The sequence below is a fragment of the Stenotrophomonas sp. Steno-Z2 genome (genome assembly GCF_056393235.1).
Genome location: NZ_JBWJOY010000002.1, coordinates 57672 through 167339, shown reverse-complemented (window position 1 = coordinate 167339; position 109668 = coordinate 57672). Strand labels below are relative to the sequence as shown.

Annotated in this window: 108 protein-coding genes and 5 tRNA genes (2 of these 113 running past the window's edge); 73 read left to right on the top strand and 40 right to left on the bottom strand. The window is 69.4% G+C overall.

Annotation, left to right across the window (positions count from 1 at the left end):
- Nucleotides 1-975 carry the 5' portion of a signal recognition particle-docking protein FtsY gene (gene ftsY, locus AC06FP_RS05790; RefSeq protein WP_478074864.1) on the bottom strand. Its footprint begins 243 nt before the window's first position, so the window shows 975 of its 1218 coding nt (coding positions 1-975); the start codon lies at nucleotides 973-975; the stop codon falls past the left edge of the window.
- Nucleotides 976-1086: 111 nt separating this feature from the next.
- Here ftsY and AC06FP_RS05785 point away from each other — a divergent pair, with 111 nt between their 5' ends.
- The gene (locus AC06FP_RS05785; protein ID WP_478074863.1) at nucleotides 1087-1386 is read left to right on the top strand and encodes a hypothetical protein; all 300 of its coding nucleotides are present in this window, start codon (nucleotides 1087-1089) and stop codon (nucleotides 1384-1386) included.
- A gap of 177 nt (nucleotides 1387-1563) precedes the next feature.
- Here AC06FP_RS05785 and htpG read toward each other — a convergent pair whose 3' ends face one another.
- A complete protein-coding gene (htpG, locus tag AC06FP_RS05780) occupies nucleotides 1564-3462 on the bottom strand; it encodes a molecular chaperone HtpG (RefSeq protein ID WP_478074862.1) in 1899 nt (632 codons plus the stop codon).
- 142 nt (nucleotides 3463-3604) lie between these two features.
- Here htpG and rsmD point away from each other — a divergent pair, with 142 nt between their 5' ends.
- From rsmD to AC06FP_RS05745, 7 genes are all read left to right on the top strand, one after another.
- Nucleotides 3605-4249 carry a 16S rRNA (guanine(966)-N(2))-methyltransferase RsmD gene (gene rsmD / locus AC06FP_RS05775; protein ID WP_478074861.1) on the top strand — a complete coding sequence of 215 codons (645 nt, stop codon included), beginning with the start codon at nucleotides 3605-3607 and terminating at the stop codon, nucleotides 4247-4249.
- Nucleotides 4246-4752, top strand: coding sequence for a pantetheine-phosphate adenylyltransferase (gene coaD / locus AC06FP_RS05770; RefSeq protein WP_055769370.1), 507 nt, complete (start codon nucleotides 4246-4248; stop codon nucleotides 4750-4752). Before rsmD ends, coaD begins: the two co-directional genes overlap by 4 nt.
- A 44-nt stretch (nucleotides 4753-4796) precedes the next feature.
- A complete protein-coding gene (locus AC06FP_RS05765; protein ID WP_456119194.1) occupies nucleotides 4797-5288 on the top strand; it encodes a hypothetical protein in 492 nt (163 codons plus the stop codon).
- 202 nt (nucleotides 5289-5490) lie between these two features.
- On the top strand, nucleotides 5491-5775 hold the full coding sequence (locus AC06FP_RS05760) for a YfhL family 4Fe-4S dicluster ferredoxin (RefSeq protein ID WP_456119195.1): 285 nt from the start codon (nucleotides 5491-5493) through the stop codon (nucleotides 5773-5775).
- The gene (gene ggt, locus AC06FP_RS05755; RefSeq protein WP_478074860.1) at nucleotides 5772-7526 is read left to right on the top strand and encodes a gamma-glutamyltransferase; all 1755 of its coding nucleotides are present in this window, start codon (nucleotides 5772-5774) and stop codon (nucleotides 7524-7526) included. Before AC06FP_RS05760 ends, ggt begins: the two co-directional genes overlap by 4 nt.
- A 130-nt stretch (nucleotides 7527-7656) precedes the next feature.
- Nucleotides 7657-8547 carry an MBL fold metallo-hydrolase gene (locus tag AC06FP_RS05750; RefSeq protein WP_478074859.1) on the top strand — a complete coding sequence of 297 codons (891 nt, stop codon included), beginning with the start codon at nucleotides 7657-7659 and terminating at the stop codon, nucleotides 8545-8547.
- A 161-nt stretch (nucleotides 8548-8708) separates the two neighbouring features.
- A complete protein-coding gene (locus AC06FP_RS05745) occupies nucleotides 8709-9545 on the top strand; it encodes an alpha/beta hydrolase family protein (RefSeq protein WP_478074858.1) in 837 nt (278 codons plus the stop codon).
- A gap of 116 nt (nucleotides 9546-9661) precedes the next feature.
- Here AC06FP_RS05745 and upp read toward each other — a convergent pair whose 3' ends face one another.
- On the bottom strand, nucleotides 9662-10294 hold the full coding sequence (gene upp / locus AC06FP_RS05740) for a uracil phosphoribosyltransferase (RefSeq protein ID WP_478074857.1): 633 nt from the start codon (nucleotides 10292-10294) through the stop codon (nucleotides 9662-9664).
- Nucleotides 10295-10505: 211 nt separating this feature from the next.
- On the opposite strand from upp, the gene AC06FP_RS05735 reads away from it, so the two are divergent.
- From AC06FP_RS05735 to AC06FP_RS05715, 5 genes are all read left to right on the top strand, one after another.
- Nucleotides 10506-13019, top strand: coding sequence for a TonB-dependent receptor (locus AC06FP_RS05735; RefSeq protein ID WP_478075291.1), 2514 nt, complete (start codon nucleotides 10506-10508; stop codon nucleotides 13017-13019).
- Nucleotides 13019-14137 carry a phytase gene (locus AC06FP_RS05730; RefSeq protein WP_478074856.1) on the top strand — a complete coding sequence of 373 codons (1119 nt, stop codon included), beginning with the start codon at nucleotides 13019-13021 and terminating at the stop codon, nucleotides 14135-14137. The genes AC06FP_RS05735 and AC06FP_RS05730 overlap by 1 nt, the downstream gene beginning before the upstream one ends.
- Nucleotides 14134-15501, top strand: coding sequence for a purple acid phosphatase family protein (locus AC06FP_RS05725; RefSeq protein ID WP_478074855.1), 1368 nt, complete (start codon nucleotides 14134-14136; stop codon nucleotides 15499-15501). Before AC06FP_RS05730 ends, AC06FP_RS05725 begins: the two co-directional genes overlap by 4 nt.
- A 10-nt stretch (nucleotides 15502-15511) precedes the next feature.
- Nucleotides 15512-16126: an inorganic diphosphatase gene (locus AC06FP_RS05720; protein WP_478074854.1), complete on the top strand. Its 615-nt coding sequence runs from the start codon at nucleotides 15512-15514 to the stop codon at nucleotides 16124-16126.
- Nucleotides 16127-16458: 332 nt separating this feature from the next.
- The gene (locus AC06FP_RS05715) at nucleotides 16459-16920 is read left to right on the top strand and encodes a hypothetical protein (protein WP_478074853.1); all 462 of its coding nucleotides are present in this window, start codon (nucleotides 16459-16461) and stop codon (nucleotides 16918-16920) included.
- Between the two features lie 67 nt (nucleotides 16921-16987).
- On the opposite strand, the gene AC06FP_RS05710 is transcribed toward AC06FP_RS05715, so the two are convergent.
- A complete protein-coding gene (locus tag AC06FP_RS05710) occupies nucleotides 16988-18010 on the bottom strand; it encodes a LysR family transcriptional regulator (RefSeq protein WP_478074852.1) in 1023 nt (340 codons plus the stop codon).
- Nucleotides 18011-18135: 125 nt separating this feature from the next.
- On the opposite strand from AC06FP_RS05710, the gene AC06FP_RS05705 reads away from it, so the two are divergent.
- The 5 genes from AC06FP_RS05705 to AC06FP_RS05685 all read left to right on the top strand — a co-directional run bounded on the left by AC06FP_RS05705 (nucleotide 18136) and on the right by AC06FP_RS05685 (nucleotide 25286).
- Nucleotides 18136-18363 (top strand): hypothetical protein, encoded by a 228-nt coding sequence (locus AC06FP_RS05705; protein ID WP_478074851.1) that lies wholly within the window; start codon nucleotides 18136-18138, stop codon nucleotides 18361-18363.
- Nucleotides 18364-18561: 198 nt separating this feature from the next.
- Nucleotides 18562-19782, top strand: coding sequence for an efflux RND transporter periplasmic adaptor subunit (locus AC06FP_RS05700; protein WP_478074850.1), 1221 nt, complete (start codon nucleotides 18562-18564; stop codon nucleotides 19780-19782).
- Between the two features lie 109 nt (nucleotides 19783-19891).
- On the top strand, nucleotides 19892-23062 hold the full coding sequence (locus AC06FP_RS05695; RefSeq protein ID WP_478074849.1) for an efflux RND transporter permease subunit: 3171 nt from the start codon (nucleotides 19892-19894) through the stop codon (nucleotides 23060-23062).
- 62 nt (nucleotides 23063-23124) lie between these two features.
- Nucleotides 23125-23862 (top strand): SDR family oxidoreductase, encoded by a 738-nt coding sequence (locus AC06FP_RS05690; RefSeq protein WP_478074848.1) that lies wholly within the window; start codon nucleotides 23125-23127, stop codon nucleotides 23860-23862.
- Nucleotides 23856-25286 (top strand): efflux transporter outer membrane subunit, encoded by a 1431-nt coding sequence (locus AC06FP_RS05685; RefSeq protein WP_478074847.1) that lies wholly within the window; start codon nucleotides 23856-23858, stop codon nucleotides 25284-25286. The genes AC06FP_RS05690 and AC06FP_RS05685 overlap by 7 nt, the downstream gene beginning before the upstream one ends.
- Nucleotides 25287-25385: 99 nt before the next feature.
- On the opposite strand, the gene AC06FP_RS05680 is transcribed toward AC06FP_RS05685, so the two are convergent.
- Nucleotides 25386-26882, bottom strand: coding sequence for an aminotransferase class III-fold pyridoxal phosphate-dependent enzyme (locus AC06FP_RS05680; RefSeq protein WP_478074846.1), 1497 nt, complete (start codon nucleotides 26880-26882; stop codon nucleotides 25386-25388).
- 116 nt (nucleotides 26883-26998) lie between these two features.
- Between AC06FP_RS05680 and AC06FP_RS05675 the strand changes: the two genes are divergently transcribed.
- The 7 genes from AC06FP_RS05675 to fabV all read left to right on the top strand — a co-directional run bounded on the left by AC06FP_RS05675 (nucleotide 26999) and on the right by fabV (nucleotide 34813).
- On the top strand, nucleotides 26999-27430 hold the full coding sequence (locus AC06FP_RS05675) for an Lrp/AsnC family transcriptional regulator (RefSeq protein WP_456119211.1): 432 nt from the start codon (nucleotides 26999-27001) through the stop codon (nucleotides 27428-27430).
- Nucleotides 27431-27568: 138 nt separating this feature from the next.
- Complete coding sequence (gene queA / locus AC06FP_RS05670; protein ID WP_478074845.1) at nucleotides 27569-28603, top strand: tRNA preQ1(34) S-adenosylmethionine ribosyltransferase-isomerase QueA; 1035 nt, start codon at nucleotides 27569-27571, stop codon at nucleotides 28601-28603.
- Nucleotides 28604-28669: 66 nt separating this feature from the next.
- Nucleotides 28670-29800, top strand: a complete 1131-nt coding sequence (tgt, locus tag AC06FP_RS05665; RefSeq protein WP_478074844.1) for a tRNA guanosine(34) transglycosylase Tgt — start codon at nucleotides 28670-28672, stop codon at nucleotides 29798-29800.
- 243 nt (nucleotides 29801-30043) lie between these two features.
- Nucleotides 30044-30373, top strand: a complete 330-nt coding sequence (yajC, locus tag AC06FP_RS05660; RefSeq protein WP_433851412.1) for a preprotein translocase subunit YajC — start codon at nucleotides 30044-30046, stop codon at nucleotides 30371-30373.
- Nucleotides 30374-30433: 60 nt separating this feature from the next.
- Nucleotides 30434-32275 carry a protein translocase subunit SecD gene (secD, locus tag AC06FP_RS05655; RefSeq protein ID WP_478074843.1) on the top strand — a complete coding sequence of 614 codons (1842 nt, stop codon included), beginning with the start codon at nucleotides 30434-30436 and terminating at the stop codon, nucleotides 32273-32275.
- Nucleotides 32276-32334: 59 nt separating this feature from the next.
- The gene (secF, locus tag AC06FP_RS05650) at nucleotides 32335-33303 is read left to right on the top strand and encodes a protein translocase subunit SecF (protein WP_478074842.1); all 969 of its coding nucleotides are present in this window, start codon (nucleotides 32335-32337) and stop codon (nucleotides 33301-33303) included.
- Between the two features lie 247 nt (nucleotides 33304-33550).
- Nucleotides 33551-34813 carry an enoyl-ACP reductase FabV gene (gene fabV / locus AC06FP_RS05645; RefSeq protein WP_478074841.1) on the top strand — a complete coding sequence of 421 codons (1263 nt, stop codon included), beginning with the start codon at nucleotides 33551-33553 and terminating at the stop codon, nucleotides 34811-34813.
- Nucleotides 34814-34932: 119 nt separating this feature from the next.
- Here fabV and AC06FP_RS05640 read toward each other — a convergent pair whose 3' ends face one another.
- The 4 genes from AC06FP_RS05640 to AC06FP_RS05625 all read right to left on the bottom strand — a co-directional run bounded on the left by AC06FP_RS05640 (nucleotide 34933) and on the right by AC06FP_RS05625 (nucleotide 39373).
- A complete protein-coding gene (locus AC06FP_RS05640; RefSeq protein WP_478074840.1) occupies nucleotides 34933-37005 on the bottom strand; it encodes a GGDEF/EAL domain-containing response regulator in 2073 nt (690 codons plus the stop codon).
- 93 nt (nucleotides 37006-37098) lie between these two features.
- Entirely contained in the window at nucleotides 37099-38283 is a 1185-nt protein-coding gene (locus tag AC06FP_RS05635; RefSeq protein WP_478075290.1) for a BaiN/RdsA family NAD(P)/FAD-dependent oxidoreductase, read from the bottom strand.
- Between the two features lie 25 nt (nucleotides 38284-38308).
- Entirely contained in the window at nucleotides 38309-38857 is a 549-nt protein-coding gene (locus tag AC06FP_RS05630) for a YaeQ family protein (RefSeq protein WP_456119218.1), read from the bottom strand.
- Nucleotides 38858-38899: 42 nt separating this feature from the next.
- A complete protein-coding gene (locus tag AC06FP_RS05625; RefSeq protein WP_478074839.1) occupies nucleotides 38900-39373 on the bottom strand; it encodes a YaiI/YqxD family protein in 474 nt (157 codons plus the stop codon).
- A gap of 316 nt (nucleotides 39374-39689) precedes the next feature.
- Between AC06FP_RS05625 and AC06FP_RS05620 the strand changes: the two genes are divergently transcribed.
- The 3 genes from AC06FP_RS05620 (at nucleotide 39690) to AC06FP_RS05610 (ending at nucleotide 42217) form a co-directional block, all read left to right on the top strand.
- Nucleotides 39690-39899 (top strand): cold-shock protein, encoded by a 210-nt coding sequence (locus AC06FP_RS05620; RefSeq protein ID WP_055769319.1) that lies wholly within the window; start codon nucleotides 39690-39692, stop codon nucleotides 39897-39899.
- A 205-nt stretch (nucleotides 39900-40104) separates the two neighbouring features.
- Nucleotides 40105-41664, top strand: coding sequence for a protein adenylyltransferase SelO (locus AC06FP_RS05615; RefSeq protein WP_478074838.1), 1560 nt, complete (start codon nucleotides 40105-40107; stop codon nucleotides 41662-41664).
- Between the two features lie 22 nt (nucleotides 41665-41686).
- A complete protein-coding gene (locus tag AC06FP_RS05610) occupies nucleotides 41687-42217 on the top strand; it encodes an adenine phosphoribosyltransferase (protein WP_478074837.1) in 531 nt (176 codons plus the stop codon).
- Nucleotides 42218-42317: 100 nt separating this feature from the next.
- Here the strand turns inward: AC06FP_RS05610 and dbpA are convergent, their stop codons facing one another.
- A complete protein-coding gene (gene dbpA, locus AC06FP_RS05605; RefSeq protein ID WP_478074836.1) occupies nucleotides 42318-43694 on the bottom strand; it encodes an ATP-dependent RNA helicase DbpA in 1377 nt (458 codons plus the stop codon).
- 94 nt (nucleotides 43695-43788) lie between these two features.
- Nucleotides 43789-44844, bottom strand: a complete 1056-nt coding sequence (locus tag AC06FP_RS05600; protein WP_478074835.1) for a YeiH family protein — start codon at nucleotides 44842-44844, stop codon at nucleotides 43789-43791.
- 97 nt (nucleotides 44845-44941) lie between these two features.
- Here AC06FP_RS05600 and AC06FP_RS05595 point away from each other — a divergent pair, with 97 nt between their 5' ends.
- The 3 genes from AC06FP_RS05595 (at nucleotide 44942) to AC06FP_RS05585 (ending at nucleotide 48324) form a co-directional block, all read left to right on the top strand.
- The gene (locus tag AC06FP_RS05595; RefSeq protein WP_478074834.1) at nucleotides 44942-45847 is read left to right on the top strand and encodes a LysR family transcriptional regulator; all 906 of its coding nucleotides are present in this window, start codon (nucleotides 44942-44944) and stop codon (nucleotides 45845-45847) included.
- Nucleotides 45848-45873: 26 nt separating this feature from the next.
- On the top strand, nucleotides 45874-47769 hold the full coding sequence (locus AC06FP_RS05590) for an ATP-binding cassette domain-containing protein (RefSeq protein WP_478074833.1): 1896 nt from the start codon (nucleotides 45874-45876) through the stop codon (nucleotides 47767-47769).
- 129 nt (nucleotides 47770-47898) lie between these two features.
- Nucleotides 47899-48324 carry a VOC family protein gene (locus AC06FP_RS05585; protein ID WP_478074832.1) on the top strand — a complete coding sequence of 142 codons (426 nt, stop codon included), beginning with the start codon at nucleotides 47899-47901 and terminating at the stop codon, nucleotides 48322-48324.
- Nucleotides 48325-48334: 10 nt separating this feature from the next.
- On the opposite strand, the gene AC06FP_RS05580 is transcribed toward AC06FP_RS05585, so the two are convergent.
- Together AC06FP_RS05580 and AC06FP_RS05575 are read right to left on the bottom strand one after the other, a co-directional pair.
- Complete coding sequence (locus AC06FP_RS05580; protein ID WP_456119227.1) at nucleotides 48335-48781, bottom strand: barstar family protein; 447 nt, start codon at nucleotides 48779-48781, stop codon at nucleotides 48335-48337.
- Nucleotides 48778-49236, bottom strand: a complete 459-nt coding sequence (locus AC06FP_RS05575; protein WP_456119228.1) for a guanyl-specific ribonuclease — start codon at nucleotides 49234-49236, stop codon at nucleotides 48778-48780. The genes AC06FP_RS05580 and AC06FP_RS05575 overlap by 4 nt, the downstream gene beginning before the upstream one ends.
- Nucleotides 49237-49475: 239 nt before the next feature.
- On the opposite strand from AC06FP_RS05575, the gene AC06FP_RS05570 reads away from it, so the two are divergent.
- Nucleotides 49476-50087 carry a superoxide dismutase gene (locus tag AC06FP_RS05570; RefSeq protein WP_456119229.1) on the top strand — a complete coding sequence of 204 codons (612 nt, stop codon included), beginning with the start codon at nucleotides 49476-49478 and terminating at the stop codon, nucleotides 50085-50087.
- 55 nt (nucleotides 50088-50142) lie between these two features.
- Here the strand turns inward: AC06FP_RS05570 and AC06FP_RS05565 are convergent, their stop codons facing one another.
- Nucleotides 50143-50991 (bottom strand): endonuclease/exonuclease/phosphatase family protein, encoded by an 849-nt coding sequence (locus AC06FP_RS05565; RefSeq protein WP_478074831.1) that lies wholly within the window; start codon nucleotides 50989-50991, stop codon nucleotides 50143-50145.
- Nucleotides 50992-51130: 139 nt separating this feature from the next.
- Between AC06FP_RS05565 and AC06FP_RS05560 the strand changes: the two genes are divergently transcribed.
- From AC06FP_RS05560 to AC06FP_RS05520, 9 genes are all read left to right on the top strand, one after another.
- A complete protein-coding gene (locus AC06FP_RS05560) occupies nucleotides 51131-52726 on the top strand; it encodes a POT-type proton-dependent oligopeptide transporter (RefSeq protein WP_478074830.1) in 1596 nt (531 codons plus the stop codon).
- 2 nt (nucleotides 52727-52728) lie between these two features.
- On the top strand, nucleotides 52729-53349 hold the full coding sequence (locus AC06FP_RS05555; protein ID WP_478074829.1) for a rhomboid family intramembrane serine protease: 621 nt from the start codon (nucleotides 52729-52731) through the stop codon (nucleotides 53347-53349).
- Nucleotides 53350-53603: 254 nt separating this feature from the next.
- Entirely contained in the window at nucleotides 53604-53897 is a 294-nt protein-coding gene (locus tag AC06FP_RS05550; RefSeq protein WP_456119233.1) for a GNAT family N-acetyltransferase, read from the top strand.
- A 58-nt stretch (nucleotides 53898-53955) separates the two neighbouring features.
- On the top strand, nucleotides 53956-54792 hold the full coding sequence (locus AC06FP_RS05545) for a DUF3298 and DUF4163 domain-containing protein (RefSeq protein ID WP_478074828.1): 837 nt from the start codon (nucleotides 53956-53958) through the stop codon (nucleotides 54790-54792).
- A 16-nt stretch (nucleotides 54793-54808) separates the two neighbouring features.
- On the top strand, nucleotides 54809-55924 hold the full coding sequence (cfa, locus tag AC06FP_RS05540) for a cyclopropane fatty acyl phospholipid synthase (RefSeq protein WP_478074827.1): 1116 nt from the start codon (nucleotides 54809-54811) through the stop codon (nucleotides 55922-55924).
- Between the two features lie 223 nt (nucleotides 55925-56147).
- Nucleotides 56148-56642 (top strand): MarR family winged helix-turn-helix transcriptional regulator, encoded by a 495-nt coding sequence (locus AC06FP_RS05535; RefSeq protein ID WP_478074826.1) that lies wholly within the window; start codon nucleotides 56148-56150, stop codon nucleotides 56640-56642.
- Nucleotides 56643-56649: 7 nt separating this feature from the next.
- A complete protein-coding gene (locus tag AC06FP_RS05530) occupies nucleotides 56650-58800 on the top strand; it encodes an FUSC family protein (protein WP_478074825.1) in 2151 nt (716 codons plus the stop codon).
- Complete coding sequence (locus tag AC06FP_RS05525; RefSeq protein ID WP_456119238.1) at nucleotides 58790-58987, top strand: DUF1656 domain-containing protein; 198 nt, start codon at nucleotides 58790-58792, stop codon at nucleotides 58985-58987. Before AC06FP_RS05530 ends, AC06FP_RS05525 begins: the two co-directional genes overlap by 11 nt.
- Before the next feature lie 10 nt (nucleotides 58988-58997).
- Nucleotides 58998-59999, top strand: a complete 1002-nt coding sequence (locus AC06FP_RS05520) for an HlyD family secretion protein (protein ID WP_478074824.1) — start codon at nucleotides 58998-59000, stop codon at nucleotides 59997-59999.
- An 84-nt stretch (nucleotides 60000-60083) separates the two neighbouring features.
- Here AC06FP_RS05520 and AC06FP_RS05515 read toward each other — a convergent pair whose 3' ends face one another.
- A complete protein-coding gene (locus AC06FP_RS05515; protein WP_478074823.1) occupies nucleotides 60084-62255 on the bottom strand; it encodes a M3 family metallopeptidase in 2172 nt (723 codons plus the stop codon).
- Between the two features lie 151 nt (nucleotides 62256-62406).
- On the opposite strand from AC06FP_RS05515, the gene AC06FP_RS05510 reads away from it, so the two are divergent.
- Nucleotides 62407-62889 carry a glutathione peroxidase gene (locus AC06FP_RS05510; protein ID WP_456119241.1) on the top strand — a complete coding sequence of 161 codons (483 nt, stop codon included), beginning with the start codon at nucleotides 62407-62409 and terminating at the stop codon, nucleotides 62887-62889.
- 1 nt (nucleotide 62890) lies between these two features.
- Here the strand turns inward: AC06FP_RS05510 and AC06FP_RS05505 are convergent, their stop codons facing one another.
- From AC06FP_RS05505 to AC06FP_RS05470, 8 genes are all read right to left on the bottom strand, one after another.
- On the bottom strand, nucleotides 62891-63181 hold the full coding sequence (locus AC06FP_RS05505; RefSeq protein WP_456119242.1) for a HigA family addiction module antitoxin: 291 nt from the start codon (nucleotides 63179-63181) through the stop codon (nucleotides 62891-62893).
- Nucleotides 63181-63459, bottom strand: a complete 279-nt coding sequence (locus AC06FP_RS05500) for a type II toxin-antitoxin system RelE/ParE family toxin (RefSeq protein ID WP_456119243.1) — start codon at nucleotides 63457-63459, stop codon at nucleotides 63181-63183. The genes AC06FP_RS05505 and AC06FP_RS05500 overlap by 1 nt, the downstream gene beginning before the upstream one ends.
- Before the next feature lie 104 nt (nucleotides 63460-63563).
- Nucleotides 63564-64346, bottom strand: a complete 783-nt coding sequence (locus AC06FP_RS05495; RefSeq protein WP_456119244.1) for a ferredoxin--NADP reductase — start codon at nucleotides 64344-64346, stop codon at nucleotides 63564-63566.
- A gap of 207 nt (nucleotides 64347-64553) precedes the next feature.
- The gene (locus tag AC06FP_RS05490; protein ID WP_478074822.1) at nucleotides 64554-66425 is read right to left on the bottom strand and encodes an ABC transporter ATP-binding protein; all 1872 of its coding nucleotides are present in this window, start codon (nucleotides 66423-66425) and stop codon (nucleotides 64554-64556) included.
- A 50-nt stretch (nucleotides 66426-66475) separates the two neighbouring features.
- Nucleotides 66476-66793: a BON domain-containing protein gene (locus AC06FP_RS05485; protein ID WP_478074821.1), complete on the bottom strand. Its 318-nt coding sequence runs from the start codon at nucleotides 66791-66793 to the stop codon at nucleotides 66476-66478.
- A 61-nt stretch (nucleotides 66794-66854) separates the two neighbouring features.
- A complete protein-coding gene (locus AC06FP_RS05480; RefSeq protein ID WP_478074820.1) occupies nucleotides 66855-67499 on the bottom strand; it encodes a trimeric intracellular cation channel family protein in 645 nt (214 codons plus the stop codon).
- Between the two features lie 86 nt (nucleotides 67500-67585).
- Nucleotides 67586-68032, bottom strand: coding sequence for a carboxymuconolactone decarboxylase family protein (locus tag AC06FP_RS05475; RefSeq protein WP_478074819.1), 447 nt, complete (start codon nucleotides 68030-68032; stop codon nucleotides 67586-67588).
- Between the two features lie 37 nt (nucleotides 68033-68069).
- Nucleotides 68070-68969 (bottom strand): RNA polymerase sigma-70 factor, encoded by a 900-nt coding sequence (locus AC06FP_RS05470; protein WP_478074818.1) that lies wholly within the window; start codon nucleotides 68967-68969, stop codon nucleotides 68070-68072.
- 177 nt (nucleotides 68970-69146) lie between these two features.
- Between AC06FP_RS05470 and AC06FP_RS05465 the strand changes: the two genes are divergently transcribed.
- The 3 genes from AC06FP_RS05465 to AC06FP_RS05455 all read left to right on the top strand — a co-directional run bounded on the left by AC06FP_RS05465 (nucleotide 69147) and on the right by AC06FP_RS05455 (nucleotide 71765).
- Nucleotides 69147-70664: a fumarate hydratase gene (locus tag AC06FP_RS05465; protein WP_456119250.1), complete on the top strand. Its 1518-nt coding sequence runs from the start codon at nucleotides 69147-69149 to the stop codon at nucleotides 70662-70664.
- A 73-nt stretch (nucleotides 70665-70737) separates the two neighbouring features.
- Entirely contained in the window at nucleotides 70738-71058 is a 321-nt protein-coding gene (locus tag AC06FP_RS05460; protein ID WP_478074817.1) for a hypothetical protein, read from the top strand.
- Between the two features lie 71 nt (nucleotides 71059-71129).
- The gene (locus AC06FP_RS05455) at nucleotides 71130-71765 is read left to right on the top strand and encodes a glutathione S-transferase family protein (RefSeq protein ID WP_478074816.1); all 636 of its coding nucleotides are present in this window, start codon (nucleotides 71130-71132) and stop codon (nucleotides 71763-71765) included.
- 57 nt (nucleotides 71766-71822) lie between these two features.
- Here AC06FP_RS05455 and AC06FP_RS05450 read toward each other — a convergent pair whose 3' ends face one another.
- The 4 genes from AC06FP_RS05450 to AC06FP_RS05435 all read right to left on the bottom strand — a co-directional run bounded on the left by AC06FP_RS05450 (nucleotide 71823) and on the right by AC06FP_RS05435 (nucleotide 75187).
- Nucleotides 71823-72932, bottom strand: coding sequence for a sterol desaturase family protein (locus AC06FP_RS05450; protein WP_456119253.1), 1110 nt, complete (start codon nucleotides 72930-72932; stop codon nucleotides 71823-71825).
- Between the two features lie 161 nt (nucleotides 72933-73093).
- Complete coding sequence (gene arsC / locus AC06FP_RS05445; protein WP_478074815.1) at nucleotides 73094-73441, bottom strand: arsenate reductase (glutaredoxin); 348 nt, start codon at nucleotides 73439-73441, stop codon at nucleotides 73094-73096.
- Nucleotides 73442-73446: 5 nt separating this feature from the next.
- Nucleotides 73447-74586 (bottom strand): phospholipase A, encoded by a 1140-nt coding sequence (locus AC06FP_RS05440; RefSeq protein ID WP_478074814.1) that lies wholly within the window; start codon nucleotides 74584-74586, stop codon nucleotides 73447-73449.
- A 115-nt stretch (nucleotides 74587-74701) separates the two neighbouring features.
- Nucleotides 74702-75187 carry a DUF456 domain-containing protein gene (locus AC06FP_RS05435; protein ID WP_478074813.1) on the bottom strand — a complete coding sequence of 162 codons (486 nt, stop codon included), beginning with the start codon at nucleotides 75185-75187 and terminating at the stop codon, nucleotides 74702-74704.
- A gap of 232 nt (nucleotides 75188-75419) precedes the next feature.
- On the opposite strand from AC06FP_RS05435, the gene AC06FP_RS05430 reads away from it, so the two are divergent.
- Nucleotides 75420-75629, top strand: a complete 210-nt coding sequence (locus AC06FP_RS05430) for a cold-shock protein (protein WP_054665365.1) — start codon at nucleotides 75420-75422, stop codon at nucleotides 75627-75629.
- Between the two features lie 82 nt (nucleotides 75630-75711).
- On the opposite strand, the gene AC06FP_RS05425 is transcribed toward AC06FP_RS05430, so the two are convergent.
- Together AC06FP_RS05425 and AC06FP_RS05420 are read right to left on the bottom strand one after the other, a co-directional pair.
- A complete protein-coding gene (locus AC06FP_RS05425) occupies nucleotides 75712-76206 on the bottom strand; it encodes a glycine zipper 2TM domain-containing protein (RefSeq protein ID WP_478074812.1) in 495 nt (164 codons plus the stop codon).
- Nucleotides 76207-76315: 109 nt separating this feature from the next.
- Entirely contained in the window at nucleotides 76316-76747 is a 432-nt protein-coding gene (locus tag AC06FP_RS05420; RefSeq protein WP_456119258.1) for a hypothetical protein, read from the bottom strand.
- A gap of 72 nt (nucleotides 76748-76819) precedes the next feature.
- Between AC06FP_RS05420 and AC06FP_RS05415 the strand changes: the two genes are divergently transcribed.
- Nucleotides 76820-77614 carry a tRNA threonylcarbamoyladenosine dehydratase gene (locus AC06FP_RS05415; RefSeq protein WP_478074811.1) on the top strand — a complete coding sequence of 265 codons (795 nt, stop codon included), beginning with the start codon at nucleotides 76820-76822 and terminating at the stop codon, nucleotides 77612-77614.
- 58 nt (nucleotides 77615-77672) lie between these two features.
- Here AC06FP_RS05415 and AC06FP_RS05410 read toward each other — a convergent pair whose 3' ends face one another.
- Both AC06FP_RS05410 and AC06FP_RS05405 read right to left on the bottom strand, forming a co-directional pair.
- The gene (locus AC06FP_RS05410; RefSeq protein ID WP_478074810.1) at nucleotides 77673-78446 is read right to left on the bottom strand and encodes a TatD family hydrolase; all 774 of its coding nucleotides are present in this window, start codon (nucleotides 78444-78446) and stop codon (nucleotides 77673-77675) included.
- A 1-nt stretch (nucleotide 78447) separates the two neighbouring features.
- A complete protein-coding gene (locus AC06FP_RS05405) occupies nucleotides 78448-78678 on the bottom strand; it encodes a DUF6116 family protein (protein WP_478074809.1) in 231 nt (76 codons plus the stop codon).
- A 157-nt stretch (nucleotides 78679-78835) separates the two neighbouring features.
- Between AC06FP_RS05405 and AC06FP_RS05400 the strand changes: the two genes are divergently transcribed.
- Nucleotides 78836-79663, top strand: coding sequence for a glycine zipper 2TM domain-containing protein (locus AC06FP_RS05400; protein WP_456119261.1), 828 nt, complete (start codon nucleotides 78836-78838; stop codon nucleotides 79661-79663).
- 218 nt (nucleotides 79664-79881) lie between these two features.
- Here the strand turns inward: AC06FP_RS05400 and ppsA are convergent, their stop codons facing one another.
- A complete protein-coding gene (gene ppsA / locus AC06FP_RS05395) occupies nucleotides 79882-82260 on the bottom strand; it encodes a phosphoenolpyruvate synthase (protein ID WP_478074808.1) in 2379 nt (792 codons plus the stop codon).
- 195 nt (nucleotides 82261-82455) lie between these two features.
- Here ppsA and ppsR point away from each other — a divergent pair, with 195 nt between their 5' ends.
- The 10 genes from ppsR to AC06FP_RS05345 all read left to right on the top strand — a co-directional run bounded on the left by ppsR (nucleotide 82456) and on the right by AC06FP_RS05345 (nucleotide 90957).
- Nucleotides 82456-83277 carry a posphoenolpyruvate synthetase regulatory kinase/phosphorylase PpsR gene (gene ppsR, locus AC06FP_RS05390; RefSeq protein WP_478074807.1) on the top strand — a complete coding sequence of 274 codons (822 nt, stop codon included), beginning with the start codon at nucleotides 82456-82458 and terminating at the stop codon, nucleotides 83275-83277.
- 46 nt (nucleotides 83278-83323) lie between these two features.
- Complete coding sequence (locus tag AC06FP_RS05385; protein WP_456119264.1) at nucleotides 83324-83806, top strand: DUF1249 domain-containing protein; 483 nt, start codon at nucleotides 83324-83326, stop codon at nucleotides 83804-83806.
- Between the two features lie 77 nt (nucleotides 83807-83883).
- Nucleotides 83884-84372, top strand: a complete 489-nt coding sequence (locus AC06FP_RS05380) for an NUDIX hydrolase (protein WP_478074806.1) — start codon at nucleotides 83884-83886, stop codon at nucleotides 84370-84372.
- 141 nt (nucleotides 84373-84513) lie between these two features.
- Nucleotides 84514-85128 carry a CDP-alcohol phosphatidyltransferase family protein gene (locus tag AC06FP_RS05375; RefSeq protein ID WP_456119266.1) on the top strand — a complete coding sequence of 205 codons (615 nt, stop codon included), beginning with the start codon at nucleotides 84514-84516 and terminating at the stop codon, nucleotides 85126-85128.
- A 54-nt stretch (nucleotides 85129-85182) separates the two neighbouring features.
- On the top strand, nucleotides 85183-86220 hold the full coding sequence (phaE, locus tag AC06FP_RS05370) for a class III poly(R)-hydroxyalkanoic acid synthase subunit PhaE (protein WP_478074805.1): 1038 nt from the start codon (nucleotides 85183-85185) through the stop codon (nucleotides 86218-86220).
- Nucleotides 86217-87281 carry a class III poly(R)-hydroxyalkanoic acid synthase subunit PhaC gene (locus AC06FP_RS05365; RefSeq protein WP_478074804.1) on the top strand — a complete coding sequence of 355 codons (1065 nt, stop codon included), beginning with the start codon at nucleotides 86217-86219 and terminating at the stop codon, nucleotides 87279-87281. The genes phaE and AC06FP_RS05365 overlap by 4 nt, the downstream gene beginning before the upstream one ends.
- Nucleotides 87278-87646, top strand: coding sequence for a YfeK family protein (locus AC06FP_RS05360; RefSeq protein WP_478074803.1), 369 nt, complete (start codon nucleotides 87278-87280; stop codon nucleotides 87644-87646). The genes AC06FP_RS05365 and AC06FP_RS05360 overlap by 4 nt, the downstream gene beginning before the upstream one ends.
- Before the next feature lie 38 nt (nucleotides 87647-87684).
- Nucleotides 87685-88140: a hypothetical protein gene (locus AC06FP_RS05355; RefSeq protein ID WP_478074802.1), complete on the top strand. Its 456-nt coding sequence runs from the start codon at nucleotides 87685-87687 to the stop codon at nucleotides 88138-88140.
- Between the two features lie 133 nt (nucleotides 88141-88273).
- Nucleotides 88274-88489: a hypothetical protein gene (locus tag AC06FP_RS05350; RefSeq protein WP_456119271.1), complete on the top strand. Its 216-nt coding sequence runs from the start codon at nucleotides 88274-88276 to the stop codon at nucleotides 88487-88489.
- A gap of 122 nt (nucleotides 88490-88611) precedes the next feature.
- Entirely contained in the window at nucleotides 88612-90957 is a 2346-nt protein-coding gene (locus AC06FP_RS05345) for a Tex family protein (RefSeq protein ID WP_478074801.1), read from the top strand.
- A gap of 130 nt (nucleotides 90958-91087) precedes the next feature.
- Here AC06FP_RS05345 and AC06FP_RS05340 read toward each other — a convergent pair.
- Nucleotides 91088-91174 (bottom strand) — tRNA-Leu (locus tag AC06FP_RS05340).
- 121 nt (nucleotides 91175-91295) lie between these two features.
- Between AC06FP_RS05340 and AC06FP_RS05335 the strand changes: the two genes are divergently transcribed.
- Nucleotides 91296-91664 (top strand): response regulator, encoded by a 369-nt coding sequence (locus AC06FP_RS05335; protein ID WP_478074800.1) that lies wholly within the window; start codon nucleotides 91296-91298, stop codon nucleotides 91662-91664.
- A 77-nt stretch (nucleotides 91665-91741) separates the two neighbouring features.
- On the opposite strand, the gene AC06FP_RS05330 is transcribed toward AC06FP_RS05335, so the two are convergent.
- The 4 genes from AC06FP_RS05330 to AC06FP_RS05315 all read right to left on the bottom strand — a co-directional run bounded on the left by AC06FP_RS05330 (nucleotide 91742) and on the right by AC06FP_RS05315 (nucleotide 92285).
- A tRNA-Glu gene (locus tag AC06FP_RS05330) sits at nucleotides 91742-91817 on the bottom strand.
- A 47-nt stretch (nucleotides 91818-91864) separates the two neighbouring features.
- Nucleotides 91865-91940, bottom strand: a tRNA-Ala gene (locus AC06FP_RS05325).
- A gap of 140 nt (nucleotides 91941-92080) precedes the next feature.
- A tRNA-Glu gene (locus AC06FP_RS05320) sits at nucleotides 92081-92156 on the bottom strand.
- Between the two features lie 53 nt (nucleotides 92157-92209).
- Nucleotides 92210-92285 (bottom strand) — tRNA-Ala (locus tag AC06FP_RS05315).
- Here AC06FP_RS05315 and AC06FP_RS05310 point away from each other — a divergent pair.
- The 9 genes from AC06FP_RS05310 (at nucleotide 92253) to ligD (ending at nucleotide 101528) form a co-directional block, all read left to right on the top strand.
- Nucleotides 92253-92426 (top strand): hypothetical protein, encoded by a 174-nt coding sequence (locus AC06FP_RS05310; protein ID WP_478074799.1) that lies wholly within the window; start codon nucleotides 92253-92255, stop codon nucleotides 92424-92426. The two genes, AC06FP_RS05315 and AC06FP_RS05310, sit on opposite strands and share 33 nt — an antisense overlap.
- Nucleotides 92427-93665: 1239 nt before the next feature.
- Nucleotides 93666-94073, top strand: coding sequence for a low affinity iron permease family protein (locus AC06FP_RS05305; protein ID WP_456119275.1), 408 nt, complete (start codon nucleotides 93666-93668; stop codon nucleotides 94071-94073).
- Between the two features lie 239 nt (nucleotides 94074-94312).
- Entirely contained in the window at nucleotides 94313-95314 is a 1002-nt protein-coding gene (locus AC06FP_RS05300; RefSeq protein ID WP_478074798.1) for a DNA topoisomerase IB, read from the top strand.
- A 151-nt stretch (nucleotides 95315-95465) separates the two neighbouring features.
- Nucleotides 95466-95678: a hypothetical protein gene (locus tag AC06FP_RS05295; protein WP_456119277.1), complete on the top strand. Its 213-nt coding sequence runs from the start codon at nucleotides 95466-95468 to the stop codon at nucleotides 95676-95678.
- 40 nt (nucleotides 95679-95718) lie between these two features.
- Complete coding sequence (locus AC06FP_RS05290; protein WP_478074797.1) at nucleotides 95719-96765, top strand: SDR family oxidoreductase; 1047 nt, start codon at nucleotides 95719-95721, stop codon at nucleotides 96763-96765.
- A gap of 15 nt (nucleotides 96766-96780) precedes the next feature.
- A complete protein-coding gene (locus AC06FP_RS05285; RefSeq protein WP_478074796.1) occupies nucleotides 96781-97356 on the top strand; it encodes a cysteine hydrolase family protein in 576 nt (191 codons plus the stop codon).
- Between the two features lie 79 nt (nucleotides 97357-97435).
- The gene (gene ku / locus AC06FP_RS05280; RefSeq protein WP_456119280.1) at nucleotides 97436-98335 is read left to right on the top strand and encodes a non-homologous end joining protein Ku; all 900 of its coding nucleotides are present in this window, start codon (nucleotides 97436-97438) and stop codon (nucleotides 98333-98335) included.
- Nucleotides 98336-98337: 2 nt separating this feature from the next.
- Nucleotides 98338-99006: a GIY-YIG nuclease family protein gene (locus AC06FP_RS05275; protein ID WP_478074795.1), complete on the top strand. Its 669-nt coding sequence runs from the start codon at nucleotides 98338-98340 to the stop codon at nucleotides 99004-99006.
- The gene (ligD, locus tag AC06FP_RS05270; RefSeq protein WP_478074794.1) at nucleotides 99003-101528 is read left to right on the top strand and encodes a DNA ligase D; all 2526 of its coding nucleotides are present in this window, start codon (nucleotides 99003-99005) and stop codon (nucleotides 101526-101528) included. Before AC06FP_RS05275 ends, ligD begins: the two co-directional genes overlap by 4 nt.
- Nucleotides 101529-101811: 283 nt before the next feature.
- Here ligD and AC06FP_RS05265 read toward each other — a convergent pair whose 3' ends face one another.
- Nucleotides 101812-102159, bottom strand: coding sequence for a BON domain-containing protein (locus AC06FP_RS05265; RefSeq protein ID WP_456119284.1), 348 nt, complete (start codon nucleotides 102157-102159; stop codon nucleotides 101812-101814).
- Nucleotides 102160-102611: 452 nt separating this feature from the next.
- Here AC06FP_RS05265 and AC06FP_RS05260 point away from each other — a divergent pair, with 452 nt between their 5' ends.
- Entirely contained in the window at nucleotides 102612-102773 is a 162-nt protein-coding gene (locus AC06FP_RS05260) for a hypothetical protein (protein WP_456119285.1), read from the top strand.
- A gap of 234 nt (nucleotides 102774-103007) precedes the next feature.
- Complete coding sequence (locus AC06FP_RS05255) at nucleotides 103008-104018, top strand: magnesium transporter CorA family protein (protein WP_478074793.1); 1011 nt, start codon at nucleotides 103008-103010, stop codon at nucleotides 104016-104018.
- 54 nt (nucleotides 104019-104072) lie between these two features.
- Here AC06FP_RS05255 and AC06FP_RS05250 read toward each other — a convergent pair whose 3' ends face one another.
- Nucleotides 104073-104252 (bottom strand): hypothetical protein, encoded by a 180-nt coding sequence (locus AC06FP_RS05250; protein ID WP_456119287.1) that lies wholly within the window; start codon nucleotides 104250-104252, stop codon nucleotides 104073-104075.
- A gap of 207 nt (nucleotides 104253-104459) precedes the next feature.
- On the opposite strand from AC06FP_RS05250, the gene AC06FP_RS05245 reads away from it, so the two are divergent.
- On the top strand, nucleotides 104460-105119 hold the full coding sequence (locus AC06FP_RS05245) for a DUF6766 family protein (RefSeq protein ID WP_478074792.1): 660 nt from the start codon (nucleotides 104460-104462) through the stop codon (nucleotides 105117-105119).
- 102 nt (nucleotides 105120-105221) lie between these two features.
- Complete coding sequence (locus AC06FP_RS05240; protein ID WP_478074791.1) at nucleotides 105222-107597, top strand: catalase; 2376 nt, start codon at nucleotides 105222-105224, stop codon at nucleotides 107595-107597.
- A 66-nt stretch (nucleotides 107598-107663) separates the two neighbouring features.
- Here the strand turns inward: AC06FP_RS05240 and AC06FP_RS05235 are convergent, their stop codons facing one another.
- Nucleotides 107664-108173, bottom strand: coding sequence for a ferritin-like domain-containing protein (locus AC06FP_RS05235; RefSeq protein ID WP_456119290.1), 510 nt, complete (start codon nucleotides 108171-108173; stop codon nucleotides 107664-107666).
- Between the two features lie 179 nt (nucleotides 108174-108352).
- Here AC06FP_RS05235 and AC06FP_RS05230 point away from each other — a divergent pair, with 179 nt between their 5' ends.
- Nucleotides 108353-109668, top strand: the 5' portion of a protein-coding gene (locus AC06FP_RS05230; RefSeq protein WP_478074790.1) for an FAD-dependent oxidoreductase. Its footprint extends 241 nt past the window's final position; only the first 1316 of its 1557 coding nucleotides appear in the window; its start codon is at nucleotides 108353-108355; its stop codon lies beyond the right edge, outside the window.

Genomic DNA, 109668 nt, shown 5'->3' with positions numbered 1-109668 from the left:
GTCGATCACCATCAGCACCTCGTGCGGCGCGGTGTCGTCGATCTTGCCGAGCACGCGGCGGATCTTGCTCAGCTCGTTCATCAGCCCGGCCTGGGTGTGCAGGCGGCCGGCGGTGTCGGCGATCAGCACGCTGGTGCCGCGCGCCTTGCCGGCCTGCAGCGCGTCGAACGCCACCGAGGCGGCGTCGGCGTTCTGGCCCTGCGCGATCACCGCCACGCCGTTGCGCTCGCCCCAGACCTGCAGCTGCGCCACGGCGGCGGCGCGGAAGGTATCGCCGGCGGCCAGCATCAGGCTGTGGCCCTGGTCCTTGAAGCGTTTGGCCAGCTTGCCGATGGTGGTGGTCTTGCCGACGCCGTTGACGCCGACGGTAAGGATCACGAACGGCCTGGCATTGGCGTCGATGACCAGCGGCCGGGACACCGGCTGCAGCAGCGCGATCAGGTCGGCGCGCAGCGCGGCGAGCAGGGCGTTGGCGTCGGCGAATTCGCGCGACTTCATGCGTTTGCGCAGGTCCTCGACCAGCGCCGTGGTGGCCGGTACGCCGACGTCGGCGGTCAGCAGCGCGGTCTCGATCTCGTCGAGCAGGTCGTCGTCCAGCCGCGGGTTGCGCGAGAACAGGCCGCCGAAGCTGCGGGCGAAGGCGCTGTTGCGCAGGCGGTCGCGCCAGCCGGGCTTGCCGGCCGGGGCCGCCGGCGCGGCATTGGCGGGGATCAGCCCGGCGTCGCTTTCCGGCACGGCCGTCGCGGCCGGCGGCGCGGTGGTCGCGGCAGGCTCGACGGAAGCAGGTTCAGCCACGCCGGGCTCGACCGCGGGCACCGCGCTGCCGGCAGGGGGCGCGACGGCTTCCTCCGGCGCGGGGACCTGTTCTTCGGCGGGCGAGGGAATGGCGGAGGTCAGCTCATCGGCGCTGAACTGCGGGGGCTTGCCGACCGCAGGGGCGTCCTGGGGCTTCTTGCGACGGAAAAAACTGAGCATGGATGAGAAAAACCGGGGCAGGGGCACATGCTACCACCGGCGCTGGCGCCGGCCGGTCCGCAGGGGCCGTGAAGCGGCTAAAGTCGGCGCATTCCGGGCCGATGTCGTGGCATGAACGCGATTTCCTCCATTGCCGCCTCCGGCATGCGCGTGGCCGTGATGGGCGTACGCGTGGCCGCGCACAACATCGCCGTGCAGCCGGTACAGCCGGTGGGGCCGCGGCAGGTGCTGGCCGTGCAGACGGTTTCCGGCGGAGGGGCCAGTGCGCAGGTGACCACCGGCGAGGCCGCCCCGGACCTGGCCGCCGACCTGCTGTCGGCCAGGACCTATGAGGTCGCCTTCGCCGCCAACGCCGTGGTGATCCGGCGCAACAACGCGATGCTGGGCACGCTGTTCGACGCGTTCGCGTGATTCCTTCCTGCGGAAGCCAACCTGGCGGGCCCGCCAGGCCGTACGGCGAGCCGCCCGATGGGGAGGGGGCAATGCATCTGCCGCCAGAGGCGCGGAACCGCACACGGCCCGGCATTACGCGGCTTCGCCCGTACCCTCACCCCAACCCCTCTCCCGGGGGGAGAGGGGCTTTGAGCATCAGGCGGACAGTTCCAGCAGCAGCCTGTTGAGCCGGCGTACGTAGGCGGCCGGGTCCTTCAGGCCGTCGCCGGCGGCCAGCGCGGCCTGGTCGAACAGCACGCGCGCCAGGTCGCTGAAGCGGTCCATGTCCGGCTCGGCGTCGAGCTTCTCGATCAGCGGGTGCGCCGGGTTGAACTCGAACACCGGCCTGCTTTCCGGCACCTTCTGCCCGCTGGCCTCCAGGATCTGCCGCATCTGCAGGCCCAGGTCCTGCTCGCCGATGGCCAGGATCGCCGGCGAATCGGTCAGGCGGTGCGACACGCGCACCTCGGCCACGTCCTCGCCCAGCGCGGTCTTGATGCGTGTGGCCAGTCCTTCCTTGGCCTTGGCGGTTTCCTCCTGCGCCTTCTTCTCTTCCTCCGAATCCAGCGTGCCCAGGTCCAGGTCGCCGCGGGCCACGTCCACGAACGACTTGCCGTCGAACTCGTGCAGGTAGCTCATCAGCCACTCGTCGATGCGGTCGGTCATGAGCAGCACCTCGATGCCCTTCTTGCGGAACACTTCCAGGTGCGGGCTGTCCTTGACCTGCAGATGGCTCTCGCCGGTGAGGTAATAGATCTTGTCCTGGCCTTCGACCATGCGGCCCACGTAGTCGGCCAGCGCCACGTTCTGCTCGCCGTCGCCGCCGCGGGTGGAGGCGAAGCGCAGCAGGCCGGCGATCTTCTCGCGGTTGTTGAAGTCCTCGGCGGGGCCTTCCTTCAGCACCTGGCCGAATTCCTTCCAGAAGCGCTGGTAGTCCTCGGGCTTGTCCCTGGCCAGCTTTTCCAGCATGTCCAGCGCGCGCCTGGTCAGCGCCGACTTCATCGAGTCGATCACCGGGCCGGACTGCAGGATCTCGCGCGAAACGTTCAGCGGCAGGTCGCTGGAGTCGACCACGCCCTTGATGAAACGCAGGTACAGCGGCAGGAACTGCTCGGCCTGGTCCATGATGAAGACGCGCTGCACGTACAGCTTCAGGCCCTTGGCGGCGTCGCGGTGGTACAGGTCGAACGGCGCGCGGCCGGGCGTGTACAGCAGCGAGGTGTATTCCAGCTTGCCCTCGACCTTGTTGTGGCTCCATGCCAGCGGGTCGGTGAAGTCATGGGCGATGTGCTTGTAGAACTCGTTGTATTCAGCGTCGGTGACCTCGGAGCGGGGCCGGGTCCACAGCGCGTTGGCCTTGTTGACCGTTTCCCACTCCGGCGTGGCCGGCTGCTCTTCGCCCTGGGCTTCCTTGACCAGCTCGATCGGCAGGCCGATGTGGTCGGAGTACTTCTTGACCAGGCTGCGCAGCTTCCAGCCGTCGGCGAAGCCTTCCTCGCCGTCCTTCAGGTGCAGCACGATGCGGGTGCCGCGCCCGGGCTTGTCGATGGTCTCCACCTCGAACTCGCCTTCGCCGCGCGAGGACCAGTGCACGCCCTCGCTGGCCGGCAGGCCGGCGCGGCGGCTGTACACGTCCACCTGGTCGGCGACGATGAAGGCCGAATAGAAGCCCACGCCGAACTGGCCGATGAGGTTGGCGTCCTTCTTCTGGTCGCCGGACAGGTTCTTCAGGAAGTCGGCGGTGCCCGACTTGGCGATGGTGCCCAGGTGCGCGATGGCTTCCTCGCGGCTCAGGCCGATGCCGTTGTCGTCGATGGTCAGGGTGCGCGCGGCCGGATCGGCCTCGATGCGGATGCGCAGCGCGCCGTCGCCTTCCAGCAGCTCCGGCCGGGTTAGCGCCTCGAAGCGCAGTTTGTCGGCGGCGTCGGCGGCGTTGGAGACCAGCTCGCGCAGGAAGATTTCCTTGTTCGAATACAGCGAGTGGATCATCAGGTGCAGCAGCTGCTTCACCTCGGTCTGGAAACCGCGGGTTTCCTTGTGGGCTTCGGCGGTCATCGTCGGGTTCGCTCCATGGTTGCCTGGCCGCAGGGCGGCCGATGGCCCACGGATGTGGGCCCGGCGGCGGATTTCAAGGCCGAAGGGCGTAGCAGCGGATCGGTTCGGCTTATCATGCGGGCCCGTTTCCGCCGCCCGCCGCATGCCCCGTCCCCCTCGATCCTCCGGCCTTGTTTCCCGGCGTCCCGCGCATGGCGGGGAAGGGCAGGTGCGCATCATCGGCGGGCGCTGGCGCAATACGCGCCTGCAGGTGCCGCAGGCCGAAGGGCTGCGCCCGACCAGCGACCGCGTGCGCGAGACCCTGTTCAACTGGCTGATGCCCAGGTTGCCGGGCGCGCGCGTGCTGGACCTGTTCGCCGGCAGCGGCGCGCTGGGGCTGGAGGCGGTCTCGCGCGGCGCGGCTTCGGCGCAGCTGGTCGAGCGCGATCCGGCGCTGGTCGCGGCGCTGCGCGGCGTGGTCGAGCGGCTCGGCGCCGCGGACCAGGTGCAGGTCGCCGCCGGCGATGCGCTGCGCTGGCTGGAAACCGCCGCGCCGATGCGCGCGGACATCGTGTTCATGGACCCGCCGTTCGCCGCCGGCCTGTGGGCGCAGGTATACGAGCGGCTGCCGCGGCACCTGGCCGAGGACGCCTGGCTGTACGTGGAGGCGCCGGCGGGCGCGGCGCCGCTTCCGCCCGCGGGCTGGAGCCTGCACCGCGAGGGCGGCACCCGCGATGTGGGTTATGCCCTGTACCGTCGCGCCGCTGCTACACTTCGCGGTGACCTGAACGCGACTCCGTCCGCATGACCCCGTCCAACCCCCGCATCGCCGTCTATCCGGGCACGTTCGACCCGATCACCAACGGTCACATCGACCTGGTGCACCGGGCCGCGCCGCTGTTCGAGAAGATCGTGGTCGGCGTGGCGCAGAGCCCGTCCAAGGGGCCGACGCTGCCGCTGGAGCTGCGCGTGGACCTGGCGCGCGAGGCGCTGGCCCGCCACGGCAACGTCGAGGTGGTCGGTTTCGACACCCTGCTGGCGCATTTCGTGCGTTCGGTGCATGCCGGCGTGCTGCTGCGCGGCCTGCGCGCGGTGTCCGATTTCGAATACGAATTCCAGATGGCGAGCATGAACCGCCACCTGATCCCGGAGGTCGAGACCCTGTTCCTGACCCCGTCCGAACAGCACAGCTTCATTTCCTCCTCGCTGGTGCGCGAAATCGCCCGGCTCGGAGGCGACGTATCCGGCTTCGTGCCGGCCACCGTGCTGGAAGCGCTGCGCAAGGCCCGCGAATCCCGCGCGGGCGCCTGACCCATCCCAACAGCTGTAACGAATCCAACAGAGGGAGACGATCCATGAAGAACACGATGCGCGTGATGCTTGCCGCTTCGCTGGTGCTGGGCTTCACCGCCTGCAAGAAGGAAGAGGCCGCCCCGGTCGCCGAGGCGCAGCAGGCGCTGGTCGCGCCGGCCAAGGACGACGACGCCGGCTGGCGCAAGTACCTGCAGGCCGTGGCCGTGCAGAACATGGGCAACATCACCAACAACCCGTTCCTGTACTACCTGGTGCCGGAGTCCGATCCGGAGTTCGCCGCCAAGTACGAGCGCCAGGTCGAGAGCGCCACCGCCGCCATCGGCCGCGGCGTGTCGCCGGGCAACATGCTGGCCTTCGGTTCCTCGGCCTCGTCGAAGATGGCCGACCTGATCGAGACCGCGTTCAAGGGCGTGCAGGCCGATTCGATGAAGGGCGTGCGCGTGGTGTACATCGGCGATGCCGCCGACAACGCCCGCGTGCAGACCATCGTGCAGCCGACCGGCGCCGACTACATCTTCGTCGAAGCCAAGTGATGCAATGGCGCGGGGCCGCGCTGCGCGGCCCCGCGGTTGCCATTGCGCCACGACCGGACATACGTCCGTTGAAGAACACTCCCCGCGAAGGCGGGAGTCGCTTTCGAAGGCCCGGCCGCGGCCGGCACGGAAGCGGGAGCAGTCGGGCAGCCATTGGGCTGTTGCAAGGCACTTCCGCCTGCGCGGGAACGGTGGTTGAAGCATGTCTCTGAAAATCAATGAGCTCTGCGTCAACTGCGACGTCTGCGAGCCCGCCTGCCCGAACAAGGCCATCTCGATGGGCGAGACGATCTACGTGATCGACCCGGCCCGCTGCACCGAATGCGTCGGCCATTTCGACGAGCCGCAATGCGTGGTGGTATGCCCGGTCGAATGCATCGACCCGGACCCAGACATTCCCGAGAGCCACGACCAGTTGCTGGCCAAGCTGCATGCGCTGCAGCGCGACCATCCCGAACTGTACGAACCGGAGACCCCCTCGGCATGAAACGTTTCGCGCGTTCCTTCCTGTTGTTTGCGCTGCTGGCACCGGCGGCATGGGCAGCGGAGACACCGCAGCAGGCGCCCGCCCGGGCGCTGGCCGCGCACCCCGACGGCGCGGCGATCGCCAGCGGCCACGAACTGGCGACCAAGGCCGGCATGGAGATCCTGGCCAGGGGCGGCAATGCGTTCGATGCCGCGGTGGCGGTGTCGTCCACGCTGGCGGTGGTCGAGCCGATCAGCTCGGGCCTGGGCGGCGGCGGCCTGTTCATGCTGCACGACGCGCGCACCGGCAAGGACGTGATGCTCGACGCGCGCGAGACCTCGCCGGCCTCGGCCACGCCGGAGCGTTTCCTCGATAAAAACGGCGAGCTGGACCGCGACCGCTCGGTCAACGGCCCGTGGTCGGCCGGCATCCCCGGTCTGCCGGCGCTGCTGGTGCAGCTCGCGCGCGAACATGGCCGCCTGCCGCTGTCCGAATCGCTGGCCCCGGCCATCCGTATCGCCACCGACGGTTTCCCGGTGTATGCGCGCATGGCGCGCGGCTATGCCTCGCGGCGCGAGGTGATGGAGCGCTACCCCGGCACGCGCGAGGTCTACCTGCGCAACGGCCGGCCCATCGCCGAGGGCGACATCTTCAAGCAGCCGGAACTGGCGCATACCCTGCGGCTGCTGGCCGACAGGGGCTTCGACGGCTTCTACCGCGGCGAGACCGCCCGCAAGCTGCTGGCCGGGGTGAAGAAGGCCGGCGGCCAGTGGACCGCCGAGGAACTGGCCGGCTACACGGTCAAGGCGCGCGAGCCGATCGTGTTCGATTACCGCGGCTGGAAGATCACCACCGCGCCGCCGCCGTCCTCCGGCGGCATCGCGCTGGCCTCCATGCTGCAGATCCTGGAAGGCTGGGACCTGGCCAAACTGGACGACGCGCACCGCACCCACCTGGTGGTGGAAGCGATGCGCCGCGCCTACCGCGACCGCACCTTCTTCCTGGGCGATCCGGATTTCGTGCAGATCCCGCAGAAGGTGCTGACCAGCCGCGACTACGCCCAGGGCCTGCGTGCCACCATCCACCCGGAAAAGGCCACCCCGAGCGACCTGCTGTCGGGCAACCCGACGCCGCTGGAAGACGACGAGACCACGCATTTCTCGATCATCGACAACGAGGGCAACCGCGTCGGCGGCACCCAGACGGTGAACCTGCTGTACGGCTCGGGCTTCATCCCGGCCGGCACCGGCGTGCTGCTCAACAACGAGATGGACGACTTCGCGCTCAAGCCGGGCACGCCGAACGCGTTTGGCGTGATGGGCTACGAGGCCAACGCGCCGAAGCCGGGCAAGCGCATGCTCAGCTCGATGACGCCGACCTTCATGGAAAACGGCGAGAAGGTGATCGTGATCGGCACGCCGGGCGGCAGCCGCATCATCACCATGGTGCTGCTGGGCATCCTCGGCTACGACGCCGGGCTGGGCGCGCAGCAGGTCGCGGCGCTGCCGCGCTACCACCACCAGTGGCTGCCGGACGAGATCTCGGCCGAGAGCGGCGCGTTCACCCCTGAAGTGGCGCGCCAGCTGCAGGCCATGGGCCACAAGGTCGACCTGCCGGGCGACAGCGCCGAGGGCGGGCGCGGTTCCAGCCACGTCTGGGGCAACCTGCAGACGGTGGAATGGGACCGCCGCAGCAACACCCTCAGCGGCGGCAGCGACCCGCGCAACCCGGTGGGCAGCGCCGAAGTGCGCAAGATGGGCAAGGGCGACTGAGCCTGGCCGCCACCACGGCCTCCTGCCCGCGGACCCCGCCTTCATGGCGGGGTTCCGCGTTTTCGGACCGGGCGCCGGAAACGCCGCGCGCCTTGCGAATATTTAACGCGGCGACGGTAGAATTTTTCATATGAAACTATGGTCGATCCGTGGCAACAGCCAGAAGCTGGACGGTGGGGCGATGTTCGGCAACGCGCCCAAGGCCGTGTGGGAAAAATGGACGCCGGCCGATGAGCTCAACCGCATCGAGCTGGCCTGCCGGGCGCTGCTGGCCAGCCCGCTCGGCGGCAAGACGGTGCTGTTCGAGACCGGCATCGGCGCGTTCTTCGAGCCGAAGCTGCGCGAGCGCTACGGCGTGCAGGAGCCGCGCCACATCCTGATCGATTCGCTGCGCGAGGCCGGTTTCGAGCACGAGGACATCGACGTGGTGGTGCTCAGCCACCTGCACTTCGACCATGCCGGCGGCCTGCTGGCGCCGTGGTCGGAAGGGCGCGCGCCGGAGCTGCTGTTCCCCAACGCGACCTTCGTGGTCGGCGCCGCGCACTGGGAGCGCGCGCGCCATCCGCATCCGCGCGACCGCGCCAGCTTCATCCCGGAACTGCCGGGCCTGCTTGAAGCCAGCGGCCGCCTGGAAATCGTGTCGGGCGAACACTCGCGGGCGCTGGGCGATTCGGTGCGTTTCAGCTTCAGCGACGGGCATACGCCGGGGCTGATGCTGGCCGAGATCGTCGGCCCCGAGCGCATCGATGGCCAGCCGCATGGCGGCCTGGTGTTCTGCGCCGACCTGATCCCCGGCCGTTCCTGGGTGCACGTGCCGATCACCATGGGCTACGACCGCAACGCCGAGCTGCTGATCGACGAGAAGCGCGCCTTCCTCGAGGACAAGCTCGCCCGCAACGTGCATCTGTTCTTCACCCACGACCCGCAGTGCGCGATGGCGCAGGTGACGCGCGACGAGAAGGGCCGGTTCGGCGTCACCCACGAAGTCGCCGAGCTGCGCGCGCGCCTGCTGGCCGCATGAAAAAGTGACTTCCGGCACCCCGCGCGGGTGACCGCCGGCTCCTGCCGGCGGCGGCCGCGTCGCGGACACTGGTCCCGTCTTCCAACGCGGGATCTGGCATGAAAAACAACGAGACGACGGTTTTCCAGGGCGGAACTTCGCGAAAGGAGGCGCCGTGCGCCATGCACAGGCGCTCTTTCCTGCGGGGGTTGTTCGCCCTGGCGCTGGCGTCGCTGGCCGTTGCCCAGCACGCCTTCGCCGCGCCCAGCGCCACGGTGCCGCTGCAGGTATCGCCCGAACGCGCCACCACACTGGCCATCTGGGAACCGGCGCAGGCGCGCGGCGTGGTGCTGTTCTCCAGCGGGCATGGCGCCTGGCCGGAGCGCTACGAGCGCCTGCTGCAGACCTGGGCCGACGCCGGTTTCGTGGTGCTGGCGCCGCTGCACGTGGATTCGGTCCGGTATCCGGAACGGGAAAAGTTCTCGCTGCAGCAGGGCTTCGGCGAGCGCCTGGCCGACATGCGCGCGACCAGCGCCTATGCGCGTGCGCGCTGGCCGGGCCTGCCGATGGCGGCGGCCGGGCACAGTCTTGGCACGCTGATCTCGGCGGTGCAGGGCGGGGCTCTGGCCGGGCTCGGGCCGCTGCGCGATCCCGGCGTGGTGGCGGTGCTGGGCTACTCCTCGCCGGGCCGGATTCCGGGGCTGATCGGGCCGGATTCCTATGCGTCGCTGGCGGTTCCGCTGCTGCTGGTGACCGGTGACGAGGACCTCGTGCCGGGTTTCGTCACCGACCCGGCCGACCACCTGTACCCGGTGCAGACCGCGCCGGCCGGCGACAGGCAGGCGGTGGTGCTGGCCGGCGGCGGGCACAACCTGATCGGCGGCGAGCCGGAAGCGCTGTTCGAGCGCGCCCGGCAACTGGGCACCGCCTTCCTGCAGGCCGAACTGCTGGGCGATGCGCGCGCGCGGCAGCTGCTCGATGCGCCGCCGCCGGCTGGCGAACGCCGGGTGAGCCGCTGAGCGCACACCGCTGCCGGCGCGGAGCGGATCGCCATCGATCCGCGGCGCTTCTTCCGCCAACGGCGTGATCGGCGATCCGCGGCGAAACGATCGACAGCGGGTGGGCGTGGTGCCGCTCAGTGCATCCGCGTACCGAAGATGCGGTCGCCGGCATCGCCCAGGCCGGGCAGGATGTAGCCCCGCTCGTTGAGCCGCTCGTCGATGGCCGCGGTATAGATCTCCACGTCCGGGTGCGCGGCCTCGACCGCGCGCAGGCCCTCGGGCGCGGCGACCAGGAAGATGCCCTTGATGCGGCGTGCGCCGGCGCGCTTGAGCATGTCGATGGTGGCCACCAGGGTGCCGCCGGTGGCCAGCATGGGGTCCAGGATCAGCGCGTCGCGTTCTTCCAGGCGGCCGGTCAGGCGCTCGAAGTAGGGCACCGGCTGCAGGGTTTCCTCGTCGCGCTGCAGGCCGACCACGCTCACGCGCGCGGCCGGGATCAGCGACAGCACGCCGTTGAGCATGCCCAGCCCGGCGCGCAGGATCGGCACCAGGGTGATCTTGGCGCCGGCGATGCGCTGCGCCGTGACCGGGCCGGCCCAGCCGTCCATGGTGCAGGGTTCGGTTTCCAGGTCGGCGGTGGCTTCGTAGGCGAGCAGGCTGCCCAGCTCGTCGGTCAGCTCGCGGAACTCCTTGGTGCTGAGCGAGGCCTGTCGCATCAGGCCGATCTTGTGCTGCACCAGCGGGTGGCGTACTTCGACGATCTTCATGGGCGGACGTGCAAAGAGGAGAGGCCCGCATTCTGCCGGATCACCGGGCCGAACCCCAAGCCGGGCGGGTCCGGGTTGGAGAAAACCGTGCGCGCATGTCACGGCCATGCAATCTTGCGGACATACCGTGCAGACCCATTCTTAACAGGAATGGGGCTTCCCAGTGCATATCAAGACTCCGTTGGCCGTTGCCATCACCCTGACCCTGGCGATGGGCGCCGCGGCACCCCGGCAGGCGGCCGCGCAGCCGGCGCTCGCCGCTGCCGGCACCGCGACGGCCGACGCGATCGATCTGGACCGCGTCGAAGTGCGCGCCCAGCTCGAATCGCAGGTCCGCGCGGTCGATCTCAAGCGCAGCAGTGATGCCATCGAGGACGCGGTGTCCTCCGATGCCCTGGGCCAGTACCCGGACAAGAACGTGGCCGAATCGCTGCAGCGCCTGCCCGGCGTCAGCGTGACCCGCGACCAGGGCGAGGGCCGGTTCGTGGTCATCCGCGGCCTGGATGCCAACCTCAACAGCGTCAGCGTGGATGGCATCGCCGTGGGTACTCCGGAAGATTCCAGCCGCGCGGCGCCGCTGGACGTGATTCCCTCCGACTCCACCGAGCGCCTGCGCGTGGTCAAATCGCCGACGCCGGACATGCCCGGTGATGCCATCGGCGGTGCCGTGCTGGTGGAGTCGGCCTCGGCCTTCGACCGCGAGGGCCGCAGCCTGCGCGGCAAGATCGAGGGCAGCCACCAGCAGCTGTCCGGCCACACCAGCCCCAAGGCCGCCTTCAACTACAGCGAAGTGTTCAACGACACCTTCGGCGTGGCCGTCGGCGTGAACTACCAGAAGCGCAAGTTCGAGTCGGACAACACCGAGGTGGAGTACGACGGCGAGGACGACGCCGCGCCTGGCGATGTCACCGCGATCAACCTGCAGCACCGCAAGTACGAGATCGAGCGCAGGCGCATCGGCGCCAACCTCAACCTCGACTGGCGTCCGGACGAGGACAACAGGTACTACCTGCGCACGCTGTACAGCCAGTTCGACGATGCCGAGACCCGGCAGCGCGTGATCTTCAACTTCGACGACGCGGACATGGTCAGCACCGGCACCGACCAGTACCGCCTGGACGACATGCCCGGCGATGCCATCGACAAGCGCATGCGCTACCGCACCAAGAAGGAAAACACCTTCGCGGCCAGCCTGGGTGGCGAGAACCGGCTGACCAAGGCGGTGGTCGACTACAGGGTCGGCTATACCCGCACCGAAGAGCGGGTGAACGATGAAATGGAGGCGCGTTTCAAGCTGGATGGCGCCGATTTCAACGGCACGCTGGACCAGCGCGGCCGCCTGCCGGCCTACAGCTTCGACAACCCGCAGTGGCTGGACAACGGCAACTACGCCTTCGATCGTTTCGTGATCTCGCCCAAGCAGGTCAACGACAAGGAACACAGCGCGCAGGTGAACGTGCGCTTCGACGGCGACGGCAGCAGCATCAAGTTCGGCCTGCTGGGCCGCTGGCGCGACCGCGACGTGAATGTCGACGAGCGCGAGCTGCGCGTCGGCCCGAAGGTGGCGCTGTCGGACTGGACCACCGGCTCGCCCGACCACCGCCACGGCAACATGGGCGATGGCATGGATTCGGATGCGATGCGCGATTACTGGGCGGCCAACGGCGGCCAGTACGGCGCCCGCCCGCAGGATGTGGGCGACAACGCGATGACCTCGCTGGAAGAGGACTACGTGGCCAGCGAGGACATCTTCGCCAGCTACGCCATGGGTACCTGGGACGTGGGCGCGCTGCGCATCATCGGCGGCGTGCGCGTGGAGAACACCCGCTTCAGGGCGGTCGGCAACCAGGTCGACGTGGCGGCCAACGGCCGCAGCTTCACCGTCACCCCGCGCATGGCCAGCAGCAGCTACACCAATGTCCTGCCGGGCCTGCACCTGCGCTACGACGCGGCCGATGACTGGGTGCTGCGCGCCTCGGCCAACAAGACCGTCTCGCGCCCGTCCTTCGGCGACATTTCCCCGCGCGTGGGTTACAGCCGCGGCGACGAGGAGGTGCGCCTGGGCAACCCGGAACTGGATCCGTACGAATCGAACAACATCGACCTGTCGGTGGAGAAATACATCGGCAGCACCGGCATCGTTTCGCTCGGCCTGTTCCACAAGTCCATCGACGGCTACATCGTGGAAACCGTGCGCAGCAACGATCCGGCCCATGGCGGCTTCGACGTGACCCAGCCGATCAACGGCAAAAAGGCCACCGTGCGGGGTGCCGAGTTCAACTGGCAGCAGCAGCTGGCGTTCCTGCCGGCAGGCCTGGATGGCCTGCTGGTCGGCTCCAGCGGCACCTGGCTGGATACCGAGTTCGATGCCGGCATCGAGGAGCGCGCCGGCGAGGACTTCATGCTGCCGCGCGCTTCCAGGCACGTCTACAGCGCGCACCTGGGCTATGAGAAGCATGGCCTGAGCACGCGCCTTGCGGCGGTGTACCGCAGCGAATATCTGGACAGCATCGGCAAGGGCCGTGCCTTCGATATCTACGTGGCGCCGCATACCCAGCTCGACTTCTCGCTGGACTACCGGTTCAGCCCGCGGGTGAGCATGTACTTCGAAGCGCAGAACCTGCTGGACAAGCCGCTGGAGCTGTACCAGGGCACCCGCTCGCGAACCCTGCAGCTGGAAGAGTATGGCCGCACCTACGCCGTCGGCCTGAAGGTGGCCCTGTGATGGGGCGTGGCATGACCCTGCTGACGGCCGCGATGGCCGCCTGCCTGGCCGCCGGCTGCATGCCGGCGGCCAGGCAGGGCGACGCCGGCTCCGGTGCGGCCAGGCAGGCCACAGATGCACCGAGGGCGGTGGCGACCGTTGCCGAGGCCTTCCTGACCCCGATGACGCCGGACGACAACATCGATTCGCCGGCTGCCTGGCAGGCAGCGAACGGCAAGACCTGGCTGATCGCCACCGCCAAGGCCACCGACAAGCTGGTGGTGTATGACGGCAGCACGGGCCAGCACCTGCGCGACGTCGGCAGCACGGGCACTGCCCTGGGCCAGCTCGACCGTCCCAACGGCATCGCGGTGGTCGACGACCTGCTGTGGATCGTCGAGCGCGACAACCACCGCGTGCAGGTGCTGGCCCTGCCGGAGTTCAGGCCGCTGGCCACGTTCGCGGCGGAGGACCTGCGCAAGCCCTATGGCCTGTGGGTGGACCGCCGTGCCGACGGCTACAGTGTCTACGTCACCGATTCCTGGGACGATGGCGAGGACGCGCAGGGCAACGACATCCTGCCGCCGCTGGCCGAGCTGGACAGGCGCGTGCGCCGGTACCACGTCACCCGCGACGGCGCGAAGGTCGAGGCGAAACTCGTGGCCAGCATCGGCGACACGAGCGAAGCCGGTGCCCTGCGCGTGGTCGAATCGATCTGGGGGGATCCGGCCAACGACCGCCTGCTGATCGCCGAGGAGGATGAAAGCTACGCCAGCGAATTCAAGGTCTACACGCTGGCCGGCCGCTTTACCGGCACCACCTTCGGCCGCGATGTGTTCAAGGCGCAGGCCGAAGGCGTCAGCCTGCGCACCTGCGGCAAGGGCGGCTGGTGGATCACCACCGAACAGGGCAAGCAGCGCAGCGTGTTCCACCTGTTCGACCGGCATACGCTGAAGCCGGTGGGGGCGTTCCAGGGCAATACGGTGGCCAATACCGACGGCATCTGGATGATGCAGCAGCCCAGCGCGCGTTTCCCGCACGGCGCGCTGTATGCGGTGCATGACGACCAGGGTGCGGTGGCGTTCGACTGGGAGAGCATCGCCAGGCAGCTGGCCCTGCCGCTGGAGTGTGGCGCATGAGCGGGCAGGGCGTGATGCGCAGGCTGGCGCTGGGCCTGCTGCTGGCGCTGCCGTCGATCGCGCCGGCGGCGGCAGAACCGAACACCCAGGTGCCGCCCGGCAGCCGCCACTACGCGGCGACGACGGTGCCGGACCGCATCGTCGCCTCGCCCGCGGCCGATCCCGCCCACGGTTTCGCCGTGGCCTGGCGTACCGATGGCAGCGTGCAGGCGCCGCTGCTGGAGATCGCCCCGGCCGGGGACTCACCGGCCATCGAGGGCATCCGCCAGGTGCGCGCGACCACCCGGGCACTGCAGACCGAAAACGGCCTCTCGCACCATCATCGCGCCGACGTCGACGGCCTGCAGCCGGACACCCTGTACGTCTACCGCGTGCAGGGCAATGGCAGCTGGAGCGCGTGGAACCAGCTGCGCACGCTGGCCGCGGCCGACCAGCCGCTGACCCTGCTGTACTTCGGCGATACCCAGAACAAGAACGCCAGCCACGTCAGCCGCGTGGTGCGCGCCGCGCAGAAGGCGGCGCCGGAGGCGCGCATCAGCCTGTTCGCCGGCGACCTGGTCAGCGGTGGCGACGGCATGGACGACAGCGAGTGGGGCGAGTGGTTCGCCGCGACGGGCTGGCTGGCGCAGGAGACCCTGGTGGCGCCGGCGATCGGCAACCACGAGTACTTCGAGGAATTCGAGGACACCCCGCAGGAGCGGCGCGTGCTGGGCCGGCACTGGCCGGTGACGTTCGCGTTGCCGGGCAACGGTGCCGCCGCCGCGCGGCAGACCAGCTACTGGTTCGATGCGCAGGGCGTGCGCGTGGCGGTGCTCGACGGCACCTCGGCGCTGGACCTGGGCACGGCCACGGCGCAGGCGCAGTGGCTGGACCAGGTGCTGGCCGGCAACCCGCAGCCGTGGACCATCGTGCTGCTGCACCAGCCGTTCTACTCGCCGCGCGAGGGGCGCGAGAACACCGCGCTGCGCGAGGTGCTGTTGCCGGTGGTGCATCGCCACAAGGTGGACCTGGTGCTGCAGGGGCATGACCACACCTATGGCCGCCGTGGCGAAGGGCAGGCGGCGACGCCGCAGTACGTGGTGTCCGTGGCAGGGCCGAAGCAGTACCGGCTCTCCGATGAAGCGCGCAGGACCATGGCCCCGGTGGCCGAGGACACCCAGCTGTTCCAGGTGCTGGACATCGACCCCCGGCGCCTCCGCTACGAAGCGCGCACCGTGACCGGGCGCCTGTACGACGCCTTCGAGCTGCGCCGCGATGCCGAGGGGCGCAAGGAACTCCGGGAGCTTGTCGAAGGGCGCATCGCCCCCCGTGACTGCCCGCGCGCGCAGACCGCCAAGGGCCGCGCCGACCGCTGCTGGGAATGAGGACGCACCGATGACCAGACACCGCCGCATCGTTCCGCTGGCCGCCATCGGCGCGTCCCTGCTGCTGCTGGCCAGTGCCGCGGCCGCCACCGATGCCGTGCTGCATCCCTTCCTGGCCGCCCAGCCGGCGCAGGCCCCGCAGGAGGTCAACCTGGCGGTGGAGATCCCGGCCGGCAGCTTCACCAAGTACGAGATCAAGGAAGACGGCCTGGTGCACGTGGATCGCTTCCAGTCGATGCCGGTGGCCTATCCGGCCAACTACGGCTCGATGCCGCGCACGCTGGCCGGCGACAACGATCCGCTGGATGCGCTGGTGCTGACCCGCGAACCGCTGCACCCCGGGGTGATCGTGCGCTTCCGCCCGATCGGCTACCTGAAGATGATCGACGACGGCGAGCACGACGAGAAGGTGATCGGGGTGCCGACCGACAAGGTCGACCCGACCTATGCGCGCATCCGCGACCTGGCCGACCTGCCGGAGCTCGAGCGGCAGCGGATCGAGGCCTTCTTCCGCGTCTACAAGGACCTGCCGCAGGGCCGCAACCCGGTGCAGCTCAACGGCTGGGGCAACGCGGCCGAAGCCCGGGAGCTGATCAGCGAGGCGATGCAGCGTTACGGCAAATAGCCTCAGCAGGCGCGGCTGGCCGGCTCGTCCGCCGTCGCCGCCCGTGCTGGCCGGCATGGCCGCCTTGCCGGGCGCGGTGGGCCGCAGCCTGTTGCTGGAGCAGCCGATGCGGCAGCGACGGCCATCAATCTTCGGCGCGCCCATGGATGCGGGCGGCAGCGCGGCCACCTATACTCGCCGCGACCGCGCGCCGGCCGGCGCGCACCGACATGCCTGCCGCCCATGGACCGATGGCAAGCGCCATCGATGGGCGGAGGCGCCGGACAGGCGTCGCAGCGATGCGGGGCCAACCACCAGGGAGGAACGACATGCGCGCAGGCAGGATCAGGATCGTGACAGGGACAGCGCTGCTGCTGGCGGCCATGGCGGGGAGCGCGCTGGCGCAGCAGCCACCGCTGGAGGAGGAGCAGGTCAATCCTTCCGAGGTCGTGTTCGAGAACGGCCGCCCGTACGTGTACGCCGACGGCGCGATGCAGGCGCTGCGCACGCGCCAGCAGGATGGGGAGACCATTTACTACCGCATGGTCCGCTACGACCCGCAGGAAGGCTATGTGACCGGTGGCGAGGGCGCGGCCGTGGCGAGCGCCGCCGTGCAGCCGTTCGCCGCGCCGCGGACGCCGATGCGCTACCACGGCGCGGGCCATTTCTACCGCCCGGATTTCTACAACAGCCCGTACAACCGCGACGCGCGCCAGCGCTATTCGGGGCCGGGCTATTTCGGCAGCTGCAGCCGCTACGACGGCTGCAAGGAAGTGCACGTGGTGCCGCTGTGGCCGTACGGCCGCGGCTACTGAGGCCAGCGGCGGTACGTGCGCAAACGGCGGCCCTGGGCCGCCGTTTGCGTTGCCGGCATCGCCGGCTTCAGGCGCTGAGCGCTTCGAGCACCCGCAGTTCCGGTATCTCCAGCCCGCGCTGGCAGTACGCCGGCTCGCTGTCGATCCGGTGCTTGGCGTTGGGGCACTGCAGCAGCATGTAATTGGCGTCCAGGTTGAGCTTCTCCACCAGGAAATCGACGAAGGCGCGCACCTTGGGCGAGACCATGCCGCCACCGGCGAACACCGCGCTGAAGTCGTAGTCCGGGCCGGTCCAGCCGGCCAGCACGCGGCGCAGCATGCCCGATTCGATGAAGGGCTTGGCCATCACGTCGCTGCTCAGCATCAGCCCTTCGCCGGCCACCAGCATCGAGTTCAGGGCCGCGGTGTCGTTGGCGACCAGCAGCGGATTGACCGGGAATTCCTGCATCTGCCCGCCGTCCTCGGCCAGCGACCAGACGAAGCGGTTGTTCTGGCTCTGGTGCTGTTTGCGCACCGCCAGCGTGCGGTGGTACTGCAGCTCCTGCGGGTGGCGCGGTTCGCCATGGCGCTGGATGTAGGCGGGGCTGGCGAAGACCTGGGTGCGCAGGCTGCCGAGCTTGCGCGCGATCAGGTTGGAGTCGGGCAGGGTGCCGATGCGCAGCGCCAGGTCGGTTTCGCCGGAGATCAGGTCCAGCATCTCGTTGCCCAGGTGCATGTCCACGCGGATTTCCGGGTACTGCGCCTGGAACTGGCCGAGCAGGGGCGCGATCCAGTTGATGCCCACCGAGTACGGCACGGTGAAGCGCAGCCAGCCGCGCGGCCCGGACTGCAGCTGGCTGACCGCGCTCTCGGCCTGTTCGAGCTCGCGGGCGATGCGCTGGCAGTGCTCGTAATAGACCGAGCCGGCCTCGGTCAGCCCCAGCCGGCGCGTGGTCCGGTGCAGCAGGCGCGCGCCGAGCCGTTCCTCCAGCTCCTGCACCTTGCGGCTGACCGTGGTCTTGGGCTGCCCGAGCAGGCGTGCGGCGGCGGTGAAACTGCCCTGTTCGACCACCTTGACGAAGATCAGCGTGTCGTTGAGATCGTTGGCCATGGGAGAGGTTCCTTCGGCAGCGGGATTGTGCCGGCGACGGGACGATTATTCCCTTCAATTCGTACTAATCAAGTATGGATTAGAGGCGTAACTTGGCGGCCTCCGCCCAGAACGGACCTGCAGCCATGCGCCTGCGCCACCTTCCCGCCTTCCAGCCGACGCGCCGCCTGCCGGCGTTTTCCACGGTCGACCGCCGCGCCTGGCGGGACAACGGCTTGAATCCACTGCACTTGCCCGCGTTGCGCGATGCGCGCGCGCCGGCGACGACGGGGGGATTCGCCGCCGCATTCGCCCGCCTGGCCGCCGGCCCCAGCACCGAGTTTGTCCCGCCTGCGGGAGAAAAATTTCCGTGAGCGGGACAGTAAACCTGCCGCCGCGGCCCGCCGCAGGGCGCGCTGCGCCCGTTTCCGCGCGGATGCGCGCGCCCGGCGCCCGCTTCTTCCGACTGCTGACAGCGGCTGTCAGCAGTCCCTCCGCACACTGCTGGACGCACCCGGCACCGGCCCGGACCGCGACCGCCACGCACCTCTTCCCCCTACTGGATGCATGACATGAAAGGTATCTCCACTCCCTCCCGAATCGCGCGACGGCTTGCCCTGACCGGCATGTCGGCGCTTGCCATCGCCATCCTCGCCGCGTGCAGCGGCGGCCACGCGCAGGAAGCCGCGGCGCCGCCGGCCCCGGAAGTCAGCGCCGCGCCGGTGCTGGTCAGGCAGGTCAGCCAGTGGGACGAGTTCAGCGGCCGCGTCGAAGCGGTGCAGAGCGTGGAACTGCGCCCGCGCGTGTCCGGCTACATCGACAAGGTCAACTACACCGAAGGCCAGGAAGTGAAGAAGGGCGACGTGCTGTTCACCATCGACGCGCGCAGCTACCAGGCCGAGTACGACCGCGCCCGCGCCGAACTGGCCCGCGCCCGCACCCAGGCCGCGCTGGCGCACAGCGAATCCGAGCGCGCGCGCCGCCTGGCCGAGCAGCAGGCCATCGCCGCCGAGACCGCCGAACAGCGCCGCGCCGCCGCCGAGCAGGCCGGCGCCGCGGTGCAGGCCGCGCAGGCGGCGCTGGACGCGGCCCGCCTCAACCTGGAGTTCACCCGGGTGCGCGCGCCCATCGACGGCCGCGCCGGCCGCGCCATGGTCACCGCCGGCAACCTGGTCACCGCCGGCGACAGCGCCAGCGTGTTGACCACCCTGGTGTCGCTGGACACCGTGCACGTGTACTTCGACGCCGACGAAGGCACCTTCCTGCGTTACGCGCGGATGGCGCGCACCGGCGAGCGCCCGAGCGAACGCGACCAGGCGCTGCCGGTGAAAGTGGCGCTGAGCGGCGAAGAGGGTTTCCCGCACGAAGGCAAGGTCGACTTCCTCGACAACCAGGTGGCGCGCAGCACCGGCACCATCCGCGTGCGCGCGCTGCTGGACAACCGCGACCGCCAGTTCACGCCGGGCCTGTTCGCGCGCGTGCGGCTGCTCGGCAGCGGCGAGTTCGACGCGCTGCTGATCGACGACAAGGCGGTGCTGACCGACCAGGACCGCAAGTACGTGTACGTGGTCGACAAGGACGGCAAGGCGCAGCGCCGCGATGTCGAACTCGGCCGCAGCGCCGAGGGCCTGCGCATCGTCGAGGCCGGGCTGGCGCCGGGCGACAGGGTGATCGTCGACGGCGTGCAGAAGGTGTTCATGCCGGGCATGCCGGTGCAGGCCAGGGCGGTGGCGATGCAGCGCGCGCCGGCCGTGGCCGCTGCCGGCGGCCGCGCTGCCACCGCGCTGAACTGAGCCACGTTTCCGCCTGACGCCGGCCACGGGCCGGCCGCCTGGCCTTCGCCCGCACGGGCGAGGGCGGGGCGGCTGCTTGCCGGCGCCGGCCATTCCAAGGACTTTGCCAATGGATTTTTCCCGTTTCTTCATCGACAGGCCGATCTTCGCGGCGGTGCTGTCGATCGTGATCTTCGCCGCCGGCCTGATCTCCATTCCGATCCTGCCGGTCGGCGAGTACCCGGAAGTGGTGCCGCCGTCGGTGGTGGTGCGCACGGTGTATCCGGGCGCCAACCCCAAGGTCATCGCCGAGACCGTCGCCACGCCGCTTGAAGAGGCGATCAACGGCGTGGAAGGCATGATGTACCTCAAGTCGGTGGCCGGCTCGGACGGCGTGCTGCAGATGACCGTCACCTTCCGCCCGGGCACCGACCCGGACGCGGCGGCGGTGAAGGTGCAGAACCGCGTGGCGCAGGCGCAGGCGCGCCTGCCCGAGGACGTGCGCCGGCAGGGCGTGACCACGCAGAAGCAGTCGCCGACCTTCCTGATGGTGGTGCACCTGACCTCGCCGGGCGGCAAGTACGACACCCTGTACCTGCGCAACTACGCGCGCCTGCACGTGAAGGACGCGCTGGCGCGCATCCCGGGCGTGGGCGATGCGCAGGTCTTCGGCGGCGGCGACTACGCCATGCGCGCCTGGCTGGACCCGGACAAGGTGGCCTCGCGCGGCCTGACCGCCGGCGACGTGGTGCGCGCCATGCGCGAGCAGAACGTGCAGGTCTCGGCCGGCCAGCTCGGCGCCGAGCCGCTGCCCAACAGCCAGTTCCTGACCCTGATCAACGCCCAGGGCCGCCTGCGCAGCGAGCAGGAATTCGGCGACATCGTGCTCAAGAGCGGCGCCGACGGCGAGATCGTGCGCCTGTCCGACGTGGCCCGCCTGGAGCTGGGCGCCGGCGATTACACCCTGCGCTCGCAGCTGGACGGCAAGAACGCGGTGGGCATCGGCATCTTCCAGGCGCCGGGCGCCAACGCACTGGAAATCCGCGACGCGGTCATCGGCAGCATGGACGAAATGCAGAAGACCTTCCCGGCCGACGTGAAGTACGAGGCGGTGTACGACACCACCATCTTCGTGCGCGATTCGATCAAGGCCGTGGTCTCCACCCTGCTGGAAGCCATCGCCCTGGTGGTGCTGGTGGTGATCCTGTTCCTGCAGACCTGGCGCGCCTCGATCATCCCGCTGATCGCGGTGCCGGTGTCGGTGGTGGGCACCTTCGCCGCGCTGTACCTGCTGGGCTTCTCGATCAATACGCTGAGCCTGTTCGGCCTGGTGCTGGCGATCGGCATCGTGGTCGACGACGCGATCGTGGTGGTGGAGAACGTCGAGCGCAACATCGAGGAAGGCCTGTCGCCGACCGCGGCCGCGCACCAGGCGATGAAGGAAGTGTCCGGGCCGATCATCGCCATCGCCCTGGTGCTGTGCGCGGTGTTCGTGCCGATGGCCTTCCTGTCCGGCGTCACCGGCCAGTTCTACAAGCAGTTCGCGGTGACCATCGCCATCTCCACGGTGATCTCGGCGATCAACTCGCTGACCCTGTCGCCGGCGCTGGCCGCGCGCCTGCTCAAGGCCCACGGCGCGCCCAAGGACGGCCCCAGCCGCCTGATCGAGCGCCTGTTCGGCTGGGTGTTCCGCCCGTTCAACCGCTTCTTCAAGTCCAGCTCGGAGAAGTACGAGCGTGGCGTGGCGAAGATCCTCGGCCGCCGCGGCGCGGTGTTCGTGGTCTACGCGCTGCTGCTGTTCGGCACCGGCGTGATCTTCAAGCTGGTGCCGCCGGGCTTCATCCCGACCCAGGACAAGCTGTACCTGATCGCGGGCGTGAAGCTGCCGGAAGGTTCGTCGATCGCACGTACCGATGAAATGCTGCGCAAGGTGGCGAAGATCGCCCAGGAAACCGACGGCGTGGCCCACACCATCTCGTTCCCGGGTCTGAACGCGCTGCAGTTCACCAACACCCCGAACACCGGCGTGGCCTTCATTCCGCTCAAGCCGTTCAGCGAGCGTCATGGCCGCACCGCGGCGCAGATCAACGCCGAGATCAACCAGAAGATCGCCGGCCTGCAGGAGGGCTTCGCCTTCGCGATGATGCCGCCGCCGATCCTCGGGCTGGGCAACGGCAATGGCTACCAGATGTTCATCGAGGACCGCGGCAACCTGGGCTACGGCGCGCTGCAGAACGCGGTGCAGGCGATGCAGGGCACGGTGGCGCAGACGCCGGGCATGGCCTTCCCGATCACCAGCTACCAGGCCAACGTGCCGCAGCTGGATGCGGAAGTGGACCGTGTGAAAGCGAAGGCGCAGGGCGTGCAGCTGACCGAGCTGTTCGACACCCTGCAGACCTACCTGGGCTCGGCCTACGTCAACGATTTCAACCAGTTCGGCCGCACCTGGCAGGTGATCGCGCAGGCCGACGGCCCGTTCCGCGAGAGCGTGGAGGACATCGCCAAGCTGCGCACCCGCAACGACCGCGGCGAGATGGTGCCGATCGGCTCGATGGTCACGATCAAGGAAACCTACGGTCCCGACCCGGTGCTGCGCTTCAACGGCTACCCGGCGGCCGACCTGGCCGGCGAGGCCGACCCGCGCGTGCTGTCCTCGGCCGAGGCGATGAACCGGCTGACCGAGATCGCCGGCAAGGTGCTGCCGGTGGGCATGACCACCGAATGGACCGACCTGAGCTACCAGCAGGCCACCCAGGGCAAGGCCGCCTTCATCGTATTCCCGGTGGCGATCCTGCTCGCCTTCCTGGTGCTGGCCGCGCTGTACGAGAGCTGGTCGCTGCCGCTGGCGGTGATCCTGATCGTGCCGATGACCCTGCTGTCGGCGCTGTTCGGGGTGTGGCTGACCGGCGGCGACAACAACGTGTTCGTGCAGGTGGGCCTGGTGGTGCTGATGGGCCTGGCGTGCAAGAACGCGATCCTGATCGTCGAGTTCGCCAGAGAGCTGGAGATGGGCGGCAAGGGCATCGTCGACGCCGCGCTGGAAGCCTGCCGCCTGCGCCTGCGCCCGATCGTGATGACCTCCATCGCCTTCATCGCCGGCACCGTGCCGCTGGTGCTGTCGCACGGCGCGGGCGCCGAGGTGCGCTCGGTGACCGGCATCACCGTGTTCGCCGGCATGCTCGGCGTGACCCTGTTCGGTCTGTTCCTGACGCCGGTGTTCTACGTGGCCCTGCGCAAGCTGGTTACCCGCAATGGCGGCGGCCAGCTGGTGCAGCACGGCGAACCGACCCTCCACCATTGATATGGAACCCGCCGCCGGTCACTGGCCGGCGGCCGCTTCCCCCACAGACAAGGCATGCCTCCATGAACACCCATCAGAACAAGATCGCGCTGGTGACCGGCGCCACCCGCGGCATCGGCCTGGAAACCGTGCGCCAGCTGGCCCAGGCCGGCGTGCACACGCTGCTGGCCGGTCGCAAACGCGATACAGCCGTGGAGCTGGCACTCAGGCTGCAGGCCGAAGGCCTGCCGGTCGAAGCCCTGCAACTGGACGTGACCGACGCTGCCAGCATCGCCGAAGCGGTCGAGCAGGTGCGCCAGCGTCACGGCCGCCTCGACATCCTGGTCAACAATGCCGGCATCATGATCGAGAACCCGGCGCAGGCGCCGTCGGAGCAGACGCTCGACACCTGGAAGCGCACCTTCGACACCAACGTCCATGCGCTGGTGGCGGTGACCCAGGCGTTCCTGCCGCTGATCAGGCAGGCCAGGTCCGGGCGCATCGTCAATGTGTCCAGCATGCTCGGCTCGCAGACCCTGCACGCGGATCCGTCATCGGGCATCTACGACTTCAAGATCCCGGCCTACAACGCCTCCAAGGCCGCGGTGAACAGCTGGACCCTGAGCCTGGCCTGGGAGCTGCGCAATACGCCGATCAAGGTCAACACCGTGCATCCGGGTTACGTGAAGACCGACATGAACGGCGGCAACGGCGAGATCGAAGTCAGCGAAGGCGCCCGTTCCAGCGTGGAAATGGCGCTGATCGGTGAATCCGGTGCCAGCGGCAGCTTCACCTACCTGGGCGAGGTGCTGCCATGGTGAGGCACGCCCTGGCCGCGGCGCTGCCGGCCCTGCTGCTGGCCGGCTGCGTCACCGTCGGCCCGGATTACCATGCGCCGGCGCAGGCGCCGGTGGCGCTGCAGGGCGCGGCCGCGCCGGTGTACAGCGCGCAGGCGCCGGTGGCCAGCTGGTGGGCGCAGTTCGACGACCCGGTGCTCGAGCAGCTGATGCACGCGGCCTTGTCGGACAACCTCGACCTGAAGGTGGCGCTGGCGCGCGTGCAGCAGGCGCGCGCGGTGTTCGTCGAAAGCCGGCTGGACCAGGCGCCGCACGTCACCGCGGCCGGCAGCCAGGACCGGCGCCGACAGCCCGACCCGATGCAGGGCGGCGCGCGCGTCTCCAGCGAGACCTGGCAGCTCGGCTTCGACGCCGGCTGGGAGCTGGACCTGTTCGGCCGCCAGCGCCGTGCCGCCGAGGCCGCGCGCGCGGACCTGGACGCGGAATGGGCCAACCTGGTCGATGCGCAGGTGCTGGTGGCCGCCGAAGTGGCGCGCAATTATTTCGAGCTGCGCGGCACGCAGAAGCGCATCGCCGTGGCCGAACGCACCCTGCTCAACCTGCGCGACACGCAGGCGTTGACCGAGACGCGCTGGCAACTGGGCGCGGGCAGCGAGCTCGACGTGCAGAGCAGCCGCGCGCGGCTGAAGGCGATCGAGGCCGATATCCCGCTGCTGGAAATGGCGCAGACGCAATCGCGGCACCGGCTGGCGGTCCTGCTGGGGCAGCGCCCGGGCGCGCTGGACGCGCTGCTGCAGCCGCGCGAGGTGCCGGCCTTCGCCAGGGCGCTGCCGCTGGGCGACACCACCGAGCTGCTGCGGCGGCGCGCCGACGTGCGTGCCGCCGAGCGCCGCCTGGCCGCGGCCACCGCGCGGGTGGGCGTGGCCACGGCCGACCTGTTCCCGCGGCTGTCGCTGAGCGGTTTCGTCGGCTTCCTCGGCGGCGATGCCAGCGGCCTGGTCAATGGCGCCAACAAGGCCTGGTCGCTGACGCCGTCGCTGAGCTGGGCGACGTTCGACTTCGGCAGCGTGCGCGCGCGGCTGCGCGCCAGCCGCGCGCAGGCCGACGGCGTGGCGGCCGAGTACGAGAAGACGGTGCTGTTGGCGCTGGAGGATGCCGAGAACGCGCTGGCGCGCTATGCCAGGCAGCAGGCGCGGCTGGCGATCGTCGCCGAACAGGCGCAGGCGGCGCGGCGCGCCGAGTCGCTGGCGCAGATCCGCTACCGCGAAGGCTCGGAGGACTTCCTCGCGCTGCTGGACGCGCAGCGCAACCAGCTGGCGGCCGACGACGCGCTGGCCGCCGCCGAGGCCACGGTCAACGTCAGCGTGGTCGGCGTCTACAAGGCCCTGGGCGGCTGGGGGCAGGCGTCGGCCTCGGCGCCCTCGGTCGCGGTGGTGGATGTGCGCTGAGGCCCGAGGGCAGGGCGGGGCGCGCCCCGCCTGCTTTCCAGATGAAAGAGGCGGCCACCTGGCCGCCTCTTTCCGTTCACCCTGCCTGCCGCCGCCGGATCAGGCCGCGTCGGCCTGCTCGCGGCGCGGGCCTTCGGCCAGCGCGCGGCCGACCATGTCCACCAGCAGGTCCAGTTCGGCCTCGTCCATGCCGAAGTGCGGGGTGAAGCGCAGCGAGTTCTCGCCGCCGTGGATCACGTTGACGCCGTGCATGCGCAGCCATTCCTCGGTGGAGTTGGCGCCGTAGCACTTGAACTGCGGGGCCAGCTCGCAGGAGAACAGCAGGCCGGTGCCCTGCACCTTGGTGATCAGGCCGCCCAGCTTCGCCTTGAGCGCTTCCAGCTTCTGCACCGCCTGCCCGCCGCGTTCGCGGATGTTGCGGCGCACCTCCGGGGTCAGGCGGGCGAGGGTGGCGCAGGCCACGTCCAGCGCGCGCGGGTTGGTGGTCATGGTGTTGCCGTACACGCCCTTGCGGTACAGGTGGGCGGCGTGCTCGGTGACGGCCAGCACCGACAGCGGGAACTGCGCGCCGTTCAGCGCCTTGGAATAGGTCTCCATGTCCGGCGGGTCCAGGGTTTCATAGCCCGGGTAGTCGACGAAGGACAGGGTGCCATGCGCGCGCAGCGCGGCCTGGATGGAGTCGATCAGCAGCAGGCTGCCGTGGGCGCGGGTCAGTTCGCGCGCCAGCCTGTAGAAGCTGGCCGGGACCGCGCGGCCGGGGTCGCCTTCGCCCATCACCGGCTCCAGGAACACCGCCTCGATGAACCAGTTGTGGGCCTTGGCGTCGTCGAACACCTTGCGCAGCGCCGCCTCGTCGTACGGGGCGATGGCGATCACGCTGTCCTCGCCGCGGTAGCTGGCCAGGTAGCGGTCGTAGGTCTTGCGGGTCGAATCCGAGTACAGCGCCGGGCGGTCGGTGCGGCCGTGGAAGCTGCCCTTGATGACCACGCGCTTGACCGTGGCGCCGGCGTGCGGGGCGCCCGGGTCGGTCTGCAGCTTGGCGTTGATGTCGGCGATGCGCGCGGCCAGGCCGACCGCCTCGGAGCCGGAGTTCAGGCACATGAAGTGCGAGAACGGACAGCCGCCGCGGGTGTGGCCGATCTCCTTGCGCAGCGCCTGCACGAAGCGGCGCTGGGACAGGCTGGGGGTCATGATGTTGGCCATCACCTGCGGCTTGGCCGCGGCGGCCAGCACGTCGGCCGGGGTGTGGCCGAAGCCGAGCATGCCGTAGCCGCCGGCGTCGTACAGCACCGCGCCCTTGAGCGAGACTACCCACGGGCCGCAGGCGGCCAGGGCGATGTAGGGCACCACCGCATCGTCGGCGTAGAAATTGACGAAGCCGGACTGCATCGCGGCGATCTGGTCCTTCTCGTCCAGGTCCAGCAGGTCGGCGACCTCGTCCTTGATGCGGTCGTATTCGCTGGCGGCCGCGGCGATGGCGCCGGACAGGTCGGGATGGGCAGCGGCCAGGCGTTCGATGGCGGCATCGTCCAGCCCCGTGGTCAGACGGGTGCCGGCGTGCGCGCGGAGCGCGGCGAGGGGGCCGAGTACGGTCATGCTCATCTCCAGAAAGGTCTTGTATAGCCATTATCTGGAGATTCTGGTCATATGGCAGCTGTCATTCCGTCGAAAATCGGGTTAATTTCGTCGAATCGACGAATCCGGCCCGCAATGTGAAGATTTCTCCCGCCGACGAACGCCTGCTGTCCGTGCTGCGCGAGGACGCCCGCGCCTCCACCGCGCAGATCGCGCGCCGGCTCGGCCTGTCGCGCACCACCGTGCAGAGCCGCATCGACCGGCTCGAGCAGCAGGGGGTGATCGCCGGCTACACCGTGCGCACCCACGAGGACTACGAGCAGGGCCAGGTGCGCGCGCACGTGCTGATCACCGTGTCGCCGCGCAGGATGCCGGCCGTGGTCAAGGCGCTGCGCGAGATCCCGGAGGTGCGCAGCCTGCATTCGGTCAGCGGCGCCCACGACCTGGTGGCGATGGTGGTGGTGGGCGGGGTGGGCGAGATGGACGTGGTCACCGACGCCATCGGCGTGATCGACGGGGTCGAACGCACCACCAGCGCCATCATCCTCTCGACCAAGTTCGAGCGCTGAGCATCCACCTCCCGTAGGAGCGGCTTCAGCCGCGATGGGGCTTTGCCGGGAAGGCCCCATTCGCGGCTGAAGCCGCTCCTACGGGGGCGTGCGCGGGTGCCGGTACAATGGCCGGCTCCCACGTTCGATGCCGCGGCCTTGAAGAAGTCCGATTTCCACTACGACCTGCCCGAGGAACTGATCGCCCAGGCGCCGCTGGCCGAGCGTTCCGCCAGCCGCCTGCTGGTGGTGCCGCCGGCGCCGGCCGCCTACGACGACCGCCACGTGCGCGACCTGCCGGACCTGCTGCAGCCCGGCGACCTGCTGGTGTTCAACGACACCCGGGTGATCCCGGCGCGGCTGTTCGGGCAGAAGGCCACCGGCGGCCGGGTCGAGATCCTGATCGAGCGCCTGCTCGGCGGCCAGCAGGCGCGCGCGCAGATCGGCGCCAGCAAGTCGCCCAGGCCCGGCAGCCGCATCCAGCTCGACGCCGGCGGCGAGGCCGAGGTGCTCGGCCGCGACGGCGAGTTCTACGTGCTGCGCTTCGACATCCCCGAGCCGCTGGAATCCTGGCTGGTGCACGAAGGCCGGCTGCCGCTGCCGCCGTACATCCACCGCGAGCCCGGCGCCGACGACCGCGAGCGTTACCAGACGGTGTTCGCGCGCCAGGTCGGCGCGGTGGCCGCACCGACCGCGGGCCTGCATTTCGACGAGGCGCTGCTGGAGCGCCTGCGCGGACGCGGTGTGCGCTTCGGCCACATCACCCTGCACGTCGGCGCCGGCACCTTCCAGCCGGTGCGGGTGGACGACCTGTCCCAGCACGTGATGCACCGCGAATGGCTCAACGTCGGCGCCGAGCTGGTGCAGCAGGTGCGCCAGACCCGCGCCGCCGGCGGCCGCGTGATCGGCGTCGGCACCACCGTGGTGCGGGCGCTGGAGAGCGCGATGCGCGAGGGTGAGCTGCAGCCATTCGCCGGCGAGACGCAGATCTTCATCACCCCGGGCTACCGCATCCGCAGCGTCGATGCCATGGTCACCAACTTCCACCTGCCGGAAAGCACCCTGCTGATGATGATCTCAGCCTTCGCCGGCAAGGAGCGGGTGTTCGACGCCTACGCGCACGCCATCGCCGCGCGCTACCGGTTCTTCAGCTACGGCGACGCCATGCTGCTGTTCCCGCAGCCCGGCGCCTGATCCGCCTTTCCTGCGCCGCCGTCGCCGATCCGCGACAATGCGCGGCAGACCGACCGAAACACTTCCATGTCCAGACTGCAGTTCACCCTCCAGACCACCGACGGCAACGCGCGCCGCGGCCAGCTGTCCTTCCCGCGCGGCACCGTGCAGACCCCGGCGTTCATGCCGGTGGGCACCTACGGCTCGGTGAAGGGCGTGCTGCCCGAACAGGTCCGCGCGCTCGGCGCCGAGATCATCCTCGGCAACACCTTCCACCTGTACCTGCGCCCGGGCCTGGACGTGATCGCCGACCACGGCGGCCTGCACGCCTTCTGCCGCTGGAACGGGCCGATCCTGACCGACTCCGGCGGCTTCCAGGTGTTCTCGCTGGCGCACCGCCGCAAGATCACCGAGCAGGGCGTCACCTTCGCCTCGCCGACCGACGGCGCCCGCGTGTTCCTGGGGCCGGAGGAGAGCATGAAGATCCAGAAAGTGCTCGATTCGGACATCGTGATGATCTTCGACGAATGCACGCCGTACCCGGCCACCGAGGACGTGGCGCGCCGCTCGATGGAGCTGAGCCTGCGCTGGGCGCGGCGCTCGCGCGATGCGCACGACGCGCTGGGCAACGACGCGGCGCTGTTCGGCATCGTCCAGGGCGGCGTGCACACCGGCCTGCGCAGCCGTTCGGCCGAAGGCCTGCAGCAGATCGGTTTCGACGGCTACGCCATCGGCGGGCTGGCGGTGGGCGAGCCCGAGCACGAGCGCAACGCCATGCTCGACCACATGCACCCGATCCTGCCGGCCGACCGCCCGCGCTACCTGATGGGCGTGGGCCGCCCGGAGGACCTGGTCGAGGGCGTGGCCCGCGGCGTGGACATGTTCGACTGCGTCATGCCTACCCGCAACGCGCGCAACGGCCATTACTTCACCTCGTCCGGCACGGTGCGCATCCGCAACGCCCGCTACGAGCGCGACATGGACACGATCGAACCGGGCTGCGGCTGCCATGCCTGCAGCAGCGGCTACACCCGTTCCTACCTGCGCCACCTGGACCGCTGCAACGAGATGCTGGCGCCGATGCTCGGTACCCTGCACAACCTGTACTACTACGAGAAGCTGATGGCCGACATGCGCGCGGCCATCGAGGCGGGAACCTTCGGGGCGTTCCGCGAGTCCTTCTATGCGGCGCGCGGGGCGGTGGCGCCGGCGCTGTAGGGCTCCAAGCCCCTCTCCGTGCGGGAAGGGGGGGCGAGGGTGCGGGCGAAGCCTCGTGGCGCCAGGCTGCACGAGGCTTCGCCCGTACCCTCATCCGCCCCTGCGGGGCACCTTCTCCCGGGGGGAGAAGGGGGCGGCGCCTTGCAATTGGACCGGCCCGTCCCTATGGCATACTTCCCCGCTTGAATCCGTTTCGCGCCGCCGGCCCCCGGGCTGGCGGCGCCCAACAGCAAAGGACACACGATGAACCCGATGGCTATCCTGCTTCCCGTCGCCCAGGCCGCTCCGGCCGCCCCGGGAATGGGCACCTTCCTGCTGCCGATCGCCCTGATCGCGGTCATGTACTTCCTGATGATCCGCCCGCAGATGAAGCGCCAGAAGGAACACAAGGCGATGCTGGAGAAGATCGCCAAGGGCGACGAGGTGCTGACCAACGGCGGCATCGCCGGCGTGGTGACCGACATCGGCGACAACTTCGTCACCGTCGAAGTGGCCGACAACGTCCGCATCCGCGTGCAGAAGGGCGCCATCGGCAACGTGCTGCCCAAGGGCACGCTGAAGTCCGCGGCCTGAGCCCGAGTTTCCCTTCCGTCATGACGCGGCGCCGGGACCGGCGTCGCGCAGGAACCCGCAATGCTTGAATTTCCCCGCTGGAAGTACTTCCTGATCTTGGTCGTCCTGGCGGTCAGCGCGCTGTACGCGCTGCCCAACGTGTACCAGAAGGACCCGTCCGTGCAGATCACCGCCAACCGCGGCGGCCAGGTCGACGATGCCCTCAGGCAGCGCGTCAGCGCCGCGCTGGGCGAGGCCGGCGTCACCCCCAAGTCGGTGGAGAAGGAAGGCGAGAGCCTGATCGTCCGCCTCGGCTCGCTCGACGCCCAGACCCGCGCCAACGACGTGCTGCGCGAGACCGCCGGCGAGAACTACACGGTCGCGCTGAACCTGGCCTCGACCGTGCCGGACTGGCTGGCGGGAGTGGGCGGCAAGCCGATGGTGCTGGGCCTGGACCTGGTGGGCGGCGTGCACTTCGCCCTGCAGGTGGACAAGAAGGCCGCCGTGGACAAGCGTTTCGAGGCCTTCGCCGAGGACATCCGCACCACGCTGCGCGACAGCCGCGTCGGCTACCGTTCGGTCGAGCGCCGCGGCGAGAACGACATCCAGGTGACCCTGACCAATGCCGCCGACGCGGACAAGGCCCGCGCCGCGCTGGTCAAGGCGCAGCCGACCCTGACCTATTCGGGCAGCGGCGAGCGCATCACCGTGAGCGTGCCGCAGACCGAAATGCTGCAGATCGCTTCCGGCGCCATCGAGCAGAACCTGACCACGCTGCGCAACCGCGTCAACGAGCTGGGCGTGGCCGAGCCGATCATCCAGCGCCAGGGCGAGGACCGCATCGTGGTCGAACTGCCGGGCGTGCAGGACACCGCCGAGGCCAAGCGCATGATCGGCGCCACCGCCACCCTGGAATACCGCCTGGTGGTGGACGGCAACGCGGCCGACGCCGCCGCCAGCGGCCGCATCCCGCCGGAAGCGCGCCTGTACCGCGACCGCCGCGGCATGCCGGTGCTGCTGAACAAGCGCACCATCGTGACCGGCGACCAGATGGTCAAGGCCGAGGTCTCCACCGACCAGAACGGCCTGCCCGCGGTCGCGGTCACGCTCAACAGCGTCGGCGGCCAGCGCATGTTCGACGTCACCAGCGTCAACGTGAACAAGCCGATGGCCGTGGTCTACACCGAGCGCATCCCGCAGGTGAGCGTGGTCGACGGCAAGGAAGTGCGCAGCTTCCGGGTCAAGGAGGAAGTCATCTCCGTGGCCAACATCAACAGCCCGCTGGGCAAGAACTTCATCACCACCGGCCTGGAGAAGACCGAGGCCGACAACCTGGCCAAGCTGCTGCGCGCCGGTTCGCTGGCCGCGCCGATGGACTTCGTCGAGGAATACGTGATCGGCCCGAGCCTGGGCGCGGAGAACGTGGCCCGCGGCGTCAAGGCGGTGGTGTTCTCGTTCGTGTTCACCCTGGTGTTCTTCACCGTGTACTACCGCATGTTCGGCGCGATCACCTCGGTGGCGCTGCTGTTCAACCTGCTGATCGTGGTGGCGGTGATGTCGCTGTTCGGCGCGACCATGACCCTGCCTGGCTTCGCCGGCCTGGCGTTGTCGGTGGGCCTGTCGGTGGACGCCAACGTGCTGATCAACGAGCGCATCCGCGAGGAGCTGCGCCTGGGCATGCCGGGCAAGGCCGCCATCGCCGCCGGCTACGAGAAGGCGTCGGGCACCATCCTCGACGCCAACCTCACCGGCCTGATCGTGGGCGTGGCGCTGTACGCGTTCGGCACCGGCCCGCTGAAGGGCTTCGCGCTGACCATGATCATCGGCATCTTCGCCTCGATGTTCACCGCGATCACCGTGTCGCGCGCGCTGGCGGTGCTGATCTACGGCCACCGCAAGAAGCTGACCTCCGTGGCGATCTGACGCTGATCCATCGCAAGCCCCGCACGCCCGCGTGCGGGGGCTGACAGGAAACTCCCTGCATGAAACTATTTCCGCTCCACATCGTCCCGAACGACACCAACATCGACTTCATGCGCCACCGCCGGCCGGTGCTCGCGCTGATGGTGGTGCTGCTGCTGGTGTCGCTGGCCATCATCGGCTTCAAGGGCTTCAACTACGCGCTGGAGTTCACCGGCGGCACCGTGGTCCGCACCCACTTCGAGAAGAGCGTCGATGCCGAGGCGGTGCGCGAGCGCCTGGCCGCGTCCGGCTTCGAGAACGCCCAGGTGCAGAGCGTGGGCGGCGGCAACGACCTGATGATCCGCCTGCCGCCCGAAGGCGAGCACAACAACGCCGCCGATGCCGCGCAGAAGGTGGCCGAGAAGGTGCGCGCCGCGATCAGCACGGCCGACAACGCGGCCACCGCGCAGCCGGGCGAGTTCGTCGGCCCGCAGGTCGGCAAGGACCTGGTGATGAACGGCATCTACGCGACGCTGTTCATGGTGATCGGCTTCCTGATCTACATCGCCGCGCGCTTCGAGTGGAAGTTCGCGATGGTGGCCAGCATCACCGCGTTCTTCGACCTGATCCTGACCGTGGCCTACATGTCGCTGCTCGGCCGCGAATTCGACCTGACCGTGCTGGCCGGCATGCTGTCGGTGATGGGTTTCGCCATCAACGACATCATCGTGGTGTTCGACCGCGTGCGCGAGAACTTCCGCAGCCTGCGCGTGGAGCCGCTGGAGGTGCTGAACCGCTCGATCAACCAGACGCTGTCGCGCACGGTGATCACCGCGGTGCTGTTCTTCCTGTCGGCGCTGGCGCTGTACCTGTACGGCGGCGAGTCGATGGAAGGCCTGGCCGAGACCCACATGGTGGGCGCGGTGATCGTGGTGGTGTCCTCGATCATCGTGGCCGTCCCGCTGCTGAGCATCGGGCCGTTCCGCGTCTCCAAGCAGGACCTGCTGCCCAAGGCCAAGGACGTTGAGGAACTGGCGCGCCGTCCGTAAGGGCCCGCCGGTTTCCGTCCGGGAAGAGCCGCGCATCGCGCGGCTCTTTCTTTTTGCGCTCGCCGCCGGTCGCGGTTCTGTCGGCAGGGCGCCGATCGCGCACCGAGGCGCGCGCCTGCATCCGGCACCGCGATCCATGCGGTGGCGTCGGTTGTTTTCGCTGCGGGCGCACACTACGATCCTCGCGGTTCGGCGCCCGCCTGTCCCGTGCCGCGGCGCTGTTTTCCCGTATCCAACCGAGGTTTCCATGGTCATCAAACCGCGTGTGCGCGGCTTCATCTGCGTCACCACCCATCCGGCCGGCTGCGACGCGGCGGTCAAGGAGCAGATCGACTACATCAAGGCGCAGCCCCGGCTCGCCCATGGCCCGAAGAAGGTGCTGGTGATCGGCGCTTCCACCGGCTACGGCCTGGCCGCGCGCATCAAGGCCGCCTTCGGCAGCGACGCCGCCACCCTGGGCGTGTTCTTCGAGCGCCCGGGCAGCGAGAGCAAGCCGGGCACCGCCGGCTGGTACAACTCGGCCGCGTTCGAGAAGTACGCGCACCAGGCCGGCCTGTACGCGCGCAGCGTCAACGGCGATGCGTTCTCCGACGAGGTGAAGGCCAAGGTCATCGAGATCATCAAGGCCGACCTGGGCCAGGTGGACCAGGTGGTCTACAGCCTGGCGTCGCCGCGCCGGAAGCACCCGAAGACCGGCGAGGTCATCAGCTCCACGCTCAAGCCCATCGGCGCGCCGATCACCCTGCGCGGCCTGGATACAGACAAGGAGGTGCTGACCGAGACCACCCTGCAGCCGGCCACCGCCGAGGAGATCGCCGGCACCGTGCAGGTGATGGGCGGCGAGGACTGGCAGATGTGGATCGACGCGCTGCTGGAAGCCGGCGTGCTGGCGCCGGGCGCGACCACCACCGCCTTCACCTATGTCGGCGAGGAGATCACCCAGGCGATCTACTGGAACGGCTCGATCGGCGCCGCCAAGAAGGACCTGGACGCCAAGGTCAAGGACATCCGCGCCAGCCTGCAGGGCATCGGCGGCGATGCGCGCGTGTCGGTGCTCAAGGCGGTGGTCACCCAGGCCAGCTCGGCGATCCCGACCATGCCGCTGTACCTGTCGCTGCTGTTCAAGGTGATGAAGGACGAGGGCACCCACGAGGGCTGCATCGAGCAGCTCGATACCCTGTACGACATCCTCTACAACGGCCCGCAGGGCGGCGCCAACGCGGCCGACCACATCCGCCAGGAGCTGGTCGACGGCAAGGGCCGCAGCATCGCCCTGGTCGACGAGGAAGGCCGCCTGCGCGCCGACTACAAGGAGATGGCGCCGGAAGTGCAGGGCATGGTGGTCGAACTGTGGCCGCAGGTGACCAACGAGAACCTGTACGAGATCAGCGACCTGGCCGGCTACAAGGCCGACTTCCTGCGCCTGTTCGGCTTCGGCATCGACGGCGTGGACTACGACGCCGACGTGAACCCGGACGTCAGGATCGACAACCTGGTCGACCTGACCTGATGCGGAAAGGCCGGCGGATACGCCGGCCTTTTCGTCCGCGCCGTCGCAGCGGACGCCCGGCGCAGGAGCGCACGACAGTGCGCGATCGCCGTATTGCGGGCGTGCCGCCCGCCCCCGGCTCAGCCGAACTCGAAGTTCATTTCCGGGCCGGCCGGGCCGACGAAGTCGCCCTGCACGTAGTCCACGCCGGAAGTGAACAACAGGCTCATCGTCGCCGCGTCCGAGACGAATTCGGCGATGGTGCGGATGCCCTCGGACTGCGCGCGCGCGGTGATTTCCTGGGTCTTGGGCAACTGCTCGCGGGCCTGCGCCGGATCGGCGGTGAAGCTGCTGTCCAGCTTGAGGAAGCCCGGCTGGAAGTGGGCCAGCAGCTGGAACGAATCCAGCCCGGAGCCGAACTGCTCCAGCCCGACCTTGCAGCCCAGCGCCGAGACCGCGGCCAGGAACTGCTGCGCATTGCGCAGATGGGTGAACACCTTGGCCTCGGCAACCTGCAGCCACAGCTGGTCGCCGGACACGCCCTCGGCCTGCAGGCCGTCGCGGATCACCGCCAGCAGCTGCGGGTCAGAGAACGATTCGGGGGTGATGCGCACCATCAGGTGGGTGTGGTGGCCGGCGCGGCGGCGCTCGCCCAGCGCCTGGATCGCATGGCCGACCAGCCAGCGGTTGATCGGCGCGAGCAGGCCCTGGTCCTCGGCGATCGGCAGGAAGGTCGAGGGGCCGACCATCTCGTCGTTGTTGCGCAGGCGCAGCGAGGCGTCGTACAGCTGGATCGCCTCGCCCATGAGGTTGATGACCGGGCGGAAGCGCAACTGGAAACCGTCGCCTTCCAGCGCGTCGCGCATCAGCTGCACCCAGCGCTGGATGCGCTCTTCCTCGACGCGGTCGGCCGCGCCCGGGTCGAAGACCTTGACCGTGTTGCCGCCCAGCTCGGCCGCGGCGCGGGTGCAGTCGCTGGCGCGCGCCAGCACCTGGCCGACGCTGGCGATCTTCTCCCCGACCTGCACGCCGCCGATGCTGACGGTGACCGTCGCCGAGCGCGCGCCGATGCTGAACACATGCGAGGCGAAGGCTTCGCGCACGCGCTCGGCCAGCCGCGTGGTATGCGCGTAGTCACCCTGGGCGAGGATGGCGAAGCTGTGCTCGCCGAAGCGCGCGACCGACAGCCCGTCGCCGAGCGTGGCGGCCAGGTGCTGGCCCAGCGCGGCGACCAGCGCATCGGCCGAATCCAGGCCGATGTCGGGCAGCAGCCGCGCGTAGTGGTCGGGGTCGACCAGCAGGAAGCCGTACTGGCCCTCGCTGCGGCTGACCTGCGCCACCGCGTTTTCCAGGTGCACCATGAAGGTGGGGCGGTTGAGCAGGCCGGTGACCTGGTCGCGCTGGCGCAGCTCCTCGACTTCGCGCGCCAGTTCCGGGTCGAATTCCTCGCGGCGGCGGAACACCACCTGGAAGCAGGACTCGCCCTCGTAGGTGGCGGCGGTGAATTCCATCGTCGCCGGGAAGCTGTCGCCGTCCTGGTTGCGCGCATGCACCTCGTACTGCGGCGGCGGCGCCTCGCCCTTGCCCAGCGCCTTCAGCAGCTGCTTGAAATCCTCCACGTGCTGCGGCGCGACCATGTCCAGCAGCGAGATGCCTTCCACGTCCTCGAACGAGTCGTAGCCGAACATCTCCAGATAGGCTTCGTTGGCGCGGATGTGCATGCCTTCGTGGATGTAGGCGATGGGGTCGCGCGAGGAGGCGATCAGCGCGTCGCAGCGGCGCTCGGTCTCGCGCATCTGCGCCTCGATCCGGCGCAGGCCGCGGCGGGCCTGCAGGTCGGTCCATTCGTTGCGCACCACCGCCAGCAGGTGCTCGGGGCGCTGACGCAGGGCGATGGCGCGGATGCCGTTGGCGCCGGACTCGACCAGCATCTGCTCGTCGACCCGTTCGGCCAGCAGGATCACCGGGATGTCCTTGCCGCTGGCGGCGATCTGCTGGCTGAGCAGGGCCTGCGGGATCAGCTGCGAGGGCGCCGAAAGCACCAGGTCGATGGACTGGCCGGACAGGATCTCCATCAGTTCGGCCGGCGCCTGCGGCCGGAACGGGCGGATGGCGATGCCGCTGTTGCGCAGGGCGCTGACGATCGCCTCGGCGTTCTCGGCGCTGTCGTCGACGATCAGCAGGCGCAGGGTTGTTTCTTTGCCGTTCTGCATTCAGGACTCCCCTCTGACCGGGTTTAATACAACATGGGTGCGGTGCCGTCCATGCGTGGATCGCTTGCCTGTGACGCGGTTCCTGCGCGCCGCTCAGACCGCCTGTCCGGCCGCGTGGCCCGAGGCCCAGGCCCACTGGAAGTTGTAGCCGCCCAGCCAGCCGGTCACGTCCAGCACCTCGCCGACGAAATGCAGCCCCGGCACCTGCCGCGACTCCAGGGTGGAGGACGAGACCTGGCGCGTGTCCACGCCGCCCAGGGTCACCTCCGCGGTGCGGTAGCCCTCGGTGCCGCTGGCCACCAGCGGGAAATCGGCCAGCACGGCCGCGGCCTGCCTGAGCTGCGGCTCGTCGAGCTGGCGCACCGGCTTGTCCGGCAGCCAGTGTTCGCACAGGCGCTGCGCCATGCGCTTGGGCATGACCTCGGCCAGCACCGTGCGCAGCTCCGAGGCGCCGCGCTCGCGCTTCATCGCGCGCAGCCATTCCAGCGCGTCGTGGCCGGGCAGCAGGTCCAGGCGCAGGTCGTCGCCGGGCTGCCAGTACGAGGAAATCTGCAGGATCGCCGGGCCGCTGACGCCGCGGTGGGTCAGCAGCATGGAGTTGCGGAAGCGCTGCCCGTTGCAGCGCGCCTCCACCGGCAGCGCCACGCCGCTGAGCTCGGCGAAGCGTTCCTGGTGCCTGCCGCTCAGGGTCAGCGGCACCAGCCCGGCGCGGGTGGGCAGCACCTCATGGCCGAACTGGCGCGCGACCTCGTAGCCGAATCCGCTGGCGCCCATGCTGGGAATGGACAGGCCGCCAGTGGCGATCACCAGCGAGGCGCAATGGAACAGGCCATGGGCGGTGCGCACGCGGAACCCATCGGCGCCGCGTTCGATGCCCTGCACCGCGCAGTCGGTGCGGATCTGCACGCCGGCCTGCTGGCATTCGTCCAGCAGCATGCGCACGATCAGCTTGGAGGACACGTCGCAGAACAGCTGCCCCAGTTCCTTCTCGTGCCAGGCGATGCGGTGCCGCTCGACCATCGCCATGAAGTCGGCCGGCGTGTAGCGGGCCAGCGCCGATTTGCAGAAATGCGGGTTGGCCGAAAGGAAGTTGGCGGCGCTGGTGCCGGTATTGGTGAAATTGCAGCGGCCGCCGCCGGACATCAGGATCTTCTTGCCGACCTTGTTGGCATGGTCGATCACCTGCACGATGCGGCCGCGCTGGCCGGCGGTGAACGCGCACATCAGCCCGGCGGCGCCGGCGCCGATCACCAGCACGTCGCAGCGGTGCACCGCCATGCCCTGGTCCGTCGCCACCGCGCGCCTATTCCGCCGCGCGCTTGCGCCAGGCGGGGATGACGTCGAGCTGGACCTGGTCGTTGAGGATCTGCACCTCGCCGTCCTGGATCAGCACGCTCCAGCGCATCGCCCGCTGGATCTGCTGGCCCCAGCGCTCGACGAAGCCCGCGTCCAGGTCCACCACCGACAGGTTGGCGAAGCGGGCCAGGCCCTTGCCCTGTTTCTGCCACCAGATGTCCGAGGCGTTGCCGCCGTAATTGACCACCTGCACCTGGCGGCTGCGGTTGCAGGCCTTGCGCACGCGCGATTCGTCCGGGTGGCCCAGGTCGATCCACTGCAGGATGTCGCCGGTGTAGTCGTGCTGCCACAGGTCCGGCTCGTCGTCGGTGCTCAGGCCGCGGCCGAACTCCAGGCGGTCGTCGGCGTTCAGGGCGAAGGCGAGCAGGCGCACCATCAGGCGCTCGTCGGTCTCGGAGGGGTGCTGGGCCAGGGTCAGGTGGTGGGTCGCGTAGTAGCCGCGGTCCATGTCGCTGATCTGCAGCTCGGCCTTGCGGATGGTGGCGGTAAGGGCCATGGGATCACGGGGCAAAGACCGCCATTCTACTGCGCGGGCGCGTCAGCGTTGCCGTGCCAGCCACTGGTCCAGCCGCGCGGCGAAGGCCTGCCGGTCGCGCGCATGCAGGCTGGCCGGGCCACCGGTCTGCACGCCGGCGCCGCGCAGTTCGGCCATGAAGTCGCGTATCGACAGGCGCTGGGCGATGCTGTCGGAGCTGAACGGCTCGCCACGCGGGTCCAGCGCGGCGGCGCCCCTGGCCAGTACCCGCGCGGCCAGCGGAATGTCCTGGGTGATCACCATGTCGCCGGCGGCGACGCGCTCGGCGATCGCGTCATCGGCCACGTCCGGGCCGCCGGCCACCTGCATGGCGCGGATGAAGCGCGAGGAGGGCGTCTGCAGCCAGCGGTTGGCGACCAGGATCACCTCGATCCGGGTGCGCTCGGCGGCGCGGTACAGGATGTCGCGGATGACCGCGGGGCAGGCGTCGGCGTCGACCCAGATGCGGGGCGACGGGGCGGGAGGGGTGGATTCCATGCCGCGCAGTCTAGCCGCTGCACCGGCCGGGGGCGCATGTACGGCCGCCCTTGGCAGGCGCCAAGCCAATGAATTTGCCGGGATTGTTGCCGCGCAGCGGCCCGCGCCGGCAGATGAATGCGGTATTTGTCGCTTTTTGGCGGAAAGCCGCGTATCTTTCGCCCCACTGTGCTTGCAAGGGTCACCGTGAATCGTGGCCTGATGCAGCTGATCTCACCGATCCGCTCATCGTTCCGTTTTACCAACGCCTGCAACTCAGTCTCGGCCCCGATCCCCGGCGGCTGCGATTTCCAATCAATAGTTCCAGGAGTTTGTAATGTCTGAGCGTCAGACCGGCACGGTGAAGTGGTTCAACGATGCCAAGGGTTTTGGTTTCATCACCCCGGAAAGCGGCCCCGACCTGTTCGTGCACTTCCGTGCCATCCAGGGCACCGGCTTCAAGTCGTTGCAGGAAGGCCAGAAGGTGACCTTCGTCGCCGTGCAGGGCCAGAAGGGCATGCAGGCTGACCAGGTGCAGGCGGTCTAACCGACCCCCGCGACCGCAAGGTAGCCAGAACGCCGGAAGCGAAAGCTTCCGGCGTTTTTATTTGTCGAGCCGACGCGTGATGTCGGAGCCGCTCCGCTGGTTTTCTGTGCCCGCCGTCCTTCGGGCCGTCGACGGGTGATGCCGCAAACAGCGCCGCGCTCGCCGCCGCGCTTGTGACCACGGGTCCAGCCCCCATCTGCTATCGATGGATACCTCCGCGCTGCATTTCGACAACCGTTTCCTGCGCGAGCTGCCCGGCGATGCCGAGGGCGGATCGCGCCGGCGCGAGGTGCTGGGCGCGGCCTGGTCGCAGGTGATGCCCACGCCGGTGGCGGCGCCGCGGCTGCTGGCGCATTCGCCGGAGGTGGCGGCGCTGCTGGGCTTCGATGCGGCGGCCGTGCAGGCGCCGGATTTCGCCGAGGTATTCGGCGGCAACGCGCTGTATGCCGGCATGCAGCCGTGGGCGGCCAATTACGGCGGGCACCAGTTCGGGCACTGGGCCGGGCAGCTGGGCGATGGCCGTGCCATTTCGCTGGGAGAACTGCTGGCCGACGGCCGGCGCTGGGAACTGCAGCTCAAGGGCGCCGGGCCCACCCCGTATTCGCGTGGTGCGGATGGTCGCGCGGTGCTGCGCTCGTCGATCCGCGAGTTCCTGTGCTCGGAGGCCATGCACCACTTCGGCGTGCCGACCACGCGTGCGCTGAGCCTGGTCGGCACCGGCGAAACGGTGGTGCGCGACATGTTCTACGACGGTCATCCACGCGCCGAACCGGGCGCGGTGGTGTGCCGGGTGGCGCCTTCGTTCCTCCGCTTCGGCAGTTTCGAGCTGCCGGCCGCGCGCGGCGACCTGGCGTTGCTGCGGCGGCTGGTGGAGTTCTGCATCGACCGCGATTTTCCGCACCTGCCGCCCGGCCCGTCGCGCCAGGCCGACTGGTTCGCCGAGATCTGCACGCGCACCGCAGTGATGGTCGCGCAGTGGATGCGGGTGGGCTTCGTGCACGGGGTGATGAACACCGACAACATGTCCGTGCTCGGCCTGACCATCGACTACGGTCCGTATGGCTGGGTGGAGGATTACGACCCGGACTGGACGCCCAACACCACCGACGCCCAGGGCCGCCGCTACCGCTTCGGCACGCAGATGCAGGTGGCGTACTGGAACCTGGTCCGGCTGGCGCAGGCGCTGTCGCCGCTGTTCGACGAGGTGGCGCCGCTGCAGGCCGGGCTGGATGCCTTCCAGGCGCGTTTCGCCGCCGAGGAACGCGGCCATCTGGCCGCCAAGCTCGGCCTGGGCGGGTACCGCGAAGGCGATGATGCATTGATGGCGCGCTTCCGGGAGCTGCTGCACGCTGGCGAGATGGACATGACCCTCGCGTTCCGGGCGCTGGCCGACGTCGATCCTGAGCAGCCGGATGCGGCCGCGCTGGAAGAGGCGTTCTATTCGCCCGCGGCCCGCGAACGGGTGATGCCCGACCTGCGGGACTGGCTGCAGCGCCACGCCGCGCGCGTGCGCGATGCCGGCCTGCCGGTCGCGGAGCGGCGCCGCATCATGCAGGCCGCCAACCCGAAATACGTGTTGCGCAACTGGCTGGCGCAGCAGGCCATCGACCGCGCCGAGCAGGGCGACGCCACCGGCATCGCCGAACTGCTGGACGTGTTGCGGTGCCCCTGCGACGAGCAGCCCGGCCGCGAGGCGTTCGCGCGGCGGCGCCCGGAGTGGGCGCGCGAGCGCGCCGGCTGTTCGATGCTGTCGTGCAGTTCCTGATCCTTTCCGCTTCAATGACCCGATGACGAACTCCCCTCCCGACTGGTCCGGCGCGATCCGCGACGTGGCCGATTTCCCCCGGCCCGGCATCCGCTTCAAGGACATCACCCCGTTGCTGGCCGATGCCGCCGGTTTCCGTGCCGCGATCGCGGCGATGGCCGACCCATGGCGCGCGGCCGGGGTGCAGGCGGTGCTGGGCGTGGAAGCGCGCGGCTTCATCCTCGGCGCCGCGCTGGCGCTGGAGCTGGGCGCCGGTTTCGTGCCGGTGCGCAAGCCGGGCAAGCTGCCCGGCGCCACCCTGGTGCAGGACTACGCGCTGGAATACGGCAGCGACCGCATCGAAGTCTGTGCCGGCGCCATCGCGCCGGGGACGCGGGTGCTGCTGGTCGACGACGTGCTGGCCACCGGCGGCACGCTCGCCGCGGCGCTGCTGCTGGCGCGGCAGCTCGAGGCCGAAGTGCTGGGCGCGGCGGTGCTGGTGGAGCTGGACGGACTGGGCGGCCGCCAGCGCTGGCCCGGCGGCCTGCCGCTGCAGGCCACGCTGGTGTATTGACCGCCGCCCCACCGTAGGAGCGGCTTCAGCCGCGAAAAGGCTTTCCCGGTGAGGCCCCATCGCGGCTGAAGCCGCTCCTGCGGCGAAGCCGGGAACGGTTCTACATCTTCCGCACGCGGAAGCGCCTGCCCTTGATCCTGCCGGCTTCCAGCCGCGCCACCGCCTTGCCGGCCTGTTCGCGGGCGATGGCCACGTAGGAGCGGGTGGGGAAGATGTCGATCCTGCCGATGGCCTTGCCCGACAGCCCGGCCTCGCCGGTGAGCGCGCCGAGGATGTCGCCGGCGCGCAGCTTGTCGGTCTTGCCGCCGTCGATGCGCAGCGTGGTCATCGCCGCCTGCGGCAGCTGCGCAGGGCGCGCGGTGGCCAGCGGCGTCTTCTGCCAGTTCAGGGCGCTGCCCTGGTCGGCTTCCAGCGCATCGGCGCGGTGCCGCTCGCGGCCGGCGACCAGGCTCAGCGCCAGGCCGCTGCGGCCGGCGCGGGCGGTGCGGCCCACGCGGTGGCGGTAGGTGTCCAGGTCGCTGGGCATTTCGTAATTGACCACCGCCGCCAGGTCTTCGACGTCCAGGCCGCGCGCGGCCACGTCGCTGGCGACCAGCACGTTGCAGCTGCGGTTGGCGAACTGCAGCAGCACCTCGTCGCGGTCGCGCTGCTCCATGTCGCCATGCAGGGCCAGCGCGGAGAAGCCGAACTGGCGCAGCGAGTTGGCCACCTCGTCCACGTCCTTGCGGGTGTTGCAGAACACCACCGCCGACTCGGGCGTGTACTTGAGCAGCAGGCCGGCCAGCGCCTTCTGCCGGTGCGCGGATTCGACCTCGAAGAACAGGTGCTGGATGGCCGGGGCTTCCTGCTGGCCGTCGATGGTGACTTCCACCGGTTCGTCGAGCAGGGCGCGGGCCAGTTCGCGGATCGCATCGGGGAAGGTCGCCGAGAACAGCAGGCCCTGGCGTTCCTTGTGGGTGCGGCCGGCGATTTCGCGGATGGGTTCCTCGAAGCCCATGTCGAGCATGCGGTCGGCCTCGTCGAGCACGAAGCTGCGCACCTGGCCGAGGTTGAGCGCGCGCTTGCGCGCCAGTTCCTGCACGCGGCCGGGCGTGCCCACCACCACCTGCGGGTCGTGCGCTTCCAGCGAGGCCAGCTGCGGGGCCAGCGGCACGCCGCCGGTCAGCACCAGCAGCTTGAGGTTGGGGATGCCGGTGGCGAGCCTGCGCAGCTGCTTGCCGACCTGGTCGGCCAGTTCGCGGGTGGGGCAGAGCACCAGCGCCTGGGTGCGGATGGTGGCCGGGTCGAGCCGGTTCAGCAGGCCCAGGCCGAAGGCGGCGGTCTTGCCGCTGCCGGTGGGGGCCTGGGCGATCACGTCGCGCCCTTCCAGGATCGGCGGCAGGCTCAGCGCCTGCACCGGGGTCATGGCGGTATAGCCCAGCGCGTCGATGCCGGGAGCGAGGGCCGGGATCAGCGGCAGCGAGGAGAAATCGGTCATGCCGCATTTTCGCAGATGGCGCGGCGGAATGTAGGAGCGGCTTCAGCCGCGAAGGGGACTTCGTGGGAAAGCCCTTTCGCGACTGAAGTCGCTCCTACAGGAGGGCGCGCACGCCGAGGTTGATCAGCAGCCCGCCGCCCAGCAGCCAAGCGAACAGCAGCACCGCCAGCAGCAGCGGCCGGGTGCCGGCCTGGCGCAGGGCCGAAACGTGGGTGGTCAACCCCAGCGCCGCCATCGCCATCGCCAGCAGGGCGGTGTCCAGGTCGATCAGCGCGGCGGCCAACTGCGCGGGCAGCAGCTGCAGCGAGTTGAAGCCGACCATGGCGATGAAGCCGAAGGCGAACCAGGGCACGGCGATCTTCGCGCGCGGGCCGGTGCCGGCGTGGCGGCCGCGTGCCAGCAGCGCCGACAGCCCGACCAGGAACGGCGCCAGCATCATCACCCGCACCATCTTGGCGATGACCGCGGCGTCGGCGGCCGGCTGGCTGACGGCGCGCCCGGCAGCCACCACCTGCGCCACTTCATGCACGGTGGAGCCGGTGAACACGCCGAAGCCGGCCTCGTCCAGCGGCATCCAGCCGGCGCCCACGCCCCATTGGTAGAGCAGCGGGTAGAGGAACATCGCCAGCGTGCCGAACACCACCACGGTGGCCACGGCGACGGCCACCTGTTCGGCGCGGCCCCTGACCACCGGCTCGGTGGCCATCACCGCGGCGGCGCCGCAGATGGAACTGCCGGCGCCGATCAGCAGGGCGGTGTTGCGTTCCAGCCCCAGTACCCGGCAGCCCAGCCACCAGGCCAGGGCGAAGGTGGAGCACAGCACCAGCGCGTCGATCGCCACGCCGGCCACGCCGACCTGGCCGATATCCTGCAGGGTCAGGCGCAGGCCGTAGAGCACGATGCCGGCGCGCAGCAGCGTCGCCTTGGACAGGCCGACACCGGCGGCCGCGCGCGGCGCCACGGCGCCGTAGACGGTATTGCCCAGGGCGATGCCGACCACGATGGCCAGGGTCAGCGCGCTGATGCCGTGGGCCTGCAGCCAGGGCAGGGTGCCCAGCCAGAGCGAAACGGCGGCGATGCCGGCCGTCAGCAGCAGGCCGGGAAGCGGAGACGGCCGGGTCGGGGAAAATCCTTGTGTAGCGGTGTTCATGACGGATGGTTATCAGGAGGTGGCCCATCCTGACCTCAGTGCAATCACCCGTAAAACAGATAGTATTTGTATGAATAACCTGTTTAACGGGTAAGTCATGCATCTTTCCCTGCGCCAGCTGCAGATCTTCTGGGCCGTGGCCGACACCGGAACGACCACCGCTGCGGGCGAGGCCATCGGCCTGTCGCAGTCGGCGGTGAGCGCGGCCTTGAACGAACTGGAAAACCTGTTGGGGCTGGCGCTGTTCGACCGCGTCGGGCGGCGGCTGGTGCTCAACGGCCATGGCCGCGCCCTGCTGCCGGAGGCGCGCGTCCTGCTGGCGGGCATGGACGACCTAGAGCGCCGCTTCCGCCTGGGCGATGAAACCGCCGCGCCGGTGCGCTGGCGGGTCGGCGCCAGCACCACCATCGGCAACTACCTGATGCCGGCGCGCATCGCCGACCTGCGCGAGCGCAACCGCCAGGCCCAGGTCGACCTGGTGATCGGCAATACCCGCGAGGTGGCCGGCGCGGTGCAGCGGCTGGAAGTGGACATCGGCCTGATCGAAGGCCCCTGCCACGAACCGGGGCTGGACGTGGCGGCCTGGCGCGAGGATGAACTGGTTATCGTGTTCGGCGACCGCCACCCACAGGCGGCCGCGCTGCGGGTGGGCGCGGACCTGGCGCAGCTGCGCGGCGCCTGCTGGCTGCTGCGCGAACCCGGCTCCGGCACCCGCGAGGCCGCCGAGCAGGCGTTGCTGCCGCACCTGCACGGCTTTGCCGAGGTGCTGCAGCTCGGCGGCACCGAGGCGATCAAGCAGGGCGCGGTCGCCGGGCTCGGCCTGGCCTGCCTGTCACGGCACGCGGTGGCCGACCTGGTCGCGCTCGGGCGGCTGCACGAACTGGCCACGCCGCTGCCGCCGCTGCGCCGCCAGCTGTGGGCGGTGCGGCACCCGGGCAGGCGCGTGCCGGCCAGCCTGCGGCGCCTGCTGGCGCTGGACGAAGAGACGTTCGCCGACGGCTGAGCGCGCCGCTCCCGTACAATGCGCGCATGCCTTTGATCACCCTGCAGAACGTCGACTACAGCGTCGGCGGCCCGTTGTTGCTGGAAAAAGCCGAACTGTCGATCGAAAGCGGCGAGCGCATCGCCCTGATCGGCCGCAACGGCGCCGGCAAATCCACCCTGATGAAGCTGATGGCCGGCGAACTGAAGCCGGACGACGGCGAAGTGCGCGTCCAGCAGGGCGTGCGCGTCACCCGCCTGGAGCAGGAGGTGCCGCACGGCGCCGCCGGCAGCGTGTTCGACGTGGTCGCCGACGGGCTGGGCGAGCTGGGCCACTGGCTGGCCGAGTTCCACCGCCTGAGCCATGCCGAGGTGTTCGACGGCGATGCCATGGGCAGGGTGCAGGCCAGGATCGACGCGGCGGACGGCTGGGCGCTGGACCAGCGCGTGTCCGAGACCCTGACCAAGCTGGAGCTGGATGGCGATGCCGAGTTCGGCCGCCTGTCCGGCGGCATGAAGCGCCGCGTGCTGCTGGCGCGCGCGCTGGTGGCCGGGCCGGACGTGCTGCTGCTGGACGAGCCGACCAACCACCTGGACATCGAGGCCATCGACTGGCTGGAAACCTTCCTCAAGGGCTGGCAGGGCTGCGTGGTGTTCGTCACCCACGACCGCCGCTTCCTGCGCGCGCTGGCCACCCGCATCGTCGAGATCGACCGCGGCCAGGTCACCAGCTGGCCGGGCGACTGGGACAACTACGCGCGCCGCCGCGAGGAACGCCTCAACGCGCAGGCGCAGGAGAACGCGCGCTTCGACAAGCTGCTGGCGCAGGAGGAAGTGTGGATCCGGCAGGGCATCAAGGCCCGCCGCACCCGCGACGAGGGCCGCGTGCGCCGGCTCAAGGCCATGCGCGTGGAGCGCAGCCAGCGCCGCGAGCTGGGCGGCAACGTCAGGCTGGAAGCGGCCGCGGGCGAAAACTCCGGCAAGAAGGTCATCGACGTCAAGGACGTGTCCTTCGCCTTCGGCGAGCGGGTCATGATCAAGGACTTCTCGACCACCATCCTGCGCGGCGACCGCATCGGCCTGATCGGCCCCAACGGCAGCGGCAAGACCACGCTGCTGAAGCTGCTGCTGGGCGAACTGCAGCCGGACAGCGGCGAGGTGCGGCAGGGCACCAACCTGCAGATCGCCTATTTCGACCAGTACCGCGCCACGCTGCGCGAGGACTGGAGCGCGATCGAGAACGTGGCCGAGGGCGCGGACTTCATCGACCTCAACGGCAAGCGCAAGCACGTGCATGCCTACCTGCAGGACTTCCTGTTCACCCCCGAACGCGCGCGCGCGCCGATCACCCGGCTGTCCGGCGGCGAGCGCAACCGCCTGCTGCTGGCCAAGCTGTTCGCGCAGCCGTCCAACCTGCTGGTGATGGACGAACCGACCAACGACCTGGACGTGGAAACCCTGGAGCTGCTGGAAGAGCTGCTGGGCGACTACACCGGCACCCTGCTGCTGGTCAGCCACGACCGCGACTTCCTCGACAACGTGGTCACCTCCACCCTGGTGCTGGAAGGCGAGGGCAAGGTGGGCGACTACGTCGGTGGCTATACCGACTCGCTGCGCCAGCGCCCGGCGCCGGCGCAGAGCGGCATGGCGGTGGCCAAGGCCTCGGCCACGGCGGTGCCCGCGGCGAAGCCGGCGGCCGCGCCGGCCGCCGAGGTGGCACCGGCCAGGCGCAAGCTCAGCTTCAAGGACGCGCGCGAGCTGGAACAGCTGCCGGCCAGGATCGAGCAACTGGAACGCGATGTGGAAGGCCTGACCGGCGCGATGAACGACCCGGCGTTCTACACCCGCTCCAGTGCCGAGGTCACCGCGCACACCCAGCAGCTGTCCAGGGTGCAGGCCGAGCTGGACGCGGCCTACGCGCGCTGGGAAGAGCTGGACGGCTGACTGCCGCCGGATCGCCGCCACCAGGGCGGTCCGATGGCCCTGCGGCGCCTGCCGCCATCGTCATGTGACAATCGCGGCCGGAAGCGGCCGGCCCTGGGCCGCTTCCCCTGTTTCTCCATGGAGCATGCGATGGCAACGCCTTTCTCCGTGCAGCGCATCGACCACGTGGTGTTCCGCGTGCGCGATCTGCCGCGCAGCATCGCCTTCTACCAGGCCGTGCTCGGCTGCGAGGTGGTCCGGCGGCGCGAACACCTGGGCCTGGTGCATCTGCGCGCCGGCGCGTCGATGATCGACCTGGTCGGCGTGGACGGCCCCCTGGGCGCCCGCGGCGGCGAGGCGCCGGGCGCGGGCGCGCGCAATGTCGACCACCTGTGCCTGCGCATCGAGCCGTTCGACGAGGCGGCCATCGCCACCCACCTGCATCGCCACGGGCTCACTGCGCTGGGCGCGGCGGAGGTCAACTTCGGTGCCGAGGGCGATGGGCTGTCGCTGTATTTTGCCGACCCGGACGGCAACGTGATCGAGCTCAAGGGCCCGTCGCAGTCGCCGGGCTGAAACGACACGCTCAGGCCGGGTCCGGTTCCGCGGCATCCTCGCCGCCGCCGGGCAGCTCGAAGAACGCCCAGAACGGCACGTTGTCCTCGGCCCAGCGCGCGGAGGCTTCGGCGAGGATGTCCAGCAGCGTATCGAAATCTTCCCGGTTGCCCTGGCGCAGGTCGCCGGCATCGCCGAACAGCAGCGCGTAACCGTTGGCGGGCAGCCAGGACAGGTCGCGCAGCGCGTCGGACAGCGCGTCCCAGTTGCGGCCGCGGCCGGCAGGGAAGTCCAGCTGGGTGCCGATGCGCAGCAGCAGGGTGCGTTTGTCGGTGCAGGCCTCCAGGTCCACGCGCAGCACCTTCAGCCCGGCGTCGCGCGCGGCGGCGGCCAGCCCGCCCAGGTCGCCGTGGCCCACGCCGTAGACGCCGGCCTGGCCGGCATCCTCCAGGCCCATGTCGAAACCGCTGTCGCTCATCGCGTGCCTCCGTTGGCCGGCACTTCGAAACCGCGGAAGGTCTCGTAGTGGTCGTCGGTGTAGTACCAGACTTCGGGCGGGTCGCCGCCGGTGACGATCCGGCGCGCGCCGCGGTGGCCCAGGTCCGGCGTGCGCACCGTGTACTCGCGGTAGTAGCCGCGCGCGCGCTGCGGCAGGCGCCGCTCGCGGTTGCCGAACACGCTGCCGTCCTGGCGGTGCGGGAACGGGCCGCCGCGCAGGATCAGGGCGATGGTGTCGTGCGCTTCCGGCGGCAGGAAGGCCGGCAGCGGGTCGGTCGCGCCGGGCTGGCGCGGCTCCTCGACGACCGCCGGTGCGGCGGCTTCGCCCAGCGAGGGCGCGAACTGCGGGGGCGGCGGCTGCTGCAGCGCGCGCATGGCCCACAGGCCGGCCACCAGCAGGATCGCGGCGCTGAGCAGGAGCAGGGGTTTGCGCATGGGGCGTGGGCCTGTGTCGCGTGGAAGGGCCGATTATCGCGTCTGCGCGGGATTTTTCTTGAACGCGGGCCATCGCGCGCGCGGTGCCTTCGCCGCCTGCCGGCCGTTTGTACTCACGGCAGGACGAAGTTTCCTTTACATCGGCCTTGGTAAGTTGCGGCTTCCTGCCTACCATTGCCGTGCACCGTCCGGCGGTCGCCGGACAACGAACCCAGGCATAAAACCCAAGGAGATTCCTCATGGCCTACACCCTGCCCAAGCTGCCTTACGCCTACGACGCGCTGGAACCGTACATGGATGCGGCCACGGTGGAGATCCATTACTCCAAGCACCACCAGACCTACGTCAACAACCTCAACGCGCTGGTCGAGGGCACCGAATACGCGGACCTGCCGATCGACGAGCTGCTGCGCAAGGTCAAGACCCTGCCGGAAAACCTGCAGCAGGGCGTGCGCAACCAGGGCGGCGGCCATGGCAACCACTCGCTGTTCTGGGATGTGATCGGCCCGAACGCCGGCGGTACCCCGGGCGGCGCGCTGGGCAAGGCCATCGACGAGCAGCTCGGCGGCTTCGACAAGTTCAAGGAAGCCTTCACCAAGGCCGCGCTGACCCAGTTCGGCTCCGGCTGGGCCTGGCTGAGCGTCACCGCCGACAAGAAGCTGGTGGTCGAGAAGACCGGCAACCAGGAAAGCCCGCTGATGGAAGGCCGCACCCCGGTGCTGACCATCGACGTGTGGGAACACGCCTACTACCTGAAGTTCCAGAACCGCCGCGCCGAGTTCATCGAGACCTTCTACAGCCTGATCAACTGGAAGGAAGTCGAGCGCCGTTACGAGGAAGCCGTGGCCTGAACGGCGACGGCCGACCGCGCGGGCGGGGCTTGAGGCCCGGCCCGCCGGCAGGTGGCTACGGACGAGGCCGGGCGGAAACGTCCGGCTTCGCCGTTTCCGGCGGCGGCGCATCGGCCGTGGTGCCGCCGATCAGCCGCAGCGTGGTCATCACCCCCAGCACCAGCGGCGCGGTGTCCGTCGTGGCCGGCGCCAGTTCCACCGTCTGCTGGGCGACGTCGGCGAAACTGCGCACCTGGTAGAGCACGTCCAGGCTGTGTGGGCGGGTGGCCGCCGCGCCGTTGGCGGCGGCGCGCCGTACCGAAGGATTCCGGCGCGCCGGCTGGAAGCCGGGCAGTTGCCGGACCAGCTCGTCGGTGGGCGCGGAGAACTCGCCGACGACCAGCGAGGGCTGGTCGTCGGCGGTCGCGCCGATCCAGGCGAGCAGGTCCGAGGCCTGCTGCGCGCGCACCTCCCGGTCGTTGCCGTCCGGCGCGATGCGCGCGATGTAGATGTTCACCACCTTGCGGTCCAGCCGCGCGCGCTGCATGCCGGCGGCGGTCAGCTGGCCCTCGCCATGCAGCAGGGTGATGCCGTCCTCCAGGACGTCCAGGCCGGCCAGCACCGCGCTGCCGCGGCGCTGCGCGTGGCTGGGCGGGTCGGCGGTGATGAAATCGCAGTTGTACCGCAGCCGGGTGGCCAGCCAGCACGCGGGATTGCGCGCGTCGGGCGATTGCTGCACGTCCTGCACCGCGATCACGTCGGCGCGCAGGTCCGCCAGCAGGGCCAGGATCCGTTCGCGCTGCTGGTTCCATTGCGCGCTGTCCTGCGGCAGGCGGAGGCTGGCGATCCGCAGCACCGGCGTGGCGGGCTCGGCGGCCACGGCGAAGGACAAGGCGAGCAGCGCCAGACAGCCCCAGTGCTTCATTGCGACGACCAGTACGGACAGGCCGCCATGCTAGCGTGCGGCCCTGTCTAGGGGCCGTGCAGGCGCGGCGGCGCGGGCGCGCGGACCGCCGCTTGCGTTACGCTTGCCACCTTCAAGTATCCGCAGGACCGTCCCACAGATGACGAGCAACGACGTGGCAACCGTGCCCGCCGGCAAGGCCGGCATGCCCCGCCAGATTCCCTACATCATCGGCAACGAAGCCTGCGAGCGCTTCAGTTTCTACGGGATGCGCAACATCCTGGTGCAGTTCCTGATCACCTCGCTGCTGCTGCAGGAGGTGACCGCCGACGGCCGCGCCGGCGAGGCCAAGGACATCATGCACAGCTTCATGATCGGCGTGTACTTCTTTCCGCTGCTCGGCGGCTGGCTGGCCGACCGTTTCTTCGGCAAGTACCACACCATCCTTTGGTTCAGCCTGGTCTACTGCGCCGGCCACCTGTGCCTGGCGCTGTTCGAGGACAGCCGTCAGGGCTTCTTCCTCGGCCTGGGCCTGATCGCGCTGGGCGCCGGCGGCATCAAGCCGCTGGTGGCTTCGTTCATGGGCGACCAGTTCGACCAGTCGAACAAGCACCTGGCCAGGGTCGTGTTCGACGCCTTCTACTGGATCATCAATTTCGGCTCGCTGTTCGCCTCGCTGCTGATCCCGCTGGCGTTGAAGAACCTGGGCCCGCAGTGGGCGTTCGGCATTCCCGGCATCCTGATGTTCGTGGCCACCTTCGTGTTCTGGCTGGGGCGCCGCCGCTACGTGCTGGTGCCGCTGCCGCCGAAGGACCCGCATTCGTTCGCCACCGTGGTGCGCACCGCGCTGCTGGCGCGCGCGCCGGGGCAGGGCAACGCCGGCATGATGGTGGCCCTGGCCGGCGTCGCGCTGGCGCTGTGGGCGCTGGTGCTGGCGGCGATGAGCCTGGCCGGCCTGCGCGAAGGCGGGCTGGGCGTGGTGATCTACCTGTGCCTGGCGCTGGTGGCGCTGCTGGCCGGCATCGGCGGCGGCACCCTGCTGCAGCTCGAGCGCGCCCGCGGCACGCACCCCGACGCCGCGGTGGAAGGCGTGCGCTCGGTGCTCAAGGTGCTGGTGATCTTCGCCCTGACCACGCCGTTCTTCTCGCTGTTCGACCAGAAGGCCTCGACCTGGGTGCTGCAGGGCCAGCAGATGGCCATGCCGGCGTGGTTCAGCGCCTCGCAGATGCAGGCGATCAACCCGCTGCTGGTGATGATCCTGATCCCCTTCAACAACCTGGTGCTGTACCCGGCGCTGCGCCGCTTCGGCTTCGAGCCCACCGCGCTGCGGCGCATGACCGCCGGCATCGCCTTCAGCGGCCTGGCCTGGGTGGTGGTGGGCGGCCTGCAGGTGGTGATGGACGGCGGCAACGCCCTGTCCATCTTCTGGCAGATCCTGCCATACGCGCTGCTGACCTTCGGCGAGGTGCTGGTGTCGGCCACCGGCCTGGAGTTCGCCTACAGCCAGGCGCCGGCCTCGATGAAGGGCGTGGTCATGAGCTTCTGGAACCTGACCACCACCATCGGCAACCTGTGGGTGCTGCTGTCCAACGCGGCGGTGCGCAACGACGCGGTGACCGAGCGCATCGCCGGCACCGGGCTGAGCGAGGCGGCGTTCCTGATGTTCTTCTTCGCTGGTTTCGCCTTCGTGGCGGCGCTGGCCTTCGGCCTGTACGCGCGGCGCTACAGGATGGTCGACAACTACCGGGCAGCCTGACCATGCAAGGACCGATAACCCTGCTGTTGATCGCCATCACCGGCCTGGTCTCGTGGCTGGCCTTCAGCAACCGCAAGCTGGCCGACCGGCTGATCCTGTGGCCGCCGGCGGTGGACCGCCACCGCCAGTACGACCGGCTGGTGACCTACGGCTTCATCCACGCCGATTTCGCCCACCTGCTGTTCAACATGGTCACGCTGTTCTTCTTCGGGCGGCTGATCGAGCAGATCATGCTGCGCGTCACCGGCAACTGGTGGACCTACCCGCTGTTTTACCTGGCGGCGCTGGTGGTCTCGATCCTGCCCAGCTACCTGAAGAACCAGAAGAACCCCAACTACCTGAGCCTGGGCGCCTCCGGCGCGGTGTCGGCGGTGCTGTTCGCCTTCATCCTGATCTCGCCGTGGTCGCTGATCTTCGTGTTCTTCATCCCGGCCCCGGCCATCCTCTACGGCGTGTTCTACGTGGGCTACAGCATCTGGATGGACAGGCGCGGCGGCGACAACGTCAACCATAGCGCGCACCTGGCCGGTGCCGCGTTCGGCGTGATGTTCATGCTGTTCATGGAGCCGCAGGTGCTGCAGGTGTTCCTGGAGCAGCTGATGAACCCGCGCTTCGGGCGCTGACCACCCGCGCGCCGCCGTCGGGCCGGACGGGCTGACGGCCGCGTGGACTTTCCTCGTCCCCGATTCCCGGCGGTCGGTGCCGCCTGCGAGGCGGCGGGAACGAGGGCCTGCCGTTTGCCCGCGCTCGTGCCTTCCGGACTGCCGGGGAACAGGCGGGCCGCAGATGACGGCCCGCTGCGGTGCGCTCCGCCTTTCACGTCGCACCCGCAGGCGGTCGCGGCACAATGGGCGCATCCAGTCAGGGGAACCACGCCATGAGCCATGACGCCTCCGCGCTTCCGCCCGTCGCGCACGACGCGGCCGCGCAGCGCTTCACCCTCGCCGTCGACGGCGAGCGGGCGGTACTCGATTACCAGTTGCGCGATGGCACGATGGCCATTACCCATACCGGCGTGCCCGAGGCCATCGGCGGTCGCGGCATCGCCGCGCTGTTGACCAGGGCCGCGCTGGCGCATGCCCGCGCCAGCGGCCTGAAGGTGGCTCCCGAATGCAGCTATGCGGCGGCCTTCATGCAGCGCCATGGAGAATACGCGGACCTGCTGGGATAATCCGCGCCGGAGGCGGTTCCAGGCGGAACCGCGCGATCCATCGAGAAGGGAAAGGGACATGAAGAGCTTGGGACAGGGAGCCTTTGCGGCGGCATTGATCGTGCTGGCGATGGCAGGGTGCAGGAGGGACGAAGCGCAGGCGCCGGCGACGACGGCCAGCGACCAGGCTCCGGCCGCGGAGGCGCCGGCGGAAGGCGCGCCGGCGGCGGTGGAACTGCAGGACGTGATCGAGACCAATGCCCGCTACGTGCTGGGCATCAGTTACCCGCCTGCGGCCAACAAATACCCCGGTCTGGCCAGGGCCCTGTCCGACTATGCCGACCATGCCAAGGCCGAGCTGCTCAAGGCGGTGGACGAACTCGGCAACGACAAGCCCACCGCGCCCTACGAGCTGTCGCTGGCCTTCGACATGGCCGTGGACACGCCGCGCGTGGTGGCGGTGTCGGCCGAAGGCAGCAGCTATACCGGCGGCGCGCACGGCCAGCCGCTGGTGGCGCGCTTCGTCTGGCTGCCGGAGAAGGAACAGCTGCTGACCGCGCAGGCGCTGATCGATTCGCCCAAGGGCTGGCAGGCGGTCAGCGACTACACCAGCGACAAGCTGCTGGAGCAGGCGATGGTGCGCGCGCAGGGCCAGGAGATGACGCCGGAGGAGCAGCAGGCCCAGGTGCGCAACCTGTCGAAGATGATCGACGAGGGCACCGCGCCGGAGGCGGCCAATTTCGCGCAGTTCCAGCCGGTGATGGACGCCGCCGGCCGCATCGCCGCGCTGCGCTTCGTGTTCCCGCCGTACCAGGTCGGGCCGTACTCCGACGGTACGCAGACCGTGGACGTGCCGGCCGCGGTGCTGCTGCCGCACGTGGCCGCAGCCTACCGGGAGCTGTTCGCACACCCCTGAACCGTGGAGGCCAGCGATGGATGCAGGGCTGCAACGACGTGTCGAGGCACTGCTGCACGAGGCGGGCGTCACCCCCGGCGGGGAACGCCCGCAGGACATCGAGATCCTCGACCCGCGCTTCCATGCGCGGGTGCTGGCCGAAGGCTCGCTCGGCCTGGGCGAGAGCTACATGGACGGCTGGTGGCAGGCGCATTCGCTCGACGTGTTCCTTGCCCACCTGCTGGCGGCGCGGCTGGACGAGCGCGTGCATGGCGGCGGCGAGGTCTGGGACGCGCTCAAGGCCAAACTGTTCAACCTGCAGGCCGGGCAGGGCAGCTATGAGGTCGGCAGGCGCCATTACGACCTCGGCAACGACCTGTACCGGGCCATGCTCGGCAAGCGGCTGGTCTACAGCTGCGGTTACTGGCGCCAGGCCGACAACCTCGACGACGCGCAGGAAGCCAAGCTCGAGCTGATCTGCCGCAAGCTCGGCCTGCGCCCGGGCATGCGCGTGCTGGACATCGGCTGCGGCTGGGGCGAGGCGCTGAAGTACGCCGCCGAGCGCCATGGCGTGGAAGGCGTGGGCATCACCATCTCGCAGGAACAGGCGGTCTTCGCCCGCGAACTGTGCGCCGGCCTGCCGGTGGAGATCCGCCTGCAGGACTACCACGAGCTGGACGAGCCGTTCGATGCGATCCTGTCGGTGGGCATGTTCGAGCACGTCGGGGTCAAGAACTACCGCAGCTACTTCGAGGTGGCGCGGCGCTGCCTGCGCGAGGATGGCCTGTTCCTGCTGCACAGCATCGGCAGCAATGTCAGCCGCGACCGCACCGACCCGTGGATCGCCCGCTACATCTTCCCCAATTCCATGCTGCCCTCGGCCGCGCAGATCACCGCGGCGATGGAAGGTCTGTTCGTGCTGGAGGACTGGCACAACTTCGGCACCGACTACGACCGCACCCTGCAGGCGTGGCGGGCCAACGTGGAAGCGGCCTGGGACCGGCTGGACCCGCGCTACGACGAGCGCTTCCGGCGCATGTGGCGCTTCTACCTGGCCGGCTCGATGGCGACCTTCCGCACCCGCCACGCGCAGCTGTGGCAGCTGGTGCTGTCGCCGCACGGCGTGCCCGGCGGCTACCTGGGGGTGCGCTAGGCGCGTACCCGGAAGGCAGATCGGGTTGCAGGGGAGGCGCCGGCAGCGGGCTGCGTCGTATCGGGGGCCCCGGCCGCCGATGGCAGGACCGCTTGTCCATATTCCCCCGCCCAGATGCCATGGCTGCTGCCGGTGCCGGTGCCGGTGCCCGGGTGAATTTTCATTCATTCATTGATATTACATTTGTGTATTATATTCGCCGGCCCCGACCTTCTTCCCGGCGATGAGCAGCTTCGACCCCACCGAAACCCGCATCGACGCCACCTGCAACCGGTGGCCGGGGTTCCCGCGCGGGCCCGCAGTGCTGGTCCGGCTGGTCAAGGGCATCTACAAGGCGGTCCATGACCATGCCAACGCGGTGCTGCGCGACTACGACCTCTGCCATGCCGAATACAACGTGCTGATGATGCTGTACGGCACGCCGGACCGCGCGGTCAGCCCGTCCGAGCTGGCCGGCGCGGCCACCGAGAAGTCGGCCAACATCACCCGCCTGACCGACCTGCTGTGCCGCAAGGGGCTGCTGGAGCGCATCCCGCACCCGGAGGACCGGCGCAAGCTGGACCTGCGCCTGACCGGCAAAGGCGTGGCCTGCGTGGAGCGCATGCTGCCGGCCATGTCCGGCCTGCTGCTGCAGCAGGTGGAAGGGCTGAGCGGGACCGAACAGCAACAGCTCGAAGCGCTGCTGAAAAAGATGCTCGCCGGCATCGACGCGATCTGAGGCCGCGATGTCCGCCGTCCCATCCTCCGTCACCTCCAGTCCCGGGGTCGCCCCGTGGTACGCGGGCCTGCGCGATTTCCTGAAGGGCGAAGCCGACGCCTGGCTGTTCGTGCTGCGCGTGGCGCTGTCGTTCTTCGTCACCGGCTGGCTGGCCATGCGCATGGGCCTGCCGCAACCGGGTACGGCGATGATGACCACCATCATCGTCATGCACCGGCAGAGCGGCATGGTATTGGCCAAGGGCTTCTACCGCGTGCTCGGCACGCTGGTGGGCGCCGCCGCCGCGCTGGCGATCGTGGCGCTGTTCCCGCAGCAGCGCGAACCGTTCCTGCTGGTGATGGCGCTGTGGATCGGCGCCTGCGCCGCCGGCGCCACGCTGCACCGCAATTTCAAGTCCTACGCCTTCGTGCTGGCCGGCTACACCGCGGCCATCATCGCGCTGCCGGTGATCTCCACCCATCCCGGCCAGGTATTCGATTCGGCGGTGGCGCGCATCAGCGAGGTGATGCTGGGCCTGGTGGTCAGCGCGGTGATCAGCGATACCGTGCTGCCGGTGCGGCTGCGCGACACCCTGCGCGCGGCGGTCCGCGGGCAGTACGCCGACTTCCTGGAGTTCGTGCGCGAGGCGGTGCAGGGCGAACTGCCGCGCGAGCGCATGGAGCAGGCGCACCTGCGGGTGGTACGCGACGCGGTGACGCTGGAGGACCTGCGCAGCTCGGTGATCTTCGAAGACCCGGAGGCGCGCGCGCGCAGCCTGCACCTGCAGCAGTTCAACCAGCGCTTCATGGCGGCCTCGACCAGCTTCCAGTCCCTGCACCACCTGATCAACCGGCTGATGCGGATGCACGACACCAGCGCGGCGCAGTCACTGGTGGCGCTGTACCAGCCGCTGGGCAGCGCCCTGCAGCCGGCATCGTCGCTGCCGCCGGAAGCGCTGGCCGCGCGCATCCACGCCGTGCGCCAGGCCTTGCCCGGGCGCGCCGCGTCGCTGCGCGGAGGCCTCGGCGACGCCAGCCAGGCCGAGGACTTCGAGGTGGGCACCGGCCTGCTGCTGCGCTTCACGCACGAACTGGAAGCGTATGTGCGGGCCCGCGCGCGGCTGCTGGAGCGGGTGGTGGCTTCCCGCGGCGTGGAGCAGGTGCACTTCGTGCGCGGCAACGATCATGCCGGCGCCGGGCTGGCCTTCATCCGCACCACGGCGACGATGCTGCTGCTGGGCGCGTTCTGGGCCGCCACCGGCTGGCCGATGGGCGCCAACGCGATGCTGCTGGCGACCATCTTCTCCGGCCTGTTCGCCACGGTGCCCAACGCCGCGGGGCTGACCGTCAGGATGTCCGGCGGCTACCTGCTGGGCCTGGTGGCCGGCTACGTCTGCGAGTTCGAGGTGCTGACCCGGCTCGACGGTTACGCACTGCTGGTGGCGGGCATCCTGCCGTTCTTCGTCGTCGGCCCGTACCTGACCACCCGCCCCAGGCTGGCGGCGCTCGGCCTGGGCTACGCGATGGGCTTCGTCAACATCCTCGCGCTGGGCAACGCGATGGTGTTCGATGCGCAGCACTTCTTCAACGACAGCCTGTCGCAGCTGGTCGCGCTGGCCGCGGCGCTGGCGAGCTTCATGCTGCTGCCCTCGGTGGCCGGTTCGTCGTGGCTGCGGCGGCGGCAGATGGCGGCGCTGCGGGCGCAGGTGCGCCTTGCCGCGCAGGGCCCGCTGCCCGGGCTGAGACAGCGGTTCGAGAGCATGAACAGCGACCTGGTGCACCAGATCGTGGCGCATGCCACGCCCGGCAGCGAGGACTCGCGGCGGCTGCTGGCCTGGGCGCTGGCGGTCAACGAGACGGGGCGCGCGCTGATCCATCTGCGCGAGGACGTCGCGCGCGAACCCCTGTCCGGCCCGCTGCACCCGCAGGTGGACGCGGCGGTGGCGGCGCTGGCCGATTTCTTCCAGCAGCCGTCCCGCCACGCCTGGTGGCGCGCCGACCAGCAGCTGCGGCAGGCCAGCGACGCCGCGCGCGCCGAGGCCGGCCAGCGCGGCGTGGCGCGGCAGGTACTGCGCCACCTGCGGCTGGTGCGCCTGGCGATGGTCGACGACCACTCGGTGATGGCGGCCTACATCGTCGCCACCGATCCCAACCCGGAGGAACCGCCCCGTGCCCATTGAAATCGCTTTCGGCGGCAGCCTGTTTCCCGGCCTGCTGGTGCTGTTCTGCGTGGTCTGCGTCCTGCTGTGGGCGCTGGACGCGCTGGCGGGGCGGCGCGGCTGGTACCGCCATGTCTGGCACCCGTCGCTGTTCCGCATCGCGGTTTTCACCTGCCTGTTCGGCGGCCTGGGCCTGTTGCTGTTCTGAGAGATTGCCGATGACCCCCAAGACCCAATCCCTGCTCCGTTTCTCCATTACCGCCGTGGTCGTCGCGATCGCGGCGCTGGTCGCCATCGCGATGTGGCGCCATTACATGTATTCGCCCTGGACCCGCGAGGGTCGCCTGCGTGCGGAAGTGGTGCGGGTGGCGCCGGACGTCTCCGGGCCGGTGACCCGCGTGGCCGTGCAGGACAACCAGAAGGTCAGCCGTGGCGATGTGCTGTTCACCATCGACGAGGCGCGCTACCGCAATGCGCTCGCACAGGCGCGCGGCAACCTGGCCGCGGCGCAGGCCGCCGCGCGCGCCGCCGGCGCCAGCATCCAGGCCGCTTCGGCCGGCGCCGCGCAGCAGAGCGTCAACGCGGCCCGCTACGAGCTGCAGTACCAGCGCCGCCAGCGCATTGCCGGCAGCCTGATTTCCGAGGAATCGCGCAGCGACGCGCTCAGCGCCGCGCAGGCCGCCCGTGCCGGGGTCGCGCAGGCGCAGGCCAGCCGCCAGCAGGCCAGTGCCGCGCAGCAGCAGGCACTGGCGGCGGTGGAACAGGCCCAGGCCGCGCTGGCCACCGCCGAGCTGAACCTGGAACGCACCCGGGTGCGCGCGCCGGTGGACGGTTACGTCACCAACCTGGAGGTCCGCCAGGGCGACTACGCCAGTGCCGGTGCCGCGCGCCTGGCGCTGATCGATACCGCCTCGTTCTGGGTGTACGGCTACTTCGAGGAAACCAAGCTCGCGCAGCTGCATGTCGGCGACGGCGCGAGGATCGAGCTGATGAGCGGGCAGACCCTGCATGGCCACATCGAGAGCATCGCCCATGGCATCACCGATGCGGACAGCCCGACCGGCACCGACCTGCTGGCCAACGTCAACCCGACCTACAACTGGGTGCGCCTGGCGCAGCGCATCCCGGTGCGGATCAGACTGGACAAGGGCACGGTGCGCGACGGCGTCGTGCTGGCCAACGGCATGACGGCGACGGTGGTGGTGGAGGGCAGGGGCTGAAGCGCCGCCTGGCACCGGTTGGCGACGGTGGATGAAAGAACGCCCGGCATTGCCGGGCGTTCTTCTTTCCACGCGCTGTGACGCTTACTTGCTGGTCGAATCCGAGGTCAGGCCCCGCTTTTCCAGCAGCGGCTCGATCTGCGGCTCGTGGCCGGCGAAGTTGCGGAACAGTTCCATCGCATCGGCGCTGCCGCCGCGCGACAGCAGGGTCTTGCGGAAGTGGTCGCCGTTGGCGCGCGACAGGCCGCCGTGGTCGCGGAACCACTTCTGGGTGTTGGCGTCCAGCACCTCGGACCAGATGTAGGCGTAGTAGCCGGCCGAGTAACCGCCCATGATGTGGCTGAAGTAGGTGGTGCGGTAGCGCGGCGGCACCGGCGCGTAGTAGATGCCGTCCTTGACCAGGGCGTCATGCTCGAACTTGACCACGTCCTGCGGCGCGGGCACCTGGTCGACGCCGATCTGGTGCCAGCTCTGGTCCAGCATCGCCGCGCCCAGGTATTCGGTGGTGGCGAAGCCCTGGTTGAACTTGGAGGCGGCGACCACCTTGTCCAGCAGCGCCTGCGGCATCGCCGAGCCGTTCTGGTGGTGCCTGGCGTAGTTGGCCAGGATGGTCGGCTCGTCGGCCCACATTTCGTTGACCTGCGAGGGGAACTCGACGAAGTCGCGCGGCACCGCGGTGCCCGAGAAGTAGGGGTACTTCACGTTGGAGAACATGCCGTGCAGGGCGTGGCCGAACTCGTGGAAGGTGGTGGTCACCTCGTCCCAGGTCAGCAGGGTCGGCTGGCCGGCCGGCGGCTTGGGAATGTTGAGGTGGTTGGCCACCACCGGCTTGTTGCCGGTCAGCGCCGACTGCGACACGTAGGAGTTCATCCACGCGCCACCGCGCTTGGACTCGCGCGCGTACGGGTCGAAGATGAAGATCGCCAGCTGGCTGCCGTCGGCGTCGAACACGTCGTAGACGGTGACGTCGTCGTGGTACACCGGCAGGTCGGTGCGCTGCTTGAAGCTCAGGCCGTATTCCTTGCCCGCGGCGAAGAACACGCCGTTCTCCAGCACGTTCTTCAGTTCGAAGTAGGGCTTGAGCTGCGATTCGTCGAAGTCGTACTTGGCCTGGCGCACCTTCTCGCTGTAGAAGGCCCAGTCCCACGGCTGCAGTTCGAAGGTCGGCTTGCCGGCGGCCTTCTGCTCGCGGTCGATCATGGCCTGCAGGTCGGCGGCCTCGCGCCTGGCGTTGGCCACGGCGGCCGGGGCCAGCTGGCCGAGCATGGCGTTGACCGCTTCCGGGGTCTTGGCGGTCTGGTTGCCCAGGCCATAGGCGGCGTAGTTCGGGAAGCCCATCAGCGCGGCCTTCTGCGCGCGCAGGGTCATGATGCGCGAGACCAGCGCGGTGTTGTCGTACTCGCCGCCCTTGCTGCCGCGCGAGATCGAGGTTTCGTAGATCTTCTGGCGCAGGGCGCGGTCGGTGAGGTTGGTCAGCGCCGGCTGGCCGGTGGTGTTGAGCAGGGCGATGACGTACTTGCCGTCCAGCTTGCGCGCCTTGGCGGCTTCCGCGGCGGCGGCGATCTGGCCATCGGACAGGCCGTCCAGCTGCTTCACGTCGTCGACCACGATGTACGAGGCGTTGACCTCGGCCAGCACGTTCTGGCTGAACCTGGTGCCCAGGTTGGCCAGCTCGGCGTTGATCTCCTTGAGTTTGGCCTTGTCGGCGTCGGACAGCCTGGCGCCGGCGCGCACGAAGTTGTCGTGGTACTTCTCGACCAGGCGCACGCCTTCGGCGTCCAGGCCGAGCGTGTCGCGCTTGTCGTACAGGGCCTTGATGCGCTCGAACAGCTTGCCGTTGAGGTTGATGGCGTCGCTGTGGGCGGCGAAGCGGGCCGAGTAGTCGGCCTGCAGCTTCTTGCGCGCATCGTTGGTGTCGGCGCCGATCAGCGAGAAGAACACGGTGGTGGCGCGGTCGAGGATGGCGCCGCTGTTTTCCAGCGCGATCAGGGTGTTGTCGAAGGTCGGGGCCGCCGGGTTGTTGGCGATGGCCTCCACTTCCTTGAGCTGCTGCGCCATGCCGGCGTCGAAGGCCGGCGCGAAGTCGGTGTCCTTGATCCTGTCGAACTGCGGGTAGTGCAGCGGCAGCGGACTTTCGGCGAAGAACGGGTTGGCCTGCTGGGCGGTCTGGCCGGTGGCGGCGTTGGCGGCCAGGCTGTAGGCCGGCAGGGCGACGCCCAGGGACACGGCCAGGGCGAGAGCAAGACGGGTGTTCAAGTCGGAAACTCCGGAAAATACTGAACCCCGAGGGTAACCCGCCGGCCCCGGCCGGCGGGTGTGTCGAATGGCAGGGTTGCGGTGGAAAGCCGGCTGTTGCAAGCCGTTGGCCCCGCGATGGCGTACGCTGGGTACCCGCCCGGAGCCCGCCGTGACCGTCGCCACCGATTTCGAACTGACCGCCCTGGACGGCACGCCGCTGCCGCTGTCGGCCTACGCCGGCAAGGTGCTGCTGGTGGTCAATACCGCCTCGCGCTGCGGTTTCACCCCGCAGTACGCGGGGCTGGAGCGGCTGTGGCGCGGATATGCGGCGCGCGGGCTGGTGGTGCTGGGCTGCCCCTGCGACCAGTTCGGCCACCAGGAGCCAGGCGACGCGGCGGCGATCGAGGCCTTCTGCCGCCTGGACTACGGCGTCAGCTTCCCGATGTCGGCCAAGCTGCAGGTCAATGGCGCCGGCGCCCACCCCCTGTGGCGCTGGCTGCAGCGCGAGAAGCGCGGGGCATTGGGAACCGCCGCGATCAAGTGGAATTTCAGCAAGTTCCTGGTCGGCCGCGACGGGCGGGTGATCGCCCGCTATGCGCCAACCGCGCGCCCGGAATCGCTGGAAGACGACATCCGGGCGGCGCTGGGCTGAGTCAGGCCGCCAACTCCAGCCGGCGGACGTTCTTCAGGTCGACCTGTTGACGGGCCACCCACAGATCGTGGGCGTCCTGCATCGCCAGCCAGCTTTCCGGGCTGCGGCCCAGGGCCTTGGACAGGCGCAGTGCCATTTCCGGACTGACGCGGCTGCTGCCGTTGAGCACCCGGCTGAGGGTGGAGGCCGCGACCCCCAGCTTCTCAGCCAGTTCCCGGCCGCTGATGTTGTTGGGTTCGAGATAGACGCCGGTGATGAACTCACCGGGATGCGGAGGATTGTGCATGTTCATCAGTGATAGTCCTCATAGTCCAGCACGTAGGCGTTGCCGTCCTTGAACTCGAAGGTGATGCGCCAGTTGGCGTTGACGGCAATGGACCAACGCCCCTTCATTCCGCCTTTCAGCGGATGCAGGCGGAACCCGGGGATGTCCATGTCCTCGATGGTCTGTGCCGTATCGAGCGCGGTCAGCTGGAGGCGCAGCCGCCTGGCGTGATCGGCCTGCACGCCCGCCGTGCTTCCCGTCTCGAAGAGCCTGCACAGTCCCTTGTGCCGGAACGACTTGATCATGTGGCCGATCATAGCATGTTGCGCATCGCGCAACATGCCTGGGCTTCGCCCGCCGGCCGCCGGTTCGTGCGTACAGGCGTTCCCCGCAGAGGGTGCCTGCAGACCTACTTCTCGACGAAGGCGCGCTCAAACACGTAATGCCCCGGCGAGCCGATGCGCGGGGAGACCTCGAAGCCGCGCGCGTCCAGCACGCCGCGCAGGTCGGCCAGCATCTGCGGGCTGCCGCAGATCATGAAGCGGTCGTTGGCCGGGTCGAACGCCGGCAGGCCGAGGGTCCTGGGCATCTCGCCGGTTTCCATCAGCGTGGTCAGGCGGCCGTGGTTGCGGAACGGTTCGCGGGTGACCGCCGGGTAATACAGCAGCTTGTCGCGGACGATGTCGCCGAGGATCTCGTCCTCGAACAGTTCCTTCTCGAAGTAATCGCGGTAGGCCAGGTCGCGCTCGAAGCGCACGCCATGGCAGACGATGACCTTGTCGAAACGCTCGTAGGTCTCCGGGTCCTTGACGATGCTCAGCCATGGCGCCAGGCCGGTGCCGGTGCCCAGCAGGTACAGGTGCCGGCCCGGATGCAGGTCGCTGATCAGCAAGGTGCCGGTGGGCTTCCTGCCGACCAGGACGGTGTCGCCTGGCTTGAGGTGCTGTAGGCGCGAGGTCAGCGGGCCGTCCTGCACCTTGATGCTGAAGAAGTGCAGCTGTTCTTCCCAGTTGGCGCTGGCGATGGAGTAGGCGCGCATCAACGGGCGGGCGCCCTCGTTCTCCAGGCCGATCATCACGAACTGGCCGTTCTCGAAGCGGAAGCCGTTGTCGCGGGTGGTGGAAAAGCTGAAGTAGGCGTCCGTCCAGTGACGGACTTCGAGCACCGTTTCGGTGCCGTAAGCGGAAGACATGCCGGGATTCTTCGGGGGGGATCGAAACCGCCGCATTCTAGCAAACCGGCCCGGACCGGCCAGGATGCGACCGTTTGTCGCGCCTGGCGGTGTCCTGGAGGACAGGTTTGCTTTCGGGGGCTTGCCGGGGAAGTCCGTGCCGGGCAAGCCGCCGCCTGCGTGATGCGACAAACACGGAGTGCGTGGATGCGGGCCAGGGCCGGGCGGTCAGCGATAGCCGGCCGCCTGCAGCTCGAACAGCTCGGCGTAGCGGCCGCCTTCAGCCATCAGCTCGGCGTGGGTGCCGCTGGCCTCGATGCGGCCGTCGGCCAGCACCAGGATGCGGTCGGCCATGCGTACCGACGAGAAGCGGTGCGAGATCAGCACCGCGGTGCGCTGCTCGGACAGTTCCTTGAAGCGCTGGAACACCTCGAACTCGGCGCGCGCGTCCAGCGCGGCGGTGGGCTCGTCGAGGATCATCACCTGCGCATCGCGCATGTAGGCGCGGGCGATGGCGATCTTCTGCCACTGGCCGCCGGACAGGTCCACGCCGCTCTTGAAGCGCCGCCCGATCAACTGCTCATAGCCCTCCGGCAGCGCCTCGATCACCTCGTCGGCCAGCGCCCGCCGCGCGGCGCCACGGATGCGTACCGCGTCGGACATCGCATCGACCTGGCCGACGCCGATGTTCTCGCCGGCCGACAGGTGGTAGCGCACGAAATCCTGGAAGATCACCCCCATGTTGGCGCGCAGGTCGTCCAGGTCGTAGTCGCGCAGGTCGCGCCCGTCGAGCAGGATGCGGCCCTCGTCCGGGTCGTAGAGCCGCGCCAGCAGCTTGACCAGGGTGGTCTTGCCGGCGCCGTTCTCGCCGACCAGGGCGATCACCTCGCCGGCGCGCAGCTGGAAATCGAGGTGGCGCACCGCCCAGCGTTCGGCATCCGGGTAGCGGAAGCCGACGTTCTCGAACACGAAGCCCGCGCGGATCGGGCGCGGTACCGGCAGTGCGTCCGGGCACGAGCGGATTTCCGGCTCGATGGCGAAGAACGAGAACAGGTCGTCCAGGTACAGCGCCTGCCCGGCGACCTGCGAGAAACCGGTGAGCAGGCCCTCCAGCAGCTGGCGCAGGCGCAGGAAACTGCCCGACAGGAAGGTCAGGTCGCCGATGCTGAAATCGCCGCGGATCGTGCGCCAGGCGATGTAGGCGTAGGCGGCGTAATAGCCCAGCGTGCCCAGCGCCGCCAGCAGGGTGCCCCAGAACGCGCGCTTGCGCGCCAGCGTGCGGTTGGCGCGGTAGAAGCGCTCGGCCAGCAGCCGGTAGCGGTCGATCAGGAAGCGGTGGAGGTTGAAGATCTTCACCTCCTTGGCGGTTTCCACGCTGGCGCCGACCTGGCGCAGGTAGTCGAGCTGGCGCCGTTCCGGGGTCCAGCTGTAGTTGAGCGAATAGCCCAGCGTGTTGAAGTGCGATTCGCCGAGGAAGGCCGGCACCAGCGCCAGCGCCAGCAGGGCGATCAGCCAGGGCGCGTAGGCCACCAGGCCGGCGGCGAAGCTGATCACGGTGACCGCGTCCTGCGCCTGGCCGAGCAGCTGGCTCATCAGGTTCATGCGGCCCATGGTCTGGCGCCGGGCGCGGTCGAGCTTGTCCTGCAGTTCCGGGTCCTCGAAGTCCTCCAGGTCCAGTTCGGCGGCATGCTCCATCAGGCGCACGCTGGTGGCGTTGGTGAACAGCTCGGACAGCAGCGTGTCGGCGTAGTTGACCACCCGCCCCAGCAGGTCCGAGCCGATGGCGATGCCCAGTTCCAGCGCCAGCAGTTGCAGCAGGGTGTCCAGGTGGCCGCTGGCCAGGGCCTCGCCCAGCGGCGGCATGGCGCCGGCGCCGGCCAGGCGCACGGCCTCGTCGATGATCAGCTTGCCCACGTACAGCATGGCCACCGGCAGCAGCGCGCGCAGCAGGCGCAGGCACAGGCTGGCCAGGGTCAGGGCGGGGCTGGTCTGCCATATCTGCCGCAGGAACGGCGGCAGGTTGCGCATGGCGTCCATGCGCTCGCGGAAACTGGGGCGCTGGCCGGCGGCGGAAACGGGAGCGGTGGGCGCGTGCGGCATGCGGGACTCGGGCGGCGGGGCCGGATCAGGTTAACCGCTGCCCGTCGGGTTCAGCCGTTGTCGTCCAGGTCGATGTCGCCCATGCGCGCGTCGCCGGCGCCGTCCGGGTTGTCGCGCACCGCACGGCCGCGTGGGCCGAAGGAATGGCTGCCGCCGTCGACGTTGAGGTGGCTGCGTATGCCGCGCACGCCTTCGATGGTGGCCACCCGCGCTTCCACCTGCTGCCTGGTCGCCGCGTCCGGTACATCGCCGGACAGGGTGACATGGCCGTCCTTGACCTGCACCAGCACCTGCGAGGACCGGCCCTGCGCGCCGAGCGCGCGCACCACCTCGTCGCCGATCAGGGCGTCGGAACGTTCCATGGCCATGGCCGTCTCCTGCGGAAAGGGAGTTGCACCATGGCGCAGGCGCCGTGAGCGCCCCGTCACCTCAGCGGCGCGGGCCTTCCGGTGGCGGCGGGTCGGAGGACTGCAGCGCCACCGGCAGGTGCCAGCCGTAGTGCATCGCCATCATCCGCAGGCCGAAGCACAGCCCGGCGCCGGCCAGCGCGCAGGGCAGGGCCGGCAGCCCGAGCCAGTAGCCCAGCGCCACCACCGCCGCGCCGGCCAGTGCGGCCACCGCGTACAGCTCGGCCTGCAGCACCAGCGGCACCTGCGCCAGCAGCACGTCGCGGGCGATGCCGCCGCCGATGCCGGTGAGCATGCCCAGCGCCGCGGCCATCGGCGGGGCGATGCCGAAGGCCAGCGCCTTCTGCGTGCCGGCCACGGCGAACAGCGCCAGGCCCATCGCGTCGAACATGCGCACCGGGTACTGCAGCCGTTCGATCAGCGGCGCCCAGTAGAAGGTGACCACGCCGGCTGCCAGGGTGATGGCCGGATAGCGCCAGTCGCTGATCGCCGCCACCGGGGTGGCGCCGATCAGCAGGTCGCGGGTGATGCCGCCGGCCAGCGCGGCGGCGAAGGACAGCACCAGCACGCCGAAGATGTCTAGCCGCCGGCGCACCCCCATCGTCGCGCCGGACAGGGCGAAGACGAAGGTGCCGATGAGGTCGAGGATCAGGACCAGGGTTTCCATGCGGCGGTATTGTGCGGCCTGCCGCCAGCGGCGGCCATCGCGGCCGCGGGACGGGCGCCGCTTCCCGCCGGGAAGCGGCGGGCCGGTCAGGGCAGCGGCGGCAGCAGGCCGGCGCCGAGGCGGTTCCAGGCGTTGATGACCGCCACCGCCATGCTCAGGTCGCTGATGCCCTTGGCGTCGAAATGCGGCGCCAGCGCGTCGAAGGCGGCCTGCGACGGGGCGCCTTCGGGCAGGCGGGTCAGGGCTTCGGCCCAGCCCAGCGCGGCGCGCTCGCGTTCGTCGAAGAAGCGGCTTTCGTGCCAGGCCGGCAGGGTGTCCAGCTTGCGCGGCTCGATCCCGGCCTTGCGCAGCGAGGTGGCGTGCATGTCCATGCAGTATCCGCAGCCGTTGATCTGCGAGACGCGCAGGAACACCAGTTCCAGCAGGTCGTGCTCCAGCGACGCCGAGTGCACGGCCTGGCTGGTCGCCAGCAGGGCCTTGAACGCATCGGCGGCCAGGCGGGTGTAGGGAACGCGGGGGGAGGTGCTGCTCATCGGAAAGGCTCCAGTTGGCGGCCGGCAGTGGCCGCCTTCATTGCAAGGACGCGCCAGCGCCGCCGGCCGTGACAAGGGCGCGCAGTTTGTGCGGGTTGAGCACGCTGTAGATGCGCGCGATGCGGTCGCCATCGACCACGATGGTGGTCACCGAATGCAGGTGGTCGCCATCGAAACGCAGGATCGCCGGCTCGCCGTTGACGCTGCCCAGCCGCGCCGGATGGGTGCCGCCGCGGCGCGCGATGGCCCAGAACAGCTGGCCGATTCGCTGGGCGCCGAGCAGCGGCCGGATCGCCGCGGTGACCACCCCGCCGCCGTCGGAGATCAGCTGCGCGTTGGCGTGCAGCAGGGCCTGGAGGGCGGCGCTGTCGCCCCGCTGCGAGGCCTCCATGAAGCGCGCCAGCAACCGCCGGTGCTGGCCGGCATCGGCGGCAAAGCGCGGCCGCCCTTCCTGCAGGCGCCGGCGCGCGCGGTGCACCAGCTGGCGGCAATTGGCTTCGCTGTGGCCGAGCAGGCCGGCGATGACCGCGTAGTCGTGGTCGAACGCCTCCTTGAGCAGGAAGGCGGCGCGTTCCTCCGGGCCGAGCTGCTCGAGCAGGGCCAGGAAGGCCAGCGACACGTCCTCGGCCAGGGCGTGGACCTGGGTGGGATCGGGCGCGGGCGGAAGGTCGGCGGCGATGTGCAGCGGCTCGGGAAGCCAGGGCCCCACGTAGTCCAGGCGCTGGCGCGTGGCCGCGCGCAGCCGGTCCAGGCCGAGCCGGGTGGTGGCGGTGACCAGCCAGGCCTCCGGATCGGCGATGGCGGCGGTATCGGCGCCGGCCCAGCGCAGCCAGGCGTCCTGGACCACGTCCTCGGCGTCTGCGCGGCTGCCGAGCAGGCGGTAGGCCAGCGCCAGCAGGCGCGGGCGGTGGTGCTGGAAGGTGTCGGTCATGTCCATGCGGGAAGGACGCGGCAGCGCGTGCCGGCGTGACGGCGGGGAGCCGCTACTTTGCCTCACCGGCCGGCAGGTGGCCGCGGACGGTGCGTTGCAGCGCCGCCATGGCCTGCAGGGCGCCCGCCATGGACGGCAGGGCGTAAAATGCCCGGCTCAACCCCCGCCAGCCCTGAGCAAGCCGTGACATCGATCAAGCAGGAAGACCTCATCCAGTCCATCGCCGACGCGCTGCAGTACATCTCGTATTACCACCCGGTCGACTACATCAAAAACCTTGCCGCCGCCTACGAGCGCGAGGAGTCGCCGGCTGCGAAGGAGGCGATGGCGCAGATCCTGATCAACTCGCGCATGTGCGCCGAGGGCCACCGCCCGATCTGCCAGGACACCGGCATCGTCACCGTGTTCCTCGAGATCGGCATGAACGTGCGCTGGGACGACGCCACCATGGGCGTGGAGGACATGGCCAACGAGGGCATCCGCCGCGCCTACGCCTACCCGGACAACAAGCTGCGCGCCTCGGTGCTGGCCGACCCGGCCGGCAAGCGCACCAATACGAAGGACAACACGCCGGGCGTGGTCAACGTGAAGGTCGTGCCGGGCGACACCGTCGAGGTGATCGTCGCCGCCAAGGGCGGCGGTTCGGAGGCCAAGAGCAAGTTCGCCATGCTCAACCCGTCCGACTCCATCGTCGACTGGGTGCTCAAGACCGTGCCGACCATGGGCGCGGGCTGGTGCCCGCCGGGCATGCTCGGCATCGGCATCGGCGGCACCGCCGAAAAGGCGATGCTGCTGGCCAAGGAAGCGCTGATGGAGCCGATCGACATCAACGACCTCAAGGCCCGCGGCCCCTCCAACCGCGCCGAGGAGCTGCGCCTGGAGCTGTACGACAAGGTCAACGCGCTGGGCATCGGCGCCCAGGGCCTGGGCGGCCTGACCACGGTGCTGGACATCAAGGTCAAGGATTACCCGACCCACGCCGCCAACCTGCCGGTGGCGATGATCCCCAACTGCGCCGCCACCCGCCACGCGCACTTCACCCTGGACGGCAGCGGCCCGGTGATGCTGGACCCGCCGTCGCTGGAAGACTGGCCGCAGATCACCTACGACGCTTCCAAGGGCACCCGCGTCGACCTGGACACCGTCACCCCGGAAGAAGTCGCCAGCTGGAAGCCGGGCCAGACCCTGCTGCTCAACGGCAAGCTGCTGACCGGCCGCGACGCCGCGCACAAGCGCATGGTCGACATGCTCAACAAGGGCGAGCCGCTGCCGGTGGACCTGAAGGGGCGTTTCATCTACTACGTGGGCCCGGTCGACCCGGTGCGCGACGAAGTGGTGGGCCCGGCCGGCCCGACCACCGCCACCCGCATGGACAAGTTCACCCGCCAGATCCTGGAGCAGACCGGCCTGCTGGGCATGGTCGGCAAGGCCGAGCGCGGCCCGGCGGCGATCGAGGCGATCCGCGACAACAAGTCGGCCTACCTGATGGCGGTCGGCGGCTCGGCCTACCTGGTGTCCAAGGCGATCAAGGCCTCGAAGGTCGTCGGCTTCGCCGACCTGGGCATGGAGGCGATCTACGAGTTCACCGTGCAGGACATGCCGGTGACCGTGGCGGTCGATTCCACCGGCGAGTCGGTGCACAGGACCGGCCCGCGCGAATGGCAGGCCCGCATCGGCAAGATTCCGGTGGTGGTGGAATAAGACCACCGCGTCCGAAGTGGCATTGAAACGGCCCGGGCGTATGCTCGGGCTGTTTTCATTCGGGACTGCGGACATGCGTACAGGATGGCGGGCGGGTCTGGTCGGCGTATCGCTGCTGCTGGCGGGCTGCGCCAGCGACGGGGCCTGGCGCAGCCCGCCACGCGACGATCCGGCCGCCTGCGTGAGCTACTGCCAGAAGGCCTACCAGCTCTGCAGCGCCAATCCGCGCAGCTACGGCGATTGCGGCCAGGCCAGCCGCGACAACCAGTGCGACAGGATCACCAACCCCGAACTGCGCGGCGCCTGCCAGACCTCGCAGGCGTTCTGCCAGAACCGCTCGGTGGCCGCGGTCTGTGGCGAGAGGTTGAACAGCTGCATGTCCAGCTGCAATTGAGGCGGTGCGGCTGTGCCGGGCGCGGGCCGCGGCGGCGGTAAGATGTCGCTCCGCCTGCCAGGGAGCATTCCATGTCTGTCGTCCTGTACGGATCGCAAAGCACTGCTTCGCTGGTCGTGCACTGGCTGCTGATCGAACTGGGCATCGAGCATGAACTGCACCAGCTCGATTTCGAGCGGGGCGAACAGAAATCTCCCGGCTATCTGGCGATCAATCCGGCCGGGCGAGTGCCGACGCTGCTGATCGACGGGCAGGTGCTCACCGAATCGGCGGCCATCGCCATGCACCTGGCCGACCTGCATCCGCAGGCCGGCCTGGCGCCACCGCCGGGCACCCCGGCGCGCGGCGACTATTACCGCTGGATGTGCTTCTGCGTCTACACCCTGATGCCGGCCTACCGTGCCTGGTTCTACCCGCACGAGCCGGCCGGCGAGGCCAACACCGGCGCGGTGAAGGAACGCGCCCGCGTGCAGCTGGAGGCGGCCTGGCAGCAGGTGGCCGACCATCTGCAGGACGGCGGGCCGTACATGCTGGGCGCGCAGCTCTCGGCCGTGGATTTCGTGTTGACCATGCTGATGCGCTGGTCGCGCAACATGCCGTGCCCGACCGACGCTTGGCCGGTGCTGGCCGCGCATGCGCGGCGGATGAAGGATCGTCCCGCGCTGGCCGAGGTCTATCGCCGCGAGGGCATCAGCGACTGGAGCTGAGGCGCGGCACCATTCGGTTGCGGGGGGAGCGGGCAGCAGCGCGCAGCGGTTGGCCCGTCAATCCACGTAGTCGTCAAATTTGCGTCCGCCCTGGAACGGCATCAGGTGCTGGCGCACGATGCCCTTGGGCACGGTCTCCAGCTTCATCACGCCGTACTCCTGCGGCCACTGCGCCTGGTCGCGCGGCAGCTTGAACGTGCCCATCAGCATGTCCACCAGCGGCAGGTGGATGGCGTAGTTCACGTCGATGTAGTCCTTCTGCCGGGCGTGGTGCCAGTGGTGGTAACGCGGCAGCACCACCAGGTACTCCAGCCAGCCGAAACGGATGCCCAGGTTGGCATGGGCCAGCACCGCCTGCAGGCCGACCAGGATCACGTAGGCGTTCACCGCCGGGGTGGAGAAGCCCAGGACCAGCAGCGGCAGCAGCACCGCACTGCGGGTCATCACGATCTCGATGAAATGGATGCGCGAGCCGGCCAGCCAGTCCATGTGCCGGCTGGAATGGTGCACGGCGTGGAAGCGCCACAGCCAAGGAACATTGTGGTACGCGCGGTGCAGCAGCGCCTGCGCCATGTCGGCCACGAACACCGCGATCAGGAACTGTGCCCAGACCGGCAGCGACTGGATCGCCGCCTTCAGCGACGGGAACGCCGCCAGCCCGGCGATGGTGGAGGTGGAGGCGGTGACCAGGATCAGGATGAACTGCACCAGCACGTGGCTCATGAAGAAATAGCCCACGTCGGTGCGCCAGCCCGGCCGCAGCGGCGACAGCATGCGCTTGCCCAGGTAGCGCTCCAGCGGCACGAACACCAGCGCCGAGAAGAACAGCGACAGCACGAACCAGTCCAGCCCCAGCGAGTAGGGGGTCTGGCCGATGGCGTCGAACTGCACGTTGGTGCCGCCGAACAGCACCGCCAGCGTGGCGCTGCCGACGCCGAGGGTGGCGATGCGCTTGTTGCGGTCGCGCAGGATGGCCAGGGTGCCAAGGATGAAGGCGGCGGCCAGCCCGACCAGCAGCAGGTGGCGGGCGAACTGCTCGTTGTAGACGGCGCGGAACTCGCGGCTGGTCAGCAGTTCGGGGAAGTGGAAGCAGGCCACCGCCATCAGGCTCAGCAGCCCCAGCAGCGCGGAGGCATAGGCGAAGAAGGAGCGGTGCGGTCGGGCCATGCGCGGACTTCCTGTCGAAGATGGCCGGATTCTGCCTGTGCGCAAGGAACGGCGACAAGCCCGCCCACGCAGTGGCCCGTAGGAGCGGCTTCAGCCGCGAAGGGGCTCTACCGACCAAAGCTTCCTTCGCGGCTGAAGCCGCTCCTACAGGGTCATGGCGCCTACAGCAGCGTGCGCACCGTTTCCGGCGGCCGGCACAGCGCGGTGCCCTTGGGCGTGCGCACGATCGGGCGGTTGATCAGCGCCGGGTGCATGGCCATCGCCTGGACCAGGGCGGCCTCGTCGTCCAGCCTGTCCGCCAGCCCCAGTTCGGCATAGGCCGCTTCCTTGCTGCGCAGCAGGTCGCGCGCCGGGATGCCCATCTCGTCCAGCAACTGGCGCAGGGTCGCCGGGTCGGGCGGATCGGCCAGGTAGTCGATGACCTCGATGTCGGCGCCGGCCTCCTGCAGCAGGGCCAGGGCGCCGCGGGAGTTGGAACAGCGGTTGTTGTGCCAGATCGTTGCTTTCATTGCCTTCAGAACCATTCCAACAGCGAGATGCCGACGCCGACGTAGGTGGCGCGGTGGTTGTAGTCGATCATGCTTTCGCCGTAGCCGTCGAACACCTGGACGTGCCCGCGCAGCAGCCGGTTGAGCGGGAAACCATAATCCACCTGCACCGAACCGTGCGAGCGGTCGCCGCCGCGCAGCGAGTGGCGCGCGGTCAGCGAGAACTCATGTCCGTTGCGGTTGTAGACCACGGTGGCGTCGCCACGCCCGGTGTAGTCCTCGATGTCCGGGTTGTTGTCGTCCCGGCCGTTCTCGGGGATGCGGTACCACGGGCGCAGCATGATCGCCCAGTTGTCGCGGTCCAGGCCGACATTGAGGATCACCCGGTTCCAGCTGCGCGAGAGCGGGTCGCTGCGGCCGTTGGACTGGTGGTTGAGGCTGATGCCGGTCATGCGCCCGTTCCAGCCGAACAGCGAATAGCCGTTGCGGAAGACGAGCATGGCTTCGGGCTCGTAGTTGGTTTCGCGGAACGGGCGCGAGATTTCGCTGTTGTAGGCCTGCCAGTGCGAGCTCTGGGTGTAACCGACCCAGATGTCGCCGTTGTCGCCGAACAGGTTCTCGGCGACCTTGGTCTTGAAGCTGAGCTGGAACTTCAGCTCGGTGTTGTCCAGTTCCTCGGCCTCGGTGACGGTATTGGCCGGGTTGGGCGAATGCGGCATGCGGTTGGGTTTGCTGCTCCAGAACGCGGGCAGCAGGTACACCGGCTTGTAGGCGCGCAGCTGGAACAGGCCGAGCTTGGAGTCCTTGGCCAGTTCCCAGCGGCTGTCCAGCATCGAACCACGGCCGGCATTGGCCACCGCCGACGCCAGGTCGTCGTGGGCGAAGAGCTCCTTGCGCGGCGGCAGCGGCTGGTCCAGTTCCCTGGCGCTGGCCTTGGCTTCCTTGAGCGTCTGCTGCGCGGCGCTGGCGGCGGCGTCCGCGGCGCGGGTGTCGGCCGGGGTGCGGCCGAGCGCGCGGTCGTAGCAGCTCAGGCGGGCGGCGTCGGAATCCAGTGCGAAACAGGCCTGTGGCGAGGCTGGGGTGGTGATCGACTCCTGCGCCAGGGCGACGGCGGAGCAGCCCGACAGGGCGATCAGCAGGACAGGGCGGGCGCGGGAGCTAGGCATGCGGGAAGGGTCCATCCGGACAAGGAGAGGGCGCCCCGTGTTCCAGGGCAGGATCCATTGGCGTGATTGTCGGTCATTGCCATGTGCAGCGGGAGTCATGGGCGGCGCATCCGGCTCAGACGAACCAGGCGATGGCGAACACCCCGAGCATCGCCACCACCAGCCCGAGCTTGAGCGCCACGCCCAGCACGATGCCCAGCCAGGTGCCGATGCCGACCTTGGTTGCCCGGCCCAGCTGGCGGCCGTGCAGATACTCGCCCAGCAACGCCCCGAGGAAGGGGCCGGCGAACAGGCCGATCGGCATGAAGAACAGCCCGGCCACGGTTCCCACCAGCGACCCGACCAGCGCCAGCCGGCTGGCGCCGAGCCGTTGCGCGCCAAGGGTCGTGGAAAGCACGTCGACCACCAGGGAGATTGCGGTCAACACCCCCAGAACCACCAGCGGCAGCCAGCCCACGCGGGTGAAGCCATCGGCCCAGGCCGCGGCCAGCAGGCCGGCGAAGACCAGCGGGATGCCGGGCAGGGCCGGCAGGATCACGCCGGCGATGCCGACCAGGACCAGCACGGTCGCTAGCAGATACAATATGAATGAATAGTCCATGCGGGTCCGGGCAAGTGTCCAAAAGGGGTTGACAAGATTGTCTTTGCCCGATTGATTTTTGGTTATGGTCGGGTTAAGTTTCAGCCGCTGAGCTTGGCAAGGTCACCGTGAATCGTGGCCTGATGGGTAGATCGCATGATTTGCTGCATCGTTACACCTCGCTTCCTCCTTGCAGTCAGCCGCCTTCCGGGGCGTATCCATAAAACGAGAGAGCAACAGGGAGTTAGTCGAGATGTCCGATCGCGAAACCGGCATTGTCAAGTGGTTCAATGACGCCAAGGGCTTCGGCTTCATCAGCCGCGAGAATGGCGAAGACGTGTTTGTGCACTTCCGCGCCATCCAGACCCAGGGCTTCAAGAGCCTGAAGGAAGGCCAGAAGGTCACCTTCACCGTGGTGCAGGGGCAGAAGGGTCTGCAGGCTGACGCCGTGCAGCCGGTCTGATACCGCCCGCGGAAAAGCAAAACGAAAAGGCCCGCGCAAGCGGGCCTTTTCCATGTGGCGTTTCCGGCTGGCGAAATCTGCGTCAGCGCAGCACCACGCGGCCGTTGACCACACGCACGTAGGTGTTCTCGCGGATGCCGCCCAGGTCCTTCTGGTTGACCACGATCACCCGGCCGTCGTCCATGCGCACCTGGATGTCATAGGAGTTGCCGGTAACGTTCTGCTGGATCTTGTTGCCGGCCAGCGAACCGGCCGCCGCGCCCGCGGCCGCGGAGATGTTCTGGTTGCCCTTGCTGCCGCCGGTGTGGCTGGAGATCTCGTGGCCGGCCACGGCGCCGACGATGCCGCCGAGGATGGCGCCGGTGGCCGCCGGCGCGGTACGGCCCGAAGCCACCGTGTCGATGCGGGTGACGATGCCGCAGTCGGCGCAGCGGGCGTTGTTGTAGCCGCCGCTGTTGTAACCGCCATTGTTGTAACCGCCGTTGTTGTAGCCACCGCCGCTGTAACCCGGCGAGGTGGCGCAGCCGGCCAGGGCCAGGCTGGCGATGGCGCCCGCAGCGATCAACTGGATCTTCATGGTGATTCTCCTTGCCAGATGGGGAGCGGGTATGACCATACCCGGCCGATTGAATCCTCCCTTTTCGCGCGTGAATGGCGGGCCAACCACGCGTGAAACGGAAGTGGATTCATCGGAAATCCTGGTGGCAGGCCTTGCAGTCGTTTCCAAGCTGTTCAGTGACGGCGGCCAGCGCCGTGCAGTCGGCCGGCGGCGAGGCCAGGGCGTCGTTCAAGGTGGCGCGGAAGCGGCTGGCGTGCTGCTGGAAGCGGGTGTCGTCGCGCAGGCCGGGGAAGGCCAGGTCCAGATCGTTGGTCAGCAGGCGCAGGGTCTGCAGGCGCGGGGCCGAGTCATTGGTGGTGCAGCGGTTCTGCTTGCGGGCGTCGTTGAGCAGCTGCGACTGGCGCGCCATGACGTTCATCAGGCCGTGCGGGAACGGATCCTGCCGCGCCTGGATGGCGCGCATCGCCATGACGGTGGCGACGATGCCGACCAGCAGGCCGGCGATCAGCACGAACAGGTAGCGGGATGCGGTGGACGGGGTGCGGCTGGGTTCGGTCATGGCCCTGGCTCCTTGGGGATGCGCCGATGGTACGACGCACGGCGCGTTTCCGGCCACGGTTAAAATGCGCGCATGAACGAACAACTGCGCGAGCGTTTCGCCGGCATCGACCGGCTGTATGGGGCCGGCTCCATCGAGCGGCTGTCCGGGTGCCGGGTCGCCGTGGTGGGCATGGGCGGGGTCGGGTCCTGGGTGGTCGAGGCGCTGGTGCGCTCGGCGGTCGGGCATCTGGTCCTGATCGATGCCGACGATATCTGCGTGTCCAACACCAACCGGCAGCTGCCGGCGATGGCCGGCCAATACGGGCGCAACAAGGCGGTGGCGATGGCCGAGCGCTGCCGGGCGATCAACCCCGACGCCGGGATCGAAGCGGTGGAGGCGTTCCTGACCGGCTCCAACATGGCCGAGCTGCTGGACCGCGGCTTCGACCTGGTCATCGATGCCTGCGACAGCTTCCGGGTGAAGGTGGAGACCATCGCCTGGTGCCGCCGCCGCAAGCTGCCGCTGATCACCGTGGGCGCGGCGGGCGGGCGTACCGACCCGACCCTGGTGCGGGTGCGCGACGTATCGCGGACCGAGCACGACGCGATGCTGGCGCTGATCCGCAAGAAGCTGCGCGGCGAGTTCAATTTCCCCAAGAACCCGCAGCGCTACTTCGGCGTGCCGGCGGTGTACTCGCTGGAGAACGTGAAGTACCCGCAGGCCGATGGCAGCGTCTGCGGGCTGCGGCCCAACCTGGGGGCCGATGCGGCGCTCAAGCTGGACTGCGGTGCCGGCCTGGGCGCGGCCACGCATATCACCGGCGCGTTCGCCTTCGCCGCGGTCGGCAAGGCGCTGGAAATGCTGCTCAAGCCGAAGGCGCGATAGAAACGCGTTCCGTGCGGGAAGCGTTCGCGGTGAAGTCAGCGCGCGCCGAGGTGCGCTCCTACGGCGACGCGGGCAGGTCGAACAGCTGTCGGGCGTTGTGGGAGGTGCGCGCGGCGATGTCCTCCACCGGCTGGCCGCGCAGCGCGGCGATGGCGCTGGCGATGGCGGGCAGGCGTGCCGGCTCGTTGCGCTGGCCGCGGATGTCCGCGTCGGGCTGGTCGGGCGCATCGGTTTCCAGCAGCAGGAACTCCAGCGGCATGGTCGCCACCAGCGTGCGCAGGCGATTGGCGCGCGGGTAGGTGACCGGCCCGCCCAGGCCGATCAGGAAGCCCATGTCCCACAGCTGCCGGGCCTGTTCCGGGCTGCCCGAAAAACTGTGGATGACGCCGCGCAGGCCACCGACGCGGCGCAGGGTCTGGATCACTTCCTCCACCGCGCGGCGGGCATGCACGATCACCGGCAGCCCGAATTCCCGCGCCAGCTGCAGCTGCGCCTGGAAGTAGTGGCGCTGGGCGGTGGCGTCCAGGCCTTCGACGAAGAAATCCAGCCCGCATTCGCCGACGGCGCAGGGCTTCTCGCGCTCCAGCCAGGTCCGCAGCTCGTCCAGGTGCGTGGGGCGATGCTCGGCCAGGAACATCGGATGCAGGCCGTAGGCCGGATGCAGCGCGGCATCGGCGGCGCAGGCCTGGCGCAGGCCCGGCCAGCTCGCGGCGGTGATCGCCGGAACCACCATCGCGGCCACGCCCGCCGCCCTGGCGCGGGCGAGCATGGCCTCACGGTCGCCGTCGAATTCCGGGGCGTCCAGATGGCAGTGGCTGTCTACCAGCTGCACGTCAGCGCTTGCGCGGAAGCGCGGGCGGCTCGGCGGCGGCAACCGGCTCCTTGCGGCGTTTCCAGTTGGCCAGCAGCAGGGTGCCCAGGCCGAACAGGATCTCGTCGATGAAGGGAATCGGGTCGGGCAGGAGCATGCTCAGCACGAACAGGGTGGCCGTGATCTTGAACAGCGTCGGGTAGCGCAACCTGCGCGCCCATTCCATGAAGGGCAACAGCATGGGGCTGGACATGGTGGGATCCTGGGAGACGGAAGGGAACAACGGGTCCAATATTGCGACAGCCGGCCGGCTTTGCACGAGGGTCGCGCGGCAATGGATGCCTTCATTCAGGTTTATCGTGCTGGAATTGCCATCACTCAACAGGCGGGCAACCCGCAGGGAGCAGACAATGAAGAGCAATACGACGACTGTTCTGGTGGCTGCCGGCGCCTTGCTGGTGGGCGGCATCGCCACCGCGGCCTTCATGAGCGGCCGCGACAAGGGCGCTTCCCTGCCGGCGCAGGCCGGGCAGCCGGTGCTGGACACCACGCCGCTGGCCGACGACGCCGCGGCCGGCAATGCGGTCGCTCCGCACGAGGGTGTGCTGGAATACGCCGACGTGCTCAAGGTCGAGCCGGTGACCCGCAACGAGCCGGCCTATGCCACCGTGATCGGCACCGAGCCGGTCCGCGAAACCTCCACCACGACGGTGCCGCGCGAGGTGTGCGAGGACGTGGTGGTGCAGGAACGCCTGCCGGAGCGCGACGGCAACGTCGGCGGCACGGTTGCCGGCGCGGTCATCGGCGGCCTGCTCGGCAACCAGGTGGGCAAGGGCAACGGCCGCAAGGCGGCAACCGCGGCCGGTGCCGTGGCGGGCGGCGTGATCGGCAACCAGGTCGACAAGCGCCATGTCGGCGGTCGCGTGGTGCAGCGCACCGAGCGCCAGTGCCACACCGAGCAGACCGCTTCGGAATCCTCGCGCGTCACCGGCTACAACGTCACCTACCGCAAGGCCGATGGCAGCACCGGCACCATGCGCATGGACAAGCAGCCGGGCAACCGCGTGGCCCTGGGCAATACCAGCCAGACCATCGGTTACGACGTCACCTACCGTTTCAACGGCGAGGAAAAGAAGGTGCGCATGGACGACAAGCCGGCCAGCGACCGCCTGCCGGTCATCGACGGCCAGGTGGTGACGCAGACCGCGGCGGTGGATACGGCGTCCACCCGACGTTGATCCTGCCGGGAGGCGCTCCCTCCCGTATCCGGCAGTTCCAGACAACGCCCCGCATCGGGGCGTTGTCTTTTTGCGCATATCGGAGCGGCGGATGCGTCATTGCCGGCAAGGGAGCTGCACCTTCGGCTGCGCGCATGAATCTGTCGCGGGCAGAAAAAACAGGCCCCGGATTCCCGGGGCCTGGTGCTGGATCAGCTTTTCTGCTGCGTGTGCCGGCCTCAGGAAGCAGCCTTGCTCCTGGCCAGGCGCAGCCAGGTGTCGACCACGGTGTCCGGGTTCAGCGACACCGACTCGATGCCTTCCTGCATCAGCCACTCGGCCAGGTCCGGATGGTCGGACGGGCCCTGGCCGCAGATGCCGACGTACTTGCCCTTGGCGCGGGCGGCCTTGATCGCCATCGACAGCAGCTTCTTCACCGCCGGGTTCCGCTCGTCGAACAGGTGGGCGACGATCGAGGAATCGCGGTCCAGGCCGAGCGAGAGCTGGGTCAGGTCGTTGGAGCCGATCGAGAAACCGTCGAAGATCTCCAGGAACTCGTCGGCGAGCAGCGCGTTGGACGGCACTTCGCACATCATGATGATCTTCAGGCCGTTCTCGCCCTGCTTCAGGCCGTTCTGGGCCAGCACCTCGACCACCTTGCGGCCTTCCTCCAGGGTGCGCACGAACGGGATCATGACCCACAGGTTGTCCAGGCCCATCTCGTTGCGCACGCGCAGCACGGCCTGGCATTCCAGCGCGAAGGCCCTGGCGAAGCTGGGATCGACGTAGCGGCTGGCGCCGCGGAAGCCGATCATCGGGTTCTCTTCGTGCGGTTCGTACTTGCTGCCGCCGATCAGGTTGGCGTATTCGTTGGACTTGAAGTCCGACAGGCGCACGATCACCGGGTTCGGCGCGACCGAGGCGGTGAGGGTGGCGATGCCCTCGGCCAGGCGGTCCACGTAGAAACTCACCGGATCCTTGTAGCCCGCGATCTTCTCGTCGATCTTCTTCTTCGTCGCCGCGTCCTGGCGGTCGTACTCCAGCAGCGCGTTCGGATGCACGCCGATGTGGCTGGCGATGATCATTTCCAGGCGCGCCAGGCCGATGCCGGCGTTCGGCAGCTGGCCGAAGTCGAAGGCGCGTTCCGGGTTGGCCACGTTCATCATGATCTTCAGCGGCGCCGGCGGCATGTTGCCCAGGTCGGTGGTGGCGCGCTCGAAGCCCAGCTTGCCTTCATAGATGAAGCCGGTGTCGCCCTCGGCGCAGCTGACGGTAACCAGCTGGCCGTCCTCGATGACCTGGGTGGCGTTGCCCGAGCCGACCACGGCCGGCACGCCCAGTTCGCGGGCGATGATGGCCGCGTGGCAGGTGCGGCCGCCGCGGTTGGTGACGATGGCCGAGGCGCGCTTCATCACCGGCTCCCAGTCGGGGTCGGTCATGTCGGCGATCAGCACGTCGCCCGGCTGCACGCGGTTCATGTCGTCCAGGGTCCTGACCACGCGGGCCACGCCGGCGCCGATCTTGGCGCCGACGGCGCGGCCTTCGGCCAGCACCTTGCCGCCCTTTTCGGTCAGCGCGAAGCGCTCGATCTGGGTGGCGTGGCTGCGCGACTTCACCGTCTCCGGGCGCGCCTGCACGATGAACAGCTTGCCGCTCACGCCGTCCTTGGCCCACTCGATGTCCATCGGGCGGCCGTAGTGCTTTTCGATGGTCAGCGCCTGGCGCGCCAGTTCGGCCACGTCCTCGTCGCTGATCGAGAAGGTGCTGCGCAGCTCGGCCGGGGTGTCCTCGACCTTGACGCGCTCGCCGGGGACGTCCGAATACACCATGCGGATCGCCTTGCTGCCGAGCGCGCGGCGCAGGATCGCCGGCTTGCCGGCCTGCAGGGTGGGCTTGTAGACGTAGAACTCGTCCGGGTTGACCGCGCCCTGCACGACCATCTCGCCCAGGCCGAAGGACGAGGTGACGAACACCACGTCGCGGAAGCCGGATTCGGTGTCCAGGGTGAACAGCACGCCCGAGGAGCCCACGCCCGAGCGCACCATCAGCTGCACGCCGGCGGACAGGAACACGTCCTCGTGCTTGAAGCCGTGGTGCACGCGGTAGGCGATGGCGCGGTCGTTGTAGAGCGAGGCGAACACTTCCTTGACCTTGCGCACGACGTCGTCGGCGCCGGTGACGTTGAGGAAGGTTTCCTGCTGGCCGGCGAAGGAGGCATCGGGCAGGTCCTCGGCGGTGGCCGAGGAGCGCACCGCCACGGCCACGTCGCCGCCGCCGTTGTCGGCGCACAGGCGGGCGTAGGCGTCGCGGATGTCCTTGTCCAGCGCCGGCTGCAGCGGGGCGTCGATCACCCAGCCGCGGATTTCGGCGCCGGCGGCGGTCAGCGCGTTGACGTCCTCGACGTCCAGCGTCGCCAGCCGGTCGAAGATGCGCTTGGACAGGTCGTTGTGGGCGATGAAGTCCTTGAACGCCTCGGCGGTGGTGGCATAGCCGCCAGGCACCGAGACCCCCAGGCCGGCAAGGTTGCCGATCATCTCGCCGAGCGAGGAATTCTTGCCACCCACGCGGGCCAGGTCGGCCAGGCGCAGCTCATGCAACCACAGGATGTTCTCGTTCAAGCGCGATGCTCCGTTGAGGCCATCGCCCGAGGCGGGCTGGTATGGCCACGTCCGTAGGAAGAAGCCAATATGATGCAGTGCACACCTAAGCGGCACAAGCTTGTGACATTACTTTGTCTTGTGCTTGTCTTTCCCGGGACAGGGGCGGGCCATCGGCCTGGCCCCGCCGCCATCCACCCCTCCAAGGAGTCCTTCATGACGGCGATCCGGCCGGTGTTCTATGTCTCGGACGGTACCGGCATCACCGCCGAAACCGTGGGCCACAGCCTGTTGACCCAGTTCTCCGGCTTCAGTTTCGTCACCGATCGCATGTCGTTCGTGGACGATGCGGACAAGGCGCACGACGCCGCGCGCCGCATTCGCGCCGCGGGGGAGCGCTACCAGGTGCGGCCGATCGTGGTCAGCTCCTGCGTGGACTCGGCGCTGGGGCGGATCCTGGAGGAGAGCGGGGCGCTGGTGCTGGACGTGTTCGTGCCCTTCATCGGCCCGCTGGAGCAGGAGCTGGAGGCGACCCGCCATTCCCGGATCGGCCAGGCGCACGGCATGGTGGACTTCGACACCTACCACCGCCGCATCAACGCCATGAACTTCGCCCTCAGCCACGATGACGGCATCGCGGTGAACTACGACGAGGCCGACGTGGTGCTGGTGGCCGTGTCCCGCGCCGGCAAGACCCCGACCTGCATCTACCTGGCGCTGCACTATGGCATCCGCGCGGCCAACTACCCGCTGACCGAGGAAGACCTGGAAAGCGACCGCCTGCCGCCGCGCCTGCGCCCCTACCGCAACAAGCTGTTCGGCCTGACCATCGACCCGGAGCGGCTGCAGCAGATCCGCCAAGAACGCCGGCCCAACTCGCGCTATGCCAGCGCCGAGGTCTGCCGGCGCGAGGTGGCCGCCGCCGAAACCATGTTCAGGATGGAGCGCATCCCGACCCTGAGCACCACGCACACCTCGATCGAGGAGATTTCCAGCAAGGTGCTGGGCACGCTGGGGCTGCAGCGCGAGATGTTCTGAAAGCCCGCCGCATGCCGCGGCGGTGCCGGCCGTGTACGATCACGCCATGAACCAGGCCCTTTCCCGCGTCGACCGCATCCCCCGGCTCAGCCGCCTCGGCTGGCTGATGGGGTTGTACGCGGAGAACTACCTGCACCTGGTGCGGCTGTTCGCGCCGGACCACCTGCACGAGGGGCGCTACGTTTCCTCCATCGGCGACGGGCTGGACCTGTACCTGGACGTGATCGAATGCCATCGCTACACGGTCGAGCTGCGCATGACCTACGGCATCCTCGACCCGCTGACCGGCGAGCCGGATCCTTCGGCCTACGTGCGGCTGTACCGCGATGCGCGGCAGGTGGAGACCACGCACTGCTATGTCGGGCGACGCTGGCAGGACGTGATGGGCATGTATCCGCCGGCCGACGAACTGGTCAGCCACCGCCTGCGCATGAACACCTTCCTCGGCAAGTGGCTGGAGTACCTGGCCGAGCGCGGGCATGGCGTGGCCACGCTGCACCGGACTGAAGACGCCAACGTGCTGATGTAGGCGCGCGCTCCGCCGCGTTCCTGTGGAGGCGGCGCGATCGGTCATACTGCGCGCTTTCCGCCGCGCTCCCGATTCCGATGCCCTATACCCCGATTCTCGCCACCCTCGGCTACGTGCTGTCCAGGGACGGCACCCAGGCCCTGATGATCCACCGCAATACCCGTCCGGGCGACCTGCACCTGGGCAAGTACAACGGGCTGGGCGGCAAGATGGAGCCGGGCGAGGACGTGCTGGCCTGCATGCACCGCGAGATCCGCGAGGAAGCCGGCATCGAATGCGGCACCACGCGCCTGCGTGGCACGCTCAGCTGGCCGGGCTTCGGCAAGCACGGCGAGGACTGGTTCGCCTTCGTGTTCGTGATCGACGACTGGACCGGCACGCCGCTGCAGTCGAACCCGGAAGGCACGCTGGAATGGGTGCCGGTGGATCGGCTCGAATCGCTGCCGCTGTGGGAGGGCGACCGCCACTTCCTGCCGCTGGTGTTCGATGCGGACCCGCGGCCTTTCCACGGGGTCATGCCATACCGCGACGGGCGCATGCAGTCGTGGAACTACACGCGGCTGTGACGGCGGGAGCTGGCGCGCGGTTTGCGCGCGATGCGCCGCTCGCCGTGCCTCACCCGGCCTCACGCGCGCCGTGCGGGTCCGACATGGCCGTGTTCACCGCAATCGCGCTAGGCTGACGCGGCCATGATGCGGAAACCCGACATGAAACGTCACTTCTCCATGCTGCGCGAGTTCCGGCTCGCCGACTGGTTCACCCTGGGCAATGCGTTCTGCGGCACGGGCGCGATATTCGCCGCGATGCGCTTCCTGCAGGACGGCCAGCGCGGCTTCCTGCTGTTCGGCATGGCGCTGATTCCGCTGGCGTTCGTGTTCGATGCGCTGGATGGGCGCATCGCCCGCTGGCGGCAGTCCTCTTCCACCCTGGGGCGCGAACTGGATTCGCTGGCCGACGTGATTTCCTTCGGCGTCGCGCCTGCCGCGCTGGCCTATGCCTGTGGCATGCAGGGCGGCTGGGACTGGCTGGTATTGAGTTACTTCGTCTGCTGCGGCGTGAGCCGGCTGGCGCGCTACAACGTCACCGCCGAGGAGATCGCCGGCGACTCGGACAAGGTTCCGTACTTCGAGGGCACGCCGATCCCCACCAGCCTGGCGCTGGTGATCCTGCTGGCGGTGGCCGCCCATTTCGAGGCGATCGGCGCCACCCTGTGGGGCGGCGTCTGGCAGCTGGGGCCGTGGCAGTTGCATCCGCTGGTGCTGCTGTTCGCGCTGTCCGGTTCGCTGATGATCAGCAAGACCCTGCATATTCCCAAGCCCTGACCGCCGCAGCGCGGCGGCGTTGCTATCATCGCCGCGACAACGGCGAAGCAGGGCATGGCAGTGGCGGACGACAACGACAGCGCGGGTTTCGACGCCGGCCTGAAGCGCTCGTGGGAGGCGTGGCTGCAGGCCATGGGGCAGGGGGAAGGCCTGTCCTCCAGCGGTTTCCCGTGGCGGGAAGGCATCGAGCAGTGGACCCGGCTGGTCGGCGTCGATGCCGCGCCGCAGGTACAGGAGCTTGGCGCCCGTTTCCAGCAGCAGGCCGGCGACTGGCTGGGTCTGATGCAGCAGGTCGCGGGCCGTTTCGCCGGCCGCGACAGCAGCGCCGGCGAGGTCGCCGCCGCCTGGCGCGAAGCGGTCGAAGGGCAGGGCGATGCCATGGTGCGCGGGATGCTCGACGCGGCCCGCGGCGGCAACGCGCTGGGCGACCAGCCCTGGCTGCGCAATTTCGTGCACGCGCTGCAGTCCGGTTTCGGAGAGGCGGACTGGCTGAATGCCCCGGCCTTCGGTCCGGCCCGCGAGCACCAGGCGCGCTGGCAGGCCCTGCTGCGCGCGCAGCGCGAGCACCAGGGGCGGATGGAGGCCTACGTCGCGTCGATCCGCGGCGTGCTGGACGATGCATTCCGGCGCTTCGAGGCGAAGCTGGCCGAGCATGAAGCGCCCGGCAGCCAGCTCACCAGCGCCCGCGCGATGTTCGACCTGTGGATCGACGCGGCCGAGGAGGCCTATGCCACGGTCGCCATGTCCGAGGATTTCCAGCGCCTCTATGCCGATCTGGCCAATACCCAGATGCGCCTGCGCGCCGCGACCCGGCAGGAACTGGAGCGCGCCTGCGAACTGATGGGCGTGCCGACGCGTACCGAGATGGATGCGGCCCATCGCCGCATCGCCGAACTGGAACGCGGGATGCGGCGCATGGCGGCGGGCAGGGCCGGGCCTGCTCCGGCGCCGGTTGGGGACACCGACGCCCCCGCGGCAAAGAAAAAGCCCGCTGCGGCGAAGAAGGCGAAGCCGGCAGCCGGTTCCCGCACGGTCACTGCGAAGAAGGCCGCGCCTCGCCCGGCCAGCCCGCGGCGCGGAGGCAGGGCATGAAGGGGCCGCTGGGGTTCGGCATGGACGACCTGCTGCAGGAAACCCTGCAGCTGCAACGCAAGCTGGCCGATGGCCTGAAGCTGCTGCCGGGCGTGGAGGATGTCGGCTACGGCGTCACCGAGCGCGAGGAAGTCTGGAGCGACGGCAAGGTCAAACTGTACCGCTTCGTCGGCGCGCAGCCGCCGTCGGGGCAGCCGCCGCTGCTGATCGTCTACGCGCTGGTCAACCGCCCCTACATGGTGGACCTGCAGGACGGCCGCTCGCTGGTGCAGAAGCTGCTGGCCGCCGGCCAGGACGTGTACGTGCTGGACTGGGGCTACCCCGACCGCTCCGAGCGTTACCTGACGCTGGAGGACTACCTGCTGCGCTACATCGATGGCGCCGTCGATCACCTGCGCGCGCAGCATGGCGGGGCGCCCAACCTGCTCGGCATCTGCCAGGGCGGAGTGTTCTCGCTGTGCTACGCCGCGCTGCGCCCGCACAAGGTGCGCAATCTGATCACGATGGTCACCCCGGTGGATTTCCACACGCCGGACAACATGCTCTCGCACTGGGCACGGCACGTGGACGTGGACCTGTTCGTCGATACGCTGGGCAACGTGCCTGCCGACCTGATGAACGCCAGTTACCTGATGCTCAAGCCGTTCCGGCTCAACGTGCAGAAGTACGTGGGACTGGTGGACATCCTCGACGACCGGCAGGCGCTGGAGGATTTCCTGCGCATGGAGAAATGGATCTTCGATTCGCCGGACCTGGCCGGCGAGGCGTTCCGCGAGTTCGTCAAGCAGTTCTACCAGGCCAATGGCCTGATGCATGACGGCATCCGCATCGGCGCCGAGGCGGTGGACCTGGCGCAGCTGCGGATGCCGGTGCTCAACATCTACGCCGAGCAGGACCACCTGGTGCCGCCGGCGGCCTCCAGGGCGCTGCAAGGCCTGACGGGCACCGCCGACTACACCGAACTGGGTTTCCGCGGCGGGCATATCGGCATCTACGTCTCCGCGCGGGCGCAGCGTGAAGTGCCCGCCGCCATCCACGACTGGCTGAGCAAGCGCCCATGAAACGCCGCGTCGTTCCTGCGGCGCTGCTGGCGCTGCTCGCCGTTCCCGCCACGCTCCACGCCGCGCCGGGCGCCACCGCCCAGCGCGAGATCAGCGGATTGATGCGGGCGCTGGAAACTTCCGGCTGCCGCTTCCAGCGCAACGGCCGCTGGTACGGCGCGGATGAGGCGCGCAGCCATCTGCAGCGCAAGTACGACTACCTGCTCAGGCGCAGCCTGGCCGACACCGCCGAACAGTTCATCGATCGTGCCGCCAGCCGCAGCAGCATGAGCGGCAAGCCTTACCGGGTAGCGTGCCCGGGCCAGGCCGAGCAGGAGGCGGCGCCCTGGTTCCAGCAGCAACTGGCCCGCCTGCGCGGCCAGTGAGGCAGCCATGCCGGGGCGCTCCGCCGACAGGGCAGGCCATGCGTGAGTCCGCCGCGACATGGGGGCTGCGCCTGGCGCGCGTGTTGGGCGCGCTGTGGACGTCGCCCAATACCCTGGTCGGCCTGCTGGCCGGACTGGCGGGAATGCCGTCCGGCGCGCGGCCGCACTGGAACCGCCGCGACTGCGCGCTGGTGTTCCACCATTGGCCGTGGGGCCCGGGGGGCGCCATCACGCTGGGCATGGTGATCCTGCATACCGGCGACACGCTGGACGTGTCCTGCACGACCTACGAGCACCGTGCCGGCCGCTGCGTGCATCCGCGGGTGCGCCTGGGCGACCATGAACGCGCGCATGTGTTCCAGTACATGGTGCTGGGGCCGCTGTTCCTGCCGGTCTACCTGCTGTGCGGCGGCGTGGGCGTGCGCAATCCCTTCGAGCGCGCGGCCGACCGCTATGCGATGCACGGGCGTGGCTGGTGGCCCGGCCTTTACTGAATCGCGCCTGCCGAGGCTCCGTCTTCAAAGCGCAACCGGCCGGTCATGGCGCATCAACTTTTTTTGTACATCCTGGTAACGCCCGCCCACCTAGAGTGGGCCCGTTACAAATGCAACAGGAGTACCGGTCACCATGGCAGTCGTTCTTTATATCGGTGGCAGCAGGGATGGCGAGAAGGGCGTGGTGCCCTATGGCTTCAGCAAGACCCGCATGGATACCGACGATGGCCCGGAAATCTATGTGGAACGGGTGATGGACGTAAGCGGCAGGGGCCGGATGCGGGTGATGGTGCTGGAGAACCTGCGCGAGGACGTCGCGTTCCAGCGCCTGAACCGGCATCTGGGGTAGGCGCCGCGGCGCAACGGCGCGAGCGCGCGAAGCAACCCCGGGCCGGGCTGTCAATGGCTTTCCCCTCCCGGTACGCGCTGCCAGAATGCGGGCTTCCCGAGTAGCGGTAGCCCCTGGAATCCATGCAAGACAGCAAGCTCGCGCAGCAGATCGCGCAGACCATCGCCGAGGAGATCGGCGCCCAGCCCGCACAGGCCAAGGCCGCCATCGCGCTGCTGGATGAAGGCGCCAGCGTTCCGTTCATCGCCCGCTACCGCAAGGAAGTCACCGGCGGCCTGGACGACACCCAGCTGCGCAACCTGGAAGTGCGCCTGACCTACCTGCGCGAACTGGAAGACCGCCGCGCCGCGGTGTTGGCCAGCATCGAAGAACAGGGCAAGCTGAGCGATGCGCTGCGCAACGACATCCTGGCCGCCGACACCAAGTCGCGGCTGGAAGACCTGTACCTGCCCTACAAGCCCAAGCGCCGCACCCGCGCGCAGATCGCCCGCGAAGCCGGGCTGGAGCCGCTGGCCGATGGCCTGCTGGCCGATCCCACGCGGGACCCGCAGGTCTTCGCCGCCGGTTTCGTCGATGCCGAAAAGGGCGTGGCCGACACCAGGGCCGCGCTGGAAGGCGCGCGCGCGATCCTGATGGAGCGCTGGGGCGAGGACGCCGCGCTGGTCGGCGAGCTGCGCCAGTGGCTGGGCGAGGTCGGGGTGATCCGCGCGCGCGTCGCCGAGGGCAAGGAGGCCGAAGGCGCCAAGTACCGCGATTACTTCGAGCATGCCGAGCCGCTGGCGAAGATTCCCTCGCACCGCCTGCTGGCGCTGTTCCGCGCGCGCCGCGAGGAAATCCTGTTCCTGGAACTGGATCCGGGCAGTGACGCCGAAGCCGGGCACCAGTACGCCGAAGGCCGCGTCGCATGGAAGGCGGGCATTGCCGACCAGGGCCGTGCCGCGGACCGCTGGCTGCTCGATGCCTGCCGCCTGACCTGGCGCGCCAAGCTGCACATGCACCTGCTGCTGGACCTGTTCAACCAGGCCCGGGAGAAGGCCGAAGCCGAGGCCATCGCCGTGTTCGGCGACAACCTCAAGGACCTGTTGCTGGCGGCGCCGGCCGGCCCGAAGACCGTGCTTGGCCTGGACCCCGGCATCCGCACCGGCTGCAAGGTCGCGGTGGTCGACGCCACCGGCAAGCTGCTGGCCACCGAGACTATCTATCCGCACGAGCCCAGGCGCCAGTGGGAACAGTCGCTGCAGACGCTCAAGCACCTGTGCGCCAAGCACGACGTCGAGCTGATCGCGATCGGCAACGGCACCGCCAGCCGCGAAACCGACAAGCTCGCCGGCGAGGTCATCAAGGCTTGCGACAACCCGAAGCTGCAGAAGGTCGTGGTCAGCGAGGCGGGCGCCTCGGTGTACTCGGCGTCCGAGTTCGCGGCCCGGGAATTCCCGAACCTCGACGTGTCGCTGCGCGGCGCGGTGTCGATCGCGCGGCGCCTGCAGGATCCGCTGGCCGAGCTGGTCAAGATCGAGCCCAAGGCCATTGGGGTGGGCCAGTACCAGCACGACGTGGACCAGTTCCGCCTGGCCAAGGCGCTGGACGCGCGCGTGGAGGACTGCGTCAACGCGGTGGGCGTATTCGTCAATACCGCATCGGCCGCGCTGTTGTCGCGCGTATCGGGGCTGTCCTCGACCGTGGCCGAGAACATCGTGCGTCACCGCGACGAGAACGGCCCGTTCAGGCGCCGCCGCGACCTGCTCAAGGTGCCGCGCCTGGGCGACAAGACCTTCGAGCAGTGCGCCGGCTTCCTGCGCATCGCCGATGGCGACGAGCCGCTGGATGCCTCGGCCGTGCACCCGGAGGCCTACCCGGTGGTGGAGCGCATCGTCGCCGCCGCGCAGCGGCCGATCAAGGCGCTGCTCGGTGACGGCAGCTACCTGCGCGGCCTGAAGGCCGAGCAGTTCACCGACGAGACGTTCGGCGTGCCGACCGTGCGCGACATCCTCAAGGAGCTGGAAAAGCCCGGCCGCGATCCGCGCCCGGAGTTCAAGGCGGCGCGCTTCGCCGACGGGGTGGAGGACATCAAGGACCTGCGCGAAGGCATGGTGCTGGAAGGCGTGGTGAGCAACGTCGCCGCGTTCGGCGCGTTCGTCGACATCGGCGTGCACCAGGACGGCCTGATCCACATCTCCGCGCTGTCGGACACCTTCGTCAAGGACCCGCGCGACGTGGTCAAGGCCGGCGACATCGTCAAGGTGAAGGTGCTGGAGGTCGACGTGGCCCGCAAGCGCATCGCGCTGACCCGCCGCCTGGACGACAGCCCGGCGCCGGCCAGGCGCACCGACAAGAACGCGGGGCAGGGCAATGCGGGGCGACGCGACGGTGGTCGCGGCGAGCCGTCGCGTGGCGCGCGGCCCGGCACCGCCGCGCCGCCGGCGAACAACGCCCTGGCCGAAGCCTTCGCGAGGGCGCGCCGCGGCTGATGCGGGGACGATGACCGCGCTGCTCCACCGCAGGCCCCGCGCATGGGGCCTGCCAATGGCCGCGCGCCATGCCGTGCCGGAAGCGGGCAAACAAAAAAGCCAGGCTGCGAGGCCTGGCTTTTCGTCGTGCTGGTGCCGAAGGTGGGACTCGAACCCACACGCTTTTAAGGGCGGCGGATTTTGAGTCCGCTGCGTCTACCGATTCCGCCACTTCGGCTGGCAGGGGCGCAAGTATAGCCGACGGTTCCGGGGATGGGCAGGTGCGTGCCGGTGTTTTCCGCAAAGTGCCGGCGGGCGCCGCTGGCTATACTCCGGTCATCCGGGACCAGGGAATTGCGATGGGTTCGCTGCACTCCATGCGTGTGATGATCGTGGAGAACGACGACTTGAATGCGACGCTGCTGCAGCTGCAACTGGAGCGCGAAGGGCTGCAGGTCGTGGGTGTCGCCGATACCGTGCAGTCCGCTCTGGAGATGATCGACCGGCTGCAACCGCAGCTGGCTTTCCTGGATTTCTGCCTGGCCGACAACGAGGACAGCACGCCGGTGGCCGAGGTGCTTGCCGCGCGCGGCATTCCTTTCCTGGTCGCGACCGGGATGGAGGCCGCGCGGCTGCCGGCGGTGTTCGATGCGGGCGCGAAGCTGGCCAAGCCCTACATGGGCAGCGACCTGCGCAGGGCGCTGCTCAAGGTATTGCAGCCTGAGTGAAACGGGCTGCGACGCGCGCGGCCTGCGTTTGTTCCGGGCAACAAAAAAAGCCCTGCCTGGGCAGAGCTTCCTTGAATTGGCGTCCCCACGGGGATTCGAACCCCGGTCGCCACCGTGAAAGGGTGATGTCCTAGGCCTCTAGACGATGGGGACGCGTGTGCTTCGTTGTACTGCAACCCGGACGGCCTAATGTCCGGATTTGGTGGAGCCAAGCGGGATCGAACCGCTGACCTCCTGCATGCCATGCAGGCGCTCTCCCAGCTGAGCTATGGCCCCGTATCCAAATTTTCGAGCGCGGAATCATACCGGACCCGGTGTTGAAGTGGAAGCTTTTTCTTCTTCCTCGTTGCCTGTTGGGCAGGCAGCTTCTCCAACAAAAAAGACCCTGAACAACCTGGGTCTTTGTTTTCGATGAATGGCGTCCCCACGGGGATTCGAACCCCGGTCGCCACCGTGAAAGGGTGATGTCCTAGGCCTCTAGACGATGGGGACGCGTAAACTTCATCAAGTTTTTTCGGCGACCCGGACGGCCTAATGTCCGGATGTGGTGGAGCCAAGCGGGATCGAACCGCTGACCTCCTGCATGCCATGCAGGCGCTCTCCCAGCTGAGCTATGGCCCCGTTGTTGCCGAGAAAGAAATGATAGCCGGGCTTTTCGGGCCGGGCAAGCCATTTGTGAAAAAAAATCTTCACATGCGCGGAGGACGGTTCTCCGACATGGAAGCGGCCCGTGCGCCGACCGTGGACAGTCCTTCCACCTGATGTTCCTCCTGCGTGCTGCCGCGCATGATCGAACCCAGGACAGGCGATGGAGCCCGGGATGGCGACAGTCGGATATCTACTCCTGCTGGCAGTGGTCGGCGTGCAACCGGCAGCGCCGGTGCAGGTGTTCAAGTGCAGCGATGGCGGCCAGGTGTCCTATCAATCGGCGCCATGCAGGGGGCCGCCGGCCAGGACCTGGATCGTGCCTCCGCCGGGACCGGTGCGTGGGGCAGCGGCTGCCGCAGGATCGCAGCCGCTGTGGAGCGGGCCGAAGCCGCGCCGCGCCGGCACTTCCACTGCTGTGCGCCGCAACGCACGACCCCGGGAAGATGCCTGTGCGAAGGCACGGAAAGGCCGTGAGGCCGCCTACCGCAGGGCGGGGCTGAAGCGCGGATTCGCTCTTTCCAGCTACTGGGACAACCGGGTCCACGATGCCTGTCGTTAGTCGTTGGCTGTTGCCAAGGGAGCAGGGGAACAGGGAACAGGGAACGGGGAACAGGGAACAGGGAACGGGGGGAGGCGGGGAGCAAGGAGCCGGGACAGGGGAGCAGTGGAGCGGGGAGCACGGGCGGGGCAGGAAGTCCGCGGCGTCGACATGTCGGATGTCCACCCGCATGACGTACCGCTTTGCCCTGGGGGCGGGTACGGGGTGGGGCGTTGGCAACTGCTCCGGATCGCTCGAGACATGCAGCATCGAGCGGACATTGGGGGCTGCGGCGGCGAGCGGAAGGCGCGTACTCGGCGGGCTTGGGTGCATTGCCATGCGCAATGCCCGATACCGCTCATCCGGCGGCTTCGTTCCGGTGCATGCATCCTGCGTGACGGCAGGGTGGCGACGCGGGTTTGCCGGCCGGCATCGGCAGGATCATCGTCCCTGCTTTTCCCTGGCGGACCGAACCCGCCGTGTGCGCCGCCGCCTAAGGACGAGTCACGGCTGCGCGGGGGCAGAAGGCCCCGCATCCTGAACGCGGCTGCGCGGTGGTGTCGTGAACGCTGGCAGCGCACCGCATGCGCTCACGGGATCTACACCGATCTTCCCGTGCCGGTCACGAGGCGGGCGCTATAGATGCGTTCCGGTCGTACTGCAGGAGAAGGGGCAATGAAACGGTTGTTCTCGCAGACTCTTTCAGCCCTGCTCTACATGACGCTGGGCGCCCTCGTGGCGGTCATGGCGCAGTCGATCTGGTCCGGTGCGATGGCGGTGCAGTAAAGCCGCGTCGCCATGTCGTTGGAGCTGCCATGCTGAAGAAGAAGTTCGGAAAGATCGCGTCGGCGACCGCGCTGGCCGCGGGGTCGTTTGGCGCGTTCGCGGTTGCCGGCGGCATCGTCGTGGTCTGGGCACTGACGGGGCCGCTGTTCGATTTCAACGATACCTGGCTGCTGGTGATCAATACCGGGACGACCATCGTGACCTTCCTGATGGTGTTCCTGATCCAGCACACGCAGAACGCCGACACCGCCGCGGTGCATATCAAGCTCGATGAGCTGATCCGGGCGAGCAAGGCGGCCAACAACGAACTCCTCAACCTGGAGGAGCTGGACCAGGAACAGCTGGAGGAAATCCGGATGCGTTACGCCGACCTGGCGCAGACCGCGGCGCACCTGAAAGCGAAGAAGAACCGCTGCATGCCGGACGTGGAGCCATGAGCGGCCAGCTGGCCCGGCCCGGCCGCGGTTCCATCGCGGGGCGCGACGCATCGCCTTTTCGATCTGCCTGCTGCGAGGTGCCTTCCCGATGAAACGACGCCACTGGATGCTGCTCATCGGCGCCATCGCGCTGGTCCTTGTGCTGGTGCTGGCGGTTCCGCCCTGGTGAGTGGCCGGGGCGTGCGATGCCAGGGGACGCGATTGCGATCTGAGCCGATCCATGGGAGCCGCCGGTCGCCATGAGTGAGAACGGGCTGCGCCATGTCCGCGACGGGCAACCCGGCATCGCCCGGGTACGCGCGGGAAAGGGTTTCCGCTATGTGGACGGAGACGGCGCGCCGGTACGCGACCGGCAGGTGCTGCAACGGATACGCAGCCTGGCGATCCCGCCGGCCTATACCGATGTCTGGATATGCGCCCGCGCCGACGGCCACCTGCAGGCAACCGGCCGAGATGCGCGTGGCCGCAAGCAGTACCGTTACCACCCGGACTGGGTGCGGCAGCGGGGCACGGACAAATTCGACCGCATCCTCGCCTTCGGCAAGGCGTTGCCGGCGCTGCGCCGGCAGGTGCGCAGGCACCTGGCGTTGCCGGGGCTGCCGCGCGAGAAGGTGCTGGCCCTGGTCGTCTCGGTGATGGGCCGGACCTATGCGCGGGTGGGCAATGCGGCCTATGCGCGCAGCAACCATTCCTATGGCCTGACCACCCTGCGCGCGCGGCATGTGAGCCTGCCCGGCAGGAGCACGGCGCAGATACGCTTTGCCGGAAAGTCCGGCCGCGTGCATGTGCTGCACATAGACGACGCCCGGCTGGTGGCGTTGATCCGGCGCTGCCACGACCTGCCCGGGAAGATGCTGTTCCAATACCAGGACGACGACGGCCAGGTGCGGCCCATCGATTCGGGCGACGTCAACGACTACCTGCGGCAGGCGACCGGCGACGACTTCAGCGCCAAGGATTTCCGTACCTGGGGCGCGACCCTGACCGCGCTGGTGGAACTGGCGCGCCTGCCGCCGCCCGACGACGCCAGCCAAGCGCAGTGCCTGGCGCTGCAGAACCAGGTCATCGCCTCGGTGGCCGGCATGCTCGGCAATACACCCACGGTGTGCCGCAAGTCCTATATCGACCCCTGCGTATTCGACGCCTGGCGCGCCGGGCGGCTGGAGCCGCTGCGCACGCTGCGTGGCATCCGGCAACTGGAAGCGGCGGCGCTGCGCCTGCTGCGCGCCTGCCATCGCTGAGCGCGCGGCAGCGGTTTCGCTCGTTTCCACCTGCAGGGGCATTGCTTCGCCGCCCGCCATGCACATCGCCTCCACGTCCTTTCACGGGCGGGCAGCCGGGGCGCGTCGAAAATCGAGGCCTCATCAGGCCATCAGGATCGAGGAGTTCGCCATGGCGACCTGCGACGTCTGCGGAAACGAATACCGGAACAGCTTCACGGTCACCCAGGGGGCGGTGACCCGCACCTTCGATTCCTTCGAATGCGCGATCCACGCGATGGCGCCGCGCTGCGCGCATTGCGGGTGCGCGGTCATCGGCCACGGCGCGGAGGCCGGGGGCGTGGTCTATTGCTGCGAGCACTGTGCCCGCCACGCGGGGCAGTGAGGCGATGAGCGACAGGCGAACCCGCGCGGGAGCATGAGCCATGGCAGCCAGCAAGAAGACGACACCGAAAAAGACGACATCCCCTGCATCCACGCCCACCGGAAAGAGCCCCCTGCAGGCCTCCGGCGGCGAGGCGGAGCGCACCGCCGAACGCCAGCGCGGGCTACAGGCGCGGGCCAGGGAGCAGGGCGCGAAGAAGCCGGAAAAGGAGCAGGGCGGCGTGCAGGCCGGCACGCGGCGGCAACCGACGAAAATGCCGGCGCAGAGCCTGGAGAAGCCGGGCAACGAGCATGAGCTGCAGCTGCAGCCGCGCTACCTGGCGCCGGACTATCGCGGCAGCGGCAAGCTGCAGGGCATGCGCGCCCTGGTGACCGGCGGCGATTCGGGCATCGGACGTGCGGTGGCCATTCTTTTCGCGCGCGAAGGCGCCGACGTGGCGATCCTGTACCTGGACGAGCATGAGGACGCGCAGACCACCTGCAGGGCGGTGGACGAGGAGGGGCAGCGTTGCATCGCCATCAGCGGCGACGTGCGCGACCCGGCGTTCTGCGAGCAGGCGGCGCGGCAGGTGAACGAAGCGCTCGGCGGCATCGACATCCTGGTCAACAACGCCGCCTTCCAGCTGCACTGCCACCGGCTCGAGGACCTGCACGATGCACACCTGCAGGAAACCCTGCAGACCAACATCGCCGGCTACATCCAGATGGCGCGCGCGGTGCTGCCGTATCTAGGGCAGGGCGCCAGCATCATCAACACCGGCTCGGAGACTGCGCTGTTCGGCAGCCCGTCGCTGATCGACTATTCGGCCACCAAGGGCGCCATCCACGCCTTCACCAAGTCGCTGGCGGCGCAGGTGTCGAGCCGCGGCATCCGCGTCAACTGCGTCGCGCCGGGGCCGGTGTGGACGCCGCTGAACCCGGCGGACAAGGAGGCGCCGGAGGTGGCGAAGTTCGGCAAGGACAGCGACATGGGCCGGCCCGCGCAGCCGGAGGAACTGTCCCCGGCCTATGTGTTCCTGGCCTCGCCGGTGACCGCGAGCTACATCAGCGGCGCGGTCCTGCCGGTCATGGGCGGCCCGCGCGGCTGAGCCGACGCAGCGGCCATGGCACCCGGCAAGGCCAATGCGACCGCGTTGATCATCCTGGACATGATCAACCTGTTCGACTTCGAGGGCGGCGACGCGCTCGGCGCGCGCGCCGTGGCGATCTGCCCCCGCATCGATGGCCTGCGCCGCCGATTCGATGCGGCGGCGCAGCCGGTGATCTACGTCAACGACAATTTCGCCCGCTGGCAGGGGCAGTTCAGCGACCTGGTGGCCGCCTGCGTCGAGGCCGGCGGCCATGCGGCGGGGGTGGCGCAACGGCTGTCGCCGCGCGCGAACGACTACCACGTGCTCAAGCCCAAGCACTCGGCCTTCCATGCCACGCCGCTGGCGATCCTGCTGCAGAAGCTGCGCGTGCGGCGGCTGGTGCTGGCCGGCGTGGCCGCCGACTCCTGCGTACTGGCCACCGCGCTGGACGCCAGGATGCACGAGTTCGAGCTGTGGGTGCCGGCCGACTGCGTGGCCGCGATCACGCCGCGGCGCAAGCGCGACGCGCTGGCGGTCGTCGCGCATTCGCTGGAGGCGCCGGTGGCCACCTCGCGCGGCGTCCCCGGCCTGTTTCCGGCGCAGGCGTGAAAACCGCCCGGCGCTTCTTCACGTCTGCTTTAGCCGCCATTGGCCAGCGTTGTCGGCAATCCACAACGGTGTGCATGCCATGGCGCGTCCGATCTGGACCGGAACCCTGTCGTTCGGCCTGTTGAACGTCCCGGTGTCGCTGATGAGCGGCGAACGGCGGGTGGACATCAGCTTCCGCATGCTCGACTCCCGCGACCGCAAGCCGATCCGCTTCGAGCGGGTCAATGCCGAAACCGGCGAGGAAGTGCCGTGGAAGGACATCGTCAAGGCCTTCGAGTACGACAAGGGCAGCTATGTCGTGGTGGACAAGGAGGACATCGCCTCGGCGGCGCCGCAGACGCATGACTCCATCGACGTGGAAGCCTTCGTCGATCGCGGCGAGATCAGCCTGCGCTTCTATGAAAAGCCCTATGTCATCGTCCCCGGCAAGAAGGCCGAGAAGGGCTATGTGCTGCTGCGCGAGACCCTGCGCGACACCGGCCGGGTGGGTATCGCGCGGGTCGTCATCCGCACCCGCGAGTACCTGTGCGCGGTGGTACCCGAGGGCGACGCCCTGATCCTGCTGATGCTGCGCTACCCGCAGGAACTGGTGGATCCGGCCGAATACAGGCTGCCCGAGGGCAAGCCGGCCGATTACCGCATCTCCAAACGCGAGGCGGAGATGGCCGCCAGCCTGATCGAGTCGATGTCGGTGGCGTGGCATGCGGACGACTACCAGGACGAGTTCCGCGGCCGGCTCGAGGCCATCATCCGCAAGCGGCTGAAGGCCAAGGGCGCCACCACGCGCATCATCGACGAGCGCGAGGAGCCGGAGGACGCCACCACCAACGTGGTCGACTTCATGGCGCTGCTGCAGAAGAGCCTGGACGAGAAGAAGCGCACGCCCGCCAGCAAACGCGCGCCGGCGAAGAAGGCGGCCGCACGCAAGGCGCCGGCGAAGAAGGCGCGCAAATCCACGCGCCGCACGGCCTCTTCCTGACGATGCCGGGAAGCCGCCGCCTCATCGCCGTCGACAGCATGGGCAGCCGCGTGCGCGGCACCACCTTCCTCTATGTCCTGCCGTGCGCGAACGAAGACCACGCCAAGCTGGGCATCGCCAACGATCCGCTGACGCGCATGCAGGCGTTTTCCCCACGCTACTTCGAGCTTTTCGACCTGGACGCCGGCTGGCTGCTGGAGGCCGACACCCTGAGGGAGGCGCGGGGCTGGGAGACGGCGCTCAAGCGCTGGCTGCGGCCGCATGCAGCGCCGGCGCCGCTGCTGGTGCCGGCGCGGGCCGGCGGCCGCACCGAATGGGTGCGCGGCGCGCTGTCGCTGCTGGCCGGCTGGCGCGACGAGCAGGTGGCGCGGGGCTTCGTGGCGCACGCGCCGCTGCGCGGCTGGGTACGCCAGCGCCTGCAGCAGGCGCAGGAGAACCGCCGCCACGGCGTGCAGGCGCTGGTCGAGCGCTTCGGCCCGGCCGAGTTCTGGCCGCCGGCGGCCGGCAGCGCGCCGCTGGGCCTGCTGCGCGACGCGCTGGATGCCTGCGTGCTGCTCGACGTGGAGCCCGGCGACGACGATGCCCCCGGCCTGCGCGCCTGGCATGAACGCAACAGCCTGGTATCGCGGCCCGTGGCGCTGGCCGGGCGGGCGGACGGGGAACACGCATGAGCCTGTACGACTACCGGCGCAAGCGGCAGTTCGAACGGACCCCGGAGCCGGCGGCGGACAGCCGTCGCCGCCTGGGCGGACAGCCGATCTTCGTGGTGCAGCTGCACCACGCCAGCCACCGCCATTACGACTTCCGCCTGCAGGTGGGCAATACCCTGCGCAGCTGGGCGGTGCCCAAGGGGCCGAGCCTGGATCCGGCGGTGAAGCGGCTGGCGGCCGAGGTGGAAGACCACCCGCTGGACTACGCGCGGTTCGAGGGCGACATCCCCGAGGGCCAGTACGGTGCCGGCCACGTCGCGATCTTCGACCACGGCGTGTGGAGCACCGACGGCGACGCTGAAGAACAGCTCGCCAAGGGCCACCTGCGTTTCCAGCTGCATGGCGGCAAGCTCAAGGGCGGCTGGCACCTGGTGCGTTCGGGCAGGCGCAGGCGGCAGCCTGAGTGGCTGCTGTTCAAGGCGCGCGACGCCCATGCGGCGAAGAAGGAGGCCGACGACCTGCTCGATATGGCGCCAGGCGCGCCGGCGGAGGCCGCGCGGCCGCGGAAGCGTGGAGGCGGCGATGCCGCGCGCACGCGGCGCCTGCTGGCCGCCGCGGCGAAGCTGCCCGGGGCGCGCCGCACCCGCCGCGCGCCGGCCTTCCATGCGCCGCAGCTGGCGACCCTGGTAGAGGCGGCGCCGGCGGGCGAGGGCTGGCTGCACGAGGCCAAGTGGGACGGCTACCGGCTGATCGCGCAGCTGGGCCGCGACAAGGTGCGGCTGTGGTCGCGGAATGAACTGGAATGGACGCAGCGGCTGCCGGCGATCGTCCAGGCGCTGCAGGCGCTGGGCGTGGAGGCGGTGCTGGACGGCGAGCTGGTGGCCGGCGCCGGGCGGCAGCAGGATTTCGGCCTGCTGCAGGCCACCTTGTCCGGCGAGCGGGCCGCGCCGCTGTCCTACGTGCTGTTCGACATCCTGCAGCTGGGCGATGTCGATGTCTCCGGCTGCCGCCAGGACGCGCGCAAGTCCCTGCTCGCCGCGCTGCTGGAACAGGTGGCGCCGCCGCTGGTGTACAGCTCGCACGTGGCCGAGGACGGCGCCGGGGCGTTGGCGCTGGCGCTGGAGCGCGGACTGGAAGGCATCATTTCCAAGCGCGCGGCCGCGCCGTACCGCAGCGGTCGCGGCGACGACTGGCGCAAGATCAAGCAGCGCCAGTCCGACGAATTCGCGGTGGTGGGTTTCACCGCGCCCAAGGGCAGCCGCAGCGGCCTGGGCGCGCTGCTGCTGGCCGCGCCGGAAGGCCGCCGGGGCTGGCGCTACGCCGGCCGGGTCGGCAGCGGCTTCAACGAGCCGATGCTGGAGGAACTGGTGCGGCGGCTGGCGCCGCTGGCCCGCGACACGCCCAGCGTGGCCCTCGGCCCCGGGGTCACCGGGCTGGGCAAGGTGCAGTGGGTCAAGCCGGCCATGGTGGTGGAGGTGTTCCACCACGGCACCGGCAATCTCGGCCTGCTGCGGCAGGCGTCGTTCAAGACGATCCGGGCCGACAAGAGCGTTGCCGCGCTGCGCGCCGCGGCGCCGGATCCCGTTCGGGAGAAACCCATGCCAGGCAAGAGGGAAAAGAAGCCGCAGGCCGCGGCGGCGACCGAGGAGGTGGCGCTGACCAGCCCCAACCGCGTGGTGTATCCGGACGCCGGCATCCGCAAGCAGGATGTGTTCGCCTACTACCGCACGATGCTGCCCTGGCTGCTGCCCGAGATCGCCGGCCGGCCGTTGTCGGTGGTGCGCTGCCCGCAGGGCGCGGAGCGGCCGTGTTTCTTCCAGAAGCACCTGCCGACCGGCATGGAGCACGTCGGCTCGGTTCCGGTCGAGGAAGAGGACGGCGCCAGCGCGGACTACATCGTGGTGCACGACGAGGCCGCCCTGCTCGAACTGGTGCAGTTCAACGCCCTGGAATTCCACCCCTGGGGCGCGCAGGCCGGGGCGCCGGACCTGGCCGACCGCATCGTGTTCGATCTCGATCCGGACACCGGCGTGGCCTGGTCGCGGGTGGTCGCCGCGGCGCGCTGGGTGCGCGAGCGCCTGCATGAGCTCGGGCTGGCGTCCTTCGTGCGCACCTCCGGCGGCAAGGGGCTGCATGTCGTGGTGCCGCTGCGGCCGGCCTGCGACTGGGCGCGGGTGAAGGCGTTCGCGCGCGCCTTCGCCGAATCGATGGCCGCTTCCGACCCGCTGGCCTACGTGGCCACGGCGAGCAAGCGCCAGCGCAAGGGGCGCATCTTCGTCGACTACCTGCGCAACGGCCGCGGTGCCACCAGCGTGGCGTCGTTCTCGCTGCGCGCGAGGGCAGGCGCGCCGGTGGCGATGCCGCTGCGCTGGGAGGAACTGGGCAGGGTCCGGCGCGGCGATGCGTACGACATCGTGTCGGCACCGCGTCGGATGGCGCGCATGAAGCAGCATCCCTGGGGCGATTACGACCGCATCCGCCAGAATCTGGACAAGGTCGCCGCGCGGCTGGCCGGGTACGCGGCAGGCAAGGGCGAGGAATGAGCATGCGCCCGGCACGAGCTGCGTCCGCCGCGCCGTCGCGCCGGCCACCGCCACCGCCGCCGGTCCCCGGTCCCGAGGATCCCCAGGAGCCGCGCGATCCGCGCGAACCCGAGGTGCAGGATCCGCCGCCGCACCAGCCGCTGCCGGACGAGCGCCGCCGCCCGCCACGTAGACGCGACCCGGAAGCGGCGTACGGCGCGGCGAGGTAAGGCCACCGGGCGCGGCGTGCGCTCGCAGCAGCGGGGCGCCCGTCGGCCAGGGCCAACGGGCCACCCGGGTGGCGTCACCGGTTGCCGCGCACCACCAGCCGGTTGTCCACGCGGCTGACGCCCTTGATCCCCTGGGTGACGGCGACCGCCTTGTCCGCTTCGGCCTGCGAGTCGACGTCGCCGCTCAGCGTCACCACGCCGTTGACGGTCTCGACCTTGATCTCCAGGCCGGAAATGTCCTTGGTGGCGAGAAGATCGGCCTTGACCTTGGTGGTGATCCAGGTGTCGCTGCCGGGCTGCACCGATTCCTGCTGCTGCATGCCGGTGGTCTGCCCGCTGGCATGGACGGTGGTGATGGCTCCCGCGCAGGCGGTCGCGACGATGCTCAGGAACAGCAGATGCTTCATCTTGCCGGTGTTCATGTCGATTCTCCACGAGGAGCGGAAGTGCTCCGGAGACATCGTGCCTGCCGGGGAATTAAGGCCTTGCAGGAAGCCGGTGATGAAGAAGTGCATGGCCTCGACATCGGCAACGCGCGACAGGAAACGAGGGGCGCATGCAGGAAGTCGATACCTTCGGCCGGGATTCAATGCGGGCATCGGCAGCCGGCGATGTTGGAGGCGGCGTTCACCGTGGCGTGAAGGGTGGGTGTCGCACGGCGGAAATCTTCGTGACCGGTTGCAGCCTTTCACGAGGCGAGGGCGCCGCGCAGGCAACGGCTTAACTTTGCCCACGCTAATGAGGTGTTGCCGGGGCGGGAATAACCATGAGGAGGAGGCTTGTTGTGAAAGGTGTTCAACTCTATCTGGTGGGGCCGGGACAAGAGCGTCGCCCGGTCAGGCGTATCGCCACGGAGCTGGCCGACATCAAGACCATGGGTATTCCCATCAGGAGCGGCCCTGCCGCAGCCAATACGCTGGTCGAGGTCAGCACCCTGGCCGACGACGCAGGCAACGTGGCCCGGCAGGTCGACTGCGAGGGTTTCCGCTACAAGTTCAAGGGTTCGGAAATCCCCTGGTCGCTGGTCGTCGGTTGATTCCGGCGCCGGGTGGTCGCACTCCCTGCGGGCGGCCTGTCGCCCGCAGGGTTGGCGCAGGATTTCCACTGTGGCCGGCCCGCGCATGGCGGGCCGCTTTTTCATCCGGAGGACAGGGATGATGGACATGACGGATGCATGCGGTAGGCCTGCGGTGGGAGACAGGCCCGTTTGCGGGGATGGCGGTACTGCCCGCTTTGCCGCGTGCGGCCATTGCCGGGGCCAGGCATGGGCATGAGCGAGGAGAACGAGGCGGCGGACGGCGGCGCCGACGACGCAGGCACGTCCTTCTTCTGCAGGATGTTCGATGCCCACGGCGCATCGCAGCGCATCGCCGCGCAGTCGCTGGCCGCCTGCCGCCCCAGCGACGACGCACTGGCCTGGGTGGATCTGTGCGACCCCTCCGACGAGGAGGTGGACGCGGTATGGGCGGCGTGGAAGCTGCCCGCCGCCGCGCGGCAGTTCCTGGAGCATGGCACCGTGCCGGAGGTCGGGCAGAGCGAATCCTGCTTCTGGGTGCGCGCCGTCGTCGCCGGCGCGCGCCGCGACAAGGACAGGCTCGAGGGCGTCGTCCTGGTGTGCGTGGCCAGCACCGACCGGGTGGTGACCTTCCGCCGCGAGCGCATCGACTTCCTGGAAGAGATGCGCGTGCAGCAGCCGGGGAAGGTCGGCGTGCTGCGCGCGGAGAGTTTCGTGGCGACCCTGCTCGACCGCCTGCTGGTCAGCTATTTCCAGGCCATCGACGAGCACGAACTGGCCATCGAGCGGCTGGAGGTGAACATCCTCGGCAAGGGCGCGTGCGACGCGCTCAACGAGCTGCAGCGCCTGCGCCGCTGGGCCTCGCGCCTGCGGCGCATGCTGGCGCCGCACCGCGTCGTGTTCGGCGCCATGTCGCGCCCGGATTTCCGGCCGGACGAGGGGCGGGTGGCCGACAGCCACTTCATCGCGCTGAACATGCGTTTCGAGCGCGCCCTGGACATGGTGGAGAACGCGCGCGAGCAGGTGCTGGGGACCTTCGAGCTGTTCAGCAACCAGACCGCGCTGCGCACCAACCAGGCCATGCGCGTGCTGACCTTCGTCACCGTGGTGACCGGGCTGATGGCGACCATCGTCGGCGCGCTGGGCATGAACTTCGGTACCCGGCTGTTCGAGAGCGACGACGCCGGGTTCTACGGCGTCATCGCCGGTCTGGTGGCGCTGGGCGCCGGCGCCTTCGTGCTGGGCCGGCGCCAGCGCTGGTTCTAGCGGCCGCGGCGGCGCAGCGCGGCGGCGCGCCGCCGCCGGCCCAGCGCGCGGGGGTCAATCCGGCGTCTTGGCGGGAACGAAGGGCGACACCGGGTCGCTGGCCGGGAAGGTCTCTTCCAGCGCCTCGTCGTGGTTCTCGCTTTCGTGCTGCTTGCGCTCGCGGCGTTCCTGCAGGGTTTCCCTGGCGTCGCGTTCCTCGGTCGGGTCGGGCGGATCTTTGCGGTCTCTGCTCATGGCGTGATCCTCGCTGGGGAGCTGGAATTGTTTGCAGCGCGCGTGGTGCCCGGCGTGAAGCCGCACCTGGCCGCGCTCACGCGCAGCGCACGCTGGCGCGGTGCGCGTTCATCGATGTGACCGGCGCGGTGCGGGCCTGCCGTTGCTCTTTACGCGGCCTTGCCGAAGCGGTGGCCAAGGTCGTCCGGGCACGACAGGAGAGCGGACATGGCGCTGGACCGATCCTCATTCATCTACCGCAACGGGTTGTCGCTGGCGCTGCTGGCGTTGTTCATCGTTTCGCTGGCGGGACAGACCTGGGCCGGACTGCGCGCCAACAACGCGGAACTGGCCGAAAAGGGCGCGCAGGCGCTGACGCTGGCCCAGTACCTGGCGAGCGGGCATTTCGTATCGGCCACGTTCGAGAACTGGGAAAGCGAATTCCTGCAGATGGGCATGTACGTGCTGCTGACCGTGGTGCTGCGCCAGCGCGGTTCGGCCGAGTCGCGGCCGCTGGACCCGGCGCAGGAAGAGCAGGAGATCGAGCCCGGCGCCACGCCGTGGCCGGTGCGCAGGGGCGGGCTGTGGCGGGCGGTATATGCCAACTCGCTGTCGCTGACCTACCTGCTGCTGTTCCTGCTCACCTTCGCCGGCCACGCCTATGGCAGCTGGAAGCACGAAAACGAGCAGCGCCTGCTCGAGGGCGAGCCGGGCGTGGCGTGGAGCGAGCACCTGGGCAGCGCGCAGTTCTGGTTCGAGTCCATGCAGAACTGGCAGAGCGAATTCCTCGCCGTGCTGTCCATCGTGCTGCTGAGCATCTACCTGCGGCAGGAGGATTCGCCCGAATCCAAGCCGGTGGCGGCGCCGCATTCGCAGACCGGGGCCTGAGCGCGGCGCCGGTCAACTTGCCGTGAGTGGGAAGCCGCCGCGGGTCACGTCGGTTTTACCGCCGGCCACTATGGTGGAGAGCCCTTCCAGCGAGGTGCTCCCATGGCCAGCAAGAAAGGCGCGTCTTCCCATCCGCCGCACGGCAAGGCCGCGGCGCGTTCGGACAGCGGTCCGGCCGACAGCCGTTCGCAGAAACCGCTGCGCCCCGAGGACGAGGTGCCCGCCCTCATCGATGGCCTGGCGGCGCAGCGCAGCCACAATGCCGACAAACCCGCCGAGCACGGCGCCGCGGCGGCGCTGCCGCCGGAAGGCGAGCACTTCCTGCCGGCATCGCCGCGCGTCGGCGCCAGCACGGTGAGCGAGGGCAACGGCAGCGCCAAGGTCGGCGCGCCCGCCGCGGAGGGGCAGGACTCCAATGCCGGCCCGCTGCTGCGGGTACGCAACGACGGCACCGGCCAGCGCCTGACCACCAACCAGGCGGTCGCGGTCGCGGACAACCAGAACAGCCTCAAGGCGGGGCTGCGCGGGCCGGCGCTGCTCAAGGATTTCATCCTGCGCGAGAAGATCACCCACTTCGACCACGAGCGCATCCCCGAACGCGTGGTGCATGCGCGCGGTTCCGGCGCGCACGGCTACTTCGAGGCCTACGAGGACCTGTCGGCGCTGACCCGCGCCGCGCCGTTCCAGGAAGCGGGCAAGATCACCCCGGTGTTCGTGCGCTTCTCCACGGTGGCCGGCGAGCGCGGCTCCAAGGACACCGCGCGCGACGTTCGCGGCTTCGCGGTGAAGTTCTATACCGACGAGGGCAACTGGGACCTGGTGGGCAACAACATGCCGGTGTTCTTCATCCAGGACGCGATCAAGTTCCCGGACCTGGTGCACGCGGTCAAGCCCGAGCCGCACCACGCCATGCCGCAGGCGGCCTCGGCCCATGACACCTTCTGGGACTTCGTGTCGCTGATGCCCGAGTCCACCCACATGCTGATGTGGCACATGAGCGACCGCGCCATCCCGCGCAGCTACCGCATGATGCAGGGCTTCGGCGTGCATACCTTCCGCCTGGTGAACGCGCGCGGCGAGTCGGTGTTCTGCAAGTTCCACTGGAGCCCGATGCTGGGCACGCATTCGCTGGTATGGGACGAGGCGGTGAAGATTTCCGGCGCCGACCCGGACTTCCACCGACGCGACCTGTGGGAGGCGATCGAGGCCGGCGACTACCCCGAGTACGAGTTGGGCATCCAGGTGTTCAGCGAGGAAGAGGCCGAGGGCTTCAGTTTCGACGTGCTCGACGCCACCAAGATCGTGCCCGAGGAACTGGTGCCGATCCGGCCGATCGGGCGCATGGTGCTCAACCGCAACCCGGACAACTTCTTCGCCGAGACCGAGCAGGTGGCGTTCTGCACGGCGCACATCATTCCCGGCATCGACTTCAGCAACGACCCGCTGCTGGCCGGCCGCATCCATTCCTACGTGGATACGCAGATCAGCCGGTTGGGCGGGCCGAACTTCCACGAGCTGCCGATCAACGCACCGGTCGTGCCGGCGCACAACAACCAGCGCGACGGCATGCACCGCCAGGCGATCCACCGCGGCCGGGTGTCCTACGAGCCCAATTCGCTGGCCGGCGGCTGCCCGTTCCAGGCCGGCGCGGCCGGTTTCGTGTCCTTCGCCGAGCCGGCGCAGGGCGACGAGGTGCGCGCCAAGCCGGAGAAATTCGCCGAGCACTACGCCCAGGCCACGCTGTTCTACGACAGCCAGAGCCCGGCCGAGCGCCGCCACATCGCAGACGCGTTCCGCTTCGAGCTGAGCAAGGTGACGGTGCCGGCGGTGCGCCAGCGCGTGGTGTCGATGCTGCGCAACGCCTCCGAGGAACTGGCCGTGGAGGTCGCGCGCGGGCTGGGCATGCCGCTGCCGCCGAAGATGCCACGTGCGTCCACCGCCGGGGTCACGCCGGAAGTCTCCTTGTCGCCGGCGCTGTCGCTGCTGGCGCGGCCGGGCGAAAGCGGCATCCGCACGCGGAAGATCGCCGTGCTGGTGGCCGATGGCAGCCGCGCGATGGACGTGACGATGCTGCACCAGGGCCTGACCGCGCAGGGCGCGACGGTGCGCCTGCTCGGTCCGCACGTCGGCCGCCTGCAGGACGCCGACGGTGGCGTGCTCGATGCCGACGCCTCGCTCGAGAACGAGCCCGGCGTGCTGTTCGACGCGCTGGCCGTGGTCGGCGGGGCGGAGGGCGCGGCAGCGCTGGCCGGCGACGTACGGGCGCTGGAACACATCCGCGACGGCTACCGCCATGGCAAGCCGCTGCTGTTCGTCGGCGAGGGGCGCCAGGTGTGGGACGCGGCCGGGGTGGCGCCGCTGGACAACGATCCGCTGCTGCTGTTCGCCGAGCCCGACGCGGGCGATACCGTGGAGCGCTTCGCCGCCGCCATCGCGCGGCACCGCTATCCCGAACGCGAGCCGGCGCTGGTGGTCTGACGCCCCGCCGGGCGGCCCCAGCCTGCCGCGCGCCCGTGCGCGGCAGGCTGGGGCGGGGGGCAGGCATCAGCGTTTGGCCGCGTCCCCGGACTGCTCGTGTTCCAGGAACTGGTGGACGGTGGGTTCCAGGTGTTCGCCGAGCCAGTCGGCCATCGCCCGTTCCTGCTCCAGGATGGCACCGCACACCACCGCGGTCTCGTTGTCGCCGGCCTGCCGCGCGGCCAAGATCACCGAGGTGTATACGGCGATCTCCATGTGCTCGAAGGCGTAGCTCATCACCAGCGCCTTGATGACCTCATCCGACATCACCGCGTTCTCGGTGGCGTGGATCGCCGCCATGGCGCTGGCCAGCGCGCCCATCATCGCCGGCCTGGCGGCGTTGTGCCGCTGCAGGCAGCCGGCGATCGCATCGGCCTGCTGACGGGTCTCGCCGACATGCTCCTGCATGCGCTGGGACAGGACGTGGTAGTTCTTCAGGCGCGTGACCTGCACGGCCAGCATCGTCTCGGCTTCCTTCTCCATCGCGTAGGCGTGCTCCAGCCATTTGACGAGCCGCGCCCGGGTGGTCTTGTTCATGGATCCTCCGTGCCGGTGGCATGCGCCGGCACCTGGCCGACCACCGCAGCGTGTTGCGCGCGCCATGAAGAGGACGTCATGCGCAGGGCGCGTGGCGTGAGCGCCGCCATCTCGTGCATTGACGGAATGCTTACCCGCGCGGACCTAGCGTCGGGGCACATCCACTGCCTGGGGTGGCGATGAAGACCGCACATACCCGGCCCGTCTGGAACGACGTGACCGCGGCCACCGGCGAGGGGTGGCAGGACGAATGCACGGAAGCGGAGGTGATCGTCGTCGGTGCCGGCGTGGCCGGCCTGAGCGTGGCGCTGGAACTGGCCCGCGCCGGAAAGCAGGTGGCGATCGTGGAGCGCGAGGGCATCGGCGCCGGCGAAACGCTGCGCAGCAGCGCGCACCTGGCCTCGGCCCTGGACGACCGCTTCTCCGCGCTGGCGCGCTACCACGGCGAGGCCGGCGCGCGGCTGGCCGCGGCCAGCCATGCCGCGGCGGTCGACTGGATCGCCACGACCGTGGCGCGCTCGGGCACCGACTGCGGTTTCAAGCGCGTGCCCGGGTATCTGTTTTCGTGCACGCAGGACGTGGACGACCTGCGCCGGGAATGCCACGCCGCCGAGGCGGCCGGTCTCCAGGTCGCCCTGCAGACCGCGGGCGTGGACGGCGTGCCGGCGCTGGGGCCGGTGCTGCGCTTCGACGACCAGGCGCGCGTGGACATCGGCCTGTACCTGCTGGCGCTGGCGCGGCAGGTGCGCGCGGCCGGGGTACGCCTGGTGCGTGGCGACGTGACCGCCATCGAGGGCGGCGAGCGGCCGCGGGTCCAGTGCCGCGACGGCCGCGTGCTGCATGCCGGCGCGGTGGTGGCCGCGACCAACGTGCCCGTGCACGACACCGGCGCGACCTGGATGAAGCAGGCCGCCTACCGCACCTATGTGGTGGTGGGCCGCGCGCCGGCGCACAGCATTCCCGACGCGCTGTACTGGGACGATGGCGACCCCTACCACTATGTGCGCCTGCGCATGCCGGCCGGCATCGACGAGGGCGAGATGGAGGTGCTCGTCGGCGGCGGCGATCACAAGACCGGGCAGGACGACGACCCGGATGTCTACGCGCGCCTGCAGGAATGGGCCAACGCGCGTTTCCCGTCGATCACCCGCTACACGCACGCCTGGTCCGGGCAGATCCTGGAGCCGGACGACGGCCTGGCGTTCATCGGCGCCGACCCGGACAACGCCAACGTCTACCTGGTGAGCGGCGACTCCGGCAACGGCCTCACCCACGGCACGCTCGCCGCGCTGCTGTTGACCGACCTGGTGCTGGGCCGCGACAACCCCTGGGCCGCGCTGTACGCGCCGGGCCGGCACCGGTTGCTGAGCGCCGGCAACTGGCTGCGCGAGAATGCCAACGCCGCCCTGCAGTACCGCGACTGGCTTGCCTCGGTACCGGCCGACGCGCTGGCCGGGCTGGCGCGAGGCAGCGGCCAGGTGATCCGCTGCGGCGT

Excerpts from the sequence above, each read along its gene's own strand:
- AC06FP_RS05785 (WP_478074863.1), top strand. The coding sequence starts at position 1,087 with ATGAACGCGATTTCCTCCATTGCCGCCTCCGGCATGCGCGTGGCCGTG.
- htpG (WP_478074862.1), bottom strand. The coding sequence starts at position 3,462 with ATGACCGCCGAAGCCCACAAGGAAACCCGCGGTTTCCAGACCGAGGTG.
- rsmD (WP_478074861.1), top strand. The coding sequence starts at position 3,605 with ATGCCCCGTCCCCCTCGATCCTCCGGCCTTGTTTCCCGGCGTCCCGCG.
- coaD (WP_055769370.1), top strand. The coding sequence starts at position 4,246 with ATGACCCCGTCCAACCCCCGCATCGCCGTCTATCCGGGCACGTTCGAC.
- AC06FP_RS05765 (WP_456119194.1), top strand. The coding sequence starts at position 4,797 with ATGAAGAACACGATGCGCGTGATGCTTGCCGCTTCGCTGGTGCTGGGC.
- AC06FP_RS05760 (WP_456119195.1), top strand. The coding sequence starts at position 5,491 with ATGTCTCTGAAAATCAATGAGCTCTGCGTCAACTGCGACGTCTGCGAG.
- ggt (WP_478074860.1), top strand. The coding sequence starts at position 5,772 with ATGAAACGTTTCGCGCGTTCCTTCCTGTTGTTTGCGCTGCTGGCACCG.
- AC06FP_RS05750 (WP_478074859.1), top strand. The coding sequence starts at position 7,657 with ATGAAACTATGGTCGATCCGTGGCAACAGCCAGAAGCTGGACGGTGGG.
- AC06FP_RS05745 (WP_478074858.1), top strand. The coding sequence starts at position 8,709 with ATGCACAGGCGCTCTTTCCTGCGGGGGTTGTTCGCCCTGGCGCTGGCG.
- upp (WP_478074857.1), bottom strand. The coding sequence starts at position 10,294 with ATGAAGATCGTCGAAGTACGCCACCCGCTGGTGCAGCACAAGATCGGC.
- AC06FP_RS05735 (WP_478075291.1), top strand. The coding sequence starts at position 10,506 with ATGGGCGCCGCGGCACCCCGGCAGGCGGCCGCGCAGCCGGCGCTCGCC.
- AC06FP_RS05730 (WP_478074856.1), top strand. The coding sequence starts at position 13,019 with ATGGGGCGTGGCATGACCCTGCTGACGGCCGCGATGGCCGCCTGCCTG.
- AC06FP_RS05725 (WP_478074855.1), top strand. The coding sequence starts at position 14,134 with ATGAGCGGGCAGGGCGTGATGCGCAGGCTGGCGCTGGGCCTGCTGCTG.
- AC06FP_RS05720 (WP_478074854.1), top strand. The coding sequence starts at position 15,512 with ATGACCAGACACCGCCGCATCGTTCCGCTGGCCGCCATCGGCGCGTCC.
- AC06FP_RS05710 (WP_478074852.1), bottom strand. The coding sequence starts at position 18,010 with ATGGCCAACGATCTCAACGACACGCTGATCTTCGTCAAGGTGGTCGAA.
- AC06FP_RS05705 (WP_478074851.1), top strand. The coding sequence starts at position 18,136 with ATGCGCCTGCGCCACCTTCCCGCCTTCCAGCCGACGCGCCGCCTGCCG.
- AC06FP_RS05700 (WP_478074850.1), top strand. The coding sequence starts at position 18,562 with ATGAAAGGTATCTCCACTCCCTCCCGAATCGCGCGACGGCTTGCCCTG.
- AC06FP_RS05695 (WP_478074849.1), top strand. The coding sequence starts at position 19,892 with ATGGATTTTTCCCGTTTCTTCATCGACAGGCCGATCTTCGCGGCGGTG.
- AC06FP_RS05690 (WP_478074848.1), top strand. The coding sequence starts at position 23,125 with ATGAACACCCATCAGAACAAGATCGCGCTGGTGACCGGCGCCACCCGC.
- AC06FP_RS05685 (WP_478074847.1), top strand. The coding sequence starts at position 23,856 with ATGGTGAGGCACGCCCTGGCCGCGGCGCTGCCGGCCCTGCTGCTGGCC.
- AC06FP_RS05680 (WP_478074846.1), bottom strand. The coding sequence starts at position 26,882 with ATGACCGTACTCGGCCCCCTCGCCGCGCTCCGCGCGCACGCCGGCACC.
- tgt (WP_478074844.1), top strand. The coding sequence starts at position 28,670 with ATGTCCAGACTGCAGTTCACCCTCCAGACCACCGACGGCAACGCGCGC.
- yajC (WP_433851412.1), top strand. The coding sequence starts at position 30,044 with ATGAACCCGATGGCTATCCTGCTTCCCGTCGCCCAGGCCGCTCCGGCC.
- secD (WP_478074843.1), top strand. The coding sequence starts at position 30,434 with ATGCTTGAATTTCCCCGCTGGAAGTACTTCCTGATCTTGGTCGTCCTG.
- secF (WP_478074842.1), top strand. The coding sequence starts at position 32,335 with ATGAAACTATTTCCGCTCCACATCGTCCCGAACGACACCAACATCGAC.
- fabV (WP_478074841.1), top strand. The coding sequence starts at position 33,551 with ATGGTCATCAAACCGCGTGTGCGCGGCTTCATCTGCGTCACCACCCAT.
- AC06FP_RS05640 (WP_478074840.1), bottom strand. The coding sequence starts at position 37,005 with ATGCAGAACGGCAAAGAAACAACCCTGCGCCTGCTGATCGTCGACGAC.
- AC06FP_RS05635 (WP_478075290.1), bottom strand. The coding sequence starts at position 38,283 with ATGGCGGTGCACCGCTGCGACGTGCTGGTGATCGGCGCCGGCGCCGCC.
- AC06FP_RS05630 (WP_456119218.1), bottom strand. The coding sequence starts at position 38,857 with ATGGCCCTTACCGCCACCATCCGCAAGGCCGAGCTGCAGATCAGCGAC.
- AC06FP_RS05625 (WP_478074839.1), bottom strand. The coding sequence starts at position 39,373 with ATGGAATCCACCCCTCCCGCCCCGTCGCCCCGCATCTGGGTCGACGCC.
- AC06FP_RS05620 (WP_055769319.1), top strand. The coding sequence starts at position 39,690 with ATGTCTGAGCGTCAGACCGGCACGGTGAAGTGGTTCAACGATGCCAAG.
- AC06FP_RS05615 (WP_478074838.1), top strand. The coding sequence starts at position 40,105 with ATGGATACCTCCGCGCTGCATTTCGACAACCGTTTCCTGCGCGAGCTG.
- AC06FP_RS05610 (WP_478074837.1), top strand. The coding sequence starts at position 41,687 with ATGACGAACTCCCCTCCCGACTGGTCCGGCGCGATCCGCGACGTGGCC.
- dbpA (WP_478074836.1), bottom strand. The coding sequence starts at position 43,694 with ATGACCGATTTCTCCTCGCTGCCGCTGATCCCGGCCCTCGCTCCCGGC.
- AC06FP_RS05600 (WP_478074835.1), bottom strand. The coding sequence starts at position 44,844 with ATGAACACCGCTACACAAGGATTTTCCCCGACCCGGCCGTCTCCGCTT.
- AC06FP_RS05595 (WP_478074834.1), top strand. The coding sequence starts at position 44,942 with ATGCATCTTTCCCTGCGCCAGCTGCAGATCTTCTGGGCCGTGGCCGAC.
- AC06FP_RS05590 (WP_478074833.1), top strand. The coding sequence starts at position 45,874 with ATGCCTTTGATCACCCTGCAGAACGTCGACTACAGCGTCGGCGGCCCG.
- AC06FP_RS05585 (WP_478074832.1), top strand. The coding sequence starts at position 47,899 with ATGGCAACGCCTTTCTCCGTGCAGCGCATCGACCACGTGGTGTTCCGC.
- AC06FP_RS05580 (WP_456119227.1), bottom strand. The coding sequence starts at position 48,781 with ATGAGCGACAGCGGTTTCGACATGGGCCTGGAGGATGCCGGCCAGGCC.
- AC06FP_RS05575 (WP_456119228.1), bottom strand. The coding sequence starts at position 49,236 with ATGCGCAAACCCCTGCTCCTGCTCAGCGCCGCGATCCTGCTGGTGGCC.
- AC06FP_RS05570 (WP_456119229.1), top strand. The coding sequence starts at position 49,476 with ATGGCCTACACCCTGCCCAAGCTGCCTTACGCCTACGACGCGCTGGAA.
- AC06FP_RS05565 (WP_478074831.1), bottom strand. The coding sequence starts at position 50,991 with ATGAAGCACTGGGGCTGTCTGGCGCTGCTCGCCTTGTCCTTCGCCGTG.
- AC06FP_RS05560 (WP_478074830.1), top strand. The coding sequence starts at position 51,131 with ATGACGAGCAACGACGTGGCAACCGTGCCCGCCGGCAAGGCCGGCATG.
- AC06FP_RS05555 (WP_478074829.1), top strand. The coding sequence starts at position 52,729 with ATGCAAGGACCGATAACCCTGCTGTTGATCGCCATCACCGGCCTGGTC.
- AC06FP_RS05550 (WP_456119233.1), top strand. The coding sequence starts at position 53,604 with ATGAGCCATGACGCCTCCGCGCTTCCGCCCGTCGCGCACGACGCGGCC.
- AC06FP_RS05545 (WP_478074828.1), top strand. The coding sequence starts at position 53,956 with ATGAAGAGCTTGGGACAGGGAGCCTTTGCGGCGGCATTGATCGTGCTG.
- cfa (WP_478074827.1), top strand. The coding sequence starts at position 54,809 with ATGGATGCAGGGCTGCAACGACGTGTCGAGGCACTGCTGCACGAGGCG.
- AC06FP_RS05535 (WP_478074826.1), top strand. The coding sequence starts at position 56,148 with ATGAGCAGCTTCGACCCCACCGAAACCCGCATCGACGCCACCTGCAAC.
- AC06FP_RS05530 (WP_478074825.1), top strand. The coding sequence starts at position 56,650 with ATGTCCGCCGTCCCATCCTCCGTCACCTCCAGTCCCGGGGTCGCCCCG.
- AC06FP_RS05520 (WP_478074824.1), top strand. The coding sequence starts at position 58,998 with ATGACCCCCAAGACCCAATCCCTGCTCCGTTTCTCCATTACCGCCGTG.
- AC06FP_RS05505 (WP_456119242.1), bottom strand. The coding sequence starts at position 63,181 with ATGAACATGCACAATCCTCCGCATCCCGGTGAGTTCATCACCGGCGTC.
- AC06FP_RS05500 (WP_456119243.1), bottom strand. The coding sequence starts at position 63,459 with ATGATCAAGTCGTTCCGGCACAAGGGACTGTGCAGGCTCTTCGAGACG.
- AC06FP_RS05495 (WP_456119244.1), bottom strand. The coding sequence starts at position 64,346 with ATGTCTTCCGCTTACGGCACCGAAACGGTGCTCGAAGTCCGTCACTGG.
- AC06FP_RS05490 (WP_478074822.1), bottom strand. The coding sequence starts at position 66,425 with ATGCCGCACGCGCCCACCGCTCCCGTTTCCGCCGCCGGCCAGCGCCCC.
- AC06FP_RS05485 (WP_478074821.1), bottom strand. The coding sequence starts at position 66,793 with ATGGCCATGGAACGTTCCGACGCCCTGATCGGCGACGAGGTGGTGCGC.
- AC06FP_RS05480 (WP_478074820.1), bottom strand. The coding sequence starts at position 67,499 with ATGGAAACCCTGGTCCTGATCCTCGACCTCATCGGCACCTTCGTCTTC.
- AC06FP_RS05475 (WP_478074819.1), bottom strand. The coding sequence starts at position 68,032 with ATGAGCAGCACCTCCCCCCGCGTTCCCTACACCCGCCTGGCCGCCGAT.
- AC06FP_RS05470 (WP_478074818.1), bottom strand. The coding sequence starts at position 68,969 with ATGGACATGACCGACACCTTCCAGCACCACCGCCCGCGCCTGCTGGCG.
- AC06FP_RS05460 (WP_478074817.1), top strand. The coding sequence starts at position 70,738 with ATGCGTACAGGATGGCGGGCGGGTCTGGTCGGCGTATCGCTGCTGCTG.
- AC06FP_RS05455 (WP_478074816.1), top strand. The coding sequence starts at position 71,130 with ATGTCTGTCGTCCTGTACGGATCGCAAAGCACTGCTTCGCTGGTCGTG.
- AC06FP_RS05450 (WP_456119253.1), bottom strand. The coding sequence starts at position 72,932 with ATGGCCCGACCGCACCGCTCCTTCTTCGCCTATGCCTCCGCGCTGCTG.
- arsC (WP_478074815.1), bottom strand. The coding sequence starts at position 73,441 with ATGAAAGCAACGATCTGGCACAACAACCGCTGTTCCAACTCCCGCGGC.
- AC06FP_RS05440 (WP_478074814.1), bottom strand. The coding sequence starts at position 74,586 with ATGCCTAGCTCCCGCGCCCGCCCTGTCCTGCTGATCGCCCTGTCGGGC.
- AC06FP_RS05435 (WP_478074813.1), bottom strand. The coding sequence starts at position 75,187 with ATGGACTATTCATTCATATTGTATCTGCTAGCGACCGTGCTGGTCCTG.
- AC06FP_RS05430 (WP_054665365.1), top strand. The coding sequence starts at position 75,420 with ATGTCCGATCGCGAAACCGGCATTGTCAAGTGGTTCAATGACGCCAAG.
- AC06FP_RS05425 (WP_478074812.1), bottom strand. The coding sequence starts at position 76,206 with ATGAAGATCCAGTTGATCGCTGCGGGCGCCATCGCCAGCCTGGCCCTG.
- AC06FP_RS05420 (WP_456119258.1), bottom strand. The coding sequence starts at position 76,747 with ATGACCGAACCCAGCCGCACCCCGTCCACCGCATCCCGCTACCTGTTC.
- AC06FP_RS05415 (WP_478074811.1), top strand. The coding sequence starts at position 76,820 with ATGAACGAACAACTGCGCGAGCGTTTCGCCGGCATCGACCGGCTGTAT.
- AC06FP_RS05405 (WP_478074809.1), bottom strand. The coding sequence starts at position 78,678 with ATGTCCAGCCCCATGCTGTTGCCCTTCATGGAATGGGCGCGCAGGTTG.
- AC06FP_RS05400 (WP_456119261.1), top strand. The coding sequence starts at position 78,836 with ATGAAGAGCAATACGACGACTGTTCTGGTGGCTGCCGGCGCCTTGCTG.
- ppsR (WP_478074807.1), top strand. The coding sequence starts at position 82,456 with ATGACGGCGATCCGGCCGGTGTTCTATGTCTCGGACGGTACCGGCATC.
- AC06FP_RS05385 (WP_456119264.1), top strand. The coding sequence starts at position 83,324 with ATGAACCAGGCCCTTTCCCGCGTCGACCGCATCCCCCGGCTCAGCCGC.
- AC06FP_RS05380 (WP_478074806.1), top strand. The coding sequence starts at position 83,884 with ATGCCCTATACCCCGATTCTCGCCACCCTCGGCTACGTGCTGTCCAGG.
- AC06FP_RS05375 (WP_456119266.1), top strand. The coding sequence starts at position 84,514 with ATGAAACGTCACTTCTCCATGCTGCGCGAGTTCCGGCTCGCCGACTGG.
- phaE (WP_478074805.1), top strand. The coding sequence starts at position 85,183 with ATGGCAGTGGCGGACGACAACGACAGCGCGGGTTTCGACGCCGGCCTG.
- AC06FP_RS05365 (WP_478074804.1), top strand. The coding sequence starts at position 86,217 with ATGAAGGGGCCGCTGGGGTTCGGCATGGACGACCTGCTGCAGGAAACC.
- AC06FP_RS05360 (WP_478074803.1), top strand. The coding sequence starts at position 87,278 with ATGAAACGCCGCGTCGTTCCTGCGGCGCTGCTGGCGCTGCTCGCCGTT.
- AC06FP_RS05355 (WP_478074802.1), top strand. The coding sequence starts at position 87,685 with ATGCGTGAGTCCGCCGCGACATGGGGGCTGCGCCTGGCGCGCGTGTTG.
- AC06FP_RS05350 (WP_456119271.1), top strand. The coding sequence starts at position 88,274 with ATGGCAGTCGTTCTTTATATCGGTGGCAGCAGGGATGGCGAGAAGGGC.
- AC06FP_RS05345 (WP_478074801.1), top strand. The coding sequence starts at position 88,612 with ATGCAAGACAGCAAGCTCGCGCAGCAGATCGCGCAGACCATCGCCGAG.
- AC06FP_RS05335 (WP_478074800.1), top strand. The coding sequence starts at position 91,296 with ATGGGTTCGCTGCACTCCATGCGTGTGATGATCGTGGAGAACGACGAC.
- AC06FP_RS05310 (WP_478074799.1), top strand. The coding sequence starts at position 92,253 with ATGCAGGCGCTCTCCCAGCTGAGCTATGGCCCCGTTGTTGCCGAGAAA.
- AC06FP_RS05305 (WP_456119275.1), top strand. The coding sequence starts at position 93,666 with ATGCTGAAGAAGAAGTTCGGAAAGATCGCGTCGGCGACCGCGCTGGCC.
- AC06FP_RS05300 (WP_478074798.1), top strand. The coding sequence starts at position 94,313 with ATGAGTGAGAACGGGCTGCGCCATGTCCGCGACGGGCAACCCGGCATC.
- AC06FP_RS05295 (WP_456119277.1), top strand. The coding sequence starts at position 95,466 with ATGGCGACCTGCGACGTCTGCGGAAACGAATACCGGAACAGCTTCACG.
- AC06FP_RS05290 (WP_478074797.1), top strand. The coding sequence starts at position 95,719 with ATGGCAGCCAGCAAGAAGACGACACCGAAAAAGACGACATCCCCTGCA.
- AC06FP_RS05285 (WP_478074796.1), top strand. The coding sequence starts at position 96,781 with ATGGCACCCGGCAAGGCCAATGCGACCGCGTTGATCATCCTGGACATG.
- ku (WP_456119280.1), top strand. The coding sequence starts at position 97,436 with ATGGCGCGTCCGATCTGGACCGGAACCCTGTCGTTCGGCCTGTTGAAC.
- AC06FP_RS05275 (WP_478074795.1), top strand. The coding sequence starts at position 98,338 with ATGCCGGGAAGCCGCCGCCTCATCGCCGTCGACAGCATGGGCAGCCGC.
- ligD (WP_478074794.1), top strand. The coding sequence starts at position 99,003 with ATGAGCCTGTACGACTACCGGCGCAAGCGGCAGTTCGAACGGACCCCG.
- AC06FP_RS05265 (WP_456119284.1), bottom strand. The coding sequence starts at position 102,159 with ATGAACACCGGCAAGATGAAGCATCTGCTGTTCCTGAGCATCGTCGCG.
- AC06FP_RS05260 (WP_456119285.1), top strand. The coding sequence starts at position 102,612 with ATGGGTATTCCCATCAGGAGCGGCCCTGCCGCAGCCAATACGCTGGTC.
- AC06FP_RS05255 (WP_478074793.1), top strand. The coding sequence starts at position 103,008 with ATGAGCGAGGAGAACGAGGCGGCGGACGGCGGCGCCGACGACGCAGGC.
- AC06FP_RS05250 (WP_456119287.1), bottom strand. The coding sequence starts at position 104,252 with ATGAGCAGAGACCGCAAAGATCCGCCCGACCCGACCGAGGAACGCGAC.
- AC06FP_RS05245 (WP_478074792.1), top strand. The coding sequence starts at position 104,460 with ATGGCGCTGGACCGATCCTCATTCATCTACCGCAACGGGTTGTCGCTG.
- AC06FP_RS05240 (WP_478074791.1), top strand. The coding sequence starts at position 105,222 with ATGGCCAGCAAGAAAGGCGCGTCTTCCCATCCGCCGCACGGCAAGGCC.
- AC06FP_RS05235 (WP_456119290.1), bottom strand. The coding sequence starts at position 108,173 with ATGAACAAGACCACCCGGGCGCGGCTCGTCAAATGGCTGGAGCACGCC.